Source organism: Acinetobacter sp. 226, assembly GCF_048147925.1.
Taxonomy (GTDB): Bacteria; Pseudomonadota; Gammaproteobacteria; order Pseudomonadales; family Moraxellaceae; genus Acinetobacter; species Acinetobacter pecorum.
Genome location: NZ_JAYWYX010000004.1, coordinates 57,672 through 147,728 on the forward strand (window position 1 = coordinate 57,672; position 90,057 = coordinate 147,728).

Annotated in this window: 79 protein-coding genes, 5 tRNA genes and 2 pseudogenes; 48 read left to right on the top strand and 38 right to left on the bottom strand. The window is 42.5% G+C overall.

The genetic code is table 11. The features are described 5' to 3' along the window. The first annotated feature begins 64 nt into the window (after window positions 1–64). Together VXP95_RS02440 and VXP95_RS02445 are read left to right on the top strand one after the other, a co-directional pair. Window positions 65–1,270 carry an alpha/beta hydrolase family protein gene (locus VXP95_RS02440; RefSeq protein ID WP_416679940.1) on the top strand — a complete coding sequence of 402 codons (1,206 nt, stop codon included), beginning with the start codon at window positions 65–67 and terminating at the stop codon, window positions 1,268–1,270. A 131-nt stretch (window positions 1,271–1,401) separates the two neighbouring features. Beyond that, window positions 1,402–1,665, top strand: a complete 264-nt coding sequence (locus VXP95_RS02445; RefSeq protein ID WP_416679942.1) for a hypothetical protein — start codon at window positions 1,402–1,404, stop codon at window positions 1,663–1,665. A gap of 1 nt (window position 1,666) precedes the next feature. Here the strand turns inward: VXP95_RS02445 and VXP95_RS02450 are convergent, their stop codons facing one another. The 7 genes from VXP95_RS02450 to VXP95_RS02480 all read right to left on the bottom strand — a co-directional run bounded on the left by VXP95_RS02450 (window position 1,667) and on the right by VXP95_RS02480 (window position 4,462). Further along, the gene (locus tag VXP95_RS02450; RefSeq protein WP_416711333.1) at window positions 1,667–2,110 is read right to left on the bottom strand and encodes a DUF2726 domain-containing protein; all 444 of its coding nucleotides are present in this window, start codon (window positions 2,108–2,110) and stop codon (window positions 1,667–1,669) included. A 59-nt stretch (window positions 2,111–2,169) separates the two neighbouring features. Then, a tRNA-Asn gene (locus VXP95_RS02455) sits at window positions 2,170–2,245 on the bottom strand. Between the two features lie 6 nt (window positions 2,246–2,251). Continuing rightward, window positions 2,252–2,327, bottom strand: a tRNA-Asn gene (locus tag VXP95_RS02460). Window positions 2,328–2,617: 290 nt separating this feature from the next. Further along, window positions 2,618–2,693: transfer RNA gene (locus tag VXP95_RS02465), tRNA-Asn, on the bottom strand. A 6-nt stretch (window positions 2,694–2,699) separates the two neighbouring features. Further along, window positions 2,700–2,775: transfer RNA gene (locus VXP95_RS02470), tRNA-Asn, on the bottom strand. A 148-nt stretch (window positions 2,776–2,923) separates the two neighbouring features. Beyond that, on the bottom strand, window positions 2,924–3,550 hold the full coding sequence (locus VXP95_RS02475; RefSeq protein WP_416679943.1) for a superoxide dismutase: 627 nt from the start codon (window positions 3,548–3,550) through the stop codon (window positions 2,924–2,926). A gap of 153 nt (window positions 3,551–3,703) precedes the next feature. After that, on the bottom strand, window positions 3,704–4,462 hold the full coding sequence (locus VXP95_RS02480; RefSeq protein ID WP_416705224.1) for a Nif3-like dinuclear metal center hexameric protein: 759 nt from the start codon (window positions 4,460–4,462) through the stop codon (window positions 3,704–3,706). Between the two features lie 170 nt (window positions 4,463–4,632). On the opposite strand from VXP95_RS02480, the gene VXP95_RS02485 reads away from it, so the two are divergent. The 9 genes from VXP95_RS02485 (at window position 4,633) to VXP95_RS02525 (ending at window position 12,648) form a co-directional block, all read left to right on the top strand. Continuing rightward, window positions 4,633–5,814, top strand: coding sequence for a S1C family serine protease (locus VXP95_RS02485; RefSeq protein ID WP_064095522.1), 1,182 nt, complete (start codon window positions 4,633–4,635; stop codon window positions 5,812–5,814). A 135-nt stretch (window positions 5,815–5,949) separates the two neighbouring features. Further along, complete coding sequence (locus VXP95_RS02490) at window positions 5,950–6,207, top strand: hypothetical protein (protein ID WP_064095521.1); 258 nt, start codon at window positions 5,950–5,952, stop codon at window positions 6,205–6,207. Between the two features lie 80 nt (window positions 6,208–6,287). Further along, the gene (gene rutD / locus VXP95_RS02495; protein WP_416711334.1) at window positions 6,288–7,079 is read left to right on the top strand and encodes a pyrimidine utilization protein D; all 792 of its coding nucleotides are present in this window, start codon (window positions 6,288–6,290) and stop codon (window positions 7,077–7,079) included. A 349-nt stretch (window positions 7,080–7,428) separates the two neighbouring features. Further along, complete coding sequence (rutA, locus tag VXP95_RS02500; RefSeq protein ID WP_064101410.1) at window positions 7,429–8,535, top strand: pyrimidine utilization protein A; 1,107 nt, start codon at window positions 7,429–7,431, stop codon at window positions 8,533–8,535. Then, entirely contained in the window at window positions 8,532–9,293 is a 762-nt protein-coding gene (gene rutB / locus VXP95_RS02505) for a pyrimidine utilization protein B (protein ID WP_064101409.1), read from the top strand. Before rutA ends, rutB begins: the two co-directional genes overlap by 4 nt. A gap of 31 nt (window positions 9,294–9,324) precedes the next feature. Then, on the top strand, window positions 9,325–9,705 hold the full coding sequence (gene rutC, locus VXP95_RS02510; RefSeq protein ID WP_064101408.1) for a pyrimidine utilization protein C: 381 nt from the start codon (window positions 9,325–9,327) through the stop codon (window positions 9,703–9,705). Window positions 9,706–9,875: 170 nt separating this feature from the next. Next, window positions 9,876–10,367, top strand: a complete 492-nt coding sequence (gene rutF, locus VXP95_RS02515) for an NADH-dependent FMN reductase RutF (RefSeq protein WP_416680037.1) — start codon at window positions 9,876–9,878, stop codon at window positions 10,365–10,367. Between the two features lie 33 nt (window positions 10,368–10,400). Further along, window positions 10,401–11,756, top strand: coding sequence for a pyrimidine utilization transport protein G (gene rutG / locus VXP95_RS02520; RefSeq protein WP_416679948.1), 1,356 nt, complete (start codon window positions 10,401–10,403; stop codon window positions 11,754–11,756). 16 nt (window positions 11,757–11,772) lie between these two features. Then, window positions 11,773–12,648 carry an NAD(P)-dependent oxidoreductase gene (locus VXP95_RS02525; protein WP_416679950.1) on the top strand — a complete coding sequence of 292 codons (876 nt, stop codon included), beginning with the start codon at window positions 11,773–11,775 and terminating at the stop codon, window positions 12,646–12,648. A 379-nt stretch (window positions 12,649–13,027) separates the two neighbouring features. Here the strand turns inward: VXP95_RS02525 and VXP95_RS02530 are convergent, their stop codons facing one another. The 3 genes from VXP95_RS02530 to lipA all read right to left on the bottom strand — a co-directional run bounded on the left by VXP95_RS02530 (window position 13,028) and on the right by lipA (window position 17,462). Next, window positions 13,028–13,420 (bottom strand): carboxymuconolactone decarboxylase family protein, encoded by a 393-nt coding sequence (locus tag VXP95_RS02530; protein ID WP_262478610.1) that lies wholly within the window; start codon window positions 13,418–13,420, stop codon window positions 13,028–13,030. A 167-nt stretch (window positions 13,421–13,587) separates the two neighbouring features. Then, entirely contained in the window at window positions 13,588–16,092 is a 2,505-nt protein-coding gene (locus VXP95_RS02535) for an acyl-CoA dehydrogenase (RefSeq protein ID WP_416711336.1), read from the bottom strand. Between the two features lie 356 nt (window positions 16,093–16,448). Continuing rightward, on the bottom strand, window positions 16,449–17,462 hold the full coding sequence (gene lipA, locus VXP95_RS02540; protein ID WP_416679953.1) for a lipoyl synthase: 1,014 nt from the start codon (window positions 17,460–17,462) through the stop codon (window positions 16,449–16,451). A 213-nt stretch (window positions 17,463–17,675) separates the two neighbouring features. Between lipA and sthA the strand changes: the two genes are divergently transcribed. Beyond that, window positions 17,676–19,091 (top strand): Si-specific NAD(P)(+) transhydrogenase, encoded by a 1,416-nt coding sequence (gene sthA / locus VXP95_RS02545; RefSeq protein WP_064095510.1) that lies wholly within the window; start codon window positions 17,676–17,678, stop codon window positions 19,089–19,091. Between the two features lie 97 nt (window positions 19,092–19,188). Here the strand turns inward: sthA and VXP95_RS02550 are convergent, their stop codons facing one another. The 5 genes from VXP95_RS02550 to VXP95_RS02570 form a co-directional block, all read right to left on the bottom strand. After that, the gene (locus VXP95_RS02550; RefSeq protein WP_064095509.1) at window positions 19,189–19,518 is read right to left on the bottom strand and encodes a four-helix bundle copper-binding protein; all 330 of its coding nucleotides are present in this window, start codon (window positions 19,516–19,518) and stop codon (window positions 19,189–19,191) included. A 278-nt stretch (window positions 19,519–19,796) separates the two neighbouring features. Further along, window positions 19,797–20,762 carry a TauD/TfdA dioxygenase family protein gene (locus VXP95_RS02555; protein WP_064095508.1) on the bottom strand — a complete coding sequence of 322 codons (966 nt, stop codon included), beginning with the start codon at window positions 20,760–20,762 and terminating at the stop codon, window positions 19,797–19,799. Between the two features lie 177 nt (window positions 20,763–20,939). Then, on the bottom strand, window positions 20,940–21,074 hold the full coding sequence (locus VXP95_RS02560; RefSeq protein WP_263600624.1) for a hypothetical protein: 135 nt from the start codon (window positions 21,072–21,074) through the stop codon (window positions 20,940–20,942). Beyond that, a complete protein-coding gene (locus VXP95_RS02565) occupies window positions 21,067–22,281 on the bottom strand; it encodes an MFS transporter (RefSeq protein ID WP_416711338.1) in 1,215 nt (404 codons plus the stop codon). Before VXP95_RS02565 ends, VXP95_RS02560 begins: the two co-directional genes overlap by 8 nt. A gap of 156 nt (window positions 22,282–22,437) precedes the next feature. Beyond that, window positions 22,438–23,508, bottom strand: coding sequence for an OmpW/AlkL family protein (locus VXP95_RS02570; protein WP_416679959.1), 1,071 nt, complete (start codon window positions 23,506–23,508; stop codon window positions 22,438–22,440). 441 nt (window positions 23,509–23,949) lie between these two features. Here VXP95_RS02570 and VXP95_RS02575 point away from each other — a divergent pair, with 441 nt between their 5' ends. After that, window positions 23,950–24,129, top strand: a complete 180-nt coding sequence (locus VXP95_RS02575; protein WP_064095505.1) for a hypothetical protein — start codon at window positions 23,950–23,952, stop codon at window positions 24,127–24,129. 288 nt (window positions 24,130–24,417) lie between these two features. Here the strand turns inward: VXP95_RS02575 and VXP95_RS02580 are convergent, their stop codons facing one another. Beyond that, window positions 24,418–25,206 carry a hypothetical protein gene (locus VXP95_RS02580; RefSeq protein WP_416679960.1) on the bottom strand — a complete coding sequence of 263 codons (789 nt, stop codon included), beginning with the start codon at window positions 25,204–25,206 and terminating at the stop codon, window positions 24,418–24,420. Window positions 25,207–25,782: 576 nt separating this feature from the next. On the opposite strand from VXP95_RS02580, the gene uvrB reads away from it, so the two are divergent. From uvrB to VXP95_RS02600, 4 genes are all read left to right on the top strand, one after another. Beyond that, window positions 25,783–27,804 (top strand): excinuclease ABC subunit UvrB, encoded by a 2,022-nt coding sequence (uvrB, locus tag VXP95_RS02585; RefSeq protein ID WP_416711339.1) that lies wholly within the window; start codon window positions 25,783–25,785, stop codon window positions 27,802–27,804. Window positions 27,805–27,948: 144 nt separating this feature from the next. Beyond that, window positions 27,949–28,536 carry a lipocalin family protein gene (locus tag VXP95_RS02590; RefSeq protein WP_064101399.1) on the top strand — a complete coding sequence of 196 codons (588 nt, stop codon included), beginning with the start codon at window positions 27,949–27,951 and terminating at the stop codon, window positions 28,534–28,536. Between the two features lie 160 nt (window positions 28,537–28,696). Continuing rightward, window positions 28,697–29,629, top strand: a complete 933-nt coding sequence (gene rarD / locus VXP95_RS02595) for an EamA family transporter RarD (protein ID WP_064101398.1) — start codon at window positions 28,697–28,699, stop codon at window positions 29,627–29,629. 251 nt (window positions 29,630–29,880) lie between these two features. Continuing rightward, the gene (locus VXP95_RS02600; RefSeq protein ID WP_064095500.1) at window positions 29,881–31,338 is read left to right on the top strand and encodes a glyceraldehyde-3-phosphate dehydrogenase; all 1,458 of its coding nucleotides are present in this window, start codon (window positions 29,881–29,883) and stop codon (window positions 31,336–31,338) included. Window positions 31,339–31,392: 54 nt separating this feature from the next. Here the strand turns inward: VXP95_RS02600 and VXP95_RS02605 are convergent, their stop codons facing one another. Further along, complete coding sequence (locus VXP95_RS02605; RefSeq protein ID WP_416711341.1) at window positions 31,393–32,253, bottom strand: SDR family oxidoreductase; 861 nt, start codon at window positions 32,251–32,253, stop codon at window positions 31,393–31,395. A gap of 102 nt (window positions 32,254–32,355) precedes the next feature. Between VXP95_RS02605 and VXP95_RS02610 the strand changes: the two genes are divergently transcribed. From VXP95_RS02610 to proB, 4 genes are all read left to right on the top strand, one after another. Then, complete coding sequence (locus VXP95_RS02610; RefSeq protein ID WP_064095498.1) at window positions 32,356–32,730, top strand: winged helix-turn-helix transcriptional regulator; 375 nt, start codon at window positions 32,356–32,358, stop codon at window positions 32,728–32,730. A 59-nt stretch (window positions 32,731–32,789) separates the two neighbouring features. Next, on the top strand, window positions 32,790–33,320 hold the full coding sequence (locus tag VXP95_RS02615; RefSeq protein ID WP_416711343.1) for a hypothetical protein: 531 nt from the start codon (window positions 32,790–32,792) through the stop codon (window positions 33,318–33,320). 162 nt (window positions 33,321–33,482) lie between these two features. Beyond that, a complete protein-coding gene (gene cgtA, locus VXP95_RS02620) occupies window positions 33,483–34,700 on the top strand; it encodes an Obg family GTPase CgtA (protein WP_064095497.1) in 1,218 nt (405 codons plus the stop codon). 27 nt (window positions 34,701–34,727) lie between these two features. Further along, a complete protein-coding gene (gene proB / locus VXP95_RS02625) occupies window positions 34,728–35,861 on the top strand; it encodes a glutamate 5-kinase (protein WP_416711344.1) in 1,134 nt (377 codons plus the stop codon). A 68-nt stretch (window positions 35,862–35,929) separates the two neighbouring features. On the opposite strand, the gene VXP95_RS02630 is transcribed toward proB, so the two are convergent. Further along, the gene (locus VXP95_RS02630) at window positions 35,930–36,526 is read right to left on the bottom strand and encodes a phosphatase PAP2 family protein (protein ID WP_064101395.1); all 597 of its coding nucleotides are present in this window, start codon (window positions 36,524–36,526) and stop codon (window positions 35,930–35,932) included. 165 nt (window positions 36,527–36,691) lie between these two features. Further along, window positions 36,692–37,393, bottom strand: coding sequence for an SIMPL domain-containing protein (locus VXP95_RS02635; protein WP_416711346.1), 702 nt, complete (start codon window positions 37,391–37,393; stop codon window positions 36,692–36,694). 474 nt (window positions 37,394–37,867) lie between these two features. Between VXP95_RS02635 and VXP95_RS02640 the strand changes: the two genes are divergently transcribed. The 9 genes and pseudogenes from VXP95_RS02640 (at window position 37,868) to sohB (ending at window position 49,404) form a co-directional block, all read left to right on the top strand. Beyond that, on the top strand, window positions 37,868–39,241 hold the full coding sequence (locus VXP95_RS02640) for a diaminobutyrate--2-oxoglutarate transaminase (RefSeq protein WP_064095493.1): 1,374 nt from the start codon (window positions 37,868–37,870) through the stop codon (window positions 39,239–39,241). A gap of 3 nt (window positions 39,242–39,244) precedes the next feature. Further along, window positions 39,245–40,777 (top strand): pyridoxal phosphate-dependent decarboxylase family protein, encoded by a 1,533-nt coding sequence (locus tag VXP95_RS02645; RefSeq protein WP_416711348.1) that lies wholly within the window; start codon window positions 39,245–39,247, stop codon window positions 40,775–40,777. A gap of 245 nt (window positions 40,778–41,022) precedes the next feature. Then, window positions 41,023–42,284, top strand: a pseudogene (locus VXP95_RS02650) (MFS transporter). A gap of 460 nt (window positions 42,285–42,744) precedes the next feature. After that, window positions 42,745–43,776: a substrate-binding domain-containing protein gene (locus VXP95_RS02655; protein WP_416711349.1), complete on the top strand. Its 1,032-nt coding sequence runs from the start codon at window positions 42,745–42,747 to the stop codon at window positions 43,774–43,776. 104 nt (window positions 43,777–43,880) lie between these two features. After that, entirely contained in the window at window positions 43,881–45,260 is a 1,380-nt protein-coding gene (gene pstC / locus VXP95_RS02660) for a phosphate ABC transporter permease subunit PstC (protein WP_064101392.1), read from the top strand. Continuing rightward, a complete protein-coding gene (gene pstA, locus VXP95_RS02665) occupies window positions 45,260–46,651 on the top strand; it encodes a phosphate ABC transporter permease PstA (protein WP_144724500.1) in 1,392 nt (463 codons plus the stop codon). The genes pstC and pstA overlap by 1 nt, the downstream gene beginning before the upstream one ends. A 14-nt stretch (window positions 46,652–46,665) precedes the next feature. Continuing rightward, entirely contained in the window at window positions 46,666–47,577 is a 912-nt protein-coding gene (gene pstB, locus VXP95_RS02670; RefSeq protein ID WP_416679977.1) for a phosphate ABC transporter ATP-binding protein PstB, read from the top strand. Window positions 47,578–47,675: 98 nt separating this feature from the next. Next, window positions 47,676–48,395, top strand: a complete 720-nt coding sequence (locus VXP95_RS02675; RefSeq protein ID WP_416711351.1) for a hypothetical protein — start codon at window positions 47,676–47,678, stop codon at window positions 48,393–48,395. A gap of 46 nt (window positions 48,396–48,441) precedes the next feature. Next, window positions 48,442–49,404: a protease SohB gene (sohB, locus tag VXP95_RS02680; RefSeq protein ID WP_416711353.1), complete on the top strand. Its 963-nt coding sequence runs from the start codon at window positions 48,442–48,444 to the stop codon at window positions 49,402–49,404. Between the two features lie 133 nt (window positions 49,405–49,537). On the opposite strand, the gene VXP95_RS02685 is transcribed toward sohB, so the two are convergent. The 13 genes from VXP95_RS02685 to VXP95_RS02745 all read right to left on the bottom strand — a co-directional run bounded on the left by VXP95_RS02685 (window position 49,538) and on the right by VXP95_RS02745 (window position 60,744). Continuing rightward, window positions 49,538–50,134, bottom strand: coding sequence for a hypothetical protein (locus tag VXP95_RS02685; RefSeq protein WP_416679979.1), 597 nt, complete (start codon window positions 50,132–50,134; stop codon window positions 49,538–49,540). Window positions 50,135–50,479: 345 nt separating this feature from the next. Further along, entirely contained in the window at window positions 50,480–51,115 is a 636-nt protein-coding gene (locus VXP95_RS02690) for a DUF2238 domain-containing protein (RefSeq protein WP_064101389.1), read from the bottom strand. A gap of 88 nt (window positions 51,116–51,203) precedes the next feature. Further along, entirely contained in the window at window positions 51,204–52,592 is a 1,389-nt protein-coding gene (gene purB, locus VXP95_RS02695; protein ID WP_064101388.1) for an adenylosuccinate lyase, read from the bottom strand. A gap of 54 nt (window positions 52,593–52,646) precedes the next feature. Continuing rightward, the gene (gene hflD / locus VXP95_RS02700) at window positions 52,647–53,378 is read right to left on the bottom strand and encodes a high frequency lysogenization protein HflD (RefSeq protein WP_416711355.1); all 732 of its coding nucleotides are present in this window, start codon (window positions 53,376–53,378) and stop codon (window positions 52,647–52,649) included. Between the two features lie 7 nt (window positions 53,379–53,385). After that, a complete protein-coding gene (mnmA, locus tag VXP95_RS02705; RefSeq protein WP_064095481.1) occupies window positions 53,386–54,525 on the bottom strand; it encodes a tRNA 2-thiouridine(34) synthase MnmA in 1,140 nt (379 codons plus the stop codon). A 4-nt stretch (window positions 54,526–54,529) separates the two neighbouring features. After that, on the bottom strand, window positions 54,530–55,015 hold the full coding sequence (locus VXP95_RS02710; RefSeq protein ID WP_416711356.1) for an NUDIX hydrolase: 486 nt from the start codon (window positions 55,013–55,015) through the stop codon (window positions 54,530–54,532). A gap of 294 nt (window positions 55,016–55,309) precedes the next feature. Then, window positions 55,310–56,515: an alpha/beta hydrolase family protein gene (locus tag VXP95_RS02715; RefSeq protein WP_416711357.1), complete on the bottom strand. Its 1,206-nt coding sequence runs from the start codon at window positions 56,513–56,515 to the stop codon at window positions 55,310–55,312. A 449-nt stretch (window positions 56,516–56,964) separates the two neighbouring features. After that, window positions 56,965–57,273, bottom strand: coding sequence for an acid-activated periplasmic chaperone HdeA (gene hdeA / locus VXP95_RS02720; RefSeq protein WP_064095478.1), 309 nt, complete (start codon window positions 57,271–57,273; stop codon window positions 56,965–56,967). A gap of 228 nt (window positions 57,274–57,501) precedes the next feature. Beyond that, on the bottom strand, window positions 57,502–57,828 hold the full coding sequence (locus VXP95_RS02725; RefSeq protein WP_416711358.1) for an antibiotic biosynthesis monooxygenase family protein: 327 nt from the start codon (window positions 57,826–57,828) through the stop codon (window positions 57,502–57,504). An 85-nt stretch (window positions 57,829–57,913) separates the two neighbouring features. Continuing rightward, window positions 57,914–58,447 (bottom strand): gamma carbonic anhydrase family protein, encoded by a 534-nt coding sequence (locus tag VXP95_RS02730; protein WP_416679984.1) that lies wholly within the window; start codon window positions 58,445–58,447, stop codon window positions 57,914–57,916. A 105-nt stretch (window positions 58,448–58,552) separates the two neighbouring features. Then, window positions 58,553–59,701 carry a D-alanyl-D-alanine carboxypeptidase PBP5/6 gene (gene dacC / locus VXP95_RS02735; protein ID WP_416711360.1) on the bottom strand — a complete coding sequence of 383 codons (1,149 nt, stop codon included), beginning with the start codon at window positions 59,699–59,701 and terminating at the stop codon, window positions 58,553–58,555. A 134-nt stretch (window positions 59,702–59,835) separates the two neighbouring features. Further along, entirely contained in the window at window positions 59,836–60,210 is a 375-nt protein-coding gene (locus tag VXP95_RS02740) for an MCR_0457 family protein (protein WP_416711361.1), read from the bottom strand. A 162-nt stretch (window positions 60,211–60,372) separates the two neighbouring features. Then, window positions 60,373–60,744 carry an MCR_0457 family protein gene (locus VXP95_RS02745; protein WP_064095474.1) on the bottom strand — a complete coding sequence of 124 codons (372 nt, stop codon included), beginning with the start codon at window positions 60,742–60,744 and terminating at the stop codon, window positions 60,373–60,375. Window positions 60,745–60,856: 112 nt separating this feature from the next. Between VXP95_RS02745 and surE the strand changes: the two genes are divergently transcribed. From surE to VXP95_RS02760, 3 genes are all read left to right on the top strand, one after another. Continuing rightward, entirely contained in the window at window positions 60,857–61,645 is a 789-nt protein-coding gene (gene surE, locus VXP95_RS02750) for a 5'/3'-nucleotidase SurE (protein ID WP_064095473.1), read from the top strand. A gap of 94 nt (window positions 61,646–61,739) precedes the next feature. After that, window positions 61,740–62,570 (top strand): peptidoglycan DD-metalloendopeptidase family protein, encoded by an 831-nt coding sequence (locus VXP95_RS02755; RefSeq protein ID WP_064095472.1) that lies wholly within the window; start codon window positions 61,740–61,742, stop codon window positions 62,568–62,570. A 91-nt stretch (window positions 62,571–62,661) separates the two neighbouring features. Next, entirely contained in the window at window positions 62,662–63,591 is a 930-nt protein-coding gene (locus VXP95_RS02760) for a LysR family transcriptional regulator (RefSeq protein ID WP_416679990.1), read from the top strand. Between the two features lie 58 nt (window positions 63,592–63,649). Here the strand turns inward: VXP95_RS02760 and VXP95_RS02765 are convergent, their stop codons facing one another. Next, the gene (locus tag VXP95_RS02765; RefSeq protein ID WP_416679992.1) at window positions 63,650–64,861 is read right to left on the bottom strand and encodes an aspartate aminotransferase family protein; all 1,212 of its coding nucleotides are present in this window, start codon (window positions 64,859–64,861) and stop codon (window positions 63,650–63,652) included. 160 nt (window positions 64,862–65,021) lie between these two features. Here VXP95_RS02765 and grxD point away from each other — a divergent pair, with 160 nt between their 5' ends. Further along, a complete protein-coding gene (grxD, locus tag VXP95_RS02770) occupies window positions 65,022–65,363 on the top strand; it encodes a Grx4 family monothiol glutaredoxin (protein WP_064095469.1) in 342 nt (113 codons plus the stop codon). Window positions 65,364–65,452: 89 nt separating this feature from the next. Here grxD and VXP95_RS02775 read toward each other — a convergent pair whose 3' ends face one another. Continuing rightward, complete coding sequence (locus VXP95_RS02775; RefSeq protein WP_064095468.1) at window positions 65,453–68,107, bottom strand: Lon protease family protein; 2,655 nt, start codon at window positions 68,105–68,107, stop codon at window positions 65,453–65,455. Between the two features lie 198 nt (window positions 68,108–68,305). On the opposite strand from VXP95_RS02775, the gene VXP95_RS02780 reads away from it, so the two are divergent. The 4 genes from VXP95_RS02780 (at window position 68,306) to rpmE (ending at window position 72,432) form a co-directional block, all read left to right on the top strand. Then, complete coding sequence (locus VXP95_RS02780; RefSeq protein ID WP_416679994.1) at window positions 68,306–70,474, top strand: AmpG family muropeptide MFS transporter; 2,169 nt, start codon at window positions 68,306–68,308, stop codon at window positions 70,472–70,474. Between the two features lies 1 nt (window position 70,475). After that, window positions 70,476–70,877 carry a lactoylglutathione lyase gene (gene gloA, locus VXP95_RS02785; protein ID WP_064095466.1) on the top strand — a complete coding sequence of 134 codons (402 nt, stop codon included), beginning with the start codon at window positions 70,476–70,478 and terminating at the stop codon, window positions 70,875–70,877. 142 nt (window positions 70,878–71,019) lie between these two features. Beyond that, window positions 71,020–72,012, top strand: coding sequence for a bile acid:sodium symporter family protein (locus VXP95_RS02790; RefSeq protein WP_416711362.1), 993 nt, complete (start codon window positions 71,020–71,022; stop codon window positions 72,010–72,012). A 195-nt stretch (window positions 72,013–72,207) separates the two neighbouring features. Next, on the top strand, window positions 72,208–72,432 hold the full coding sequence (gene rpmE / locus VXP95_RS02795; RefSeq protein ID WP_081406336.1) for a 50S ribosomal protein L31: 225 nt from the start codon (window positions 72,208–72,210) through the stop codon (window positions 72,430–72,432). Window positions 72,433–72,531: 99 nt separating this feature from the next. On the opposite strand, the gene VXP95_RS02800 is transcribed toward rpmE, so the two are convergent. From VXP95_RS02800 to epmB, 3 genes are read right to left on the bottom strand one after another with little or no spacing between them, the layout of a single operon-like run. Further along, a complete protein-coding gene (locus VXP95_RS02800; protein ID WP_064101384.1) occupies window positions 72,532–74,697 on the bottom strand; it encodes an EAL domain-containing protein in 2,166 nt (721 codons plus the stop codon). Next, window positions 74,679–76,424 (bottom strand): GTPase, encoded by a 1,746-nt coding sequence (locus VXP95_RS02805; RefSeq protein WP_416705251.1) that lies wholly within the window; start codon window positions 76,422–76,424, stop codon window positions 74,679–74,681. Before VXP95_RS02805 ends, VXP95_RS02800 begins: the two co-directional genes overlap by 19 nt. A gap of 9 nt (window positions 76,425–76,433) precedes the next feature. Further along, window positions 76,434–77,456, bottom strand: coding sequence for an EF-P beta-lysylation protein EpmB (gene epmB / locus VXP95_RS02810; protein WP_416680001.1), 1,023 nt, complete (start codon window positions 77,454–77,456; stop codon window positions 76,434–76,436). Between the two features lie 381 nt (window positions 77,457–77,837). Between epmB and efp the strand changes: the two genes are divergently transcribed. The 9 genes from efp to VXP95_RS02855 all read left to right on the top strand — a co-directional run bounded on the left by efp (window position 77,838) and on the right by VXP95_RS02855 (window position 87,739). Continuing rightward, window positions 77,838–78,407 carry an elongation factor P gene (gene efp, locus VXP95_RS02815; protein ID WP_064095461.1) on the top strand — a complete coding sequence of 190 codons (570 nt, stop codon included), beginning with the start codon at window positions 77,838–77,840 and terminating at the stop codon, window positions 78,405–78,407. A 171-nt stretch (window positions 78,408–78,578) separates the two neighbouring features. Beyond that, on the top strand, window positions 78,579–80,678 hold the full coding sequence (locus tag VXP95_RS02820) for a carbon starvation CstA family protein (RefSeq protein ID WP_064095460.1): 2,100 nt from the start codon (window positions 78,579–78,581) through the stop codon (window positions 80,676–80,678). Window positions 80,679–80,685: 7 nt separating this feature from the next. Beyond that, window positions 80,686–80,991 carry a YbdD/YjiX family protein gene (locus VXP95_RS02825; protein ID WP_171254926.1) on the top strand — a complete coding sequence of 102 codons (306 nt, stop codon included), beginning with the start codon at window positions 80,686–80,688 and terminating at the stop codon, window positions 80,989–80,991. Between the two features lie 400 nt (window positions 80,992–81,391). Beyond that, the gene (locus VXP95_RS02830) at window positions 81,392–82,354 is read left to right on the top strand and encodes an AAA family ATPase (protein WP_171254920.1); all 963 of its coding nucleotides are present in this window, start codon (window positions 81,392–81,394) and stop codon (window positions 82,352–82,354) included. Between the two features lie 12 nt (window positions 82,355–82,366). Next, the gene (locus tag VXP95_RS02835; protein WP_064095458.1) at window positions 82,367–83,272 is read left to right on the top strand and encodes a DUF58 domain-containing protein; all 906 of its coding nucleotides are present in this window, start codon (window positions 82,367–82,369) and stop codon (window positions 83,270–83,272) included. A 16-nt stretch (window positions 83,273–83,288) separates the two neighbouring features. After that, window positions 83,289–85,280, top strand: coding sequence for a transglutaminaseTgpA domain-containing protein (locus VXP95_RS02840; RefSeq protein ID WP_416711364.1), 1,992 nt, complete (start codon window positions 83,289–83,291; stop codon window positions 85,278–85,280). A 47-nt stretch (window positions 85,281–85,327) separates the two neighbouring features. After that, a tRNA-Val gene (locus VXP95_RS02845) sits at window positions 85,328–85,404 on the top strand. A 180-nt stretch (window positions 85,405–85,584) separates the two neighbouring features. Continuing rightward, the gene (locus VXP95_RS02850) at window positions 85,585–86,505 is read left to right on the top strand and encodes a tyrosine-type recombinase/integrase (protein ID WP_416711365.1); all 921 of its coding nucleotides are present in this window, start codon (window positions 85,585–85,587) and stop codon (window positions 86,503–86,505) included. A 95-nt stretch (window positions 86,506–86,600) separates the two neighbouring features. Then, window positions 86,601–87,739 (top strand): IS3 family transposase gene (locus VXP95_RS02855; protein ID WP_141667081.1). Its coding sequence is split into 2 segments (ribosomal slippage): window positions 86,601–86,859 and window positions 86,859–87,739, totalling 1,140 coding nucleotides; the frame shifts between segments, so codons are not numbered across the junction. Window positions 87,740–88,029: 290 nt separating this feature from the next. On the opposite strand, the gene ddlA is transcribed toward VXP95_RS02855, so the two are convergent. Then, the gene (gene ddlA, locus VXP95_RS02860) at window positions 88,030–89,121 is read right to left on the bottom strand and encodes a D-alanine--D-alanine ligase (protein WP_416705260.1); all 1,092 of its coding nucleotides are present in this window, start codon (window positions 89,119–89,121) and stop codon (window positions 88,030–88,032) included. Between the two features lie 269 nt (window positions 89,122–89,390). Here ddlA and VXP95_RS02865 point away from each other — a divergent pair. Beyond that, window positions 89,391–89,975, top strand: a pseudogene (locus VXP95_RS02865) (alpha/beta fold hydrolase); the annotation flags it as partial. Window positions 89,976–90,057: the final 82 nt, after the last annotated feature.

The window sequence follows — 90,057 nt, forward strand, 5'->3', positions numbered from 1 at the left end:
TTATGCTTAATTTTGAGTGATCTCGATAAAAAGAGATAGGGAATAACAATAAAAGGATAGAAATATGCAGAACAGTTATAAGAAATTGATGTTGGGTGTACTGTGTTCTTCGGTACTGTTTTTATCTGCGTGTGGCGATGATGATAACGATAATTTTGTAGGATTTAATCCTGTTCGAACTTATACGGTTGATGAGCAGGTGAAAGCGGTTGTCGGGCGTCATGATATCTTTACTTATCGAATGGAAGGTGTACAGAATCGAGAGATTCGTGCTACTACACTGGTATTTACCCCTAAAGGTACTCCACCTATAGGTGGCTGGCCGATTGTGGTTTGGGCCCATGGTACTACAGGTGGAGCAGATAAGTGTGCACCTTCACGCCTTGCCTTGGATGGACCTGAAAAGGCCTTGGTTATGGGGCTGGTACAACGAGGTTATGCGGTGATTGCCCCAGATTATGAGGGTCTGGGCAATGATAATGAGCCACATCCTTATCTGCATCTGGAAAGTGCTGCCAATTCAATATTATCAGCGATTAGTGAAGCTCAAAAACAGTATGGTGGACTACTGGCCAAAGATTGGGGGGTGATCGGGTGGTCACAGGGCGGACATGCAGCTTTAGCAGCCGCAGAGTTTTATAAGGCTTTACCAAATAATACTTATCGTGGTGCAGTTGCGATTGCCCCAGCTTCCTATCTTAATGATACCTTGGAACAAGGGCTTTTATTTGCTCAAGGTCTGGCTGCTGATGGTAATATAGCTCAAGCAGTTCCAATTGCGGCGACTTTGTATACGTATGCCGCCATCGTCAGTTCAGGAATTAAGGCGGAAAAAACCAGCTTTAATTACAATCAGGCCTTTGTTAATGCCAAGGTAGATCTGGCTAGACAGGCTGAAAGTTTATGTTCCCCTGAGCTTGCACAGCGTTTTGGTGCAGATATTCAAACGGCATTACAAAGTGATGTGAATTTCTCGCAATATCAGGCATTACGGGAAAACTTCCTGAGCGACCCTGATATTATGGATTATCTGATGGATAATCAACCTGCACAAACCCGACTAGACCGTCCAGTTTATATTTTTCAAGGTACAGCAGATACCACAGTACCTTATACCATTACCCAGATCTTATATGATGGTATGCTTGCAGACGGAACTGAAGTAGAGTTAATTCCGATCCTGAATGCCACGCACGCTACAGTGGTCACTGAAAATATTCCCGCACTGCTCAATACGGTAGAAGCCGTTATGAATACGCCGGTGTCATAATTAAATAAGAGTGATAAATCCATGCTGGCTTGAAGTCAGCGTGGATTTAAATACTGTTCGGCCTTGAGCTATGACTTTATTTTGTTATATTGGGCAGTGTAATTAAATGACGAAATTAAAGCAGGTTTGTTATGTCTGAGCAGCCACAGCCCCGCAGTGTCAAAAAGCTATTGATCTTCGGTACGCTTGCACTTTGTATTCCGGTATTTTTAATTAGTATGGCATTTCTTGCGGTAAATAGTGATGCTAAAAATCAGGAAAAATACAAGCAGCAGCAGGCAGATATGATTGCACGTATTGAAGCACGAAAGGCTGCGGAAAAGCTCAAAGCAGAGCAGGATGCTTTAGCAAATTCAACTCAAGCTGCATCTGAAAGTACAGTAACTGTTCCTTAATTTATCTTATATCCCTTTGTAGCTGTCTAATAGTTGGAATCTGGGTATATCGAATCACGGTATATCCTGCTGCAATCAGCATTGCATCACGTTCAGCATCTTCTTGTTCTTTGCCAATATGACTCGGATCATCTAATTCAATAATCGCCACCACATTATATTCGCGATCAAGTACCACGAAGTCTGTGACTTTACGATTGAACTGATTGCGCATTTTGATCTGGTCATGCGTGATCAAGGCGCTAAACGCAACTTGGGCCAGAATATGATGATGAGGAAAGGCATCTTTTAGACGAGTAAACATCCTGCTTTCAAAAGCAGTAATCACACGTTTTGGATAGAATTTCTTTTGACGGGTAAACAGATGTGGGAAGAGTAGACAAACTAATGCAAAGGTTGCCAGGCAACCAATCACAAAAAATATAAACTGACTCAAATCAAACATAGATCACAGATAGAGAAAATAAAAAAACCCACTTCGCAATGAGTGGGTTTTTAGAATTCTGGCTCTCCCACCTGGGCTCGAACCAGGGACCTGCGGATTAACAGTCCGTCGCTCTACCGACTGAGCTATGGGAGAATAGATTGGCTCTCCAACCTGGGCTCGAACCAGGGACCTGCGGATTAACAGTCCGTCGCTCTACCGACTGAGCTATTGGAGAATCTGACAGCGATTATAGAGAGATTTGAAAAGGGGTCAAGGCACTTTTAGAAAAAAGCAGCATAAATTGAATCAAGTGTTTTAAAAATAGTCGAAAAGGTTTGTAGTTCAAACTGTTATGTTTATGTAAACCGGTCCTAACCACAAAATCGTGATCAGCCTTAATTTTGATAAGTGAGCTGGATCATAAGAAATCAGGTAGCTGACCGCGTATCTAAATCAATATGATCTCAATTTTAAAAACACAGGTATAAAAAAACCCACTTCGCAATGAGTGGGTTTTTAGAATTCTGGCTCTCCCACCTGGGCTCGAACCAGGGACCTGCGGATTAACAGTCCGTCGCTCTACCGACTGAGCTATGGGAGAATAGATTGGCTCTCCAACCTGGGCTCGAACCAGGGACCTGCGGATTAACAGTCCGTCGCTCTACCGACTGAGCTATTGGAGAATCTGATCGGCATTTTAGGGAGGAATCGGCAGGTCGTCAATCAATTAATGTAAAGAAATGAATTGTTTGCTTTATAAATATTCATTTAGAGCCTAAAAATAAAAAAATCACCCAAAATGGGTGATTTTTTTAGCAAAGAAATAAAGAATTATTTCTCAACACCTGCAGGCTGGCCTGCATATTTCGCATTTGCATAATCCCAGTTCACCAGGCTTTCCAGGAAAGTAGAGATGTACTTAGGACGAGCATTGCGGTAGTCGATGTAGTAAGCGTGTTCCCAAACGTCAATCGTCAATACTGCGATTTTACCATGCGCCATTGGCGTATCAGCATTTGAAGTTTTCATGATTGAAAGCTGGCCGTTTACTTCGTCAGCCACTAACCAAGCCCAACCTGAACCAAATTGAGTAGTTGCAGCAGCAGCAAATTCTTCAGCAAATTTTTCGTAAGAACCAAAAGCTTCGTCAATTTTTGCAGCCAAAGTACCAGTTGCTTTACCGCCACCGTTTTTAGCCATACAGTTCCAGTAGAACGTGTGGTTCCAAACTTGAGCCGCGTTATTGAACACACCTGCTTTAGAAGCATCACCAGCAGTTGCTGTAATAATTTCTTCTAGAGTTTTGCCTTCAAGCTCAGTACCAGCGATCAGGTTATTCAGGTTAACCACATAAGTGTTGTGGTGTTTGTCATGATGGTATTCTAAAGTTTCTTTGCTGATGTGTGGAGCAAGATCTTCGTAGCCGTAAGGTAATGCTGGTAAAGTAATGGTTGTCATGTTCTCAATTCCTTGCATTTTGCTGGGTTTTAACAATAAGTGGCGTTATTGTAATAGATAATCGGGCCGAAATGGGCATCGTGTATAAATAACAATACAGAATAAAGCCTGAAAATATATGAATAAAGCCACTGATCATAACCGTCAGTCGAATTAAATCGGATTGTTTAATTCAAAATAATCATACTCAATATTAAACTGTTCTGAAATAGCCTTGGCCAAGCGTTGCACACCGTATTTTTCAGTCGCATGATGGCCACAGGCATAATAGTGCACATTCAGTTCCTGAGCTTCATAAAAGGTCCGTTCAGACACTTCGCCCGAAATATAGGCATCACAGTCTTGTAGGGCGGCTTTTTGAATATAATCCTGCGCGCCACCTGTACAGAAACCAACTTTTTGAATCAAGGATTTTTCTGCAGGCAAATGTAGTGCGTCAAAGCCGAGTCTTTCTGATACATAGGCTTTGAAGCCTTCTGGAGTCAAGGACTGTTTTAAATAGCCAATATTGCCAATTGGATGCCGTTCGGTTGGATCGAGCTGTTCCATATTTTCCAGTTCAAGCAGATCTGCAATTGCGGCATTATTTCCTAAAACAGGGTGACTATCTAAAGGAAGATGATATCCGACTAAAGAAATATCATTTTTAATCAGCATCTTAATGCGTTTTCCACGCATCCCGGTAATTGGGTAAGCTTCACCTTTCCAGAAATATCCATGATGAACCAGCAGCAAGTCTGCGCCTTGTTCAATTGCAGCTTCAATGGCACTCTGGGAAGCAGTCACAGCACAGAGGATTTTATTTACCTCGGGTCTGCCTTCAATTTGCAAGCCATTTGGTGCATAGTCCTTAAATTCACGCGTTACCAAGGTCTGGTCACACCAGTGAATAATATCGTTCAAATTCGCCATAAAAGTCCTGTTAGTTTAAAAGCTTGCCCATAGTTAGCTATGGGTTTGATTGTAACTAAAGCTGCACAAATCTCTGTGGATTTTTTTGTGTTTAGTTAGGTATTTAGCATTACAATAGAATATAAATTACTTAGTCATCAACGAATTAAAATATTTTAGAGGATAATAACGTGCGCCGCACCTTTACATGGTTACCTTGGGTGTTACTGATTTTAGTCATTATCGGTTTTCTGGGGTGGCAACAACTCCAAAAACCAAAGGCACCAGTTGCGCCAGATGGCGTCAAAATGCCTGCTGAAAAAGTAGAGCCGTTGATTGATATTTCGCGCACAGGAGGCGTTGTCTCCTATAATGCTGCGGTTAAAGTGGCAGCACCGGCTGTGGTGAATATTTTTACCACTCAAAAAGTCAAGCAGCAGGCTCATCCTTTGCTGAGTGATCCGGTATTTCGTGAATTCTTTGGCGATCAGTTACCTGACCAGTATGGACAAAGCCCAAATGAAAACAGCTTGGGTTCAGGGGTGATTGTGCGTCCGGACGGTTATATCCTGACCAATAATCATGTGATCGCGCAGGCCGACCAGATTGTAGTGGCTTTGCAGGATGGTCGTCGTGCTGAAGCCAAGGTCGTCGGGACTGACCCGGATACAGACCTTGCCGTGATCAAGATCGAGCTGGATAAATTACCTGTCTTGCCTTTCAAACTCAGTGGTAATGAAGTCGGGGACGTTGTCCTCGCCATTGGTAACCCGTTCGGTGTAGGGCAAACTGTCACTCAGGGCATTATTTCTGCTACAGGCCGTTCTGATCTGGGTATCAATACCTATGAAGATTTTATCCAGACCGATGCCGCCATCAACCCGGGTAACTCGGGTGGTGCACTGATTGATGTCGCCGGTAACTTAATTGGGGTGAATACCGCAATCTTCTCGCAGTCTGGTGGTTCGCTAGGGATCGGTTTTGCCATTCCGGCCAAAATCTGTCAGCAGGTATTGAATGCCATTCTGGAAGATGGCCGTGTCGTTCGTGGCTGGTTGGGGATTAGCTTGTTACCTGCCGAACGCGATGATGTGCTGCAACCTAAAGAAAAAGGTGTCACCGTCGCTGAGGTGCTACCAGATGGACCTGCTGCTAAGGCTGGAATCAAGCGTGGTGATAAAATTATCAAGGTGAATGAGGAAGAGATCAGCTCAGCCTCACATTTGATTAATTTTGTCGCCTTGCAAAAGCCGAACAGTACTATCCAGATTGAAATCGAGCGTGCAGGTAAACCGATGACGCTTGAAGTGGTAGTAACTGAACGTAAGGCACAAAATAGTGCTTCGCAATATATTCCTTTGCCAGGTCAGTAAATTTAAATAAAAAATCCCTCTTGTTGAGGGATTTTTTTTTGGTTATCTTTTTATATTTAGATTACAAAACAAGAATATTTTATGTGATTTAAATCATTTAATTTCATTGAATAAAATTAAAAAGAGTACACAACAATGAGTTTTATGACTGCTGATCAAGCCAAAATATTATCTGATGTCGCCAATATAAATATTGAGATGTTCAAGCCACGTTTAGCGCAATTGATTGAAGATAATGCCAGACAGGGTAATACAGCGGTACTGACAGTTTTTCCCAAGCATCTGCCACTGGAAGAAATCCACCATCTTTCAGCGGAGTTGACAGAGCTGGGCTATAACGTACGCTTTGAGGTAGAGGAGTTCTATTACAGGTTCAATGTGTACTGGTTATAATTTTACCAATTGTTCAAAAATAGTCTTATTCAGGCATATATCTTGCTGTATTTATCTCATAGTTCAAATATGAGAGTTTTATGTCTTTGTTTATTCACTCTGCAGCACAGGCACATGCGCCTTATGTAGTGCTTTCCTCCGGCTTGGGCGGACATGCCAGCTTCTGGAATCCTCAAATTAAAGCCTTACAGCAAAATTTTCATGTAGTGACCTATGATCAGGAAGGTTGTCATTCGGATTCTGAACTCTTGCCAACGCCTTATTCCGTAGATCGTATGGCCCGGCAGATCCTGGATTTATTGATCAATGAGAATATTTGCGAGTTTCATTTTATTGGACATGCGTTGGGTGGGCATATTGGCATGCAGCTCGCAACCTATCAGGCGGAGAAAAAATTTAGGTTGCTGAGTCTAACCATGTTGAATGCTTGGGGAGAACTGGACTCACATACCCAAAAATGTTTTCAGGCAAGGACTTCTTTATTGCTGAATAGCGGAGCAGAAGCCTATGTTCGGGCCCAAGCTTTATTTTTATATCCACCACACTGGATCTCAACACATATTGACCCATTAACCGAAGCAGAAAATAAGCAGCTCCTTGACTTTCCACCGATTCAAAATGTCTTGGCACGTATACAGGCAGTACAAGCTTTTCAAGTAGAAGAAGTGCATCAGCAGGCACTCAAACATGTTCCTGTACATCTGATTGCCAATCGGGATGATTTTCTGGTGCCATATCAACGTTCACAACAACTGCAGCAGTTATTGCCACATAGCCGGTTTAACCTGCTCGAAACGGGAGCACATGCTTCTACGGTGACTGAAACTGCCCTGATCAACCAAAACATACTGCATTTTTTAAAATCAGCCTGATATTTTCAGCCAATAAATCTGTTTATTTAAGTCAGACCTTGGGTCTGACTTTTTATTTTTTCTAATGAATCGTTTCTATGGTATGAGCAGGAATTTTACTGCGAATTTATACAGATTCTGCACACGCATGAATTTTTATAAATGCACTTGAATGAAACATAGTGAGCGAAATTGATTCATGGTTAAAAATAGTTATTTTACTAAAAATTCAAAAAAATAAATATTAAGTTATTGAAATAGAATGAATAAATATAGTTGGCACACGGTTTGCAATGTTTATATTGTAAATAAGACTCCCGTAGTGGATTCAAGATTTTGAATAAGTGTTAAAAAATAATGAGGTGTGAAAATGAAAATAGGTGTCTTCTGTCCAATTGGGAACAACGGCTGGTTACTCTCTGAAAATGCACCACAATATATGCCGACTTTTGAGTTAAACAAACAAATCGTGCAGCGCGCTGAACACTATGGTTTCGATTTCGCACTTTCCATGATCAAGTTGCGTGGCTTTGGTGGCAAGACTGAATTCTGGGAACATAACCTGGAAACTTTCACCCTGATGGCCGGCCTTGCTGCTGTTACCAGCAAAATTCAAATTTATGCAACAGCTGCAACTCTAGTCATGCCACCTGCAATTGTAGCGCGCATGGCATCTACCATTGACTCGATTTCTAATGGCCGATTTGGGCTAAATGTAGTGACTGGCTGGCAGCCGCCTGAATACACCCAGATGGGCATGTGGCCAGGCAATGAGTATTTTGGCAAACGCTATGAATATCTATCTGAATATGTACAAATTTTGCGTGAGCTTTGGGCAAACGGAAAATCCGACTTTAAAGGTGAGCATTTCCAGATGGAAGACTGCCGTGTTAGTCCGCGCCCGCAAGCCGATATGAAAATCATCTGTGCAGGTCAGTCTGATGCCGGTCTGGAATTTTCTGCGCAATACGCCGACTACAACTTTGTTTTTGGTAAAGGGCTGAATACTCCAACGGCTTATGCAGAAATTAATGATCGCTTAAAAGAAAAAACCGACCTTACTGGTCGTGATGTGCAGACGTATGTGCTGTTTATGGTGATTGCAGCCGAAACTGATGAAGAAGCTCAGGCTAAATGGCAGCATTATAACGATGGTGCCGATATGGAAGCGATTAACTGGTTGATGAATCAAGGTGGGAAAGACACGACTTCCGGTACAGATACCAATATCCGTCAAATGGCTTCTAGCGTATCTCCTGTAAATATCAATATGGGAACTTTGGTAGGTTCTTATAAAAATGTGGCACGAATGTTGGATGAAATTGGCGAAATCAAAGGTACAGAAGGTGTGCTGCTGACTTTTGATGATTTCGTTCAGGGTGTGGAAGATTTCGGTCAGAAAATCCAGCCATTAATGAAGTGCCGTGAACATATTGTGATTGAAGATACAGCACCCGTTTTGGAGAAAAGCGCATGAGTGAGCACATCGTATCTGTAGGCTTTACTGAAGCATTAGGCACGGGCAAAGTGCTCAAGGCGGAACCTGAATCGATCCGTCTGGCACCAGAACAGACTGCCCTGATTGTGATTGATATGCAGAATGCTTATACCTCGCAGGGTGGCTATCTGGATCTGGCGGGTTTTGATGTCTCAAAGACCAAACCCGTGGTCGAAAATATCAAGAAAGCAGTCGATGCTGCGCATGCGGCCGGTATACAGGTCATCTATTTTAAAAATGGCTGGGATGCAGAATATAAGGAAGCAGGTGGTACGGATTCTCCAAATTTCCATAAATCCAATGCCTTAAAGACCATGCGCAAACGTCCCGAATTACAGGGGCAATTACTGGCCAAAGGGGGCTGGGACTTTGACCTGATTGATGAGTTACAGCCACTACCACAAGATCTGGTCATTGAAAAACCTCGCTATAGCGGTTTCTTTAATACCGCACTGGACAGCATGTTGCGTGTTCGTGGTATCCGTAACCTAGTTTTTGTCGGAATTGCCACCAATGTCTGCGTGGAGTCGACGCTGCGTGATGGTTTCTTTCTGGAATATTTTGGCGTGGCGCTGGCGGATGCTTGCCATCAGGCCGGTCCAGTCGAAGCCCACGAAGCCAGCCTGTACAACATCAAGACCTTCTTTGGCTGGGTGTCGGATACCTCAAATTTTGTCGATACCTTTCAAAAAGAAAGTGAATCACTTAAAGAAACTGGATTAGCTCAAAGCGCTTAAGAAGTTAAATATCAAGATTAAGGAAAACAGTATGCCTAAAGAAGTCATTATTCCAGCAGGAACTTCAAAACCATTAGCACCGTTTGTACCGGCAACCAAGGCAGACAATATTGTCTATGTGTCAGGCACGCTGGCTTTTGATGAAAATAATAACGTTGTGCATGTCGGTGATGCGGCAGCCCAGACCCGTCATATTCTGGAAACCATCAAACGTGTCATTGAAGAAGCCGGTGGCAGCATGGATGACGTCACTTTCAATCATGTGTTTGTCAAAGACTGGGCAGATTATGCAGCAATTAATACCGTTTATGCAGAGTATTTTCCGGGAGATAAACCGGCACGATATTGCGTACAGACTGGCTTGGTAAAACCGGATGCACTGGTCGAAATTGCTTCGATTGCCCATGTATAAGCCGAACCACCTGATTCAATTTCATCTATATCAGCCCTAAGTCTGTCACTGAAAACTGACTTGGGGCGAAGGAGAACAGCATGAATGCCAAATTGTCTAAAATCATTACAGAAGCAGTTGCAGATAACAGTGCACTAAATAAGGTGGTAAAGACTGAAAACGCAGCTGAAATGTTTACCCAGGTCGATCAGCAGATTTTCCGTCAGGGTATGTCCAATCTGGGTGCGGCAGTGAATGTGATTACTACACAAGGTCGTTCAGGCATGGCTGGATTTACCGCATCCGCCGTGTGTAGTGTGACTGATACGCCGCCGACTTTGCTGGTCTGTCTGAACCGTTCAGCATCAGTTTATGAAACTTTTAAAAATAATCAGGTGTTGTGTGTGAATACCCTAGCTTCACATCAGCAGCATCTATCCAATCTGTTTGGTGGAAAAACACCTATGGCAGAGCGTTTCAGTCAGGGGAACTGGAAAACGTTGCTGACCCAGTCACCTGTACTTGAGGATGCCTTGGTCAGTTTTGACTGTGAGGTGGTGCAGCAAGTATCTGTAGGCAGTCATGACGTGCTGTTCTGTGAAGTGAAAGCCATGGGCCAGCGTCAAGGCAATGCGCTGATGTACTTTAACCGTTCTTACTGTGAGCCACACAAAATGTGCTAAATCAATTCAGTCCTAATCAAGGAGGGGAAGCCCATGCAAGAAAAAGAATCGTGGTTTCCAAAATTTAAGCCTTACCAAGGCAATATCGATACAACACCAGTTCAGACAGACGAATATCTGCCCGCTGGGAAAAGTATTATTCTCGGGTTACAGCATGTGTTTGCGATGTTTGGGGCAACCGTGCTAGCGCCACTTTTAATGGGCTTTGATCCCAATCTCACAATTTTTATTACCGGGATTGGCACCATTTTATTTTTCCTGATCACTGGCGGCCGATTGCCGAGTTATCTGGGGTCGAGTTTTGCATTTATTGGTGCCGTGGTAGCGGTTACCGGCTATTCAGGAGTAGGCGCGAATCCCAATATTGCGCTCGCACTTGGCGGAACCATTGCCTGCGGTATTGTTTATGCCTTGATTGGTTTGCTGGTCATGAAAACTGGTACAGCCTGGATTGAAAAGCTGATGCCCCCCGTGGTCACGGGCGTCATCGTGATGATTATCGGTTTGCATCTCGCACCGGTCGCGATCAAAAGTGTATCTGCCAACCAGTTTGATTCCTGGATGGCGTTAATCACCATTCTCTGTATCAGTGTGATTGCCGTGTTTACCCGCGGAATGGTACGCCGTCTGCTGCTGTTACTCGGCTTATTGTCCTCCTATCTGCTTTATTTTCTTTTCACCAATATTATGGGCTTCGGACCTGCGATTGATTTCAGTAAAGTCAGCGAAGCGGCATGGTTTGGTCTGCCGACTTTCCAGAGTCCCGTCTTTGAAATGAATGCCATGCTGATGATTGCACCGGTGGCCATTATTCTGGTGGCAGAAAATTTGGGACACTTTAAGGCAGTATCTGCAATGACTGGTAAAAATCTGTCGCCGTATATGGGACGCGGTTTCTTTGCAGATGGTGTTTGTACTTCCTTATCCGCTTCTGTGGGAGGTACGGGAATGACCACCTATGCTGAAAATATCGGTGTTATGGCAGTGACCAAAGTGTATACAACCACTGTGTTTGTCTTTGCCGGGATATTCGCTATCTTGCTCGGGCTTTCACCGAAATTTGGTGCGGTGATCAGTACGATTCCTGTGGCCTTGCTTGGCGGAGCCTCGATTGTAGTATTCGGTCTGATTACGGTTGCAGGTGCCAAAATCTGGATAGATAACCGTATTGACTTTACCAAGAACAGCACAATGATCATTGGCGCAGTGTGTCTGATTATGGGTACAGGTAATTATAGCTTGCAGATTGGTAGCTTTGATTTAGGTGGGATTGGCACTGCGACTCTGGCTGCGATTTTACTCAATCTGTTCCTGAATCGTGGGGAAGATAAAGAATCGCCTGTATCTGCATCAACCGCAACGGACATTGAAGTGAAACCGGTTGCTTAAATATAAGGAGTATCTTTTGAGTCATACAATTGCATTTTTAGGACTCGGCGCAATGGGCTGGCATATGGCTTCCCATATGCCAAAACTCGGACACCCGGTTTGGGTCTGGAACCGGTCTGAACAGAAAGCTGTAGAGCATGCCACACTTTTCGCCACTCAGGCTGTCAGTATTGAGCAGGCGGTTCAAGCCGACTTTATCTTTTCCTGCTTACCCACCAGTCAGGATGTCGAAAATCTAATCGCTGCACATCCACCCAAGCCAGGTTCAATCTGGATTGACTGTACTAGCGGTGTACCAGAATCGGCCCAAAAACTGGCACAACGATTGGAGCAGCAGGGAAGTTATTATCTGGATGCTCCAGTATCCGGTCAGACCATTGGCGCAGAAAAAGGTACTTTAACCGTGATGGTGGGAGGAAATAAAGCTGCCTTTGCGCAAGCCAAACCGGTCATTGCTGCTTTTGCTGGGTTGATTGAGTATGTAGGAGAAAGTGGTTCCGGTTTTGCAGTGAAAGCCGTTAACAATACTTTGATGGCTACGCATTTATGGGCACTGGCTGAAGGCTTAACTGTACTGAAAGGGCAGGGAGTTGATTTAAGCAGTGCCTTGAACTGTATTAATCATTCCAGTGGTAAAAGTAGCATGTCGGAAAATATCATGGCGCAGCGTGTACTGAGCCGTGAGTTTCATAAAACCTTTGCGCTGGATTTATTACAGAAAGATATTGGTATTGCTTTGGAACTGGTGCAACAGCAGCAATTAGATTTATCAGTCATGTCCTTGGTGCAAGAACAGTTTCAGCAGATTGCCAGACCTCAGGCCAGTCAGCTGGATTTTTCCGCTGCGGTACAAGGGTTGGAACAACGTACGCAAATTGAATTAAGGGGTTAAAGTCTTTCTTATAAATTGCTATTCATAGAGAACCTATTAATTTTGAATTAAATCCATAACGACAGATTTATTATCAAAAATATGAAAAGCCGGGAATTTAACAACTCTCGGCTTTCTTATTGAGCATTACTTTAAATAGCCTAAGCAATTTTAAATTTTACTGATATTTGAGCAATTTAAATAAATAGATTTCCTTTATAAATCAGAAAATGATTGTCCATTAATATTTAATGTTCCTTCCCTCTTAGGGGTGAGGAGCATGCTCTGCAAGAGGATGAGAGATTTTTTATAAAGAACCTCTCCTATGAGGAGCGGGAATTTCATAAATAATTTTTAATCATTAAGAATTATTTATGAAAGAGTTCTAATACACTGATATTTACAACTCTGGATTCGCTTCATATTCCTGAATCACTTCAAGTGCAGCACGAAAGGCTTCCTGGGTTGCCGGTGCGCCGCAGTAAGGCAGACTATGCAGCAGCACTTCCTGAATTTCTTCAACCGTTGCGCCATTATTCAGCGCACCTCGCACATGGCCTTTCAGTTCAGTGGGACTTTTTTGAGCAGTCAGAAATGCAATGGTAATTAAAGAACGGTATTTACGTGGCAATACACCTTCACGTTGCCAGGTCGAACCCCAGGCATGTTCATTAATCCAGTCCTGTAGAGGCTGGGTAAAAGGCACGGTATTTTCCTGAGCACGCTGCACAAAGCTTTCCCCCATTACTTCGGTACGGACTTTCAAGCCATTTTCATAATCTTGTTGTGACATGCTTTATCCTCAATTTTATTATTGCTTTAGCTTAACGCTTTTAAGCTAAAATACTATCGTGCCATAGTCGTAAAAAAGTGGCTGAAAAGCCACTTGTAAAGCTTCCAGAGTAAAGCAATAAAATGACTTCACTCTGGAATTTATGACACCTTAAATTCAAGTTTTATTTAAGGTGATACTGAGTGTGAAGGATCAGTTTGCACTGAAGTATCCGTTCCTTTGGCATCTTCCTTGATGAGATACGGATTCTCAAGCTCTAATACCTTATTCAAGTGCAGATCGAATACATCGGTCAACATGCTGTCATAACGGCGCGCATTATAGTGCAGCAGTTTTTCTGCTTCCTGATCATTAATAAAGCCTTGTTGATGTGCATCGGCTACATGCTCAGCAAAACTGAGTCCTTTAAATTGTCCTTTATTTTCAGCTTTTTTAAAGCGATCCCAGAGCTTTTCAATCTCCAGTAGCAGATTGAAAGTTGATTCCATACGGCCAGTGACATCATTTTCATTGATATTATAGTAGACATGTTTTTTAAGGGCCTGCCGGAAAGCATTGTCTTCCATCATGCTATTTGCAACCTGCTGTTTGAGCTGGTCTGATGGTTTCTGTACCGGACGGCCAAATGGGAAACATAACAGTTTGACCATACCTGCTGCTGCACCTGACGGGAAGTTAGCAAACAGATCAAAAAATGCTTTTTGCGCTGTATACAGAGACTTTTCTACCGCAAGCTGTGCATGTAAACGCTCATCTTCAGTCTTTTTACTATGCTCAAAAAACTTGAGAATTGCCGATGCAATAAACAGGTGAGCATGAATGTCGGCCAGACGACCCGAAAGCATTTCCTTACGCTTGATATCACCTGCAAGTAAACCTAGACACATATCCGCAGTTAAAGCAAAGTTGGCACTCAGCCGGTTAATCACTTTGTAATAAGAACGGGTGAAGTCAACCGCACTTTGCGGTGCTGCACTTGCGCCACCGCTAAAGGCATAGGCAAAAGAGCGAGCAGTCCGGTTAAAAGTGTATCCTAAATGCTTAAAAAGCAGATCATCGAAAGGGTTTAGAGCGGCAGCCCGATCTTCAGCCTGCAAAAGCTGTAATTCTTCATAAAGATAAGGATGACAACGCATTGAACCCTGACCGAAAATCATCAGGGAGCGACTAAGAATATTGGCACCTTCAACCGTAATTGAGACTGGAATTGCCTGATAGTAAGGTGCCAGAAAATTACGCGGACCCATCTGAATGGCGCGGCCACCAACCACATCCATACCGTGATTGACCACTTTACGCATGCCTTCTGTCGCATAGTATTTGGCAATTGCCGTCATTACGGCAGGTTTGCCGCCCTGATTCAAACCACAGGTGACCAGATAACGGAAGGCTTCCAGCATATAGGTATCACTGGCGATTTCACTATTGGCTTCCTGTACCCCCTCAAATTTACCGACTGAAATTTTGAATTGCTGACGGATACGAGAGAAAGCACCCACATTTAAATAAGTCATTTCTGCTGTAGACGTAGACAGCGCTGGTAGGGAAATGCCACGACCAACTGCCAAACATTCCATCAGCATGCGCCATCCTTTACCGGCATTTTTGACGCCACCAATAATCCAGTCCAGTGGAATAAAGACATCTTTACCTTCAACTGTACCATTCATGAATGGTGGTCCCGGGTTATGCCGTGGTCCCACTATTACGCCTTCATGACTGGCAGGGAGCAGGGCACAGGTAATGCCGTATTCAGTCTGTTCACCCAAGAGATGATCAGGGTCATACATTTTAAAGGCCAGGCCTACGACTGTCGCGATTGGGGCTAACGTAATCCAGCGTTTGGAAAAATTCATTCTCAAGCCCAGAACTTCCTGACCTTCAAACTGACCATAGCAGACTACACCGGTATCAGGAATCGCACCGGCATCCGAACCGGCTTCTGGACTGGTCAAACCGAAACAGGGAATTTCTTCACCGCGCGCCAGACCTGGCAAATAACGGTTTTTCTGTTCTTCAGTACCGTAATGCAGCAATAACTCACCCGGACCGAGAGAGTTCGGCACCATGCAGCTTACGGCGGTGGTGAGCGAGCGTGAGGAAATCTTGCTCATCACCCGGCTTTGGGCAAATGAACTGAAGGCGCGACCGCCGTATTCTTTGGGAATAATCAGACCCAGAAAACCATGGTCTTTGATGTATTGCCAGATGTGCTCAGGCAGCGCTTTTTGCTCATGAATTTCCCATTCATTCAGCATGCTGCACAAGGTTTCAACTTCATTGTCCAGAAAGGCTTGCTCTTCTAGCGACAGCTTTGGATAAGGATAGCTGTTAAAGGTTTCCCAATTCGGTGCACCCATAAATAGCTCTTTTTCCCACCAGCTGGTTCCGGAATCCAGTGCTTCGCGTTCTGTCGGACTAATGCTCGGCATAGCATTGGCCAGTGCTTTATAGGCCGGTTTGGAAATAAACGACATGCGCAAAGGTTCGATCATTACTACAAGGCTAATCAGGATGAGCGGAATATCGAGAATAAGTGACCGTGGGCTAATAAAGGCACACACTACTGACATAATAATTAGCGTGATTGCACCCGCACTACGCGAGAGCTGAAAATAGAAAACAGCCCATAAACTGAGTAATAGCAGTAGTACAGCAAATATAAATAGCATTGTTATATTTCTCCAGATTTATACCAAGCTGGCTTTGCCAAGATCCCTCATGGATATTTCGTTATTACAATTCATTCATTCTTGTCACTTGAGATTTGGATAGCTTCAGCAGTGCACGTGTGAGAATGATCTTTTTCAAGTATTAAAACGAATAAGTTAAGTTGTTTATCTGTTTTTGAGATTGTTTGAAAAATGCTCATTCTTCAAGTGAGAACGCGCAAAGAAATGTGAAGATAAGTAATGACTTAATCTTTGTCTAATAGAGAAAAATCAGCTTAACGCTGAGTTAAATTTTAATTATAGATATTAAAAAGCCCTCTACTTGAGAGGGCTTTTATTTCATCTATTTAAACCGATTAAGCTTCAATTGTCTGAACTGCAATTTTCTTGGCAGGGTCAACCTTACGACGCACTGCTGGTACAGGTTCGCCATAGTATTGACGGTCGGCAAAATAGCTTGAACGAACCATTGGCGCTGCCCAGATATTGCGGAAGCCCAGTTTTTGACCATGTTTAGTATAACGTTCGAATTCTTCAGGTGTCACGAAGCGGTCAATCGCTGCATGTTCCTTGGAAGGCTGCAAATACTGACCAATGGTTACATAGTCCACGCCATGCGCATGCAGATCATCAAGCAGGGCAAGCACTTCTTCTTCGGTTTCACCAATTCCTACCATTAATCCACATTTGGTTGGAATGTCTGGGCAGTATTCCTTAAACATTTTCAGCAGGTTTAAAGAGTGCTGATAGTCAGAACCTGGACGCATGGCTTTATACAGACGTGGCACTGTTTCGATATTGTGGTTAAACACATCTGGTGGACACTCAGTCATGATGCGTAGCGCAATATCCATACGGCCACGGAAGTCTGGCACCAGAATTTCTAGTAGAGTATTCGGGCTTAAGGCACGTGCTTCTTTAATACAATCTACAAAATGCTGAGCACCACCATCCAGCAGATCATCACGGTCTACGGAAGTAATTACTGCATATTTCAAACCCAGGTTGGCAATGGTTTCAGCCATATGACGCGGTTCATCTGCATCGAGTGCATTTGGACGGCCATGTGCTACATCACAGAACGGACAGCGACGGGTACAGATGTCCCCCATAATCATAAAGGTAGCAGTACCGCCACCAAAACATTCAGGCAGGTTTGGACACGCGGCTTCTTCGCACACCGTGTGTAATTTTTGCTGACGTAATGTGGTTTTAATGCGTTGAACTTCTTCCGGTGCCGCCATTTTTACTCGGATCCAGTCCGGTTTGCGTGGCGTTTCAACCGTAGGAACAACTTTTACAGGAATGCGGGCAACTTTTTCCGCACCGCGAAGTTTGACGCCCTGTTCAGGTTTACGGTTTTCAGACATATTCAACTTTTCCACTGTTTTTGAAGGGGGAGATACTCAAAGATAGCCGAGTTATTATAACGGACTTAGCTACAAATGGGGCAAAAAGGACTATTCATTTAATAAATGTTCTTATCAAGTAATATATGTGAGTTAAATACACCAAATCAACAGGATTTACGTCATAATAAGCAGGTAGATTAAAGTAAATTTTTTAATTTTGAGGAGCGTTGAATGCCACGTAAAAAAGAGGTCGTTAGTGGGACTTTCGTTAAATATGATGCGGTAGTTCTAGGTTCGGGCCCTGCGGGCGAAGGCGCGGCAATGAAACTTGCCAAATCAGGTAAGCGTGTTGCAATCGTTGATATGCGTGAACAGCTAGGTGGTAACTGTACCCACGTTGGTACGATTCCAAGTAAAGCATTGCGTCAGACGGTATCGAGCATCATCCGTTATCAACGTGATCCAATGTTTCAAAAAGTAGGTGAATGGAAACAGTTCACCATGAAGCAGGTGCTTCGTAATGCACATAAAGTGATTCAACAGCAGGTTGAAACACACTCGCGTTTTTACGATCGTAATAAAATTGATATTTTCCATGGCCGTGCCTACATTCAGGATGAAAATACCATTTTTGTATTTACCCCGGATGGCATCAAGGAAACGATTCAGTTTAAACAGTTGGTGATCGCGACCGGTTCTCGTCCTTACCGTCCTGAAATTCTAGATTTTAATCACCCGCGTGTATTTGATTCAGACAAAATTCTGGATCTGGATTATACAATCCAAAAAATCATTATTTATGGTGCAGGTGTCATTGGTTGCGAATATGCATCGATCTTTATTGGTCTGGGCCATAAAGTTGACCTGATCAATACACAGCCGAAACTGCTCAGCTACCTGGATGATGAAATTTCTGATGCATTGTCTTATCACTTGCGTGAACAGGGTGTTTTGATCCGTCATAACGAACAGATTGATTATCTTGAAACGTCTGATGAATATGTAGTTCTGCATACTCAGAGTGGCAAGAAAATTAAAGCAGATGCAATTTTGTGGTGTAACGGCCGCTCAGGCAATACCGATGGTTTGGGTCTGGAAAATGTCGGCCTGAAACCGAACAGTCGTGGTCAATTGACTGTAAATGATCAATATCAGACTGACGTTGAAAATATCTATGCTGCTGGTGATGTGATTGGCTGGCCATCTCTGGCTTCTGCTGCCTATGACCAAGGTCGTTGCGCGGGTGCAAACATGAGTGGTGAGAAAGACGTTGCTCCGGTCACTGATATTCCAACCGGGATTTATACCATTCCTGAAATTTCTTCGATTGGTAAGAATGAACAGCAGCTGACTGAAGAGAAAATTCCATATGAAGTCGGTCAGGCATCGTTCCGTCACCTGGCCCGTGCACAGATTACCGGTGATACTGTGGGCGAATTGAAGATTCTGTTCCATCGTGAAACGCTGGAAGTTTTGGGTGTTCATTGTTTCGGTAATAATGCATCTGAGATTATCCACATTGGTCAGGCAGTCATGAACAGCCCGAACAATACCATCAAGTACTTTGTAGAAACTACCTTTAACTATCCGACTATGGCGGAAGCTTATCGTGTGGCAACGCTGAATGGTATGAACCGTTTATTCTAATTTGACTCATTCAAGTTAGCCAAAAACCCGCAAGATCAATCTTGCGGGTTTTTCTTTTTTAATCTTTATAGCTACTTTTGACCAGTCACCGTGAGGGCTAGGCAGCCATTTTTCGACATTCTTCAGCACAACGGCGGCATGCTTCGGCACATTGCTGACAATGTTCATGTTGGTGCTGACCACATTCTTCTGCGCAGTAGTCACATGCTTTTGCACAAAGTTCACATATCTCATGCATGAAAGGAGACTGCTTTTGTTCCATACGGGCACACAGCTGACAAATATCTGCACAATCCAGACAGCGCTGGATACATTCCCGCATCATCTCTAGCTCTTTTTCTTTAAGACAGGCGCTGGCACAGTTGGCACATGCGAGAGAACAGCTCATACAGGTCTGAACACAATCTGAAAATTGAAGCTGATTCATTGTTGTTTCCTCTTTCCAGGGGTTTATTGCTGATTTTCTAATACGCTAAGCAGAAAAAGGAAAATACACCAGACAGATTAAGTGAGAAAAAGTAAACCGCTACTTTGTTTTGTTAAAGATCGACTGGATCAAAGCTAATATTCAAAGTTAATTTTTTGCTTGAAAATAAAAAACCATTGAGGTGGTCAAAGTCTCAATGGTGGAAGATCGACATGATGAATTGTAATTATTGAAGGTTTAAGCTAGTTCTACCTTTCTCGTTATTCTCGTTTTTATTATTAAAATGGACGGCTACCTGCCAGACTGATACGTTTCAATAAACGGCGCTGATCAGCCGGGAAAGGACGACGGGAGTGCAGAGTCACCTGATTGTCCCAGAACACGATATCGCCCACTTCCCAATGATGTTCATAAGCGAACTCAGGTTTTGAAATATGCTCACGCAATGTTGCAATCAGTTCGCTGCCAGCCTGATCATCATAATTGACCAGTTCAACTTCGGTATGCGTATTCAGCCAAAGTGCTTTACGACCGGATTCGGGATGAGTGCGCACCAGTGGATGTGGATAGGCATGACTTAATATGGGCTGATCTTTAAAGCGATACAGCGGGCTATTGCCATAACCTTGATCCTCAACCTGATCTCTAGTTTTTTGACGGCGCACGAATGGGTTGTAAGTAATCAGTTGTAGCTGATCAATTTGTGCTTTGGTTTCTTTATCGAGTGCATCATAGGCTTTAATGGTATTGATCCAGCTGGTCTGACCGCCGTCCTGAGGCAGTTCAATTGCATACAGAAGGGAACCAAAAGAAGGTAGGGGTGTCCATTGATGATCGGCATGTGGAGTCAGTTCACCATGCCCGGTGTAATCTCCCTGACCAACAGCATTGGACACCGGAACGACATCGGGTGGAACACCGCTATCTGACTGCGCAGCCAGTACCGGTGTATCTGCACCTGGGCGGAAAATGGAACCGAAATAAGTTGAAAACGCCAAGTATTGTAAATCATCCAGACTTTGCTGCTTAAAGATCAAAATCAGGTGCTCGGCCAGCGCCTGTTTTAATTTCAGAATGGTTTCAGATGACTGTGCTTTACGGGCATCCAGACCATAGACCACTGCACCTAAGGCCTGATCTGTTTGCGGAACAATCTTGATTTCAGTCGGATGTTGAAATTGATCTTGCTGATGCCAGCGTGGAGCATCATGAATGGCTTGTGAAAGTTGGGTTAAGCTGGTCATTATCGAGTCTCAGAATTTTTTAATAATCAGAATCTAAGAAAATTCCGGACTGAAATAAAATCAAAAGAAGTGATAAGTTTATGAAGAAGCTTATATTTTTATTATTTTGCTGATTTTACAGCATTTAACTTATTCTGCGATGGATTGCGTGTTTTTTGCTGAGGATATTCCAGCAGATTAGTGGGCACAGAAAGCCTGATTAAAATATTCAAACAGCTCTGGGGTTTGAAACCACAGCCCAATCGACAAAGCCATTAAAAGCAGAAGGACTACAGTAATCGAAATTTTGAGTTTCAGTAGAGAATCAGTCATGGACGATTTGCTCCTCATTGACCCAGAAATGTACCATTACCCCAAAAATGCTGAGGACAATTGACAGCATCCACACCGCATCATAATTGCCACTCAAATCATGGTTGACTCCACCCAGCCAGCCACCGAAAAATGAGCCAACTTGATGGGTGAAAAATACAATACCGCTGAGCATGGTCAGATATTTTACCCCAAACATATTCGCGACAATGCCATTGGTCAGCGGAACGGTCGATAACCAGAGTAATCCCATGATGACACCAAAGGCATAAACTGTCCATGTACTCAGAGGCAGCATGAGAAAGGCAATAATCGCGATCCCGCGCAAACCATAAAGCCCCATCAGCAGATGCGGTTTGGAATATTTGCCACCGAGCCAGCCGGCAGTATAGGTACCTACCACATTAAACAAACCGACTAGCGCCAGAAAAATTGTACCTGTTGTGGCATTAAAACCATGATCGATCAGATAGCCAGGCAGGTGGATGCCAATAAATACCACCTGGAAACCACAAACAAAAAAGCCTAAGGCCAGAAACCAGAATGGTTTATGATTTTTTACTACCACCAGAATCTGTTTAAAACTCAGTGAGACTTTATTCGGGGTAGAGGCTGCATTGGGATTAACATACATCGGTGCTTTTAGCATCCAGGCCAAGGGCACAATCAGTGCAATCAGAATGGCACTGACCACTAATGCTGCTGACCAGCCGACATTCTGTAAGAGTAAAAGGGTCGAAGGCAACATGATAAACTGGCCAAAAGATCCGGCTGCACTGGCAATCCCCATAGCTAGACTACGCTTTTCTGGCGGTGCTGCACGCCCCACTGCAGACAATAACACCGGAAATGACGTAGCTGACAGGGCGAGACCTAGAATTAACCCTACACTCAGATTGAGTAGTAGCCCGGTCGAGCTGACTGCCATCAGGAGCAGGCCAATTGCATATAAAGCTCCACCTACAGCAACGACAATCTTGCTACCATATTTATCGGCAAATGCCCCGGTAATGGGCTGAACTGCACCCCAGATCAGGTTTTGCATGGCAATCGCCAGACTAAAAACATGATGACCCCAGCCAAATTCTTCACTCATCGGCACCAGATACAGGCCGAATGCATGTCGTACGCCCAGCGACAATGCCAAGATAATGGCGGAGCCAATGAGCATAAAAACCAGAGCTTTGGAAAACTGACCGTCAGCCATACATCATTCATGCCTATAAAAGTTGATAGGTATAGTATTCGATTCAGGCAAGAGAGGCGATTAAATAAAAATTGATCAAAAGATAAATTTTTTTTATCAATATGATTCGCAAAAAAAAACGGCCGGAGCCGTTTTCTTAAAAAGTAAAAAATTAACTTAGAAGCGCATTCCAAATCCGGCATAGGCCAGAATCGGATTAATTTCAATATCGGCTTTTGAATTAATCAAGGTCTGTCCGGTATTTTCATTAATTACAGTAATTTTAGATTCATTCTGCAAATGGGCATAAGACACTGAACCCACCGCAAACCACTTATCATTGAAATCATAAGTAAAGCCAACAGTAGCTATGGGGGCAAAAGCATCGGTAGCTTCAAGATCCACTTTCATTCTACCCGTGCTATCCTTCATTTCCAGGGAAGCACCAGCATTCTGATTAATAATATTCTGGATCATGTGGCCTGCAGCAACTAGATCAGATTCAATACCTTGATCTATTTCAAGTTCATTGAAATAAGCATACATAAATCCTACCCCAACATAAGGACGGAATTTATTTACCCCAGTTTTACCAAAATGATACTGGAGTTCAAAAGCCGGGGTCCAGGCACGTGCTTCTGCAGCTTTGCTGGACTGCGCTAGATCTGTAATTTTGATGTCATTGGCAAGATTTAAATTACCTGCAATCCCACCCAAAGGCGTTGCCACAGCAGCAAATGGTGCATAGATTGTACCTTTTCCCTTGATATCTACCTTGGGGGGAATACCCGCCTTCATTTCAAAAGAAATATTATCGGTAAAATAATAGTTGGTCAGGAGGCCTAGGGTGGTGACATCATCTGCTTCAAGACCCGTTCCTGGATTATCCCATTCTGAAAGACCGTATACATAGGAATCTCCAGAAAGGCCACTAGATACCTTACCGCCAAAGGCACCAATTAACCTTACTAATCCTTCGACGACACGATTTGGTTTGCGGTCAGGATCAAGGTTGTCTATGACGGTTTCCGCCTGTATATCTCCCACTTTGGATTGATAGCCTTCATTAATTGCAGTATTGACACGAACAGGCTGTGCTTTACCTTGCGGCATTACATGCAATGCACCAACGGATACAGAAAAGCGTTTAAAGCCATCTCCATCCTGCAAGCTAAAATAAGGGGAATCTGCATAAGCGACCATAGGTAAAGTCGCCAAGCCTGCCATACACGCCAGCATTTTTTTCATTGATTTGGAACTCCATGTCCAGTGTATTTATTCGTTTTTCTAGTTCATTAATTATGTGAATTAAATTTAAAAATTCAGTTATAGAACAATAGGCTAAAAGTTAATCAATAGTTAATCTTGGTAACGGCTGTATGCTTTATGTGTTTCGTAGTTGCTTTTTTAAAGAAAAGTGCTTTGAAAAATGAGGAGTTTGCTGCTTAATTTTAATGTAAATATCAAGAAAGTTTAGCTTGGAATTAACTCAACTATCGATCAGACTAATTTTTGATTATCTACATGATAATTTAAGTAAATTTTAGGCTGGACATGGTTCATGCAAATGTCTGTCTGAGCACATTTATTATTTTAAAAAATACGTCGAGATGAATTTATCCAAGATCCTGCTACCCAGTGGGTTGAGTTTTTTTGTACAATAGTTATATATATTATTGAGTGAATCATATGAGCACCCAAACGACTCCCAAAAAAAAGCCCCTGGTCAATTTACCTTTCCCTATTAAACAAGCAGAGCAAAATGCTGCCGAAGAAGTTCTAGAAGATTTAAGACCAAGACCGCAGCGCTATGCTGACCGTACCTGGATGCCGCCACGTGGTACTCGCCGTTCAATGGGCAAACGCTAATTGATCCCACTCAAAAAGCTATGATAAATCATGGCTTTTTTTGTGGAAGTTTTTAGGGAGTTGGCGATCAATATTTCATTTTTGCAGCTTCCTGAGCATGAAAAAGTAAAAAACCGGATGATCCAAATCTCTTTCAATTTTATTCTTAATAAAGCAAACGAAATATTTAAGCTTTCTAAATACCAAACGAAACAAAATCCAGACCTGATCTATTTCATATTCAGTATTTGAGTAGCTAAAAAAAGCCAATTCAGACATTGGCTTTTTTAAAAGGAGTACTGTGGCCACTTAACGAATACTTTTACGTGCTTTATTTTCCGGTTTGGGTGGAGCAATTTCTCGCTCACCTTGCCAGACATCAATAAAATCTTTCTCGTTAATATTATAAAGTTCCAGTAGCGCTAAAATCACGCCTCCAAACAACATGGCACCTTCTTTCTGGCTTTGAAAATCGACCAGCTTGGTATTCAGGTTATGCAGGATATCTTCAATTTCAAAAACACGTTCCCGTCCATTGCTGTCGGTCGGGTAGATCTGAGTATTTAAAATAATCCTTGCCAGACTTTTTTCATTTTCAGTCAAAGGCAGTTCTTCAATCAGCTCATCACTGGCCGGAGTTAAAATGACCGAATCACGGAAAATGGTATGCAAGAAATTTGCGGTTAATTTGGGCAAGGGTTTTTCGACAAAAGGACGGAAAGATTGCGGGAAAATGACATTGCGCGAGATGCCTTTGAACATCGGTGCAATTTCCTCGACCTTATAACCTGCGATCCCGCAGCCTATGGAAGTAATAAAATATTTATTTTTAGGATGGTTTTTGGTGTAAATCTTAAAGTCATCAATATAGTGCTGGATTTGTGAGAGCGGCATTTGTTGCAAATGCTCGTTCATGGTGGGAATGGCATAGCTTTGACCCGCCCAGCCACGACCGACGCCCATGACTGCGCCAAAATGCTCAAGTGCCGTTCTAGCTGCACCACCACCATGCTGGCCAGCCAGGTTGCTGCCAAATACAAAAACGGTATTTTCTGGAAGGGATTTAACAATACTTTCATCGTGATAGTGGTAAGTCATAATTGTCTATTCTAGGCCATCCTGATCTTCATGTTGCCCGTGAAATGAAGAGGGGTCAAGGCATTATTCTGCAGCGCTATCCAAACAGATAAGTCAGTATTCCACCCATGATCCAAAACAGCATACCGAGTAAACCTAAATAAAGTTGTTGTCTGAAAATGCTTAATTTATTCTTTTGCACAAGTGATACTCATGGGTGAGTTTTAAAAAAAGTGTTTTTGAATAAGAAAGTAAATAACGCTAACTAAATAGAAAAGGCCCAAACAAAATATGATTGTGCCCATATAGCGAAACTGATTCTTAGTCACGATTTCACGATACTCTTTATCTTTCATTATCCTGCCAATTTTTTATAATTTTTAAAGATCTCAATTTTATATTGATTGTTGCATAATTCAAAATTGATTTGGATTGATCTGTACCTTATTCATTAAATCTAAGTAAAGTAAAGCACTATAAAATAATGACAATGATACTGTTTTATTTTACCAAACAGAAACCTGGATAGGGATTGAGTAATTCAGTTTTACCCCCATAATAAATTGAGTCGATATCCGCAGTGAAATTATTAAAGCTATGAGTGATAAACAACCCTTTGAACTGGTGACCAGTTATCAACCTGCTGGCGATCAGCCACAGGCCATTGAAAAGCTGGTCAAGGGTATAGAAAAAGGCTATCACGATCAGCTTTTGCTGGGGGTTACCGGTTCAGGTAAAACCTATACTATGGCCAATGTCATCGCCCGTACCCAGCGTCCGACTATTGTCATGGCCCATAACAAAACGCTGGCTGCACAGCTCTACGGTGAATTTAAAGCATTTTTCCCGAATAATGCGGTTGAATATTTCGTCAGTTATTATGACTACTATCAGCCAGAAGCCTATGTGCCATCTTCAGATACCTTTATCGAGAAAGATGCGGCAATTAATGACCACATTGACCAGATGCGTCTTTCGGCCACCCGTGCACTTTTAGAACGTCGCGACGCAATTATTGTCGCTTCAGTGTCTGCGATTTACGGTCTGGGTGATCCGAATGCCTATATGAGCATGTTGCTGCATGTGGTCGAAGGCGACCGTATTGGCCGTGATGATATTATTCGCCGTCTGGTTGAAATGCAGTATTCGCGTAATGAACTGGAATTCCTGCGCGGTACCTATCGTATTCGTGGTGAGATCATTGATATTTTCCCAGCCGAATCGGATCAGGATGCCATCCGGATTGAGCTGTTTGATGATGAAGTCGACTCCATTCGCTGGTTTGATCCTTTAACCGGGAAAATGATCCGTAAAGTGCCGCGTGTCACGATCTATCCTAAAAGTCACTATGTAACACCGAAAGACAATTTGTCCCGTGCCATCGAAACCATTCGGGAAGAACTTAAAGAGCGTCTGGTGTTCTTCCGGGAAAATGACAAACTGCTGGAAGCCCAGCGCATCGAGCAGCGCACACGCTATGATCTGGAAATGATGCAGCAACTGGGTTATACCAACGGCATTGAAAACTATTCACGCCATTTATCTGGCCGTCCTGCGGGTGAAGCGCCACCGACCTTGTTCGATTATATTCCTGATGATGCCTTGCTGATTATTGATGAGTCACATGTGACGGTGCCGCAGATTGGCGCCATGTATAAGGGCGATCGTTCGCGTAAAGAAAATCTGGTCAATTACGGATTCCGTTTGCCGAGTGCGCTGGATAACCGGCCGATGAAATTTGAAGAATGGGAACGGATTGTGCCGACGACTGTTTATGTTAGCGCAACGCCCGCACGTTACGAGCTGGAAAAATCCCAGCAGATTGTCGAGCAGGTGGTACGTCCAACCGGTCTGATCGATCCGGAAATTGAAATCCGTCCAGTTTTGACACAGGTCGATGATGTGCTTTCAGAAATTAATCTGCGTAAAGACATTAATGAGCGGGTGTTGGTTACAACCTTGACCAAGCGCATGGCTGAAGATTTGACTTCTTATTTGAAAGAATATGGGATTAAGGTCGCTTATTTACACTCGGATATCGATACTGTTGAACGGGTAAAAATCATTCATGAGCTGCGTACTGGGGTTCATGACGTGCTGGTCGGAATTAACCTGTTGCGTGAAGGCCTTGATATGCCGGAAGTATCATTAGTGGCGATTCTGGATGCAGATAAAGAAGGATTTTTGCGTTCTGAGCGCTCTCTCATTCAGACCATTGGCCGCGCTGCGCGTAACCTGAAAGGTAAGGCGATTCTGTATGCTGATCGTATTACTGATTCGATGCAGAAAGCGATTGATGAAACGGACCGTCGTCGTGCCAAGCAGATTCAGTTTAATGAAGAGCATGGTATTACGCCACGTAGTGCAGTGCGTCAGGTGATCAAGGAAATTGATACCGGTGAAATATTGGATGATGAATCCATTGAATTACACGTATCAGATCAGGCACGTGCGATCAGTGCGGATGAGCGGCATATCATGGCAGATCCGAAACTGTTTGCGAAACATATTAACAAACTGGAAAAAGAGATGCTGAAAGCTTCCAAAGAGCTGCAATTTGAGCAGGCCGCACGTATGCGTGATGAAATTTTACGCTTGAAAGCCCAGATGTTTGATTGAGTGGTTTAGCATTTAATTATATTTAAATGACGTAAAATCAATCATAAAGCAAACACAATGTAACAAATTAAGGACTGTGATAAAGCTATTGTATGAACAGAATTTTTTAAATAAATATTTTGTGAACATGCAATAGGTATCTTTATGACAACTCAAAAATCTTCACGTACCGGATTAAAGCTGGCAAAAATTGCGGTGGGTAGCGCGGTTCTTCTCGGTTTGGGCGCCGCTACTATGGCTTATGCGAAAGACGAGCCATTACCGACCATTGAGAAAGTTGAACTGGACCGTTATTTGGGGACATGGTACGAAGTAGCACGCAAGCCTCTGTATTTTCAGAATAAGTGTGATCGTGATGTCACAGCGACTTATACTTTAAATGAAAATGGCAATATTGTGGTGGATAACCGCTGCATTAAAAAAGATGGTGGACAAACCCAATCACTGGGTGAGGCATTTGTGCAGAATCCACCACAGAATACCAAGTTAAAAGTCAGTTTCTTACCAGACTTTATTCGCTGGATTCCGGTCGCCCGTGGTGATTACTGGGTTTTAAAACTGGATGAGAACTATCAGACTGTTCTGGTGGGCGAGCCTAAACGTAAATACATGTGGATACTTTCCCGTAATCCCCAACTGGATAAAAACGTAGTGAATGAATATTTGCAATATGCACAGTCGGTGGGCTATGACCTGAGTGATGTGATTTATACCAAGCAAACTCAAAGATAAATTTAGCATTTTTATGTAAACCATGCTTAGGCATGGTTTTTTATGCTTTGTGAAAACATAGTATCTAATTTTAAATGGAGACCTTTTTATATAAGTGAATTATCAAGCTTTCTATAATGCTAGTCGCTATAATGCAGACGAATCAAAGTAGAGTTTGACTATGTATAAAGGCATTGCGTTATCTGTATTGGCCTCCGTGGTTTTTGGAGTGCTCTATATATTTACGCCCTTTTTACAGCCTTTAGACAGTGAACAGACCTTTGCTTGGCGTATGCTGGCGACCTTGCCATTTCTGACTGCATTTATGTGGTGGTCAGGGGACCTGAAACATATCAGCAGTATCTTTAAGCGGGTATTACGACAGCCTTCATTTTTGATCTGGTTGCTGATTAGTTCGCTGTTATGTACCACACAATTGTGGTTGTTTTTATGGGGGCCTATCAATGGGCGTGGTCTCGAAGTCTCGCTCGGCTATTTTCTCCTGCCTCTGGTAATGGTGTTATTCGGCTGTGTGCTCTACAAAGAAAAATTATCATCTTTCCAGATGGTCGCTGTTGCATTGGCAGTATTGGGAGTAGGGCATGAAATCTGGCGAATTGGTTCAATCGCATGGGAAACAGTCTATGTTGCTTTAGCTTACCCAATTTATTTCTTTATGCGGCGTAAATTCGCTACCGATCACCTGGGTGGATTTTGGTGGGATTTATTTCTGATTTTGCCTGTTGCGTTTTATCTTGGCTTTATTTATAGCGACTCTTTGCCATTAATATTCAGTCATTATCACTTGATATTGGCAGTGCTTGGGTTAGGCTTTTTAAGTGCGCTCGGTTTAGGCAGTTATATCCTGGCCAGTCGATATTTGCCTTTTGTGATTTTTGGGCTATTGAGTTATCTTGAACCGGTATTGCTGGCTTTTGCTTCAATGGCACTTGGGGAACGCGTAGAATCAGGTGAATGGCTGACTTATATCCCAATCTGGTTGGCCGTCTTCGTGCTGGTAGTGGAAGGAATCTTGCATTTACTCAGACAACGTAAACATCAATTAGCCCTTAAGAAAAATCTGGAAAACTATAAAGATCGACTTCAATCTTAAAATTAAGAAGAGATCGCATGAATAAACAACATTTAACAAATTTATGCCTGTGATTAAAAAACAGCTATCTTTAAAATTTTTGGATGCAAAATCATTCAGCTAATTACAATTATTTTTAAAATTTATAGTGAATATACGTTAAAAACTGCCCGTCATAATGAGCTTTTGATTCAAACTTGCCGCCAATTCCATTACAATTGTCGGGTTTAGAAATTTATGCCTAGATTTACAATTAATTAGAGGACGTATCTGTGAGCAAAGACACTATCGTTGCCCTACATGCAGAGCACCAAGGTCGCTGGAAAAACCGTGAAGAACTTGCGGAACGTATGATTGCCCTTGTGGGTCAGTTATATCGTGAAAAAAATATTGTAGCTACAGTTTATGGTCGCTCTTTAATTAACCGTTCTGTGATTCAGATTCTGAAAGCACATCGCCGTACTCGCGTGCTAGACGTTGAACTTTCTGTTGTAGACACTTTCCCAATCCTTGAAGCATTGGCGAAAATTGACAACATCGGTACTGCTGAAGTCGATCTAGGCAAACTTGCTGTTGAGTTCAAAGCAAAAGGTGGGGATGTTAACGCATTCGTTGCTGACGCTGTGAAATCTCTTGAAGGCAATCCAACTTCTGTTGAAGGTAGAGATGTTGTTCTTTACGGTTTCGGTCGTATTGGTCGTATCCTTGCACGTTTGATGATCAGCCAGTCAGGTCTGGGCCGTGGCTTGAACCTGAAAGCAATTGTCGTTCGTAAATCGTCTGATGGTGACCTCGAAAAACGTGCGTCTTTATTGCGTCGTGATTCAATCCACGGTCCATTCGCGGGTACGATTTCTGTTGATGAAGAAAACGAAGCAATTATTGCTAACGGTCAGTTCATCAAAGTGATCTATGCATCAAGCCCATCTGAAGTAGACTACACTGCATATGGTATCGAAAATGCGCTAGTTATCGACAATACAGGTAAATGGCGTGATGCGGAAGGCCTTGCTCAGCATCTGAAATGTCCAGGCGCTGCCCGTGTTATTCTGACTGCACCGGGTAAAGGTGACATGAAGAATGTGGTATTTGGTGTGAACCAGGCTGACATTCTGGATGAAGACAAAATCATCTCTGCAGCAAGCTGTACTACAAATGCGATCACTCCAACATTAAAAGTGTTAAACGACAAATACACAGTGATTAATGGTCATGTTGAAACAGTTCACTCGTTCACGAACGACCAGAACCTGATCGACAACTATCATAAAGCTGACCGTCGTGGCCGTGCTGCTACACTGAACATGGTCATTACTGAAACTGGTGCAGCGAAAGCAGTTGCTAAGGCGCTTCCAGCTCTTCAAGGTAAACTGACAGGTAACTCTGTACGTGTACCTACACCAAACGTATCATTGGCGATTCTTAACCTTACCTTGGGTCAGGATGTTGATCGTGATGAAGTGAACGAATACATTCGTCAGATTTCAATCGGATCTAGCCTGCAAGGTCAAATCGGCTATACCAACTCAACTGAAGTGGTATCTTCTGACTTTATCGGTTCACGTACTGCAGGTGTATTTGACGCGCAAGCGACTATCACTTCAGGTAACCGTTTAACTTGCTACGTTTGGTACGATAATGAAGTAGGTTATAGCTGTCAGGTACTTCGTATTGCTGAACAGATGGGCGGCGTAAGCTATCCTAAAATTCCTGCTGAGACTAATGCATAATTAGTTTTTAGCTAAAAAAAGAGCCTCATTTGAGGCTCTTTTTTTTATACGTGATCAAAAAGAGGTAAGTGAAGATTTAACTGTCGTTTCAATTGGAGTGGTAGGACGCTTCAGTAAATTTTCTAAATCTTTACTCTCACTGAAAAATGCACCACGAGTTGCTTCAACATCTGCCTCCACCATGGTCTCAGCTAAGCTTTCAGGTAGTCCTGCCTGTAGAAGCATTTGTTTGTAGTTTTCAGCACTCAAGTTCTTATAAATGACAGTTTTCGAGCTAATTTCAGAAATCGTTTTAGCCAAAGTGTCGAAGGTAAATGCTTTAGAACTCGCCAATTCATACGTTTTATTGTCATGATCTGAACCTAGCAGGACGTTTGCTGCAACTTCTGCATAATCCTCACGTGGAGCAGCGCTGATAAGGGCATCCTGAGCCGCACCATAGAAAATACCTGAGTCAATCGTGTGTTGAATATTGGCCAGGTAGTTCTCGATATACCAGTTGTTTCTTAATAAGGTATATCTTAAGCCACTATCATGAATAAATTGTTCTGTTTCACGATGTTCCTGTGCAAGAGTGAGCCGGGAGGTATCTGCACGCAATAAACTGGTGTAGGCAATATAGGGAACTTTAGCCGCAACAGCAGCATCGATTACCGCTTTGTGCTGCGGTGTCCGTCGACCAATTTCACTGGCAGAGATTAAAAGTAATTTATCGATCCCCTGGAGGGCAGGCTGAAGAGATTCGATTTGATCATAATCAAAATGGCGAACTTCGATTCCTTGCTTTTGAAATGATTCAGCTTTTTCTACATTACGCACCAAGGCAACAATATTATTTGCAGATGTTTGAGGAAGTAGGTGTTGAATAACCAGGTGACCGAGATGACCCGTTGCGCCAGTAATTGCAATTTTCATTTTTTATTCTCGCTTTTTTTGATGAATAAATATTAATCTGATAACTTACTCAATTTAAGCCCATATTAAAAAGTAAGCTTATTACTAGAAAGGAAGATTTTTATGTCTGCTTATGAAACCAGTAAATTATTGGGGCAAGTTTTATCCACTGATTGTCCTTCTCGAGAAATATTAGAGCATATCGCTAATAAGTGGTCTGTTTTAGTTTTGCGCTGTCTCAGTGAAGGAGTGCATCGTTTTAGCGAGTTGAAACAGCGCATCGAAGGGGTGAGTGAAAAGATGCTCTCCCAGACTTTAAAAATGCTGGAGCAGGATGGTTTTATTTTAAGAACAGTTTATCCGGTCGTGCCGCCGAAAGTAGAATATCAGTTGACGATTACCGGTTCACAAGCAGCTGAAAAAATTATGTACTTAATTGGCTGGATTGAGAAAAGTCTGCCAGATATTGTGGAGAATAAAGCGCGCGTAGCAAAATAGGCTGAATTGCTTCTGGGGTGAGCAAGGACAGGAATAAGTCAGAAAATCTGGTTGCTACTTTGTTTGCAGTGTACGCGATCATTTTAGTTTTATGCATTGCGATTTATGCAATCTTTAAACTTTTAAAAGTTGATATTACTTTAGCAACCAATCTCTTGCTTTGGTCTGCAGCGATCTTTGCACCTGTTGCAGTATTGATGACATATAACAGTTGGCGAGAGCAGAAAGGGAGTGAGGTTGTAGCGATCTTAGCTAAAGATATAACCACTGACATATTGGAATTAAGAGCACTTAATAATGAAATATTTAGCGGTTTTTGTGTAAGCAATATCAGCTTCGAAAAGAGTCAGAAAAATGTTAATGAATTTCATGATTTAAGAATACAAATCAAGAAATCTATTATTCTTTTAAATGATAATTTGTATGAAATCACTACAAGTTTTAATCAGCAGACACAAGAACGTAATGTTGAGTATGGGGATATTTTACACAAGAATTCTAATAAATATGCTAGAGAAATGATTAGAAAATCTCAGATAGGATTTGAGCCTATACTAATGCAACTTATTAATTACACCTTATATAAGTAAGAATTATATGATTTTTAATTTTCAAAACAAGGAAATCAGGCTTGTTGAATAAAATTCAGAGCAAGGTGAACGATCTTCATTGATTGTGTCATAAATATAGTCGAGAAATTCTTTAAAATATGGCAGAATATGGGGTTTTAAAGTTTTTAGAGGATTGGCAATATGCGCTTTGTTGATGAAGCAGTCATTACCGTAGAGGCTGGCGACGGTGGCAATGGCGTAGCCAGTTTTCGCCGTGAAAAATTCGTACCATTTGGTGGTCCAGATGGTGGTGATGGTGGTCGTGGCGGCAGCATTTATATTCAGGCTGACGACGACACCAGTACGCTAGTTGATTATCGTTATACACGTAAATTCCGTGCAGAACGAGCAAAAAATGGCCGCGGGGCGAACTGTGCTGGTCGTGGCGGTGAAGATACCGTATTAAAAGTTCCGGTAGGAACAACAATTGTAGATGTAGAGTCTGGTGACATTATTGGCGACTTGATCGAGGACGGTCAACGCGTGAAAGTTGCGGCAGGCGGTGAGGGTGGTTTAGGTAATACCCACTTTAAATCATCGACCAACCGTTCACCACGTAAGTGTACGCATGGTCAAAAAGGTGAATTCCGTGAAATCCGTCTAGAGCTTAAAGTTCTGGCAGATGTCGGCTTGCTGGGTATGCCAAATGCGGGTAAATCAACCTTTATCCGTGCAGTCTCGGCTGCAAAACCAAAAGTGGCAGATTATCCATTTACCACCATGGTGCCAAACCTGGGTGTGGTCGATGCCGACAGTCACCGTTCATTCGTGATGGCAGACATTCCAGGTCTGATCGAAGGTGCATCTGAAGGTGCAGGTCTTGGGATTCGCTTCCTGAAGCACTTGGCGCGTACCCGTATCTTGTTACACATCGTTGACGTACAACCGATTGATGGTTCAGATCCGGCACATAATGCCAAAGCAATTATGAAAGAGCTGAAAAACTTCTCCCCAACGCTTTCAAAACTGCCGATCGTATTGGTGCTGAACAAAGTCGATCAGTTGGCTGAGGAAACACGTGAAGAATGGTGTACTCATATTCTTGAAGAATTGCAGTGGGAAGGTCCGGTTTTTGAAACTTCTGGCTTAACGGCTGAAGGCACCAAGGACGTAGTTTACTACCTGATGGATCAGATCGAAGAGCAGCGTGAACGCGAAACTGAAGATCCAGAATATGCAGCAGAAATGAAAGCATTCCGTGATCAGCTTGAAGCTGAAACACGTGAACAAACCATCGCTGCAAAAGAAGCGTATCGTGAGATGCGTCGTCAGCAACGTCTTGCCGGTATTCTGGGCGATGACGAAGATGATGAAGATGGCGATGATGATAGTGATGTGGAAGTGTACTACGTACGCTAATCTCTGAGAGAAGAGTCTGAGGACAAGATGATAGAAGTGGTAGATGGGCAACGTCAGCTCAAGGGTTGTAAACGAATCGTTGTTAAAATCGGATCATCTTTACTCACAGCAAACGGACAAGGTCTAGATTTAGATGCCATCTCGCACTGGGCGGGACAAATCGCAAATCTACACAATGCAGGACACGAGATTATTCTGGTGTCTTCCGGTGCTGTGGCTGAAGGTATGGTGCGAATGAAACTTGAGAATCGACCCACCGATCTACCCAGTCTTCAGGCTTGTGCTGCCATCGGTCAGATGGGCCTGATTCATACTTGGTCAAGCGTACTTGAGAAACACCAGATTCAAACTGCTCAAGTACTATTGACTCATGATGATCTGGCAGATCGTCGTCGCTATCTCAACTCATGTGATGCCTTGCAGCACCTGATTGAATGGCGTGTGATTCCGGTGATCAATGAGAATGACACGGTTTCTACTGACGAAATCCGTTTTGGTGATAACGACACGCTTGCTGCCATGGTGGCTGGTCAGGTACATGCAGATCTTCTGATTATCTTAACGGATCAGGAAGGAATGTTTGACTCAGATCCACGGTCTAATCCGGATGCCAAACTGTTTCATACCGTACGTGCGATGGATGAAAGCCTGTTTGATATGGCAGGTGGGGGAGGTAAATTTGGTCGTGGCGGTATGCTGACCAAAGTTCGTGCTGCACGTCTGGCGGCAAAATCGGGTTGTCCAACCTTAATTGCAAGCGGTGACAGTGATGGTGTTCTATCACGTCTGATGGCGGGCGAGATGTTGGGAACTTTGTTTGTGACTGACAAAGACCGTATGACCGCGCACCAGCAATGGTTGGCAGCACACCTGCAGACTGCAGGTCGGTTGGTGATTGATGATGGTGCAGTGAAAGCCATTAAAGACAATCATCGCAGCTTGTTGCCTGTCGGTGTAAAAGCAGTTGAAGGGCACTTCGAACGTGGCGATGTGGTGGAATGTGTCGATCGAAAAGGTCATCGCATTGCTGTAGGTCGTGTCAATTTCAGTTCGCGTTCAGCAGATATCGTTCGTGGTCTGGCATCAGATAAAGTACATCAGGTGTTAGGTGAGGCACGTTCTTTAGAGATGATTCATCGCAATCATATGGCAATCTACTAAGTTATTCGGATTTAAGTTAAGAGATACACAAAATCCCGCCTTCGAGCGGGATTTTTTATCATTGAAATTTATTTAATCCAACCCATCCGAATCAATGGCGCAAACAGCGACAGATGAATATTTAAAATAAAGCGCATGAGTTTATCCTGATATTTCCACCACAATGGTAATCCAGCTAAATTTACTGTTATTGCCATCAGGAACGCACCCAGCATATCAATCGGAAAATGCACACCGACATAAACACGCGACCACGCTACCAGCCAAGCGGTCCAGATTAGAATTCGTCCCAAGTCTCGCTGCGGTGAAAAATAATAGGCGAAGGCAATCCCGCTAAAAATACTCATATGGTTGCTGGGAAAAGAACCAGTCGGTGCATGTTCAAGCAGGGTGCGACCAACATCCATCACAAACGGGCGTGGGGTATTGAGTACCGTAGACAACACTTCACTCATCAATAAGGTAATAGCTGTAAAGATGAAGGCTTTAATAATCCCTGTTTTTACTTCGTAACTACCACGGAACCAGGCAATAGCAAAAATTAGCAAAAAAAGATAAACCAGATCATGCGCAATCAGGGAGGCATAGTTGATCATCCAGATCGAGGCTTGATCAGGTACATTGAGAAGATGAAACAGGGAAAGGTTTAGTTGAGCAGGAGACATGAGTAGAAAGGGCTGGTGCAAATGTCCGTTACTGTAAACCGGTCAAAGCTCAATTCATATCTGAGTTTGTATGAATTTGTAGCATTGATTTTTCACAGAATATTCAAGTGATAAAAAACCACCCAAAAGGGTGGTTTTTAAACATCTAAATAATTTTATTAAGACTTATTTAAACTGAATAGAACCATTGGCGCTCACGGTCATTTTGGATTCACCCGCTGCCATTTCCTGTTCTGGAACTGCTTCGGCATAAGCAGATTTGGCCATCGCCATGCGTGGCACAGGTGGATAACCCGAATTATTGGTGTTGATATTCAGATTCACCAGTTGATAGCCTGGTTTGTTCCAAGCTTGAGCCAGACTTTGCGCACGTTGCTGGAAGTTTTTCGAGGCTTCAAGCATCAGCTCGTTTTCGACTTTCTTGCGTTTTGCTTCAGATACTGTGAAGTTAATCGACTCGGTCTGGAAATTTTGCTGCAATTCTGCAATGAGCTGCGAAGCCGCTTTAAAATCTTTTGATTCTAGACGAATCTGGGCACGACCACGCCACTCTTTTAATTTACGGTTATCATTGTCATAAATAGGGTAAGTACTTTGTGTACCCGTCTCGATTTTCACAGTAGGATATTTGCGTGCTGTAGCAATCGCCTGACTCATGAGCTGGTTGATTTGGGTGGCCAGTTCAGCCGGCTGTTTGTTGGATTTTTCAATATAAAGTACGGCATGCATTTCATCATTTGAAATTTCACGACTGGCCTCTGCTGAAAGATTAACAACATTATAATTCATGGATTCGGCAGGAGCTGCAAATGCGCCTGTGGCGAGGGTACTGGCAAGGATAAAACTGCTAAGTGCTAAGAGACGCATGAAATTGTCCTGTTATTCTTAAAATTGGCCATCTAAGCCGTTAGGGAAATATTAAATCTCAATTGTGATCTTTTTACGAAATATTTGTGGTAAGAGTGTTAATTTTTCTTTCATTTTAACTTATTATTTAATCTATATTTATTGTTAATAATTAATTGTTTAATAATAAATTTTAAAATTTATTTTCTGAATATTAGCTGTGCTACAAAAAAGCATAAAAGAACAGGCTTTCCTTTCTGCTATCAGGCTGTAAGATGATGATTCAGGGGATGGATTGGCACGATGTTTTTTTTCGATAAAGATTAGGACAAAATGTGACTGAAAGTTATTTATTTTCCTGAAAAATTCGGTATCATCCGCCTCCTAGTTATTCGAATACAAAACTGCTAGCTAGAACCTTATAAAGCGCCGAGTCAAAGGACCAAACGTCACCAGACTTATTTCTTTCACCCATATCAGAGATGGTAATTCGATATGAGCGTTACTTCTGTAAACCCTGCCACCAATTCCACAAACGAATACTACTTGACTCGCCAAAGTCAGATGGAATCGAATGTGCGTAGTTATCCACGTAAATTACCGTTAGCGATAGCGAAAGCACAAGGTTGCTGGGTTACCGATGTTGAAGGTACTGAGTACCTTGATTGTTTAGCTGGGGCAGGGACGTTGGCATTAGGCCATAATCATCCTGCAGTCATTCAAAGTATCCAGGATACGATTGCAAGCGGTTTACCATTGCATACCCTGGATCTTACTACTCCTTTAAAAGATGCTTTTACTGAAGCACTTCTTTCTTATCTTCCAGGTGGCCAAGAAGAGTACTGCTTGCAGTTCTGTGGTCCATCCGGTGCAGATGCAACTGAAGCCGCGATTAAACTGGCGAAAACCTTTACCGGTCGTAGCTCTGTGATCAGCTTCTCTGGCGGTTATCATGGTATGACTCACGGTGCATTGGCAATGACAGGTAACCTGTCTGCGAAAAATGCAGTGAACGGTTTAATGCCAGGCGTGCAATTTATGCCGTATCCGCATGAATACCGTTGCCCATTGGGTCTTGGCGGTGAAGCCGGTGTAGATGCCCTGACTTACTACTTTGAAAACTTCATTGAGGATGTCGAAAGCGGCGTGACCAAACCTGCAGCTGTAATCCTCGAAGCGATTCAGGGTGAAGGCGGTGTGGTGACTGCGCCAGTAAAATGGTTGCAAAAAATCCGTGAAGTGACTGAAAAGCACAACATCGTGTTGATTCTTGATGAAGTACAGGCAGGCTTTGCGCGTTCAGGCAAGATGTTTGCATTCGAACATGCCGGCATTGAGCCTGATGTTGTAGTGATGTCTAAAGCCGTGGGTGGTAGCCTGCCGCTTGCGGTTCTAGGTATTAAACGCAAGTTTGATGCATGGCAGCCTGCCGGTCATACCGGTACTTTCCGTGGCAACCAGTTGGCTATGGGTACGGGTCTTGCGACAATCAATACGATTAAAGAGCAGAACCTGGCGCAAAATGCACAAGAGCGCGGTGATTATCTACAGTCTGCATTAAAAGAGTTAGCCAATGAATTCCCATGTATTGGCAACGTGCGTGGCCGTGGTCTGATGATCGGGGTTGAGATTGTTGACGAGCGTAAACCAGCGGATCATATGGGCTCTTTGCCTGCTGATGGTCAATTGGCCGCAGCAATTCAGACCGCTTGTTTCAACAACAAACTGTTACTTGAAAAAGGTGGCCGTAACGGTACGGTAATCCGTTTACTTTGCCCACTGATCATCACTCAAACAGAATGTGAAGAAGTTATTGTCCGCTTCAAGAGAGCGGTTGCTGAAGCTCTGATAGCAGTTCGAGGCGTATAATTCATGGTAGATTTTGCAGAACATCGTAAAGCGTTACTCTGCAATGATGCTGCATCCATTGCTGACTATGAGTCAGCAATGGAACAGGCGACCAAAGCGGTTGCAGCATGGTTGCAAGACGACAAAATGTACCCAGGCGGTAGCATTAAGGAATTGCGTAGCGCAATTTCTTTCAAGCCTTCTCAAGAAGGTATGGGCCTCCAGAAGTCTTTAGAGCGTATGGTTGAGCTATTCCTCAACAAAAGCCTGAAAGTACATCATCCGCATTCTCTAGCGCATTTGCACTGTCCTACCATGGTGGCAAGCCAGATTGCAGAAGTGCTGATTAATGCAACTAACCAGTCAATGGACTCTTGGGATCAAAGCCCAGCGGGTTCTTTGATGGAAGTTCAGTTAATCGACTGGTTGCGTCAAAAAGTGGGTTATGGTTCAGGTCAGGCAGGGGTATTTACTTCTGGTGGTACACAATCGAACCTGATGGGTGTATTGCTGGCACGTGATGCCTGCATCGCAAAAAACTGGAAAGACGAAAACGGCAATCCGTGGTCTGTTCAGCGTGATGGTATTCCTGCGGATGCAATGCGTAATGTCAAAGTCATCTGTTCTGAAAATGCACATTTCTCTGTGCAAAAGAACATGGCCATGATGGGCATGGGCTTCCAGTCTGTTGTAACTGTTCCTGTGAATGAAAATGCACAGATGGATGTTGATGCTCTGGAAAAAACCATGGCTCACCTTCAGTCTGAAGGCAAGATCGTGGCTTGCGTAGTTGCAACTGCAGGTACAACGGATGCTGGCGCAATTGATCCGTTGAAAGAAATTCGTGACATCACCAATAAATATGGCGCGTGGATGCATATCGATGCGGCATGGGGTGGTGCACTGATCCTGTCGAATGAATATCGTTCAATGCTAGATGGTATTGAATTATCTGACTCGATCACGCTTGATTTTCATAAGCATTATTTCCAAACCATTTCTTGTGGCGCGTTCCTGCTGAAAGATGAAGCGAATTACCGTTTCATGCATTATGAAGCAGAGTACCTAAACTCCGCTTATGATGAAGAGCATGGCGTTCCAAACCTGGTATCGAAGTCTCTGCAAACGACTCGTCGTTTTGACGCGTTGAAATTGTGGATGACCGTTGAAGCACTTGGTGAAGAGTTATATGGTTCAATGATTGACCATGGCGTAAAATTGACGCGTGAAGTAGCAGATTACATCAAGGCAACGGATGGTCTGGAACTTCTGGTCGAGCCGCAATTTGCATCAGTTCTGTTCCGTGTAGTTCCAGCGGGCTATCCGGTTGAATTTTTGGATGCCCTAAACCAGAACGTAGCAGACGAACTGTTTGCGCGTGGTGAAGCGAACATTGGTGTGACGAAAGTGGGTCAGGTTCAGTCTCTGAAAATGACCACTTTAAGCCCGGTTGCAACGCTTGATAATGTAAAAAACCTGTTGGCTTTGGTGCTTGCAGAAGCGGATCGAATCAAGGATTCAATCGCTGATGGCACTTATACGCCACCCATTGCATAAGTGATTGTAGTGTGAAAAAAGGAGATCGAAATGATCTCCTTTTTTTATAATTAAATTATAGTTTTAGAGGCCAGGATTAAACTAGCCTCAATATATAAATATACCTTTTAAGTCTTTGCTGCGTGTTTTTCAAAATTATAAGCTATTCAAAATAAAATGGAAAACTCGGGAATATGGAGCAAAATATACAAGAAAAGTCACTCATCAAAACAGTGATTGATCAAGGAATTTCTAAGTATCAGTGGATGGTCATTGCACTTTGTTTTCTGATTGCATTATTTGATGGTTTTGACACCCAAGCTGTTGCATTTACCGCACCCGCCTTGCTAGTACACTTTGACTTAGAAACAGGCGCATTAGCACCGATTTTAACTGCAGGTATCGTCGGAATGACGATAGGTGCAATGCTCTTAGGACTAGTAGGGGATAAATTAGGACGTCGAAAAACATTAATCATATGTACGGCCATTTTTTCTCTAGCAACTATATTTATTGCGTATGTGACGAGTGTTGATCAAATATTAGTATTGAGATTTATTGCAGGATTGGGGATGGGTGGAGCGACACCTGTGTTGCTTGCATTGGCTGCCGAATATTCTCCGCAACGTTTCAAAGGCACAGTTACTACAGGCGTTTTGTTAGCCTTGCCAGCAGGGGCAATGTTAGGTGGCTTACTGGCTGCCAAGGTTGGCAAGGGATCTATTTGATTGGCGGTGGATTCCCGTTGCTATTGCTGTTTGTCATGTATTTCTTGTTGCCTGAATCTTTGGAATATTTAGCGCAAAACAATAAAAGTTCCTCTTTGAGATCAATTCAAAAAATTCTCAATAAAATTTCTCCGGGGATTGGCGAGATTAAAGCCAAAGACCTACTTCAGCCAAATAAGACACAACAACAAAAAGCCAAGTTGGCGATCTTGTTTCAAAATAATTTGGCTCGTACTACCATTGGCGTATGGGGTACTTATTTCTTTAACTGGATTGCGTGGTTCATGTTGTTATCATGGTTACCGACTGTATTGAAACAGGCAGGATTGGCCCCGGAAAATGCGCCTTATGCATCCGTTACAGTAAATGCCGCCTTTATCTTATTTGCCTTGCCATTAGCTTATTGGCTACCTAAAGTAAATACAGCTAAAATTCTCACTTTTATGCTAATTACAGGATTGGTGATCGTTGCTGCTTTAGGTTTATTTATTGAAAGTAATCAGTGGGGCTATATCTTCGCTTTGATTGCATTGGCAGGATTTGGAATTGGCGGTCAGCAGTTGGCTTTGAATTACCTGGTGGTCGCTGCATATCCAACTCAAGTTCGAGCAACTGCCACAGGGTGGGCAATTGGAATGGGCCGTATGGGTGCAATTTTAGGATCAGCCATTGGCGGAATTGTACTCACGCAATATGGTGTTTCAGGTTATTTTTATGCGCTCGGCGTACCTTTAGTATTGGCTCTTTGCTGTGTCTTCCTGATTAAATATCGCATTCAACAGGTTCAAGTCCGCATATAATACTTTGTTTGTCACTAAATCAAATTTCTATATTTAAATAAAAAGGAGATCGAAAGATCTCCTTTTTTTGTGGGCTTTAAAAAAAACAAAAAAGGTCATTTCCCAGATCGAAATTCAAAACAAAAACACGGAAGGTCTGAATCCCGTTTAGCCTGTTATTTATTTGTCATAGACTTATGTAAAACTGGGGAGCAGGATTTATTCTGAGTTCAGGTTTATAAAAATTGTTACATGTCATTGGTCTAAAATTTTAATTGAACCGAATGACAAAAAGAACTTAATCATTGAAATCCATAAAAATTTAATCAAGAAAAAACCGCTAGATTAAAAATCACTAAATCGTAATAAAGCTGTAACTTATCTGTCATATTCTAAAATCAAAATGCAGGTATCGAAAGAAGTACAAAACTGAATAAAAAGTGGTGTACTCCAAATTTGCATAAATGAGAGAGATACTAGAATGCGCTTTACAAATATAGCTTTAGCATTAGCAGTAACCGGGGCAGCTGCTGTAACGACTGCACACGCAGCTCGTGACACTATTCAAATTGCAGGTTCTTCAACTGTACTTCCATATGCCAGTATCGTTGCGGAAGAATTCGGTAATACTTTTCCACAGTTTAAAACACCAGTCGTGGGTTCTGGCGGTTCTTCAGGTGGCTTAAAGCAGTTCTGTAATGGTGTAGGGGACAACACCATCGATATCGCAAACTCTTCTCGTCAAATCAAAAGTACTGAACTGGCAGAATGTAAAAAGAATGGCGTTAATCAGGTATTAGAAATCAAAATCGGTTACGACGGTATTGTATTTGCTTCAAATGCCAACAAAGCTGCTTATAAGCTGCGTCCACAACATGTCTTCGCTGCACTTGCTGCAGAGCTTCCGTCCAATGGAAAAATGGTTGCTAACCCTTATACACGTTGGAACCAGATTGATAAAAATCTGCCGAATGAACCGATCACACTGGTAATCCCGGCTTCGAATCATGGTACGCGCGAAGTCTTCCAGGAGAAAATGGTGGATGCAGGTTGTGAAACGTACGCTGCAATTAAGTCTCTAGACAAAGATGCCAAGAAAAAAGCCTGTTCTACATTCCGTAAAGATGGCCGTGTAGTTGAGATTGCCGGTGACTATACCGAAACATTGGCACGTTTGAAAACTTCTCCAAGTGCGGTGGGTGTGTTTGGCTTAGGTTTCTATGACCAGAACCGTGACCGTCTGCGTGTTGCGACGGTAAACAATGTAGCACCTTCTGAAAAGACCATTTTAAATGGTGCTTATCCGGTATCTCGCCCACTGTTCTTCTACGTTAAAGGTGAACACTTAAAATCAATCAAAGGCTTACCGCAGTTTACTGAATACTTCCTGAACAAAAAAGTGTCTGGCAAAGGCTCTAAGCTGGAAAAAGCAGGTCTGATTTCAATGTCTGATAAAGAACGTGCAGCAGTTCTGGCAAATTTCAAGGCGGGTAAAGTGGTTGTAGTGAAGTAATCACTGATTTTGAAAATGCTGGTGGTAGGGTCAACCTGCCATCGGCTTTTTGCGATAAACAAGTTTTTTCAAACCATTAAAATTGAAAAAACAGTGGAGAATACATGAATCTGCTACTTATAGGTGTGTTATTGGCCATCATGGCCATAGCCTATCAAATCGGATTAAGTAAAAGCCGTAACTTAGCAGGTAAGGGAAGCAATTCTGCAAACTTACACTCGCGTCCCGGATATTATGGTGCCCTGGTTGCACTATGGTGTGGTATCCCTGCGTTTTTAATTTTGATTGTTTGGAACATGGTTGAGCCAAGTTTTCTGGAGCAGGTGGTACTTAAGCATTTGCCAGAAAATGTTTCGGCCAGTCTGGATTCGGCAAGTCTGAGTGTTGTCATCGATCGTGTTCAGGCACTAGCTTCAGGTTTTGGGGTGAGTGATACCCCTGCAGCTTATGAGGTCGCAGCGGCAGAACAGCTGGCTAAATTTTCAACCATCGGTACCTTTGCCAAACTGGCAGTAGTGATTTCGGCAGCGCTGGCTGGTCTGGTCTGGGCCAAGAAACATATTAGCCAGGAATTTCGTGCGCGTAACCAGGTCGAGAAAATGATTAATATCGGCCTGGCATTGTGTTCTGGTGTGGCAATTCTGACCACCCTCGGGATTGTGATGTCGATGTTTGGCGAGGCGATGCGCTTCTTCAGCTTTGTCAGCCCACTGGATTTCTTCTTTGGTACCGAATGGAACCCGGGTTTTAGTACCTCAGGCAGTGCTGAGGGCAGTTATGGTTTATTGCCATTGTTATGGGGCACGCTCATGGTCAGCGGGATCGCACTTCTGGTTGCGGTTCCAGTAGGTCTGATGATTGCGATCTATCTGGCAGAGTATGCCTCACCGAGATTCCGCTCTTGGGCAAAACCAACCATTGAAGTGTTGGCGGGTATTCCTACGATTGTCTATGGTGTCTTTGCCTTAATGATTATCGGTCCATTCCTTAAAAGCATGGGTGCTCTGGTTGGACTCGAAATTAATGCCACCAGTGCGCTGACAGCCGGTCTGGTCATGGGCATCATGATCATTCCATTTGTATCTTCTCTGTCAGATGACATCATTACCCAAGTACCGCGTGCTTTACGTGATGGTTCTTTGGGTTTGGGTGCCACCAAATCTGAAACGATCCGTCAGGTGGTTTTACCTGCAGCCTTGCCCGGTATTATTGGTGCGTTCCTGTTGGCAGCGTCACGTGCGATTGGTGAGACCATGATTGTGGTCCTGGCAGCCGGTAACAGTCCGCAGCTGCATGCCAATCCGCTTGAAGCCGTATCTACGGTTACGATTACCATCGTCAATCAGCTAACTGGTGATACTGATTTTGCTAGTCCGCAAGCACTGGTGGCCTTTGCACTAGGATTGACGCTATTCGTCATTACCTTAGGTTTGAACATTGTTGCACTGATCATCGTGCGTAAATATCGTGAGCAATACGACTAATGAGTACTTCAAATACAACGCCTGTGGATCAGCGTATTGATCCATCCGTCGCTGCCGAGCTGCGTGAAAAGCGTAAGAAGACCATTCAAAGCTCTTTGGCACGACGTCATCGTAAAGAAAAAACCTTCCGTCTATTTGGTTTCTCTGCGGTACTTGCAGGTTTGTTCTTTGTGGTATTGCTGTTCGGTAGCATTTTGTCCAAAGGTCTTCCTGCATTCTGGCAAAGCAGTATGAATTTGCCGATCTATTTCGATCCTGCCATTGTGAATATTGGCCCGAAACCAAAGCCTCTTGCAGGAGAATCTCCGGCGCAGTTTGAAGATCGCTTTATTGCATGGCAGACCGAAGTGGGCATGGTGGATTGGGATGCCCTGATTATCAACGGCATGATTGCCAAAGACCGCAAGCTGGAAAGTCAACGTGATGAACTGGGTTCTATATATACTAGCTCGGAAGCTTACCGTTTGCGTGACATGGTTATGAAAGATCCAGCTCTGGTCGGTCAAAGCAAAGAAGTGAAAATTCTGGCTGATGCTAATGTTGATGTCTGGTTAGCTGGAAATATTGACCGTGATCTTCCAGATGAACAGCAGCAACTAAGTCCTGAAGTACGTCAGGTGGCGGATGAAATGAAAGCCGCTGGTGTAATCGAGAATAGTTTCAATACCAATATTTTTACTAGCCCGGATTCGCGCAGTTCGCCGGCAACTTCCGGACTGGCAGGTGCCTTCATGGGCTCGCTGTTCATGATGATGATCGTGATCTTTATCTCGATTCCAATCGGGGTAGCCTCTGCGATCTATCTGGAAGAATTTGCACCGAAAAACTGGATTACCGATGTCGTAGAAGTCAATATCAACAATCTGGCAGCCGTTCCCTCAATTGTCTTCGGTCTGTTGGGTGCAGCAATTTTCATTGGCTGGATGCATTTGCCACTCTCAGCACCATTGGTGGGTGGTCTGGTTCTGAGTCTGATGACCTTGCCGACCGTGATTATTACCACACGTGCATCACTTAAAGCTGTTCCACCTTCGATTCGTCAGGCAGCTTTAGGACTCGGCGCTTCCCGTATTCAGACAGTATTCCATCATGTGTTGCCATTGGCTTTGCCGGGTATTTTAACGGGCGCAATCATCGGAGTTGCACAAGCTTTGGGTGAAACAGCACCATTATTATTGATCGGAATGAGTGCTTTTGTTGCCAGCGTTCCAGCTACTCCATTTGATCAGTCAACGGCTTTACCGGTGCAGATTTTCTTATGGCAAGGCAATGAATTGCGTAACTTCTTTGAAGGTCGTACTGCAGCGGCAATTATTGTACTTCTGGCCATGATGATCAGCTTGAACAGTCTGGCTATCTGGCTACGTAAGAAATTTGAAGTCCGTTGGTAATAGGGGGCAGAATCATGAACACAACTATTATTCAAAATTCCTTAGAAAAGGATCAATCCGTGAATTCACAACAGACACAATTTAGCTCGGATGAGGCGACCCAAAAGCCGGCAACTCCGTTTGTTTCCCAGTTCGATACGCAAAGCAGCAAAAAAGATGTAAAGGCGACGAATGTGAAACTTAGTACTTCCGATGTGCATGTGTACTATGGTGAAGCGGAAGCGATTAAGGGTATTGACCTGAACATTTATGAAAATGAAGTGATTGCTTTTATTGGGCCCTCAGGCTGTGGTAAATCAACCTTCCTGCGTACCTTAAATCGCATGAATGACACTATCGACAGTTGTCGGGTGAGTGGTAAGGTGATGCTGGACAATCAGGATATTTATGATCCAAACCTGGATGTGGTATTGTTGCGTGCCCAAGTCGGTATGGTGTTCCAGAAGCCGAATCCGTTTCCGAAATCAATTTTTGATAACGTAGCATATGGCCCGAAATTGCACGGTTTAGCACGTGACAAGTATGATCTTGAGGAAATTGTGGAAGGCAGCCTACGTAAAGCCGGCTTGTGGGAAGAAGTGAAAGACCGTTTGAATCAGCCGGGAACAGGTTTATCAGGTGGTCAGCAGCAACGTCTGTGTATCGCACGTACCATTGCGGTTTCTCCTGAAGTGATTCTGATGGATGAACCATGTTCTGCACTTGATCCAATTGCAACCGCTAAAGTGGAAGAGCTGATTTCTGAACTTTCGACTCAGTACACGATTGCAATCGTAACGCACTCAATGCAACAGGCAGCGCGTGTTTCTGACCGTACCGCTTACTTCCATTTGGGTGATCTGATTGAGGTGAACTCGACTGAGAAAGTCTTTACCCAGCCAGATCATCAATTGACTGAAGCCTATATTACAGGTCGTTTTGGTTAATCAATATTTAAAGAAATATTTTAAAACAGAATCTTAGGATTCTGTTTTTTTTTTGTTATGATGTGTGTAATTGATCAAAATTATAAAATGAAACAGGCATGCGCAATTACCATTTGACAAAAGAAGAGGGTAAAGTCGTTGCTGAAACACAGCAAGTGCTATATAGCGCATTATTTGGCTCAGTTCATTTCCCAAGTTATTTAAGTGCTTTTTGGGTCACGTTTAGTATTGTGATGGCGATGCTATTTGTCCATGAGGGTTGGTTTCCCACCTCTCAAAGTACAGGTATGACGAATTACCATCGATGGTTATATGATGTTTATGTGACAGTTTCCATATTCATTGTACCTCTAATTTACTTGCGTTTTAGACAGCTCAAAGCTACTGTTGCTTTTCGACAGAAATGGTATGCATACATTAGAGCTTATGCGCAGTATCAATTTAAATTGAGACATGTGGTCGAAAGTGTAGATATAGATAATGATTGGTCTGGTCAGCAAAAAATGACGAATTCATTTCTACGACATTTTTTGAAACATCCATGGTTTCAATATCTAGTGATTGGTGTCGTGATTTATGGTTGTATTGCAATGTATGTTTGGGTTACACCATTTACGAGTAGCAGAGGGTCGAGTTTTTGGATTCTTGCGTGGTGGCCAATCAATGCTTTGATTATAGGCGTACTTTATTATAGCCAATTCCCTTTATTTATAAGGTTGTTGTCGATTGCTGAAGTACATCGGCAATATCAAATTTTGCAACTAAAAGCAGTGCGAGAGAATTCAGTTAATAATATGGTTGAAAAAATACCAAATTGACCTAATCTAAAGCTATAAGCCGAATTAAATAGAGAATAGATTTTTTATGTTATTTCATAGTCCGAAACTGCCCGCTGAAATCCGTATTAGTCATCTCAATGCGCGTATCAATGAACAAAGAAAAAAAATAGCGCAAACTACTGGCTCTAAACTGGAACTTTTACAGTTGTCACAACAACTGTCAAAAGAGGCGCGTGCGCGTAAGAAAACCAATCAGAAAATCTATGTACTCGATTTTAAAGGTGATATGGCTGCTTCCGCAGTAGAAGGTTTGCGTGAAGAAATCACTTTGATTCTCGCCACTGCCAAAGCAGGCCGTGACCGTGTTGTGGTGCGTCTGGAAAGTCCAGGCGGTATGGTGCATGGTTATGGACTTGCTGCAGCGCAACTAGTGCGTTTACGTGAAGCAGGTTTTCATCTGACCATCTGTGTCGATAAAGTAGCCGCTAGTGGTGGCTATATGATGGCATGTATCGCTAATGAAATTATTTCGGCGCCTTTTGCAATTGTGGGTTCAATTGGAGTGGTTGCTCAGGTACCAAATTTTAACCGTCTGTTGAAAGATAACAAAATTGACTTTGAACTCTATACCGCAGGTGAGTACAAACGTACTGTGACTATGTTCGGTGAAAATACCGAAGAGGGTAAAGCCAAGTTTGAGGAAGAATTGCAGCAAACCCATGCTTTATTCAAACATTTTGTTGAGAAGTATCGCCCGCAGCTCAATATTGAAAAAGTAGCAACCGGTGAGCATTGGTATGGTCGGGATGCGCTGGATCTTAATCTTGTTGATACCCTACAAACCTCGGATGAATACTTGCTTAATGTGTTAACTCAGCATGATATTTATTTACTGCAGACTCGCAAGAAACCAACTTTGGGTGAAAAATTGGGCCTGCAAGCAGCGCAAATTGCTGATTCACTTGTGCCGACTGTCATGAATAAAGTCATGGAAAGCTTAAGCAAAGCAAATGCAAACTTGGTACAAATGCGTGATCCAAAACTGTAATCATTGGTTATAAAAGTTAGTGAATAAAAAAAGCTCACAGAATGTGAGCTTTTTTTATCTATACAATAAATGTCCTGCATTGAAGATGTAATCACAGGATATTGATTCAAGATTGGACCATCTGTTCGCTGGGTTATTTGGACAGATGGAAGCGGGATTTAAGAGCTTCCCATTTTGCTTGACGTCTTGCTTTGTGTTCAGCCTTTTTTTGTTCTTTTAGGGTTACATTGGCGATACGCTGCGATTCATGCCAAGCTTCAACGCTCGCTTCAATTTCTGATTGCACATCATCAAAACTCCAGCGATAAATGGTTGCACCGGTTTTGTCAAATAAAGCATCAATAAAATCTTCAGATTCTTCATAAGCATCAATGAGCAAGCCTGTACTTTCTTCAGGTAAGGCTTGGCTGATTTTTGTCAATACAGCCATATCGTCCTGCTCATGATTAATGTCATAAGACTCACCGAGTAATGCACCCGCGGTAAAGCCTAGAACAATCCCGAGTGGGCCGCCTAATATTCCAATTAAGGCACCAAGCAGGCCTCCGCCTACCAAGCCGCTATCCTGCCTAGGATCTAATTGTTCCTCAATTTTGAAATTTCCATTTTCTTGACGTTTGAGAAGGGTAATTTCGTTAATATTTTGGATAGGTGAATTTTTTAATTTATTAAAACCTTCAAAGGCTTTTGAGGGTTCATTCCATGTGATCAGAATAATATTGTGAGCCATTTCTTATTACCTAGTTTTAATTATTCGATATCGAAGATCATACAATCTCAGGTCTATTAAATGGGTTAATTTTTGTTGATATTAAGGTGTGTTTAGTTATATATGATCATGTATAGTCAAATAAGGAAAATGATGTCCTGGTTTTACTTTTATCTTGCTCAGAATTAAATTGAATTAATAAAGTTAAAATTTTATTTTAACTTTCCATTAATAGAGCATTTTATTATCAGGGAGTCTCCTATAAATATTTTTATGCTAAAAATTAATATCAATTTTAAGTCAAATTTAATTGTGGAAAATAAAATTCTATATAAATGATTTTTTTAATAAAATTAGAAGATAGTGTCAGGAAGACTGTTTATCCGACTGTATTAACATGATGCTGCCTGTGATTATGGCACCAATGGTTGCAAGTAACATATCTTTATGTGCATCCCAGATATCGCCTTGCTGTCCATTATAGTTTTCCGCATCCTCTGCAGACAGACGAATAGCAATGAACCATTCAAGCCATTCATAAATCAGGCTGCCGGCCATCACAAATTGAATAACCAAAAGAAAAATCGTGAGTGGTTTCTGCTGTGGAATCCAGACTTGAAACAAACGATAAAAAACAGGATAAAGTAATAATCCGTAGGCCAAGTGAACAAAACGGTCAAACATATTGCGTGACCAATGCATTGTTTCATTCAGATTAAAACCAAAAATTTGCTCAATCCACTGGTTATATGGCACATAAGAATACAGATAATGGGCTGCTACCACATGGATCAGCAGAAAAAGAATATAAAGATTAAAACTGAGAAAATTTATTCCGATCTTATATAAGCAGAGGAGTAGCATCAGCACCATAAAAACTGTGCCCGCTTGATGGAGCAAATATGACTCTATTTCTAAAGGTTGAATGCTGGCCACTATAACTGCGATTGCCAGAATCGCTAAACTGACAAAATGCTTGCTACTTAATTGATGATCTATCATCGGCGTCTTATGCAATTATTTTAAACTGATCATAATTATAAATAAAAAAGCGAAGCCGGAGCTTCGCTTTTAGTCTTAATCGTCCGAATTAAATTTTAGCGATCAAGTCCTTAATTTGTTTTGCCTGATCTGCAGCATTACCTGTGTAAGTAGCAGGAGTCATTTCTGCTAAACGCGCCCGCTCAGCAGCAGGAACAGCTTCCAACTCGTTACCATTTACGAAATCAACCATCATGTCGCGAGTCATGGCTTGACCACGAGTAAGTGCTTTTAGTTTTTCGTACGGTTTTTCAACGTTGTAACGACGCATTACAGTTTGAATTGGTTCAGCCAATACTTCTTGTGCATTGTCCAGGTCTTCATTGATCCGCGCAGCGTTCAACTCAAGTTTGCCAATACCTTTTAAGCACGCTTCAAACGCGATTAAGCTCTGCGCAAAACCAACACCCATGTTGCGAAGCACAGTAGAGTCAGTCAGGTCACGCTGCCAGCGAGAAATTGGAAGTTTTTCACCTAAGTGGGCAAGTACAGCATTGGCAAGCCCTAAGTTACCTTCAGAGTTTTCGAAGTCAATCGGGTTCACTTTATGTGGCATGGTTGAAGAACCGACTTCGCCATCTTTCAGCTTTTGCTTGAAGAAACCAAGCGAAATATAACCCCAAACATCACGGTTAAAATCGATCAAGATTGTGTTGAAACGACGAAGCGCATCAAACAGTTCTGCCATGTAGTCATGTGGCTCGATCTGAGTGGTGTACGGGTTGAAGTCTAGACCCAAAGACTCTACAAATGCTTGTGAATGCGCAGGCCAGTTGATGTCTGGGTAAGCAGAGTAGTGCGCATTGTAGTTACCGACTGCACCATTGATTTTGCCCAGTAGCTCAACATTTTTGAACTGTTTGATTTGGCGTGCAAGACGGTAAGCCACGTTCGCCATTTCTTTACCCAAAGTCGTCGGGCTTGCAGTTTGACCATGAGTACGAGACAACATTGGCTGGTCTGCATGTTTTTCAGAAAGCGCAACGATTGAATCAATGATTTGCTGCATAGATGCAACCAGTACATCACGACCACTTTTCAGCATCAAGGCATGTGACAGGTTGTTAATATCTTCAGACGTACATGCAAAGTGAATGAATTCACCGGCATTTTTAAGTTCTTCGATACCAGCGATTTTTTCTTTCAGGAAATATTCAACCGCTTTAACGTCGTGGTTGGTGGTGCGTTCGATCTCTTTGATGCGATTGGCATCATCTTCAGAAAAATCGCTCACAATCGCATCAAGCGCTGCATTAGTTTCGCCTGAAAACGCCGGAACTTCAGTAATTTCCGGATGGTTTGCAAGCGCTTGTAACCAACGCACTTCAACAGTCACACGAGCATGGATTAAACCAAACTCAGAAAGAAAGGGACGTAGAGCATCACATTTGCTCGCGTAACGTCCATCTAATGGAGAAAGTGCAGTTAAAGCGTTCATATCGATTCCTTAGATTTTGGAATTAAACGTAAAACGAAACACGTGCAGCATCAGTTAAACCACCTGAAACTGTAAACGCGCTAGATTGTGAATATCTTGTAGCAACTTGCGTTTGCCAAATACCATGCCCCAAGAGCTGCCACCGAGCTGACGCCACAGATGTGCCATTTGCAAGCCGGTAAATAAGGACGCACGAATGCGGTTGGTATGTCCGGCATCTTTAAAGGCTTCGGCATTACCACGTACCATAATTCGCGGATTAATCTGACCGGCCGTATCGACATAGGTTTGAGCTAGATTGGCAATGATGCTGGGGTGCAGGTAATTATTATCAAAGAAAGAAAGCTGTCTGAGAATTTTCTGTTGGGACTGTTCAATAATTTCAACAAATTTGGGATTGCTATAGACCTTCTTTTCTAACTGAAGAAGTGCCATTGCATAGGTCATTGGAAGTTTTGTACTGGAAAGTTTTGGAATTCTGGATTTGGGTGAAGTGTTGAAGGGCTGAATAAGGCTGCTTTCTAATGTTTTTAAACCTAAGGAAACATCGGCCAACTGGTTAAAAAAGTCTAAAGTCTGGGCGTTCTGATTGCTGCCGGGGCGGATATTAAGACTGGCTTTAATTAACTGTTCAAAATAGAAGTTACCACTTTCACCAATGCTTTGCTGACCTGTCACCGCTGTCATATGGGTTAGCTGGGTGGCCTGAAACACACCTGCTAATGCCAAAGCACGATTTTGACGAGTATTCAACGTTGTGGCTGGTTGAAATGGTAACTCCGTCATGCCGAATTCATCCTTTTATAAAATCAGGTTTAGGCGCATTGGTATGATGAATCACACCCCCCCCTAAACAAACTTCACCTGAATAGAACACCACGCTTTGACCTGGGGTCACCGCACGTTGAGGTTCATCAAACTCAACACGAACACCATTCGGCGCTTCTGAATCTTGATACACAGTACATGCCTGATCAGTCTGACGGTAACGGGTTTTGGCTGTGCAACGGAAACCTGTTTCAGGAATATCCTGCTCACCTGCCACCCAGTCAATTGCCTCACTCCAAAGTGTAGTACTTTGCATGAGAGGATGTTCATGGCCTTGGCCGACCACCAGACGATTGCCTTCGATATCTTTATGCAATACGAACCAGGCGCCTTCAGCAGCTCCTTTCATACCGCCAATACCAATGCCACCGCGTTGACCGAGCGTATAGTACATTAAGCCGTGATGATCACCAACCTCTTTACCGTCTTCCAGTACGATTTTTCCGGGTTGAGCGGGTAAATATTGCTTCAAGAAGTCATTAAAACGACGTTCACCAATAAAACAGATCCCAGTCGAGTCTTTTTTCTTGGCAGTAACCAGATCTAATTCTTCTGCAATTTTACGGACTTGTGGCTTTTCAATTTCGCCAACAGGGAACAGGGTCTTGTTAATTTCACGACCATGAACGGCATGCAGGAAGTAAGTCTGGTCTTTGTTATTGTCCACACCACGCAGTAAAGGTGCATATTCTTCACCACGTGAGTTGGTCATGGTTTCACCACGACGGCAGTAGTGACCTGTCGCAATAAAGTCTGCACCCAGGTTCACTGCATGATCGAGAAAGGCCCGGAATTTAATTTCTTTATTACATAAAATGTCTGGGTTTGGCGTACGGCCAGCAGCATACTCAGCCAGGAAATGCTCGAAGACGCGATCCCAGTATTCCATCGCGAAATTGGCAGTATGCAGTTTAATCCCGATCTTGTCGCAAACGGCTTGTGCATCGGCAAGATCTTCCATTGCCGTACAGTATTCTGTGCCGTCATCTTCTTCCCAGTTTTTCATGAAAAGACCTTCAACCTGATAACCCTGTTGAAGTAGGAGTGCTGCAGACACAGATGAATCTACACCACCAGACATACCGACGATGACACGTTGTTGCATAGGATTAGGCATCCAAATTTGAAATTAAGGGAGAATTTTGGTGCTCGTAAATGAGCGATAAAGGATATTTTTGACCTGAAAGTGCATCTTGCACGGCTTTAATTACCAGTGGGCTACGTGCGCGAGCAGACTCAATCAGTTCATCAAGCGTCATCCACACTGGACCGACAATGCCTGTATCTAAAGTGGCATTCGGATCATAGGCGATGGAATTGGCCAAGAAACAGAAACGGTAATAGGTGCGGTCAGGGAACATCGGTGGAGTATAGGTATATATACCCAACAAGTGTTTTACTTCCACGGTATGACCTGTTTCTTCCATAGTTTCACGAATGGCGGCTTCAATAATGGTTTCACCACATTCGACATGACCTGCTGGCTGATTAAAAACTGTGTGCATCACACCTTCAGCATGTTCTTCTACAAACAGGAACTTTCCGTCTTTTTCAACAACAGTTGCGACGGTGACGTGAGCAGTCCAAGCGGTCATAAGGCAGCACCATGGAAAAGGATGCACCATTGTATAAAATTTTGGGGTGTGTGGCTATGTGAAGGGCAGGATTTCTTTGATTCTATAAATAATCGAGAAGTTAAAAAGGAATCGAGCGGTATAAATAAAGGAAAAAACATTAAAAGTATTGTTCTTAAATAAGGTAGTAGGCTGACACCTGCCTGTAATATGCGAAAATGTGTTTGTAAAAAGGCCCCTTTGAAAAAGGAGCTTTAATATATTTTCAATCTCATCTATGTATTGAGCTCTAACTAGACGGCTCAATAATTTATACTATTTTAGATTACAGTTGCTTTGAAATTTCCCTTGGTCCACGGAATTAATAAAGTTGCCAATCAGGGTGGGACTCTGTCTCAGGGAATCACGATGATCTCCACCTTTAACTTCATGGAATTCGATAGGTTTTTTCATTTTACAAATTTGCTGAAAGTAAGCATAAGTTCCACGAGGATCGACAAGTTGATCTTTATCACCTTGTACCAGCATCACAGGTACGGTAGGGATCATATTTTCAATTGACTGTTTTTTTAGATAGGTAATCAAAGGAGTCAGATTGGCATCGGGTTTGAAAACTGTTTTGGGCGCTTGCTTTAAGTCATCTTGCAATTCTGATAGACAACGACTACGTGCAAAAGTAAGAATTTTATTCATCTCGGGGCTAACGAGATTCGTAGGGTTAAGCGTTGGATCTGCTGCTTCAGCACCTAAAAGAACAATAGGAAAAAACGAAGCAACACTAGGTGAAATCTGAGGATGAGTTTTTACATATTCAGCAATTCCCTGATATTGATATCCTCCCGGCGCAAGAGCAATTGCTCCCCGAAGCTTGAATTCTGGAGCATATTTTTGCCCATGTGCGGCTACCATAATAGTGGCAGCACCACCTTGGCTATGTCCCATGACATACCAGTCTTTACTAAACTGATAAGGCTTTAAAAAATGGGCTGCTCTTACAGCATCCACTACAGTGTGCAACTGGCTCTGGGCATTCATATAGGGATGTAAGGTTGGCGTACCTAAACCTTGATAGTCGGGTGCGACTACTGCATAACCACGCGCAAGCCAGGCATTTAGGGCCGTTGCGGCAATTTGCTGGTAGACATGTACTGGCCCGCCCACATAATCTTCAGAGGGTGCACAGGTATCAGCCACCCCAGTTGTACCATGAGCCCAGGCTAGTACAGGCCAGCCCCCTTTGGGTGCCTTGCCTTTAGGCAATAAAATGAATCCAGAGGTGACGATAGGCTCGGCATTTACTCCACGACTGCGATAATTAATTAAAAACCGTTGTGAAGCATTGGTAAAAAGATCGGGAGTTTGCTCTTTTATAGACAGCAGTGTACCTGGTGTTTTTGCTGCAATATCAGAAAACAGGGTTTTATCCTGATTGGCTGGAGCGGGAGAAGCGAACACATATGCGGAACCCAAGCATATGCAGCTGACTATGGTTTTTGAAATCAGATTTTTTATTTTCAACATGGAAGTATTCTCCACTCTTACTTATATAATTTAAAATATTCTAAATTTTTAGGATGATCTAGGTGAAAATATAGACAATTTCACAATAAGTTTAAACAGTTAAATATTTATTTTTGTAAGATTTAGGCCCCTGAAATGAAGTGTCTTATATTTAATAATTTATGTAAATGAATGGATTAGATTTAATGAATTAATTATCTTTAAAGTAATAAAATGAGGGGCTGTAAATAAAATTTTTATTAATTTAAATTTATATTTTATAAAACTATAAAAGATCTAGGAGGGATTGTATTTAATAAAGGGTTAAGAATATGCTTCATGGTTTAAATCACTGGATTTAATTAACCTAAAATGATTGGTGAAAAAAATATAATGATCAATCGTAAAGAGCTAAAAAACAGTAATTAGTTTTAATTACTGTTTTTTATATAAAAAGACAGATGAAGGGCTTATTTTATTTTAGCCCATTCTTTAGCCAAACGTTGTCTAAAGCTTTGTTTTTTATCTTTCTTACACTCTTGAACCATAATAGGTGTAACCTTTTCAATACCTTGTGTATCAATAATCTGATTTTCTACACCTTTATTATTCATATTTAAAGCTATAGTTACGCCAACAGCAGTTGGTTGGTACTTAGCATCCAATACAAGAAAGTCCTCACATGTCCATTGGTTTACCGGTTTTTTTGCGGAAGCAGAATTTACAAAAAATGGAGATAATGCTACGCAAGATAAAATGATAATAGATAATTTTTTCATTTTAATTAATCTCTTATGACGGTTATGAAATTATCTGAGATTATAATATTTAATTATAATCTTATTTGGTGAAATTAACTGATACTTGATAGGATGTATATTAATAATGTGTATCTAATTTTATATAAAATTAATTTAATCATAGTAAGTATTTAATAGATATAATATTAATGTTAATTTATTAAATTGTTTGAAAATTAATATTACAATCTTGGGAAATGGTATATTTCAAGTAAATTTTAAAAGTTTGATTTTGGATGATGCCGAGATTAATTCTAATATACTTGAAATGACCGTTTCACGCATTACTTCCCCTGATTTCTTATACTTTAAATATTTCTGCGAATTGAGACAGTTAAAGTCGGCATTTTCCCAAGGTGTTTTGCTTGGCCATTGAGCATAACCCATATAATCACCGGTCTTTTTGTTTTTGTGGAGGCGATAGCCTAAAGAACCTAGAACCAGATGAATCCCTTCTGTACGTGTTTTCCATGCTTGCACGAAAGCTTCATCTGTCGCTGGTTTAATTTTGAAACAATAGACCGCAATAAACATTTTAATTCTCTAGGTCATGCTTGTTTTTAAGCAAGCATTAAACTAATAGGATTAAAATAATATATTGAGATATAAATATTTTTATTTATCCAAGATAATTTCGGGAAACTTTTACATAATTTTGTGCTGAATATGGCAAGAATGCTATTTCTTTTTCAGTTAACGGTCTTAATTTTTTTGCAGGACTCCCCACATAGAGCCAGCCGCTTTCCAAAACTTTATTCGGTGGTACTAAAGTTCCTGCACCAATCATGACATCATCCGGAATTACCACATTATCCAGAATAATACTATTAATCCCGATCAGAACACGATTGCCAATGGTACAGCCATGCAGCGTTACGTGATGACCAATTGTCACATCTTCCCCAATAACCAGGGGTGAACCTTCCGGTTGGTCTGCTTTCTTGTGGCTTACATGCAGCATGGCATGATCTTGAATATTCGAGTTTTTACCAATCCGGATCGAATTAACATCTCCACGAATCACGGCAAAAGGCCAGACTGAGACATTTTCAGCCAAAATTACATCACCCACGACTACGGCCATTGGATCGATATAACAGGAATCTGCCACTTGCGGAGTGGTATTCAGATAAGAACGAATATTTTGGCTCATGTCAGTATTACCCTGAAAATTTATGATCATTATAAAATAAAAAAGCATACATTCCAGGAATGTATGCTTTGGCTTTAGTCTGAAACAGTATGTATAAATTAATACTTAGAACAGGTTGCTAAAGAATTGCTTGATATGATCCAGCATACGTGCAAAGAAGCCTGCTTCTTCAACTGCCTGTAGTGCAACCAGTGGTTTTTCAGCAATTACTTTGCCATCTAGAGTGGCTACATATTTACCTACTACCTGACCTGGCTGTAAAGGTGCAGTCAGTTTAGGCTGTACCACCAGTTGGGTTTTAATTGCGTTGGCCTGACCTTTTGGCATGGTCACATTAAAGTTTTCAGCCAAGCCAATCTGGACTTCATCTTCCTTGCCGAACCAGACTTTGGCTTTGGCGAGTACTTGTTTGGCAGGCTGAACATTTTTGGTTTCGAAGTTGGCATAACCCCAAGCAAGCAGCTCACGTGTCTGAGTCGCACGTTCCTGCATAGTTGGTGCACCAAAAATTACTGAAATTAATCGGGTAGGGCCACGTTTTGAAGAAGTTGTCAAACAATAACCAGCTTCATTGGTATGACCGGTTTTTAAACCATCTACACTTGGGTCAGTATATAGCAGGGCATTACGATTACCTTGCTTAATCCCATTAAAAGTAAATTCTTTTTCCGCATAAATCGGATAATACTTTGAACTGTCTTTGATGATGTGCTGTGCCAATGTGGCCATATCTTTGGCAGTCGAATAATGTCCTTCAGCAGGCATACCGGTTGAATTGATAAAGCTGGTATTGGTCATGCCAATACGTTTGGCTTCCTGATTCATCATATGTGCAAAGGTACCCTCGTTCCCTGCAATATGTTCGGCCATTGCTTTAGAGGCATCATTACCAGACTGGATAATAATTCCGCGCAGCATTTCCAGTGCAGTTGCCGTACCGTTTAAAGGTACATACATACATGATTCCGCACTGCTACCGCGGCACCATGCAGATTCATTCATACGGACCTGTTCGTCTTCAGTCAGCTCACCGCTCAATAGTTTCTGCTCGATGATGTAACTGGTCATCATCTTGGTCATGGAAGCAGGGGCTAATTTTTCATTTTCATTTTTAGATGCGAGAATTTGCCCTGTTTCGAAGTCCATCAGCACATAAGATTTATTATTCAATTCTGGTGGTGCAGATAAGACAGTTGCTGCAAAGCTGAAACTAGGAATTAATAATAATGCAGCAAGGGCAGTTTTTGGGGTCATTTCTAGTGGGTTCCAATATCTTGATGTAAGCACGAAGAGCCTAGCATTTTAGGACAAAGCTAGGCTGACTTCTATGGGAAACCCAGTCTAATTTCAAAAGTATTGTAAGTAATCGGCACAAATATCGCTTAATTTTAATATGTGGTTAATTCGTCACAAATCACCTGATTTTTTTGCTTCCCAGCTTTTTTGGCATCTGCTTGTGCTTCAGCCAGAATATTGCGGAAATCTTTCTGTTTTGCCATCTGATTTAAGCGTTCCACCGGATTGCTTTGACCCGACATATATTCTGTCACCAGCTTATTATAGCCTTGATTGAATTGTGACTTGTCTTTAACCACGCTTGGGCAGATTTCTGAAAGAACATAAATTGCAGCCAGTTCCTCTTTGGTCACTTTCTGGGTTGGAGTAACATTAATATTTTCATCGGCTGCGAAGGCGGAAGTTCCGAAAAAAGTCGCTGCGGAAACTGTACAGAAGGCCAAAGCCTGAAATAATGGACTTTTCATTAAAAAACTCAAAAAAAAGATTTAGAACAATAATTTGCCTAGCTTAAACTTATTTTTGCAATTGAAAAGTAGGGAAATGTAGCGAAGCTGTAGAAATGTGAAGAAATCTGTAAGCAAAATAAGATGATGTGGACATCATCTTATTTTTCAAAAGTAAATTACTTAGCCTTGGTAGTCCAAGACCTCTTCACATACTGTTTTTTGCTCGTCCTTTGCAGTTTGTTTGGCACCCTGACGCGCTTCTTCAAGCAAGGATTTATATTCGCTGTCAGCCTGCAACTTGGTATAGCTCATGCCTTTATCTGAATATTCTGCAAGATAAGACTGGATCAATTGTTGAATTGTACTGTCCAATTTTGCATTTTGACCAATCACGGCCGGGCAAACTTCGGTCATGACCTGTGCTGCGGCAATATCTTCTTTGACGATGGTATCGTTTTCTTCAACAGTCAGATCGGTCGCTAGGACGGAAGGGGAAATGAATACTGTCAGGCTTAAAGTTAAAGCACCAAATAAAGGGAATTTTTTAATCATCTTGAGCCACATATTATAAAGATGGATGTCGAGCCATAAATATATATAATTCCTGTACTAATACAATGAAATGTCCTAACTAGTCATTTTTTAAAGTAACGAGATTTTTTCAGTGAATATTTTAGTTTCAAATGATGACGGTGTATTGGCACCCGGTATTCAGGCTTTGGCAAAAGCTTTAAAACCTCTGGGGCGGGTAGTGATTGTGGCACCCGAAAGTGAACGCAGCGGATTTTCCAGTGCTTTAACTCTGGATCGCCCTCTACGCCCCATCCAGATTTCCCCAGATGTCTGGGCTGTCAATGGCACACCGGCAGATTGTGTCTACTTGGCAATGAACGGCCTGTTTGATTTTGAGTTTGACCTGGTGGTCAGTGGAATTAATAGCGGTGCGAATCTGGGCGATGATGTATTGTACTCTGGTACGGTCGGTGCAGCTTTTGAAGGCCGTTTAAGTAAAAACCCTGCGATTGCCGTATCATTGAGTGGGCCGAATGTACGCAGCTATCAATATACGCAGGATTATCAGCTGGCCGCCGAATGGGTACATGATTTTATTGCTCGCGGTTTGCCTGTTCTGCCTGAGCGTCATATTTTTAATATTAATATTCCAGATGTGGCTGAATTACAGGGCGAAAAGGTCACTTATCAAAGTCGTCGCCGTCAGTCTAAACCGGTGATGAATCATGTGGATCCGCGCGGTCGCCAAGTGTACTGGATTGGACTCTCCGGAGAAGCAGTCGCAGAACCTAAACCAGGATATAGCGAGATTGATTCAGACTTCTCTGCAGTAGCCAATGGCTATGTCAGTATTACCCCCATCCAGATGGATGCCACCAATTATGAGAGTTTGCGGAATTTGCAAACACAATTAGCAGAAAATGCATCCTTAGTGTTATAACTTTGTGAAAAACTCGCGATTACAAGTATATTGCCGTAAAACTTTGCTAATCTTAACGAAATTTTGCAACCGTATAGCATTAGAGAGGAAGATAATGTTCTTGGTGTTACCGAAATGTGTCGTAGCTTCACCTGCCGCCCTGATTAAAACCCTGGTTTTATCGACTGTTGTTATTTCTACAGGAATAATTACCGGTTGTGCCACCAAACCTCAGGTGAATAATGCGACACGCTATGCAACGGCTCCTGATTTCTATACGGTGCGTTCAGGAGATACATTGAGTGGTATTGCAGCACGTTATGGGTTGAACTATATCAGTGTTGCCGAGATGAATGACATCAGTGCACCTTACCGGATTTATGTGGGACAGTCGATTCGTCTGAAAAATAATACTGCACGCCGTAGTACTAGTACACAGGCAGTGACACAGGCAGCGCCAATCCAGCGCCAAACAATTGCAGTGCCTGCACCAGCACCAGTCGCGCCCGCAACGACAGTACAGACGACACCACGTGTCAGTACAGCTGCGCCGGTAACACCTGTATCTACCGCAGCAGGCCTGCGTTGGGTAAAACCGTCTAATGGGGCGATTCTACAACCGTATAATCTGGCGTCTAATATCAAGGGCATTCGCTATGCTGGCAATGTCGGTGATCCGGTATTTGCAGCAGCAGACGGGCAGGTGGTTTATGCTGCAGACGGCCTGAAAGAGTATGGTAATCTGGTTTTAATCAAGCATGTCAATGGCTATATCACAGCTTATGCACATAATAGTAAAATGAATGTGAAAAGCGGTCAAAATGTAACTGCAGGTCAAAAAATTGCAGAAATGGGATCGACAGGGACCACCCGGAACATGCTTGAGTTTCAGGTGCGCTTAGACGGCAAACCTATTAATCCAGCTACAGTGCTGCCAAACAATTAAAAAAATAATGCAAACTGAAAATTTCACCGTATAATACAATAAGTTGCTTTTATCAAATGATGGAGCGCCTCATAAGTTTAGAGGGAAATTTATGTTAGATCAGCTTCGAGCAATGGGTGTCTTTGCTTGTGTTGTGGAGAAAAACTCGTTTAGCGGTGCTGCCCGTGAATTAGGAATTACGACCAGCGCCGTTAGTCAACAGATTCGCTCATTAGAACAAGATATGGAAGTCATACTTTTAAATCGTTCGACGAGAAAATTAAGTCTGACCGAAGCGGGACAAGCTTTTTTTCATAGCTGTCAAGAAATGTTATCTGCTGCTGAACGTGGTAAAGTCCGGATCAATGAGTTACGTGATGATCTTGTGGGTGAACTGCGCATTGTATCTTTACCAGAACTGTGTGCGAATCATGTGATTCCTGCACTTTCTCACTGGATATCCGCACATCGTGGCCTAGCAGTACATCTGGAAACAAACAATCATGAGGTTGATTTGTTAGAAGGACGTATTGATATCGCCCTGAGATTCGAACAAAAAATCGATGAGCATAACCTTGAGGTTGTGCCATTGATGCAGATTGAGCAGATTCTGGTGGCTGCACCAAGTTATATTAATCAGAGTACGATTATTTCACGACCTGAGGATCTGCAAAATCATGACGTGATGCCTTTAACGCATATCAGAAACCACCAGTATTTCCATTTTCAGCATGTCAATACCGCGGAAAAAGCAGAGTTTGAATTGAAATCCCGTTTCAGTACCAATAATGGTCTGGTCGCAAAAGCAATGTGTTTGCAGGGGAATGGTATTGCTAAAATTTTATATCTTGATGCTAAGAAAAACTTGCTGAATGGTACCTTGGTTGAAGTTTTGCCTGAATGGAGACTTCCCCAGATTACCCTTTATGCAGTCATGCCAAAACGTGAACAACAACCTACAAAAATTCTTCGTTGCCTTGAAACCTTGAAACAATATTTTGGCCAGATTTCTGGTGGACGTATGTTACAAAATGCCTCATAGAATGCAGAATAATAAAAAAGCCGCTTTAAAGCGGCTTTTTTAATTTCAGGCTGGTGTATTAAGCCAAATAAGCTTTAATCATCGTAACCAGACGTTCAATCAGCTGATCCGCCTGTTCTTGGGTAATGTTCAGGGTAGGCAACAGGCGCACGACATTGCCTGCGGTGACATTGATAATCATCTTGTATTCATCGCGTGCAATATCAACCAGGTCTCCACAGTCTTTAGGCAATTCAATCCCGATCATCAGACCAAAACCGCGCACAGTTACTTGGTGATCTGCAAGCTGGCTACGCAATTGCTCAACAATATAGGCACCTTTTTCAGCAGCATTGGCCACGATATTTTCTTTTTGCATGATGTCGATAATGGTATAGACCACACGCGAACCCAGTGCTGTACCGCTATAAGTTGAACCGTGATTTCCTGCAGTTAGTACACCAACACCACGACCTTGGGTCATGACTGCACCAATCGGGAAACCGTTACCTAAGCCTTTAGCAGTGGTCAGTACATCCGGAACAATATTGGTATGCTGATAAGCAAAGTATTTACCGGTACGACCATTACCGGTTTGAACTTCGTCCAGCATCATTAGCCAGTTGTGCTGGTTACAGATGTGACGAATCTCTTCCAGATAGCTGAAACCTTGAGGTGCGGTATTAACACCGCCTTCGCCCTGAATCGGTTCAATCAAAATGGCTACGATATCCGGATGGTTGATTGCAGCTTCTTCAATCGCTTCGATATCACCAAAAGGTACACGAATAAAACCTTCAACTAGCGGACCAAAGCCATCCTGAACTTTTTTATTACCTGTAGCAGACAGGGTGGCTAGTGTACGGCCATGGAAAGAACGATCCGCTACAATAATTTTTGGAGAAGCGATACCTTGCATATGACCAAATTTACGCGCAATCTTGATTGCACCTTCATTGGATTCTGCACCGCTGTTCGAGAAAAATATTTCTTCCATACCCGCTACTTCAGCCAGTTTTTGTGCAGCGGCGGTTTGCCAAGGCACTTCAAACAGGTTACTGGTATGAATCAGGGTCGCTGCCTGGTCGGCAATCGCTTCGGCAAGCACAGGATGCGCATGACCTAAACCACATACTGCAATTCCGGTTAAGGCATCAAAATACTCTGTACCATCTTCAGTATAAAGATATGCACCCCGTCCTCGGACAAAGCTGATCGGTTGACGGCCAAAAACGGGCATCAAGTGAGACGGTTGATCAGGTTGTACCGGTGCGAGGGTAATATTATTCATGACTAACTCTTAACTGTTAGGTGGAAAGAAAAACTTATATAAGCAAAAACTCGCTCAGATTTAAAGGGCAATTGTAAATAAAATTGGAAATATTGCTTTAGACATACTGTTTTGCTTGGATTTGGGTATAATGCGAGACAGATGAGTTGAGGATTTATCAATGACTGAACAAGCACGCGATACCGAAGCGTTAATTCGTGACCAAATTGCAAAACATGCAGTACTTCTTTACATGAAAGGCACACCGCAATTTCCACAATGTGGTTTTTCTGCTCGTGCAGTAGAAGCACTCAGTCAGATTGGTCGTCCGTTTGCTTATGTAAACATTCTGGAAAACCCGGACATTCGTGCGATGTTACCGCAAATCGCCAACTGGCCGACGTTTCCACAGCTTTGGATCAATGGTGAATTGATCGGTGGTAGTGATATCATGCTCGACATGTTCCAGAAAGGTGAGTTAAAGCCTTTGGTTGAACAGTACAGCCCGGCACCTGAAGCTTAATTTAGATTTAAATTAAGTCCAAGAAATAAAAAAAGCGCTTCATATCAGAAGCGCTTTTTTTATGAGTGAGAAATGCAAGCAGAACAAAATCAGTCTTCTGGCTGTTCCTTAGTCTTTTCAAGTTCTTTTGATTCAGCGGCCAAGGTAGCAGCGAGGACCTCTGAATCGGCCTGGACCTCTTGTACAGGTGCTTTATCTTTTTGCTTTTTCTTCTTCTTTTTTTTCTTTTTCTTTGGTACTTCAACCAGTTCAGCACCATCTTCAATCGCTTGCCAATAATCCAGCTGTGCCATCACTGCGGCATAGATTGAATTTTTGCTATAACGTCCTTTTTTATCCAGCGTACCCACTGGTCGAGCCATCAGGATTTCTAATGCCTGATCAATGGTATCAATTGCATGAATATGGAACTGACCTTCTTCCACGGCAAGGGTGACATCTTTACGCAGCATCAGATGCTGCATATTTTGTCGCGGAATAATTACACCTTGTTTACCGGTCAGGCCCTGTAACTTGCAGGCATCGAAGAAACCTTCAATTTTGGCATTCACGCCACCTACTGGCTGTACTTGACCTAGTTGGTTCATAGACCCGGTAATGGCCCAGGACTGATCAATTGGTAACTGGCTGATGGCCGAAAGTAGAGCTGAAAGTTCTGCCACTGTGGCACTGTCACCATCAACCTGACCATAACTTTGCTCGAAGGCCAATGCGGCAGAGAAGTGCAAGGTCTGTTCACGACCGAAATGTGCTTTCAGGAAAGACGCCATCAGTAACACACCTTTGGCATGCAGAGATCCACCGAGTTCTACACTGCGTTCGATATCCAGAATATCACCGCCACCCTGATACACCGAAGCCGTCAGACGTGAAGGCAGACCAAATTCAACATCAGCATAATGAATCACCGACAGGGCATTAATCTGTCCCAGACGATGGCCACGGGTTTCAATCAGTTGGGTACCACGGGTCAGATCCTGCCAGTATAGTTCACGTAAATAGCCGAGACGATATTTGCGGTGATCCAGTGCGGTATTGATGTGTTTTTCTGAAACCATCTTGTCACCTGCCTTGAAAGCATGATGATGTGCTTCACGGATCAGATCACCCAGTGTCAGGGCATGTAATGACAATGAACTTTGATCTTCAGCTTGACGGCTGGAATCGGTAAGCAATGCGGCCAGAGCAGACCGGTCAAAAGGCAGTAATTTATCGGATTGCACATAGTCGGCAATCAGTTGCATATAGGCCTGCTCGTTGTCGTCATTACGTTGTAATGTATCGGTAAAGTCAGCGCGGATTTTAAAGATGCTGCCCAGTTCAGGTTCAAGCTCTAAAATTTCATAATAAATTTCAGGCTCCGCCAGCAAGATCACCTTGATGTTTAAAGGAATCGATGCAGGTTCGATCGAAATACTGCCGGTCAGCGTGATCATATGCTCAAGTGAAGACAGTTTTAAATGCCCGGATTTAAGCGCGCGTTTCAAACCTTGCCATGCATAAGGTTGTTCCAGTAGTTGTTCTGCTTCCAGCATCAGGAAGCCGCCATTGGCCTTATGCAAACTGCCTGGACGAATCAGGGTAAAGTCAGTCGTGATCGTGCCATTTTGGGTCAGCTGTTCTACATGACCCAGCAAGTTGTAATGGGTTGGAAAATCTTCAAAGATCACCGGCGCACCACTGTTCGGCTTGTGTGTGATAATCACATTGGCCTGATAACGTGCCGGAACGCGACTGAACAGTGCCGGAGTGAAATCGTCTTCTTCCTGTTCCAGCACAATTTCGACATTGTTAATAATATCTTCAGCATAATATTTCAGGTAATTTTCCAGACCTTCCACATGTTTGAATTTTGCCAGAATCTGTTCTACTCGCGGCAGAACCACCTGCTTGGCAATATCACGATTTAGCACCTGTACGCGATCGCGTGCATCATCTTCCAGATCACCCAGATGTAGCCCTAGACGTTCCAGCTTTTTATCCATATAGCGCATGTTGGAAGCGAGTTCGGCACGATCTTTGTTGCTTAATGCGTTTAGATCTTCCTGAGACATTTCCTGCAATTTGTCATCGATCAAATGCACAGGTACAAAACAGTGCTCATCGTGTCGCGAGATCAGCTTCAGATCCAGTTCTGCACCTTCTTTGGTGAGTTCAATCAGTGCCTGTTGTTGTTCATCCCCGGTTTCCTGGCGAATCATTTCAATGCGGTTGTGATAGCTTTCAGCAGTAAAACGGCGCTCAAGCTGTTTCAGGATGGTTTGCCAGCTTTGATTTAACATCGCCTGAAATTTTGGTGCCTGCCCAGGGGGTAGTTCCAGTGCAAGCGGCTGACGCTGGTTTTGAAAGTTATTGACATAGACCCAGTCATTAGGAGTATCCATGGTTTTGGCATGCTGCTGTAGCAAACGTTTCACCATGGTGCGTTTACCAAGACCTGCTGTACCGACGGCAAAAATGTTATAACCGGAATAAGGCAGGGCAATCCCGGCCTCGACTGAAGCACGTGCACGATCTTGGCCCAGAAAATTATTCAGGGGCTTGATCCTTTTGGTAGACGCAGGAATTTTTTCTAGATTAGGAATATGTGTCAGTTGTATTGATTTTAAGCGGGTATGTTCAAGGGTGTTTTGAATTTCACTTTGTTCAAATGCCGAGATGAGTAAATCTGAGCGGATATTTTCTGGTGTTGTCGTATTGTTGCTGGCGATAGAAGAATTAATTTGATCGAGTCTCTGGGTCACTGTTGAAAATCCAAAACGAAATATTACGTTGATGAGAGTTAAGGTATACAGATTTACTTGAAAAATTCAAGCCAACATGTCGCTTTTCCCAGAAAATAAAAAACCGGAAATGTGATAAATATATAAATCTTGTTGAAAGATACGCTATTACAGGATTGAATAGCAGCAATTGGTTTTTCTGCGGAAAATAATAAAGCAATGACAACACAAACGACGGGTTGGAAATCCGCATTTACAGCATTTTTAGATCGACGTGCCTTGATTATGCTGTTCTTGGGATTTTCGGCTGGTGTGCCGATTCTTCTGATTTTTTCCAGTCTGTCTTTATGGTTAGGTGAGGCCGGAATCAGCAAAAGTGCTGTAACTTTCTTTAGCTGGGCGGCATTGGGCTATTCTTTTAAATTTGTCTGGGCTCCGCTCATTGATGAACTGCCAGTGCCCTTTTTGACCAAGGCCCTGGGACGCCGTCGTGCCTGGTTGCTGATCGCCCAGATTCTGATTGTCTGTGCTATTCTGATTATGGCATTTTCTGATCCTGCGCTAGGAACGACCCATTTACAGCAAATGGCACTGGGGGCAGTGTTGCTCGGCTTTTCCGCAGCAACGCAGGATATTGTGATTGATGCTTACCGGATCGAGCTGGCAGAAACCCAGATGCAGACTGTGCTAGCCGCCACCTATAATGCCGGTTACCGGATCGGGATGATTGTTGCGGGTGCCGGGGCATTATTTTTGGCTGCCTATCTGGGTACAGCGAAAGGCAACTATATTTATGATGCCTGGAAATGGACCTATATGGCGATGGCTGCGGTCATGATGGTGGGTATTGTCACCACACTGTCCATCCGGGAACCACAGGTTAACCGGGTACGCAAGCACTATGTACGCAGTGACTATTTTCGTCTGGTCGCAGTGTTTTTTGTTGCGGTCATCAGTTTTGTACTGAGCTATGTCTATTCGGGCAATCTGGTGGCCAGCGTCACGGAACAGTTTGCCATTCAAGATACCTTTGTCTTGTTCTGTTTTGAAGCTTTACGTTTTATTGGCTCGGGTGCAGTAGCCTTTGCCGTTGGCACCAGCCTGGTAAAAATGGGTGCAGTCAACAAGCAGATGGCCTATGAAACCTGGGTTGATCCGGTTGCCGATTTCTTTAAACGGTATGGTTTGAAGTTGGCTTTGGTGCTGTTATTGCTGATTGGTTTTTATCGGGTTTCCGATATTATTGCCGGGGTGATTTCCAATGTCTTTTATCAGGACCTGAATTTCAGTAAAGAGCAAATCGCTGAGGCGGTCAAAGTTTATGGCGTTATTTTCTCTTTGATCGGTGGATTTCTGGGTGGGTTGTTGGCCCAGAAAATGAATATCATGAAACTGATGTTTGTCGGTGCTCTACTGGCCTGTTTGACCAATCTCATTTTTATTGGGCTGGTCAAGTCAGGTGAACAACTGGCCGCTGTTGAAGTTAGGGTGGCTAATCAGGTTTATCAGGCAGATACAGATGAAGTTGGTTACTGGAAGCTGGAGCTACCGAGTGCCGTGCTGGCGCAAAGCAAGCAGTTACAAGTATCGGCTGCTTATCTGGATGGAGATGTTACTGATCAGGCCCCGGTACAAGTCAGTATGCCGTATTTAACTGAAAAACCGGGCAGCACCCAGTTACAGATCCTGCCGATTACGAGTGATAATACGCTTACAGCTGCTGAACAGGACAAGACCATTGTGGTGCGTGGCCAGTATGTCGGTAAAGCACTGCCAGAAAATCAAAAGATCGTGTTGCAGATTAACGACCAGAATATTGATGCGAAACTGGAAAGTGAGGGCATATTTACTGCCGCGATTCCAGCACAGCAACTGATCCAGTCACCCGCACATATTATCAGTGCAGTCTTGATGCAAGATGGTCAGGCACTGCAACAAACAACCCATGTTTATCAGGTCAATGAACAGTTGACCCATACCCCGAATCTGGATATTGATATCCAACCTTTAGCATTGGTAGATAACAACAGTTCAGATACAGTCGAGGTCAGTGGTAAGGTAATTAAACCTTATAGCGACAAGTGGCTTTATTTTGCCATTATTGTCGATAACCTGGCCGCCGGGCTTGCAGGTGCTGCATTTATTGCGTTCTTATCGAGCTTGACCAGTGTCTCATTTACCGCCGTTCAATATGCGATTTTTAGCTCTCTCATGACCCTGACGCCTAAGATTTTAGGCGGATATTCGGGTACTATAGTCACCCATATCGGTTATCCGAACTTCTTCCTAATGACTACTCTAATCGGGATCCCCATTCTGATTCTGGTAGTCTGGGTTGCAAAATTGCTCGGTGAACACCAACAACAATCTGTACAAAAGGATGATTAATATGCGCATGCTGCATACCATGTTACGTGTAGGCAATTTAGAACAGTCTCTCAAGTTCTATACTGAAGTACTTGGCATGACTCTGCTTCGTAAGCGTGATTACGAAGAAGGTCGTTTTACCCTGGCTTTTGTCGGTTATGGCGATGAAGAAAATCATACCGTGCTAGAGCTGACGCATAACTGGGATACAGACCATTATGAGCTGGGCAATGGCTATGGTCATATTGCGATAGCAGTTGATGATGCTTACAAGGCATGTGAAGAAATTAAAGCGCGTGGCGGTAACGTCGTGCGTGAAGCCGGTCCGATGAAAGGTGGCGTGACTGTGATTGCATTTGTAGAAGATCCAGACGGTTATAAAATCGAGCTGATCCAGCAGGATCAGGATGCACGTAACAACTAAGCGTGGTGTAGTGAAATATATTCATGTATAGATGAATATATTACATCAAGCTGAATGCGTAGTATCAGCCCGGCATCTGTTAAGATAGCCGGGCATTTTTATATCAAACAATAAAATCTAAAATTTGAGGGATTAAAGGGATATGCTTAAATTCTTGGCATTGGATCGTTTTACGATACTGTTATTTGTGATGGTCTTGCTGGCCAGTGTATTGCCCGTTTCAGGGCAGGCGGCTGGAGTCTTTGGCTGGGTAACAACGGGAGCCATTGCCATCCTGTTTTTTTTGCATGGTGCCAAATTATCTCGCGAGGCAGTTGTAGAAGGCATTATGCACTGGAGATTACATACTTTAGTGTTTGCACTGACTTTCGTCATGTTTCCAATCTTAGGACTTTTGGCCAAGCCAATTTTATTGCCGATGCTCGGGCAGGAGCTGTATTGGGGCTTCCTGTTTATGTGTTTCTTGCCCTCTACGGTGCAGTCTTCTATCGCCTTTACCTCAGTGGCACATGGTAACGTTGCCGGGGCTGTGTGTAGTGCCTCTTTTTCCAATCTTATTGGAATGTTTATTACTCCGGTCCTGGTGGCATTTTTTATTCTTGGTCAATCTGAACATGATTTTGACCCGACCACCTCGATTATCCAGATTACATTGCTACTACTGGTGCCGTTTGTTCTTGGGCAGGTGTTGCGTCCCTGGATTTATCCTTACATGATGAAAGTGCCACAAATCGTCAAGATTTTCGATCAAGGCTCGATTCTTTTGGTGGTTTATGGGGCTTTCAGCAGTGCTGTAGTGGCCGGACTCTGGAATGAGGTTAGTCTGGGTACCCTGTTATTGCTATTACTGGCCTGCTCGGTATTGCTTACCATTGTAATGCTGCTATCACTTTATATTCCGCGCTGGCTGGGCTTTAGCCGCGCTGACCAGAAAACGGCATTCTTTTGTGGTTCTAAAAAAACCCTGGCCAGTGGAGTGCCGATGGCGCAAATTTTATTTATTGGTCAGCCATTAGGTATGATTGTTTTGCCGATCATGATTTTCCATCAGATTCAGCTGATGGGGTGCGGAATTATTGCTAATCTGTGGGCCAAAGAAGATGAATCAGAGTTAGCAGCAGAAATAGAAGAATAATTCGCATATTGCATTCGTTTCACGTATAATAATGCCCACTTGTTGTGCTTAGCTCTGACGGTATCCGTCTCGGTGGGCCAAAAGAATGGTCTGTTGTGGTGTTGATCTGCATGAACATTGTTTCTGCTTCCTCAGTTGAGAGTGATCAATAGCGATGACAGCTAAACCTTCTTGAACCTAATGGAGTAATCGACGATGCGCGCCGATATTCACCCAAAATATGATACTTTAGTTGCTACTTGTTCATGTGGTAACGTAATCGAAACTCGTTCAGCTCTTGGTAAAGAAACTCTTTATCTAGACGTATGTTCAGCTTGCCACCCATTCTATACTGGTAAGCAAAAGAATGTTGACACTGGCGGTCGTATCGACAAGTTCAAACAACGTTTTGCTGGTATGTCACGTTCTGTTAAACGTTAATACCCAAAATGAAAAAAACGGGCTTGAAGCCCGTTTTTTTGTGCCTGAAATTCAGAAAACTATAAGCTTATTTTCTGAATTTCAGCTGTGTAGAAGTTGTTAATGCTCTTGTACATCTATTAAATGATCCAGTTTTTTCTGGAAATAATTACCCTCAATAAAGCGGGCATCTACATTCCAGGCATTGGCAAACAAGGTCATGTCATTTAGTTCACGAATCACAATATTAACTGGCTTAATATCATTATAGCCGGTGATTTTTTCTTGCAATTGCTCAATACCGGTGTCACTGTTGAGCATCTGGGTCAATTCGGTGTGCAAGGACAGGGCATTGATATCGAACTCGCGCAATAAAGTCTCGCTGTACATAGAATGACCAAAGTCACGCAGTGAAATTCGTGCACCATGCTCGCGTAAATTTCTCAGGTATTTCTGGGCATCCTGCTGGTTCATCAAGATATCTTCTTCAGAAAACTGTAGGGTGAGCGGATGCTGCTGCTTACTGCGGATGATCGTAATCAGTTTGGAAATAAATTCAGGGAAAGTACGGTCTTTAAACAGTACAGCACGGTTTAAGTTCACGATTAAACGGGCATCTGGATACTGAACAATAAAGTTATGTAGCTGCTTACTGGATTCTACCAGAATCCAGCGGTCCAGTTTAATGGACAGCTCATCATCTTCACGAAGTTCTACAAGATTGGAAATATCCTGCCATTTATTTTCAAAGATAAAGCCGCTGGTCACTTCATACGTGTACAGATCAGTATCTTCTTTATCATAAAGCTGTTGATATTTCAGATGAATTTCACCACGTTCCAGACATTCACTTAAAGTTTTTAAAATAGAAGGTGTGGTGCTCGGAAGAGAGGTGACTGCTGGACTGATCGTCGCAACTGTTGGGCTGGCAACTGGTTTGTCAGCAACACTGAAGTCTATACTCGGCATATCTAAAGAGCTTGGAGTGCTCGATGAAGGTGGAATGTCGAGTTTAAATTCAGACGCCACTTCTGCTTGAGGTAATGGAGTAGAGAATGCTTGTGCAATCAATGTATTGCAATGTATTTCATCCTGCAATCCCTGCTCAAGCATGACATAGCCCAAGCGTAAATTCAGAGGGAATGACTTTTGTCCTACTGTAATAAGTTGTGGCTTGCTTAAGGCATTTAAACTGATCAGTTTGGATTCAAGAATTGCTTTAGAATCTGCCTGGAACAGACCAACAATGACGTCATATTCGAGTTTAAATAGTGGAAGTCGGGTCTGCTCCATGAGGAACTCTTTGACTGTATTAAAGTACCCACTAAAAGTAGTCCAGTCGGATTGCAGAAGTTCTGGGTCATAAGCACCGAAGGAGAAAGTGACCAAGGCATTAGCAGGTGCAGACTGCTTGTTCAGTTCGCGCTTAAGTAACTGGAAAGTGCTTGGTTTTCCTGCAGTCTTCTCGGTAGTAACGGCTTGCGACTGGGTATCAATGCTAATTTGCACTGCATCTTCTTCAGAGGTTGAGGGCAAGAATTCCAGTTTTAAAGGACCCGATGCTGATACCTGGGGATTAAGGGATTGGATTTCGACCCGACCTAAATCAAACTGACCTTGAGAAATCTTTTTGAAACGTGTTTTGAAATCATTTAAGTCTGAAGGCTGAAGAAGATCCAGAAGTGGTAACCCAATAATTTCATCTTCATTTTGCAGGCCAAACAGTTTCAGGTAGTCTGCATTGGCTTGAATATGAATCCCTTCCTGAATGGTTGCGACAGCCCGGTTGCTGTCATCTACTAAAGATTGTGCCTGAATCTGTGCCGTTTCCAGTTCATTCATTAAATATTGCTGGGTCTGCGATAAACGGCTGAATGACAATGCTCGAACCAGTCCCACATAAAAGCGTTCCAGGTAATCGAAATTGAGAATGTCATAGATCCCTTTATGGATATATTGTGCATATTGTTCAGCGCGGTAATCATCTGGTTTAAGCAAAATCATCGGCAGATTGGGTTGCTGCGAAAGACGCACCAGACTTAAGGCCTGTTCATATTTAAGGTCATATGCACGGCCAAAAATAATCAGATCCCAGTTGAAATTTAACTGCTTTTCAAAAGATTTCAGGTCATCTAGCAGAACAGCATTGACCTGATAATCATTATTCGTCAGAAGATCACAGATTTGGTTATATCTAATTTGATTATCATCAATAATGAGTAAACGTGTTTCAGTACGTTTTAACTTTTTAGACAATAATGGATTTCTCACTTCAATGCTTCCCATAAATCATGATTTCTGCTTTCATTCATATGCTGATCGATAAAGTTTTCGATCCTTTCTTCTTCCTGATCATTGAGTAATTCATAATCGAAACGGATGAAACTTTGTGTAATCAGTTGTGCTTTGGTCAGATAGATTTTGACTTCTTCCTGACCGAGACGTAAATGAATGGTTTGTTTTTCCCTAAACATCTGTGAGCCAGAAACAATAAGACTAGTCGAAACCTCATCTAGTTGCGTCATTTTCACCAGGAGTGCCGGTTGATAATTGACATGATGGCGTTCGGTACGGGTATAGGCAGCACAAGGGAAGAGCTCTTGTGCCAGAATTTCCAGGCCAATTTCCAGGCTCTTATCTGTTGACTGCTTGATCCAGCGAATCACACCGCCACGCCACTGGCTCTGGGTTTTTTCCTGAACCAGGATGAATTCACCGGTTTTCAGGTTGGCAGGGGTAACGTCGGTCCATTTAATCCGGTAACCATTGACACTAATATCCAGAACTTCAGCACTATGGATCTGTTTGGTTTCACGATCGAGCGCCTTAATACTGCTAAAACCACTTGGAATGGAATTTTCCAACGAACTGACAAAACTACTTTCGCTCTGGAAATTGTAATTGGCACCAAGTTCGAGTGTTTCGTTAAAATTTTTGCCTTTAGACAGGTAAAAATGCGCTACCGTTAAGCCAAAGCAGATGTTGATCTGGGCTGAATACTCATAACGTTCATGACGGCGCTCGACATTATTGGAAAGCAGATTATAGATATGAAAATGCAGAGCAGGGGTCAGAAACAGTTTTTCATTACGTGACAGATACTGGGCATTTTTGCTTTGGGTGCCGGTTAAATGATCCATCAGATTTTGGGTGGAAATATAGAAGCTTGGCTGAAATTGGGCTTCCTGATGGGAATTAAAGATCGGCGGATGGTCTTTGCTGGCATCAACCACATAACGGGATAATGTGGTTTCCTTTGGCAGGATCTGTACCAGTTTGGCCCAGTCAAAACTACACAAATACAGCCCTTGGATTTCTGCAGGCCGGATTTGATGAGTATTGAAAATATCCAGTAAAATCAGTTGTGAATAGGCATGTGCAATATTCTGGATCTCATGCTGGGTGCCCAATACCTGATTGATATTGGTTTGATAGAAATTATTATCTATGGCATATTCAAGCAGTTGGTGAGCGGCCAGCCATTGTCCCAGTCCTGGCGTGCTATAAAGCATATGCTGTTGATATAACAGAAGTGTAAGTTGCTGCAGTGCATAATAAATCGAGACCATCCGGGCAGTTTGAATGCTTTTCTTTTTACCCAGAGAGAACAGCGAAAACTTCTGATGCGTCAGCTGATGATTGCAGCGCTTAACGATATCGATATAAATTTTGGCAAAATGACTGCGCAGCAGCATGGCCAGCTCAATAATCTGGTCATTACGATCCGATGTGATCAGTCCTTGGTTAACGAAATGCTTTTCCAGGCTGGTCAGAACATTTTCAAGAGTTGGATGTAAAATCTGAATCAGGTCAAAGCGCTGGGTTTCTGTACATTTCAGCTCAGAAACTTCCAATAGGGCATTAAACAGGGATTTGGATGAATTCCCCAGTTGTAGAATTGAAATTCCTGCAACCCATTCCTGTAGAGCTTTGGCAGTGGTTGGGCAAAAGCTCAACTGCTCTCGTTTTAGTTCAGTCGGTGTCTGAAAAATGTCTGAAGTATGCGTGCTCATCTTTATTATTTAACTCAAAAATGTTGAAACCCCAAAAAGCGGTGTCTTATTCTTCTCGCCCGCTATTTCTCGAACCAGTTTAGGAACCAGATACCCCGGTAGGCTCGCTAAAACTTCTGTATAAATCTCATTAATATGGTCAGATGCCAAATCAAAATGATGGGCACCTTTTACTTTATCAAGTACATGTAAATAATAAGGCATGACCCCAGCATCGAACAAGCGATAGCTTAAATCTACTAAAACCTGAGCAGAATTATTAACCCCATTTAATAAAACCGCCTGATTCAATACAGTAATCTGGTGTTGAACCAGCTGGTTTAAACGCGTGCAAGTGAAGTCGTCCAACTCCGATGCATGGTTTGAGTGTACCACCAGAATAATACGTAGCCTACTGTTTTTTAACATGCTAAGTAACTCTTCGTCGACTCGGTTGGGGATCACAATAGGAACTCGTGAATGTATTCTTAAGAATTTGAGATGTGGTACTGATTCCAGTCGTTCAATCCAGGTTTTTAATTTTCGGTTCGATAAGGTCAGTGGGTCACCACCACTCAAAATCACTTCATTAATATCGGGTTGGCTTTCCAGATATTGCTTGATATTTATCCAGTCTTCATTTTTAGGCAGATTTTCCTGATAGGGAAAATGCCGGCGGAAACAATAACGGCAATGGACAGCACAGGCACCAGTCAGTGTCAGCAGGAAACGGGATTTATATTTGTGCAGTACGCCAGGTTGCTGATTGGCCTGTTCTTCGCCCAAGGGATCAGTGACAAATCCCGGATGCTCTTCCAGTTCCAGATGATGGGGCAGCACTTGTAAAAGCAGGGGGTCTAAAGGGTTTCCGGCTTGCATTTTGCTCACAAAAGCACGTGGTACGCGTAATTTAAACTGCTTGGAAGCCAAGATGGCACCTGAGAGCAGTTGCTCCGGTGCAAGCTGCAGTACTTCAAGCAGTTCGTGTGGATCAGTGATCAGGTCGCTGAGTTGTGATTGCCAGTTTTGTTCTTGATATAGATAGTTCGTCATGCTGGAAGATTAACAATATTAAGTGGGAGGACACATCCTGATGGACACAGTTTAACAGTTTGTAAGAAAGCAGAATGACTCGCTGTGCTCTAATATGGGGTGCGATTCAGATATGCTGATCTTCATGATAAGCTGATGACAGTCTAACGTTGAGCAAGACATGAATAAACAAAGGATTTTCATGTCTGATTGTAACTTAGACAGCCTGAGCAGGTAAAAGCGGATTTTTTCATTGCGGCAAGACGTATTGCTCATTTAGAATACGCAACATCAAATGAATGTGCATGTGGCAAATCATGTTCGTGTCAGACTTGCTAAATGACATCGCAACAGCCCATAGCATCTATAGATTAAAGTTAGTAAGTTTGGAGTGCGCCAGTCATGGCCTATTATTCTACGAATGATTTCAAGTCAGGCCTTAAGGTTATGCTTGATGGCAACCCATGTTCAATCATGGAAAATGAATACGTAAAACCAGGTAAAGGCCAAGCTTTTAACCGCGTAAAATTACGTAACCTTAAATCAGGCAAAGTGTTAGAAAAAACATTTAAGTCTGGTGACTCACTAGAAGCTGCTGATATCGTTGAAGTAGAAATGGAATACTTGTACAACGATGGCGAAATGTGGAACTTCATGGATCCTGTTACCTTTGAACAGATCGCAGCTGATAAAACAGCAATGAGCGATGCTGCAAAATGGTTAAAAGACGATTCTAACGAAAAATGTACCATCATGTTGTGGAATGGCGTGCCTCTTAGTGTGAGCCCACCAAACTTCGTGGTATTGAAAATCGTTGAAACTGATCCAGGTGTTCGTGGTGATACTTCTGGCGGTGGTGGTAAGCCGGCGAAACTTGAAACAGGTGCTGTAGTACGTGTTCCATTATTCGTACAGCAAGAAGAAAGCGTTCGTGTAGATACCCGTACTGGTGACTATTTAGAACGTGCATAATGGTTTGAAAATAGACTATTATCGAGAGGGATGATTTAAATCATCCCTTTTTTTATGCCAAAGTCTTAGAGGAAAAGCAAAAGAACAGGCGTAAAGTCGCAAGGGAAAACAGCAGTACCTCGAACAACAACAATCACGCTGATTTGTATGCATCACAATATGAGGGATTGAATGGAAACTTTACAAAAGAAGTCCACGCTGACTTCGAAAATGATTTGGCTTTTGGTAGCCATTGTGGGTGCAGTCTCCTTTGGAGTGCTGGCACTGAGTCGGGGTGAGCATGTCAATGCAGTCTGGCTGGTACTTGCCGCCGCCTGCGTCTATAGCATTGCTTACCGTTTTTACAGTTTATTTATTGCCAATAAAGTATTTGAGCTGGATGAACGCCGTTTAACGCCTGCGCATCGTCTGGCCGATGGTCTGGACTATGTGCCGACCAATAAAAGCGTTCTGTTTGGCCATCATTTTGCAGCGATTGCCGGTGCAGGTCCGCTAGTCGGTCCAATTCTTGCAGCGCAGATGGGTTATCTGCCAGGCACGATCTGGCTACTGGTCGGCGTGGTGCTTGCCGGTGCAGTTCAGGATTTTCTGGTGCTGTTTATTTCCACCCGTCGTGACGGTCGATCACTCGGCGAAATGGCCAAGCAGGAACTGGGTACTTTTGCCGGGATTGTGGTCATGCTCGGTGCCTTAGGCGTTATGATTATCATTCTGGCGGTACTGGCACTGGTGGTGGTAAAAGCACTGACCAACAGTCCTTGGGGTGTATTCAGTATCGCAGCGACCATTCCGATTGCGATCTTTATGGGCATCTACATGCGTTTTATCCGACCGGGTAAAATTGCTGAAGTCTCGATTATTGGTTTTGTCCTGATGATGCTGGGCATTATCTACGGCGAAAACATCGCGCAACATCCATATTGGGGTCCGTTCTTTACGCTTTCTGGCACTGAGCTGACTTGGGCATTGATCATTTATGGATTCATTGCATCGGTACTGCCAGTCTGGCTATTACTTGCTCCACGTGATTATCTGTCAACCTTCCTGAAAATTGGCGTGATTGCAGGTCTGGCTGTGGGAATCCTGTTTGCCATGCCTGAAATGAAACTGCCAGCAATTACCAAATTCGTTGATGGTACTGGTCCTGTATTTGCAGGTTCTATGTTCCCATTCCTGTTTATTACCATTGCCTGTGGTGCGATTTCCGGTTTCCATGCTTTGGTATCTTCGGGGACGACACCGAAACTGGTCAACAATGAACGCGATATCCGCATGATCGGTTACGGCGGTATGTTAATGGAATCTTTTGTGGCGATCATGGCCTTGATCTGTGCTGCAATTCTGGATCCAGGAATTTACTTTGCCATTAACTCGCCAGCAGCTTTACTCGGTACTACAGCCGAAAGTGCAGCAGAAGCAGTACGAACCCTTGGTTTTGTGGTAACGCCTGAAGCTTTGACCTTACTGGCACAAGAAGTTGGTGAAAACTCGATTTTGTCACGTACTGGTGGTGCGCCTACCTTTGCAATTGGTATGGCACATATCATCACCGAAATTTTCAACAGTCGTGAAATGATGGCATTCTGGTATCACTTTGCGATTCTGTTTGAAGCATTGTTTATTCTGACTGCTGTAGATGCTGGTACCCGTGCCTGTCGCTTTATGGTGCAGGATACCGTAGGTATCGTGATTCCTGCGGTGAAACAGTCGCATAACTTCTTCGGAAACCTGTTGGGTACTGCGGTTGCAGTGGCAGGCTGGGGATTCTTCGTCTATCAGGGCGTAGTCGATCCACTGGGCGGGATTAACAGCTTATGGCCACTGTTTGGTATCGGTAACCAGATTCTGGCTGCGATGGCGCTCATTCTCGGTACCGTCATTCTGTTCAAGATGAAAAAACAGAAATATGTCTGGGTGACAATTATCCCGACAGTGTTCCTGTTCATCACTTCCATGACAGCAGGCTGGCAGAAGATTTTCCACGAAAATCCAAAGATTGGTTTCCTTGCGCAAGCTGACCGTTTCAACACGGCAATTGCCAATAATGAAATCCTGGCGCCAGCGAAAACCATGGCTGAAATGCAGACGGTAGCGATGTCGAACCAGATCAATGCTGCACTTTGTGCTTTCTTCATGATTGTAGCTTTTGTGATGTTGTTCGCTGCGATTGGTGTGATTCGCCGTGCCTTGGCAAGTCCTGTACCGACCGTGCATGAGGCAGAAGCGATTTATCGTGATCCAGAAGAGATTCAGCCAGCGAAAGGTCATTAAGGAGAATATTATGAATCTGAAGTTTGCCAAAAGCGGGAAAACGATGATTTATAAAATCATCAAGATGACCGTGATGTCGCAGAAGGATTTGATCCTGAATCCGAAAAACTGGTCACGGATTGCGACCTTGTGGCAACGTTTGCAGCAAAGTTTCCGTTTGATGGTCGGTGTGCCAGATTATCAGACCTATGTGGAGCATATGCGCAAGCATCACCCGGATCTGGAACCGATGGATCCTAAGACTTTTTATCGCCATTGTGTAGATTCGCGTTATCCATCCGCGGGTGGTGGTATGAAGAAATGTCCATGTTAATGGTTAAGTAACAGCAAGCGCCTTTCGGGGCGCTTTTTTTTTCTCTAAAAGAATAGGCCACCTAATAACCCTGATTGCATGAGTTGAGCTATTTTCAAAAAAATTATAAAAATCGAAAAAATGATCTGAGTTTATATACCTTTTAAGTATGATTCTTTATGTATAAGTCTTTTCAAGAGACAGCAAAGTCCTATAAGTATTTTGATATTTGATCAAAAAAATATCTCTGTCTGTGGCGGTCATTTTTATTTTCTAGATCTCATTTCTGTATGTTCTTTCTATCCCGGTATTTTCTAGTGAGTGTATTTATTCAGTTACACAGACAGATGATTGATCTTTTGGGAAAATTTAAATTTCAGTGTATGTTAATCCTAGACCATGTTTTATTAAGGAATTTACTGTGATCTGGGGCATGAAACAAAAGGAAAATAACGACATTGCATACATCAATACAGGGCTTGAACAAAAGATTGCAAGTTATTCACCCAAGATCCAGCATTTTTTTGAAGAAGTTAATGCCATTGTGCTGGACAAGCAGGCTCAGACCAAACTGGCACTCTGTTGCCTGATTGCGGGTGGACATGTCCTGTTTGAAGATTTACCCGGGCTGGGAAAAACCACATTAGCCAGCAGTCTGGCACATCTGGCAGGATTGAAGTTCCAACGGATCCAGTTTACCAATGACATGCTGGCCAGTGATGTGATCGGCATTAATATGTTTAATCAGAAAGAACACCGGTTTGAGTTTAAACAAGGGCCGATTTTTACCCAGATTTTACTGGCAGATGAAATTAACCGTTGCAGTCCCAAAACCCAGAGTGCCTTACTTGAAGCCATGGAAGAAGGCTATGCCACCATTGATGGTGTGCGCTATGCCTTGCCCAAACCCTTCTGGGTGATTGCGACACAAAACCCGCTGTTTCAAAGTGGTACTTATGCTTTACCTGAATCCCAGCTTGACCGTTTTCTCATGCGTTTATCCTTGGGTTATCCATCACGCCATGCAGAAAAACTTTTATTACAGCAGGAATCCCGTTTTGCCCTGATTGCGAGCCTGACCCATATTTTCACTGAAGATGAGATACTGGAACTACAAAGCCTGACGCATCAGGTATTTATCAGTGAAGCCATTCAGGAATATCTGCTCGATCTGGCAGAAGAAACCCGTAAAAAACGACATGGACTTTCCACACGTGGCTTATTGGCCCTGAAGCGTGCAGCACAAGCACATGCCCTGATTCAGCAACGTGCCTTTGTCACGCCCGATGATGTACAGGCCGTATTTGTTGCGGTGACTTCACATCGTCTGGGTTTAAGTGAGGCAGAAGCCTTTAATGTCATGCAACAGGTTGCGGTCAGCTAAAGGAGTTTTCTCTTGGATAGAACCTGGCAAAAATGGCTGGCCAAACGCTTTCAATTTTCACAGCAGAAACAGCTCTCACAGAAAGATGTTCTGGTATTTATTTATCGGCAGGGTTATCTGTATCTTGTTTTGATCTTGATCACCTTTGTGGCCGGAGTGAATTATGCCAATAACCTGATTTTAGGTTTTTGTTTTTTAATCAGTGCCGTACTGTGTGTTAGTTTCTATCTGACTTTCAAACAATTGCATGACCTGAAAATTGAATTAATTGCAGATGATATTGGTCAGGTAGGGAATAGCCTGAATCTACATTTTTATTTTCAACAGCAGCAGCTCCGTCCGCGATATGTATATATCAAGGCAGGAGATCAGATAGCAAAATTTTATCTGAATGCAGCAAAGCAGCAATTTATCCTGCCATTTTACACAGAGCAACGTGGCAAGTTTGATTACCCGATCATTCAGATTTATTCGGTTTATCCCTTTGGTCTGGTTCGAGCCTGGACCTATCTTTATCATCAACATTCTGCCTGGATTGCTCCTAAGGCTGAAGCTTTTACGGCTGAAAATAAATATTACTTTAATCGCTTTGAACCGGATATGGATGAATTTCGTGAATTACGCAATTATCAGTCTGGGGATTCCTTGCAGGCTGTCTCCTGGAAGCAGTTTGCGCGTGGACAAGGCTTATATGTCAAAGTCTTTGAACAATATCAGGATGAACACAGTATCGAGATTCATTATGAGCATATGCCAAGCCAGTCACATGAAGAAAAACTTGAATTTGTAATGGGTCTGGTCGAGCAGTGCGAGCAGCAGCAATGTGCCTATAGCCTGCATTTGCCACAGGCCGAGTTGCCACAAGGAGCAGGGGAAGAACAACTACGAAAAGCCAAACAATTGTTGGCGCAGGCCTAAAGTGGATAAAGAAACGATGAACGCAAAAATCTGTACCTCGATTGTACTGACTCTGGGGCTGATTCTCATCGCCCAAATGGCATTTATTCCTGTGCTACTCAGTATAATTTTTGCCATCAGTATTCTGTGTATCTGGATTTATCAGAAGCGTCAGCAGCCATTTCCAAAAATTGGTACTTTTCTGCTGACGTCGTTGGCACTGGGCAGTATTTATTTGAATTATCAAAGTTTTATTGGCGTAGATGCAGGAGTGGCTGTTTTATCTACATTTTTATTTGCCAAATCACTGGAAAGCAAAAATAAACGAGACCTGATTATCCTGTTTAATTTTGCCCTGTTTGTCGCTGCAAGTTCATTCTTATACAGTCAGTCATTTGGGATGGCAATCGTGATTGTACTGTGTTTAATCAGCTGTCTGATTGGCCTGTACCGGATTCAGACCAGCGAATTTGAACAGGAACAGACCACTCTGGGCACAGCATTGCAACAGGATGCCAAACATGTGGGCCAGTTTGTCTTCTACGCCGTTCCATTTTTCATACTGTTATTTATTTTCTTCCCGCGCTTGCCTCCGCTTTGGTATATTCCTATTCCAGAAAACAAAGGTGTAACAGGCATTAGCGACAGCATGTCGCCCGGTGATATTGCCGAATTGTCCCAATCCAGTGCCCTTGCTTTCCGGATTATCGGTGATGTGAGCAAGCTCCCATCACGTTCAGAGTTGTATTGGCGAGCCCTGGTACTAGATGAATATGATGGGCAGCGCTGGACCAGCAATTTCAGCAATCAACAGCCTTTAATGCAACCATCGATGGATACATCTGCAGTGTCTACAGGCTGGAATTATCAATATCTGGCTGCAGATCCTTCGGTGTTCTGGATCATGGGGCTGGAAAAATCGATACCTGTGGAACGCCGTTATTATAACCGTCAGGACTGGAGCATTGTACCGCGACGGCTTACGCAACGCGTTGAACCGATTACATTACAATGGGTCGGTACAAAATACGAGCCTCAAACACTGCCAAGCCAATATATCGAGCGAATGAATACTCAAGTGCAGCGTAGCCTAGACCCTCGAGCCCAGAAATTGGCATTACATCTATATGAACAAAGTGCTAAAGAGCCACGTCGTTATGTGCAACAAGTCTTGAACTGGTATCAGCAGAATAATTTTGTTTATACTTTAAAACCGGGTCAATTGGGACAAAACCGGATTGATGAATTCCTATTTAATTCCCGTCAGGGGTTTTGTGAACACTATGCATCGAGTTTCGTAATGTTGATGCGTTATGTTGGAATTCCTGCACGGGTGGTCACAGGTTATCAAGGGGGAGAGTTGGCCCCGGATCGGATGAGTTGGGAGGTCCGACAAATGGATGCCCATGCCTGGACAGAGGTCTGGATTGATCAGAAATGGCAGCGCTTTGATCCAACCGCTATGATTGCTCCACAGCGTATAGACAACGGAATGCAAAATCTAATGTCTCAAGATGAACGTGTATCGGCAAATAATTCAACCTGGGCATCACAGAATAATCAGTGGATGACCAAAATACGTGTTTGGAGCGATTATGCCAGCTACCAATGGCAAAGTAAGGTGGTGGGTTATAATGCAGAATCACAACAGGGCTGGTTAGCGAAATTGGGCCTAGATTCAATCTATTCCAGCGTCGTTATACTAATATCTGGTATCAGTATACTAATATTCCTCTACATCTTGAGAATTTATTTGAAGGCAAGACAAGCTCAAGCTCCATATGATCGTATGATTCAACAGTTGAATCAATCTTTAGCTGACGATTTCAAAAAACAGCCAGCTGAAACCTTTCATCAGTGGATGTTACGTTTATCCCAGCAGGTTCAGGTTGAAAACCAGACTGCCTTTATTCAAGCCATAAAGGTTTTTGAAAAAAATCTGTATTCAGGAATAACAATGACGGAGCAAGAAATGAAAAAATTCAAGGATTTGCTTAAAACTTGTGCGGATGTTTTAAAAACTAAATGAAAAGGCTTGTCTTCATGAGAAAAAATTTATAATATGCCAAGCATTCTAGGTGTATAGCTCAGTTGGTTAGAGCGCTACGTTGACATCGTAGAGGTCAGCAGTTCGAGTCTGCTTATACCTACCAAGATTATTTTTTATACAGCTTTCTATAGGGTTGTATAGAGCAGAAAACCTTCTAAATTCAACGATTTAGGAGGTTTTTTGTTTTTGGTAGTTTGGTATGTTTCTCCAGAACTGACGCTAGCTTGTATCACTACGTGTATCACTGTCTAATAATCTAACTCGGTGATACACGGTAATAGATATGTTCCGCAAAGATATAAAGAAACGACCACTCAGCGAGAAAGTTCTCGCTACTTTAATACCTGAGGACAGAGACTACCGTGAACTCGACGGCGCGGGTTTATATTTTCTGGTGAAGAGGTCTGGTGTAAAAAACTGGCAATTTCGCTATAAAAATGCTGAAGGGAAATGGGCATGGATCGGCGTTGGCGCATACCCTAAAGTCAGTGCAAAACTCGCTCGTCAAAAAGCACAGGAATATAATGTAGCTTTGTCAAAAGGCGAAGAATTAAAACCAAAGAAAATATTGCTGAATGAGAAAAGAGAACTAGAGAGTTTGTATTTTCAGAATCTCATGCGGGATTGGCTAGATACAAAGTCAACGAAATGGGGAGAAGCAACATATACGAAAGCAGAGAAATCGATCTATAAACATATCATCCCAAGCTTTGGAAAGCGTAGTTATACCGATATTAGTGCGAAAGAGTGGTTTGATTTCTTTCAGGGCTTACAGCGTAATTTAGGCATTCATACACAAATTGAGAAACTGGTGTCCTATGTTCGAGGCTGTTATGACTGGGCAAAATTTCAAGGAAAAATTAGTTCCAACCCGCTGGAAGGTATCACTAAGCATTTAGATACATATCAATCAGGAAATATGAATTTTATTAGTATTGAAGATCTTCCAGTTTTATTGCAAAGAATCCGCGACAATAAAAAACGTGCTATTGGAATTGGTTTAGAGTTAATGATTCTGCTTTTTCCACGCCCTGGTGAATTAAGGTGTGCTAAGTGGGAACAGTTCGATCTTAAGAACGCATTGTGGAGCAAACCCGCTGCAACGACTAAAACTCGTCTGGAGCATCAAGTACCTTTGCCTGCTCAAGCGATCACACTTCTAAAAGAACTCAAGGAGATTCAGCCCGAATCTGAGTTTGAATAGCCACCGATTTTGTAGACACTCTTTAGTTAGATATTGGACTGCCACCACTCTCCTAGACAAATATCGTCTATTCTTTTTGCACAGGAGAAAACATTATGAGTGGACAACGATATACCCCAGAATTTAAAGACGAAGCTATAAAATTAATTACTGAACGAGGATATTCTGTCACTGATGTAGCGGAACGTTTAGGTGTATCACAACACAGTATTTATAAATGGTTAAAGGCGATACAGCCTTTACGCAACAACCCTGATGAACATGAATTGCTCGAAGCAAAGAAAGAGATCCTCCGTCTTAAAAGTCAACTTAGACAAACTGAAGAGGAACGGGACATACTAAAAAAGGCCGCAAGGTACTTTGCAAGTCTGCCCGAGTAAAGTATCAGTTTATTCTTGAGTACAGTAATCAATTTAAGATTAAAACGATGTGTCGGGTTTTAAAGCTTGCTCGTGCTGGTTATTACGCTTGGTTGCATGAACCCGAATCAGGCAGAACTATTGAAGATAAACGGTTATTACAGCTCATCCGATCTTCTTATGATGCTAGTTATGGTATTTATGGTTATCGTCGCATTACTTTGGATCTTAAAGAACTAGGTGAAGGCTGTGGCCCGAATCGTGTACTGAAGATCATGAAAAACAATGGTATTGCAGCAGTTAGAGGATACAAGAAGCATAAAAGTTATGGCCGTGGTCGTCCTCAGATTGTGCCACCCAACCATTTAAATAGAGAGTTTGTTGTGAATACTCCGAATACTTCCTGGGTAACTGATATTACCTATATTCGGACTTGGCAAGGCTGGTTATATCTGGCTGTAGTGCTTGATTTATATTCGAGAAAAGTGATCGGTTGGTCAATGAAACCAACTCTTGCTAAGGATATCGTTCTTGATGCACTACTCATGGCAGTATGGCGACGCAGACCCGATGAACCTGTGATCATACACTCAGACCAAGGCTCACAATACAGTAGTGGAGACTGGCAGAAATTCTGTCAAAAGCATAATTTAATTCCCAGTATGAGTCGCAGAGGAAACTGTTGGGACAACGCTGTTGCTGAATCTTTTTTTAGCAGTTTAAAGAAGGAAAGAATTAAAAAGAGAATCTATAAAACACGAGAAATGGCTCGTGCGGATGTGTTTGATTATATCGAAATGTTCTACAATCGAATCAGGCGTCATTCGCACCTCGATGGTATGAGCCCAGAAGCATTCGAGACAGCTTCAAAATGAGGCTATCTCATGTCTAAGATACTGGGAGCAGTCCACACCGACTTTTTTAGAAAATTAATATTTTTTAGATTTTGATAGGTTGTAATTTTTAAAAGGATTATCAAAAGAGTTAAATAATTAAAATACCTGATTGTAATTGTGGAACATTACTCAAAGAATAGGTAGAAAACATAAAAAATCAATAAAGAGCCGTTCCAGTGTGCTGAACCCTGAAAAGACTCAAGTTAAACAGATGATTTATAGAAAATAAAATAAAGCATTTCATATAACATGTATTATGTTGATTTTAGCTAAAATACTGTATTTTGAATTTTTTCCTGTTCTCGATGATGCTCTATAGCCAATTCGATTAAACAAGTGATCAAGTCTGAATAGCTCAATCCACTTTCTTCCCATAACTTAGGGAACATACTTATATTCGTGAAACCCGGTAAAGTGTTTATTTCATTAATAAATACAGTTTCATCTTTTGTTAAAAAAACATCAATTCTTGCTAGTCCTGTACATTCCAGAATTTCATATGCACTGATAGCTATATCTTGAATTTTTTTACTTAATTCAGTTGATATATTGGCTGGTATTGTTACCTTTGCGCCTTTTTCATTAATGTATTTTGTTTCATAAGAATAGAAACTATCTGATAACTCGATCTCACCACAGACACTAGCGATAGGTTTGTAATTTCCAATAACAGCACATTCTATTTCTCTACCATTAATACCTTTTTCAATTAATACCTTATGATCATAGTTGAATGCTGTATCCAGAGCTATTTCAAACTCTTCTACAGTATTTACTTTACTAACACCAACTGATGATCCTTGATTAGCAGGCTTCACGAATAATGGTAAACCTAACTTGGAGCAAGCAACTTCAAAATCTATATTTATTCTATTTCGTTTGGTTAATTTTATATATGGTGTAACGTTTAATCCTGCATCTCGTAATAATCTCTTTGATACATCTTTATCCATACATATAGCAGAACTTAATACTTGAGAGCCTACAAATGGCAAATTTACCATTTTTAATAGCCCTTGCAATGAACCATCTTCTCCAAGTGTTCCATGAACAATAGGAAAAATTACATCTAACTGTGATATAGCTTTATTTTGAAATTCAATAACTTGTTTTTCACTTTTTCCAGGAATAAAAGCTAAATTTCTTCCAGATGGATGTAAGGCTATAAGGTTTGGATCATCTGAGTTTAATAGAAATTGAGTACTTTCATTAAGATGCCAAATTCCATCTTTATCTATTCCTATCAGTGTCACATCAAATTTTTCTTTATCTATAGCATCAACAATATTTCTTGCAGATTGAAGGGATACTTCATGTTCTGTTGATTTCCCCCCAAATATAATTCCTACATTTTTTTTCATTTTTTTCCCATAAAAAGATTTATCAATAACAACATACCACTGCAATAACTTAGTGTCATTGATATGATTTTGATATATAAACCTCACTTATTTGGCATAAAATCTTTTATGCGAAGATAAGGTGTAAGCTCTAAATAGAAATATCCAAAAAGAACATTTCTATTTGAGAATAACAATCTTGTGATGGATCTTGAACCTAAAAAATCATTTATTGAAAAATGACATCGGTTGAATCGTCTTACGCTCATAATGACATCGGTTGAGAAAAATTTCCAAATTCTGATTTATATGCAGTAGGCTCTTCTGCCGGAACAGGATTATTAATACGGTACTTAGGTGAAGAGGCTGAAAAAACACCAATTAAGGCTGCATTTGCCCTTTGTCCAGGTTATAACACTGAACTAGGATTTAAAAATGTTCATCCTGTTTATAGTAAAATCATGACTAAGAAACTCATACGAAAATTTGTTTTGCCCCATCAAGAAATATGGCAGAAAATACCGCAATGGGAGGAAATCTTGCATGTCAAAACTTTAGCCGAATTTGAGAAAACATACTTTAAAATGGCTGGATTTTCTGAGTATGAAAGCTATGTCAAAGCCTCTAACCCAATTTATGTTTTTGAAAATATTAAAATCCCCCTAATGATTTTAAATGCAGAAGATGATCCTGTTTGTCATATTAAAAATTTGGAACCTTATAAACAAGCCATTATGAAGATGCCAAATATCCTTGTAGTGACTACAAGAAGGGGGAACCATTGTGGTTTTTATGAGGGAATGTTTAAAACGACTTCTTGGGCAACACGTTTAATGTCCAAATTTTTACTTAGTCAAGAAAAAGCCCAAAATTAGCTTGGTGTTATTCCCAAGTAGAAATGTCCTACCTAATAACCAAATAGAAATGTCCTATATGGACATTTCCAAGTCAAGCACA

Coding starts and splice junctions, on each gene's coding strand:
- VXP95_RS02440 (WP_416679940.1), top strand. CDS start 65: ATGCAGAACAGTTATAAGAAATTGATGTTGGGTGTACTGTGTTCTTCG.
- VXP95_RS02445 (WP_416679942.1), top strand. CDS start 1,402: ATGTCTGAGCAGCCACAGCCCCGCAGTGTCAAAAAGCTATTGATCTTC.
- VXP95_RS02450 (WP_416711333.1), bottom strand. CDS start 2,110: ATGTTTGATTTGAGTCAGTTTATATTTTTTGTGATTGGTTGCCTGGCA.
- VXP95_RS02475 (WP_416679943.1), bottom strand. CDS start 3,550: ATGACAACCATTACTTTACCAGCATTACCTTACGGCTACGAAGATCTT.
- VXP95_RS02480 (WP_416705224.1), bottom strand. CDS start 4,462: ATGGCGAATTTGAACGATATTATTCACTGGTGTGACCAGACCTTGGTA.
- VXP95_RS02490 (WP_064095521.1), top strand. CDS start 5,950: ATGAGTTTTATGACTGCTGATCAAGCCAAAATATTATCTGATGTCGCC.
- rutD (WP_416711334.1), top strand. CDS start 6,288: ATGTCTTTGTTTATTCACTCTGCAGCACAGGCACATGCGCCTTATGTA.
- rutA (WP_064101410.1), top strand. CDS start 7,429: ATGAAAATAGGTGTCTTCTGTCCAATTGGGAACAACGGCTGGTTACTC.
- rutB (WP_064101409.1), top strand. CDS start 8,532: ATGAGTGAGCACATCGTATCTGTAGGCTTTACTGAAGCATTAGGCACG.
- rutC (WP_064101408.1), top strand. CDS start 9,325: ATGCCTAAAGAAGTCATTATTCCAGCAGGAACTTCAAAACCATTAGCA.
- rutF (WP_416680037.1), top strand. CDS start 9,876: ATGTTTACCCAGGTCGATCAGCAGATTTTCCGTCAGGGTATGTCCAAT.
- rutG (WP_416679948.1), top strand. CDS start 10,401: ATGCAAGAAAAAGAATCGTGGTTTCCAAAATTTAAGCCTTACCAAGGC.
- VXP95_RS02530 (WP_262478610.1), bottom strand. CDS start 13,420: ATGTCACAACAAGATTATGAAAATGGCTTGAAAGTCCGTACCGAAGTA.
- VXP95_RS02535 (WP_416711336.1), bottom strand. CDS start 16,092: ATGCTATTTATATTTGCTGTACTACTGCTATTACTCAGTTTATGGGCT.
- lipA (WP_416679953.1), bottom strand. CDS start 17,462: ATGTCTGAAAACCGTAAACCTGAACAGGGCGTCAAACTTCGCGGTGCG.
- sthA (WP_064095510.1), top strand. CDS start 17,676: ATGCCACGTAAAAAAGAGGTCGTTAGTGGGACTTTCGTTAAATATGAT.
- VXP95_RS02550 (WP_064095509.1), bottom strand. CDS start 19,518: ATGAATCAGCTTCAATTTTCAGATTGTGTTCAGACCTGTATGAGCTGT.
- VXP95_RS02555 (WP_064095508.1), bottom strand. CDS start 20,762: ATGACCAGCTTAACCCAACTTTCACAAGCCATTCATGATGCTCCACGC.
- VXP95_RS02560 (WP_263600624.1), bottom strand. CDS start 21,074: ATGACTGATTCTCTACTGAAACTCAAAATTTCGATTACTGTAGTCCTT.
- VXP95_RS02565 (WP_416711338.1), bottom strand. CDS start 22,281: ATGGCTGACGGTCAGTTTTCCAAAGCTCTGGTTTTTATGCTCATTGGC.
- VXP95_RS02570 (WP_416679959.1), bottom strand. CDS start 23,508: ATGAAAAAAATGCTGGCGTGTATGGCAGGCTTGGCGACTTTACCTATG.
- VXP95_RS02575 (WP_064095505.1), top strand. CDS start 23,950: ATGAGCACCCAAACGACTCCCAAAAAAAAGCCCCTGGTCAATTTACCT.
- VXP95_RS02580 (WP_416679960.1), bottom strand. CDS start 25,206: ATGACTTACCACTATCACGATGAAAGTATTGTTAAATCCCTTCCAGAA.
- uvrB (WP_416711339.1), top strand. CDS start 25,783: ATGAGTGATAAACAACCCTTTGAACTGGTGACCAGTTATCAACCTGCT.
- VXP95_RS02590 (WP_064101399.1), top strand. CDS start 27,949: ATGACAACTCAAAAATCTTCACGTACCGGATTAAAGCTGGCAAAAATT.
- rarD (WP_064101398.1), top strand. CDS start 28,697: ATGTATAAAGGCATTGCGTTATCTGTATTGGCCTCCGTGGTTTTTGGA.
- VXP95_RS02605 (WP_416711341.1), bottom strand. CDS start 32,253: ATGAAAATTGCAATTACTGGCGCAACGGGTCATCTCGGTCACCTGGTT.
- VXP95_RS02610 (WP_064095498.1), top strand. CDS start 32,356: ATGTCTGCTTATGAAACCAGTAAATTATTGGGGCAAGTTTTATCCACT.
- cgtA (WP_064095497.1), top strand. CDS start 33,483: ATGCGCTTTGTTGATGAAGCAGTCATTACCGTAGAGGCTGGCGACGGT.
- proB (WP_416711344.1), top strand. CDS start 34,728: ATGATAGAAGTGGTAGATGGGCAACGTCAGCTCAAGGGTTGTAAACGA.
- VXP95_RS02630 (WP_064101395.1), bottom strand. CDS start 36,526: ATGTCTCCTGCTCAACTAAACCTTTCCCTGTTTCATCTTCTCAATGTA.
- VXP95_RS02635 (WP_416711346.1), bottom strand. CDS start 37,393: ATGCGTCTCTTAGCACTTAGCAGTTTTATCCTTGCCAGTACCCTCGCC.
- VXP95_RS02640 (WP_064095493.1), top strand. CDS start 37,868: ATGAGCGTTACTTCTGTAAACCCTGCCACCAATTCCACAAACGAATAC.
- VXP95_RS02645 (WP_416711348.1), top strand. CDS start 39,245: ATGGTAGATTTTGCAGAACATCGTAAAGCGTTACTCTGCAATGATGCT.
- VXP95_RS02655 (WP_416711349.1), top strand. CDS start 42,745: ATGCGCTTTACAAATATAGCTTTAGCATTAGCAGTAACCGGGGCAGCT.
- pstC (WP_064101392.1), top strand. CDS start 43,881: ATGAATCTGCTACTTATAGGTGTGTTATTGGCCATCATGGCCATAGCC.
- pstA (WP_144724500.1), top strand. CDS start 45,260: ATGAGTACTTCAAATACAACGCCTGTGGATCAGCGTATTGATCCATCC.
- pstB (WP_416679977.1), top strand. CDS start 46,666: ATGAACACAACTATTATTCAAAATTCCTTAGAAAAGGATCAATCCGTG.
- VXP95_RS02675 (WP_416711351.1), top strand. CDS start 47,676: ATGCGCAATTACCATTTGACAAAAGAAGAGGGTAAAGTCGTTGCTGAA.
- sohB (WP_416711353.1), top strand. CDS start 48,442: ATGTTATTTCATAGTCCGAAACTGCCCGCTGAAATCCGTATTAGTCAT.
- VXP95_RS02685 (WP_416679979.1), bottom strand. CDS start 50,134: ATGGCTCACAATATTATTCTGATCACATGGAATGAACCCTCAAAAGCC.
- VXP95_RS02690 (WP_064101389.1), bottom strand. CDS start 51,115: ATGATAGATCATCAATTAAGTAGCAAGCATTTTGTCAGTTTAGCGATT.
- purB (WP_064101388.1), bottom strand. CDS start 52,592: ATGAACGCTTTAACTGCACTTTCTCCATTAGATGGACGTTACGCGAGC.
- hflD (WP_416711355.1), bottom strand. CDS start 53,378: ATGACGGAGTTACCATTTCAACCAGCCACAACGTTGAATACTCGTCAA.
- mnmA (WP_064095481.1), bottom strand. CDS start 54,525: ATGCAACAACGTGTCATCGTCGGTATGTCTGGTGGTGTAGATTCATCT.
- VXP95_RS02710 (WP_416711356.1), bottom strand. CDS start 55,015: ATGACCGCTTGGACTGCTCACGTCACCGTCGCAACTGTTGTTGAAAAA.
- VXP95_RS02715 (WP_416711357.1), bottom strand. CDS start 56,515: ATGTTGAAAATAAAAAATCTGATTTCAAAAACCATAGTCAGCTGCATA.
- hdeA (WP_064095478.1), bottom strand. CDS start 57,273: ATGAAAAAATTATCTATTATCATTTTATCTTGCGTAGCATTATCTCCA.
- VXP95_RS02725 (WP_416711358.1), bottom strand. CDS start 57,828: ATGTTTATTGCGGTCTATTGTTTCAAAATTAAACCAGCGACAGATGAA.
- VXP95_RS02730 (WP_416679984.1), bottom strand. CDS start 58,447: ATGAGCCAAAATATTCGTTCTTATCTGAATACCACTCCGCAAGTGGCA.
- dacC (WP_416711360.1), bottom strand. CDS start 59,701: ATGACCCCAAAAACTGCCCTTGCTGCATTATTATTAATTCCTAGTTTC.
- VXP95_RS02740 (WP_416711361.1), bottom strand. CDS start 60,210: ATGAAAAGTCCATTATTTCAGGCTTTGGCCTTCTGTACAGTTTCCGCA.
- VXP95_RS02745 (WP_064095474.1), bottom strand. CDS start 60,744: ATGATTAAAAAATTCCCTTTATTTGGTGCTTTAACTTTAAGCCTGACA.
- VXP95_RS02755 (WP_064095472.1), top strand. CDS start 61,740: ATGTTCTTGGTGTTACCGAAATGTGTCGTAGCTTCACCTGCCGCCCTG.
- VXP95_RS02760 (WP_416679990.1), top strand. CDS start 62,662: ATGTTAGATCAGCTTCGAGCAATGGGTGTCTTTGCTTGTGTTGTGGAG.
- VXP95_RS02765 (WP_416679992.1), bottom strand. CDS start 64,861: ATGAATAATATTACCCTCGCACCGGTACAACCTGATCAACCGTCTCAC.
- grxD (WP_064095469.1), top strand. CDS start 65,022: ATGACTGAACAAGCACGCGATACCGAAGCGTTAATTCGTGACCAAATT.
- VXP95_RS02780 (WP_416679994.1), top strand. CDS start 68,306: ATGACAACACAAACGACGGGTTGGAAATCCGCATTTACAGCATTTTTA.
- gloA (WP_064095466.1), top strand. CDS start 70,476: ATGCGCATGCTGCATACCATGTTACGTGTAGGCAATTTAGAACAGTCT.
- VXP95_RS02790 (WP_416711362.1), top strand. CDS start 71,020: ATGCTTAAATTCTTGGCATTGGATCGTTTTACGATACTGTTATTTGTG.
- rpmE (WP_081406336.1), top strand. CDS start 72,208: ATGCGCGCCGATATTCACCCAAAATATGATACTTTAGTTGCTACTTGT.
- VXP95_RS02800 (WP_064101384.1), bottom strand. CDS start 74,697: ATGGGAAGCATTGAAGTGAGAAATCCATTATTGTCTAAAAAGTTAAAA.
- VXP95_RS02805 (WP_416705251.1), bottom strand. CDS start 76,424: ATGAGCACGCATACTTCAGACATTTTTCAGACACCGACTGAACTAAAA.
- epmB (WP_416680001.1), bottom strand. CDS start 77,456: ATGACGAACTATCTATATCAAGAACAAAACTGGCAATCACAACTCAGC.
- efp (WP_064095461.1), top strand. CDS start 77,838: ATGGCCTATTATTCTACGAATGATTTCAAGTCAGGCCTTAAGGTTATG.
- VXP95_RS02820 (WP_064095460.1), top strand. CDS start 78,579: ATGGAAACTTTACAAAAGAAGTCCACGCTGACTTCGAAAATGATTTGG.
- VXP95_RS02840 (WP_416711364.1), top strand. CDS start 83,289: ATGAACGCAAAAATCTGTACCTCGATTGTACTGACTCTGGGGCTGATT.
- VXP95_RS02850 (WP_416711365.1), top strand. CDS start 85,585: ATGTTCCGCAAAGATATAAAGAAACGACCACTCAGCGAGAAAGTTCTC.
- ddlA (WP_416705260.1), bottom strand. CDS start 89,121: ATGAAAAAAAATGTAGGAATTATATTTGGGGGGAAATCAACAGAACAT.